We start from the raw sequence: 94,571 nt of genomic DNA on the forward strand, positions 1-94,571 counted from the left end.
CCCCGCGGGCGCGCCCCCCCCCCGCGGCCCCCCCCCCGGGGGGGCGGGGCCCCCCCCGGGCCCCCCCCGGGGCCCCCCCCCCCCGCCCCGGGGGGGGGGCCGGGCCGCCCGCGCCCGGACGGGCGGGGACCGGGTCAGCCGGTGTAGGCGCCGAACGCCTTGGTGAAGGCCAGCGGCTGCTGGTCGATGCTGCTGCAGGTGGCGTCGGCGTACGCCTTGGCGCCGCCGGGGCAGGCCTTGTCGCGGGTGCCGGACCACATGGCCAGCCAGGCCAGGTGCTTGGTCTTGGCGAACTCGGCGAGCTGGGTGGCGTCCGCCACGGTGAACACCTCGGTGGCGACGTCGTTGACGCCGATCATCGGGGTGACCGCGGTCTTCGCCCACGCGGCGGCGTCGGAGAGGCCGAGCACGCTCTTGACCTGCGCCTGGGTGGCGGTGGCCGCGTCGATCGCGTACTTGCCCATCCGGCCCTGCGGGTTCGGGGCGACGCCGTCGCCGTAGTCCATCGCCATGATGTTGACGGCGCCGATGTCGACGCCGGCGGCCTTGGCTCCGCCGACCAGGTTGATGCCGTCCTGGGTCAGGCCGGTGGGCAGCGCGGGCAGGGTGAAGGAGACGTCGAGGGTGCGGCCCTTGCCGGCGGCGGTCTTCTGCAGCTGGGCGATGGCCTGGGCGCGGCGGGTGTTGGCGGCGGTGTTGCCGAGCGCGCCGCCCTCCACGTCGAAGTCGACCTTGGTCAGGCCGAAGGCGTCCACCGCCTTCTGGTAGGCGGCGGCCAGCTCGGCGGCCGAGGAGCAGGCCGTCGCCAGCTCGCTGCCGTTGGCGCCGCCGAAGGACACCCGGACGTCGCCGCCGGCCGCCCGCAGCGCGCCGATCTGGCCGGCGACCGCGTCGGCGGTCAGATCGGTGACCCCGCCCCACTTGGGCACGCAGCCGCCGCCGGAGACCAGGAAGGCCAGGTTGTAGGTCTTCACGCCGGTCGCCTTGGCGGTGCCGACCAGGTCGAACGCCGGGTAGAGCGAGGTGTCCACGTACGGCGCGAAGCGGCCGCCGGTGGTCGGGGCGGGCGTCGAGGTGGCGGTCGGCGTCGGCGCGGGGGTGGTCTTCGTCGCGGTCGGGGCCGGGCTGGTCCTGGTCGCGGTGGGGGCGGCGGTGGAGGCGCTCGGCGTGGGCGCGGCGGTGGTGGGCCGGCCGGACGGCGTCGGCGCCGGGCCGGTGCCGGCGGTGCAGGAGACGTTGTTGATCAGGCAGTTGCCGGGCTCGCCCTGGGCGGCGCCCGAGCCCTGGACGACGAAGCCGACGTTGACCGACTTGCCGGCCTCGATCCGCTTGTTCCAGTTCTCCGGCTTCACCGTGACGTGGCTGCCGGAGACGGTGAAGCCCGCGTTCCACAGCGAGGAGATCTGCGCGCCGGCCGGGAGGTCGAAGCTCAGCGTCCAGTCGTCGATCGGGCCCGAGGTGGGGTTGTTGACCAGGTACTGGCCGGTGTAGCCGGACTCCCAGACGCTGGTACGGCTGTACGCCGCGCCGATCGACGCGGCGCTCGCGGAGGACGCGAGGGCGACCACGCCGCCCGCGACGATCGCGGCGGCGACGGCGGACGCGCCGAGCACCACGCCCTTCCGGCTGCGCCGGCGGTGTCCTGCACGTCGGGTGGGCTGGCTCGTCATGCTCGGCGTACCTCCGTGATCGGCGACCTCGTCCCGCAGGACGCTAGCGGCCCCGACACCCCCGGATCGCCCTGCTCAGGCACTCGTAGCCCCGGCTTACGCCTCCTTTAAGGCAGGCGGGCGAAGCCGCACAGAACGCGCTCAATTCCTCCGCGTCAGCCGACGCCGGCTCTGCCGCGGCAGCGGTGCGGCCTCGCTCCGGGTCTGCAGGCGCAGCCGGATCTCCGCCCCGCCGAGCACCGCCGAGCGGCCGAGCGCGACGTCGCCGCCGGTGGCCTCGGCGAGCTTGCGGACGATGTCGAGGCCGAGCCCGGTGGACCCCTCCCCGCCGTGTCCCGCGCCGCGCTCGATCGCGGTCGCCGGGTCGGTGAAGCCCGGGCCCGCGTCGCCGACCAGGACGATCACCGAGCTCTCGGTGACCAGCAGGTCCACCGAGAACGCGGTGCCGATCGCGGTGTGCCGGAAGACGTTGCCGAGCAGCGCGTCCACCGCCGCGGCCAGGTCGCCGCGCTGGACGGGTACCGGCGCGGGCCGCTCGGCGCCGGCCAGCTGCCAGGCCCGGCCCTCGTCCTCGGCGAGCGCGGACCAGAAGCCGACCCGCTCCCGGATCACGTCGACGGCGTCGCAGCCGAGCACCACCGGCGGCGCGTCCTCCGGGTCGCGGCGCGCGGTGCGGATGATCTGGTCGACCTCGCGCTCCAGCTGCTCGACGGCGTGCCGGGTCGCGTCGGCGGCGTCGCCGTCGCCGAGCGAGGCGGCGTTCAGCCGGAGCACCGTCAGCGGCGTCCGCAGCCGGTGCGAGAGGTCGGCCGCCAGCTCGCGCTCGGCGGCCAGCAGGCGCACCACCCGGTCGGCCATCGCGTTGAACGCGTGTCCGGCCTCGATCAGCTCCTCCGGCGCGCCGGAGGCCGCCTTGCCGGTGACCGGCACCCGGACCGTCAGGTTGCCGGAGCCGAGCGAGCGCGCCGCTCCCGCCAGCCGCCGGGCCGACATGACGATCCGTCCGCCCATCCGGTCGGCGACCACGACCGACAGCGCGACCAGGGCGAGCGCGACGCCGGAGAGCACCAGCCAGGCCGTGCCCACGCCCCGGGTCAGGTCCCCGTCGGCGACGTACACCTCGACCACGGCGACCTGGCCGTTGTCGACGGCGAACGGCTGGAGCAGCGCGAAGCCGCCGGGGGCGCGGACGGTGCCGGCCCGGCCGTGCTCGACCGCGGCGGACAGGTCGACGGCGGCGACCCGGCCCTCGCCGACCACCGCGCCGGCCGGCAGGTGGACGGCGATCCGGTCCTGCGCGCCCGCGTCGGTGGAGGCCAGCGCCCGGGCGACGGCGTCCTGGTCGGTGGTGATCGCGAGGGCCGGACCGATCGCGGCGGCCTGCCGCTCGGCGGCGGTGAACGCCCGGTCGCGGGCGGTCTGCTGGACCATCAGCCCGAGCGGGATCAGGAAGGCGAGCGCGACCATGACGGTGCCGGCCACCGCGGCCTTCACCATCGCCCACCGCAGCGACCTGCGCAGTGCTATGGGCCGGCCCCCGGCCGGCCCGTCCCCCGTGAAACGGCTCATGTCGTGCACCCCACCGGCCCGCCCGGGGCTTCCAGCCGGACGCCGACGCCCCGCACGGTGTGCAGGTAGCGCGGCCTGGAGGCGGTCTCGCCGAGCTTGCGGCGCAGCCAGGACAGGTGGACGTCGATGGTCTGGTCGCCGCCGTAGGTCTGCCGCCAGACCTCGGCGAGGATCTCCCGGCGCGGCACGACCACCCCGGGCCGGGCGGCGAGGAAGGCCAGCAGGTCGAACTCCCGGCGGGTCAGGTCGAGCGGCCTGCCGTCGAGTACGGCCTCGCGCCGTTGCGGGTCGATGGCCAGGCCGCCGACCCGCAGGACCGGCGGCGCGGTGACGGCGCCGCCGCCGAGCCGGCGCAGCACGGCCGTCATCCGGGCCGTCAGGTGTTCGGGGGAGAACGGCTTCACCAGGTAGTCGTCTGCGCCGTCGTTCAGCAGCCGGATGATCTCGGCCTCGTCGTCCCGGGCGGTGGAGATGATCACCGGGACGTTGGTCAGGCCGCGGATCATCTTGAGCGCCTCGCTGCCGTCCAGGTCGGGCAGTCCGAGGTCGAGGATGACCAGGTCGCACCCGACTTGGGCGACCTCGCGCAGCGCCTCCAGGGCCGTCCCGACGCTGCGCACCGCATGGCCGGTCTCGGACAGGTGGCGGATGAGGGCGGAGCGGACGAACGGGTCGTCCTCGACCACGAGCACTGTTGCCATGGCCCTGCACGGTACGGCATCGGGTTGGAATGGTCTGTACCTCGGGTACCGGCAGCACGATTCACAACGGCTTCTGGACGTTTTCCGCAACGTTTCTTCCGATTGCCAGGGCCGCTGACCTGCCGGGGACGGGCATGCGGCAGGATGGCCCGCGATGCGAAGCGGACTGGTGCAACTGGGCGCTTGGGCGGCGGCCACCGGGGCGGCGGTGGCGCTGTCCTGGTTCGGCGTGCACGCGGTGCTGGCCGACACGGTGTTCGAGCAGCCGGTGGCGCTCCCGCTGCCCTCGGCCCACCCGTCGCCGGGCAGCGGGTCGCCGACCGACCCGCCGACCACCGGCGCCACCGCGACCACCCAGGCGGCCGTCCCGGTCAGCTCGGCTCCCCCGCCGAGCAAGCCCTCGACGCCCGCCACGCCCGCCACACCCACCACCCGCAAGCCCAGCCCCACCGCCTCGGTGCACAGCTACGCCGTCCCCGGCGGCCGGGTCGCCCTGGACCTGCGCCAGGACCGCGCGGACCTGGTCTCGGCGACGCCGGAGGCGGGCTGGCAGATGCAGATCTGGCACGGCGACCAGTGGATGCGGATCGACTTCTCCAAGGACGGCCGCACCAGTTCGGTCTTCGTCACCTGGAACGGCCACCCGCCGGACGTCCAGACCGTCCCGGGCTGACCGGCCGGCGGCACGGGCCTCAGGTCGGCCGCCGGCACAGGCCTCGGACCGGCCGGCGGCCCGGGCCTCAGAGCGCGACGTACCCGGGCAGGTAGGGGCCGAGGTAGCGGCCGCGGTCGACCAGGGTGTGGGTGGCCGGGCCGAGGGCGACGGTGGCCAGCACCACGGTGCCCCAGTGGTCGCCGCTCTCGTACGGCTCGGTGACCGGGTCGGCGCCGCGGTCCACGGCATAGTCGAAGGCGGCGTACGCGTCGTCGACCCGCAGCGCGAGGTCGACCACGCCGCCGCTGCCGGGCACCAGCAGCTGGCGCAGGCCCGGGCCCTCCATCAGGTAGCTGCCGAGCCCCGGGTGGTGGGCGGTGCAGCGCAGCGCCAGGGCGGTGCGGTAGAGCTCGGCGCTGCGGCCGGGGTCGGGTACGGCGAGGACGACGGCGTCCAGCCCGGCACAGGGCTCGAACGGGTCGTCGTCGAGTGCGAGGTACGTCGGCGCGGTGAAGATGTCGGTCACGGCGGTCCCTCCCCAGGGTGTCCCGCGGCCCGGTGTGGGGGCCCGCACCGCGGGGTGTGGAGGAGCGTGGCGCGCACCGCGGGGTTGCGCAACTGTTCCGATTCCTCCTGGTCAAGCTGTGCCGTCGGACCGGAAAATGGCAGGCGACGCTGGACACTTTGCCCAAGGGACGGAGCGACCGTGCACTCTCCGAGCGATGCGATCGACGCGCTCGACGGAAAACTGATCAGACTCCTCAGCGAGGAGCCCAGGATCGGCGTGCTGGAGTGCTCGCGCCGGCTCCAGGTGGCCCGCGGCACCGTGCAGGCCCGGCTGGACCGGCTGCAGGCGAAGGGCGTGATCGGGGGCTTCGCCCCGCAGGTGGACCCGGCGGCGCTCGGGTACCCGGTGACCGCGTTCGCCACCCTGGAGATCTCCCAGGGCCAGGGCGCGGACGTCCGCGCCCACCTGTCGGCGGTGCCGGAGGTGCTGGAGCTGCACACCATCACCGGCCACGGCGACATGCTGGTGCGGATCGTGGCCCGCTCCAACGCCGACCTGCAGCGGGTGATCGACCGGGTGGTGGGCTTCGAGGGGATCGTCCGGGCCTCCACCGCGATCGCCCTGGAGAACCCCGTGCCGTACCGGATCCTGCCGTTGGTGGAGCAGGCCGCGGGCGAGTGAACCCGGACGGGCCCGGCATACCGGCCATTCCGGGCCTTCCGGGCGGGTCTGCGACCATCGTGCGATTTTTGGCATATGCCCGGCGACTGTGCACGCGAAGATCGCAGCCATGAACCCACAGAAGACCGTCGCACCGCGGAGCCGCACCGCCGGGTCGACGGCCCCCACCGCGGAGACACCCACGCTGATCACCTCCGCCCAACGCGCCCTCAGGCTGCTGGAGGCGGCCGCCTGCCACCCGGCCGGCGCCACCGCCAAGCAGCTCGCCCGGGACACCGGGCTGGCCCTCGGCACCGCCTACCACCTGCTGCGCACCCTGGTCCACGACCAGTACCTGGAACGGGTCGACGGCCGCTACCTGACCGGCCCGGCAGTCGCCGGACTGGCTCGGGAGGACAGTCCGACGGCCGGCCGCACCCGGCTGAACCGCCTGCTCGGCCGGCTCGCCCACGAACTCTCCGCGGCCGTCTACTTCTCCTGGTACAAACACGACGAGGTCGAACTGGTCGCCGCCGCCGCCGCACCCGGCGCCCCGACCGTCGACGCCCGCGGCTTCCGCGCGGCCGCCCACGCCCACTCCGCCGGCAAGACCCTGCTCGCCCTGATGTCCGCCGAGGAGCGCCGGGCCCACCTGGCCCGCTACCCGATGGTCCCGTTCACCCCGTACACCCTGCGCGACCCCGCCCACCTGCCGCTGCTGCCCCGGCAGGGCCCGCAGCGGGCCGCGCCGATCACCCAGTACCAGGAGTACCTGCTGGGCTTCGCCGGCGCCGCCGTCCCGATCGTGCTGGGCAGCGGGATAGCCGCGGTCTCGCTCTCCCTGCCGATGACCCAGGCGCACCGCTTAGCCCAGGCCGCGGCGCAGCTGCGCACCCGGATCGGCGACGACATCACCACGGCCGCGTTCGGGCTCTGACCCGGACACGGACCACCGGCCACGGATCAGCAGTGCGGGACGGTGCCACTCCCGGAGTGCAGGGCGATCAGCGCGGCGACCGAGCCGGCCAGCGTCTCGACCGGGACCAGGCGCAGGCCCTCCGGGGTGTTCACCCGGGCCTCCGCGCACTCGCCCAACGGCACCAGGAAGACCGTGGCACCGTCCCGGGCCGCCGCCAGCGTCTTCAGCGGCACCCCGCCCACCGCGCCGATCCGGCCGTCGGCGTCCACCGTGCCGGTGCCCGCCACGACCATGCCGCCGGTCAGGTCGCCGCCCTTGCCGTCACCGTCCAGCTTGTCGATGATCCCCAGCGCGATCATCTGCCCGGCGCTCGGCCCGCCGATGTCGCCCAGGTTCACCGTCACCTTCACCTGGGACGGCGACAGGTGGAGATAGCCGAGCGCCGCCAGCGTCGCCGCGTCCTGCGACTCGGTCATCTGCCGCTGGGTCTCCTCCTGCGCGTCCGCCGGATCGCTCTCGGGGTAGACCTGGTCGGTCGGGCGCAGCGCCTCGTCCTCGTTGGCCCACGCCTCCAGCGCCCGGCGCAGGCTCAGCTTCTGGTCCGGGTTGGTCGCCGAGATCGTCGTCGCCCGCAGCTGCCCCGTGGTGGTCCGCACGGGCGCACCGCTGATCGTGATCACCTGCTTGCCCTGGTACTCCCCCAGGGTGTCCACCGTGACCCCCGGCTGCGTCAGCGTGAACGGCAGCGGGACGAACGCCCCCACCAGGAGCAGCACGCACACCATCAGCGAGCACAGGGCCAGGGCGCGGGTCTTCGGCGCGGTCACGAACGCGGGCAGCTTCTGAGCAGACACAACCCGCATCCAACCACGCCGGAGCGCCCCCGCGACAAAGGCTCAGCACACGGCCGGGCCGCGGCTCAGCGGAGCGCGTCGGCCACCTCGGTCGCCGCCTCCACCACGCGCGGGCCGACCCGCTCGGGCACCAGGCCGTTGAGCATCACCACACCGACGCTGCCCTCGATCCCGCTCAGCCCGAGCAGGGCCGCCGCGGCCCCGCTGGCGCCGGACTGCTCCTCCGCGCGGGTGATCACGAAGCCCTGCTCCGGACGGCGCTGGTTCGGGAAGGTCCGCGCGTCCAGGATCGCCCGGCCCGCCGCGCTCTCGGTCAGCGGGTGGCGCAGCCCGGTCCGGTACGCGACGTGGAAGTCGGTCCAGGTCGGCTCGACCACCGCCACCGCCAGCGCCTCGTTGCCGTCCACCAGGGTCAGGTGCGCCGTCGCACCCAGGTCCTCGGCCAGACTGCGCAGCGCCGGCAGCGCCGCCTCACGAAGCAGCGGGTGCACCCGGTGCGCCAGGCGCAGCACGCCCAGGCCGACCCGGGCCCGGCCGCCGATGTCCCGGCGGACCAGCCCGTGCTGCTCCAGCGTGGCGAGCAGGCGGTAGACGACGGTGCGGTTGACCGCGAGCCGGGCGGCGAGCTCGGTGACGGTCAGCCCGCGCTCGGAGTCGGCAAGCAGTTTCAGTACCCGGACGCCTCTGTCCAGCGTCTGGGAAGTCTCAGCAGTCACGACGCGCAATTCCTTTCCGCGGCGTCGCCGGCCCGCCGGCAACTACCGGGGCCGGGACGGAGGTTGTCGCGCGCAGGTGGGTGTCCGCGCTGGAGCGCATGCGTCGGCGCCATCGACGAGCGCACATGCTCTGCGGGCTCGTCTCGGTCGGGGTGGGCTTCGAGTGAGCGTGGGGAGAAAGTAGTGAACCGAAGGTGTACTGCGGAAGTGCTTGTCCAAAATCCGATCTGGATCGTCGCAGATTCGAGATTTGACTAGGGACGAATTGACCCATACCCGCCACGAAATTCGAACGAAAGTTCGACCCCACTCCGCACTCCGGACACCCCACCCGCCGCAGCCCGATACGCCCGCCGCAGGCGCAGCCCGCCGGGCGCAGCCGGCTGCGCCCGGCGGAGCCGGGTGTCCGCCGCGGGGCGGCGGCGGTCACGCGAGCAGGTTGCGGAGCACCGTCCAGGCCAGGGCCGTGCCCAGGATCAGGGCGACGGTCGGGCGGCCGGGGCGGAAGCGCCAGGTGCGGCCGGCGAGGCCGTGGCGGAGCCAGGTGAGGTAGAGGAGTGCGACCAGCGGGAGGGCCAGCAGCAGGGCGGCGTTGTCGTGCCAGGCGGTGGCGAGGTCGCCGTGCAGCAGGTCGTACGTCATGCGGGTGCCGCCGCAGCCGGGGCACTGCAGGCCGGTGATCCGCCGCCACGGGCAGAAGGGCAGCCACTGCCCGGGCAGGTGCGGGTCGCGCCCGTAGAGGTACGCCGCCCCGGCGAGGCCGGCGCCGAGGACGGCGAGCGGCGGGGCCGCGGCGCGAACGCGGCCACCCCCGCCGGGTGCCCGGCGGGGGTGGGGGGTGTCGCGGTGGTGCGGCACGGGTCAGGCGCGCAGCTTGCGGCCCTGGGCGTCGGTGCGGTCGTCGCTGACGAGGAAGAGGATGCCGTCGATCAGCGACCAGATGCCGAGGCCACCGCAGGTGAGGAGCTGGGCGACGGCCATGCCGACGTGGCCGGTGTAGAAGCGGCCGATGCCGAGGGTGCCGAGGAAGATCTGCAGCAGACCGGCGACGAGCTTCGACTTGTCGGACAGCTCGGGGTTGTTCTGGTACGACACGGTGGCACTCCTCCTGACGGCTCGCCGCAAATCGGGACAAGCCGTCTCACTGACTGAACGGTTGTCAGGCCGCGTCCCCCCGTGGAGGCCCGCTCACGCCTGGGCACGCCGAACAGTAGCGGATGATCTCCGCGATGTCTCCACGGTTTCTTTGCCGGCGCATGACCCGTGCGGCGAACGGCTCTCAGCCGACCCGCAGCAGGCCCTCCCTGATGGCCGCGGCGACCGCGGCGCCGCGGCTCTCCACGCCGAGCTTGGCGTAGATGTTGGTCAGGTGGCTCTTGGCGGTGGCCTCGCTGATGAAGAGCTGGGAGGAGATCTGACGGTTGGACAGCCCGTCGGCGAGGAGCTGCAGCACCTCGACCTCGCGCCGGGAGAGGCTGGGCGCGGCGTTGCGCATCCGCCGCAGCAGCCGGGTGACGGCGACCGGCCCGAGGACGGATTCGCCGCGGGCGGCGGCCCGGACGGCGGAGACGAGGCCTTCGGCGGCGGTCTCCTTGCCGAGGAAGCCGGAGGCGCCGGCGTCGATCGCGGCGAAGATGTCCTGTTCGGCGGCGAAGGCGCTGAGTACCAGGACGGCGGGCGGGTCGGCGAGGGAGATCAGGGAGCGGATCAGGTCGACGCCCTGGAAGAGTCCGGCGCCGAGGTGCATGTCGAGCAGGACGACGTCGGGCCGGTCGTCGCCGCGCAGGGCGGCCATCAGGTCGAGCAGTTCGTCGTCGCCGGCGGCCTCGCCGACCAGCCGGATGTCGGACTCGCAGGCGAGCATGGCGCGTACGCCGAGCCGGATCGCCGGGTGGTCGTCGACCACCACGACCCGGATCGACTTCGAGTCCGGCCCAGGCATGCCGCGGCTCCTGTGTGGTGCTGGTGGGGGAAGGGGGAACAGTATGGCAGGGCGGAAATATGGTCAGACAAATCGTCTGGACGTTTTCCGCGGCCCGCGTGTCGAATACTCGAATTCCACCCGCAGTGTGGTACCGCCGCCCGCACCGCCCTCCACCACCATCCGGCCGCCGAGTCCGACGACCCGTCGGCGCAGCCCGTCCAGGCCGATTCCGCTGCCGCCCGAACCGCCCCGGCCTGCGGCCAGGCCGACGCCGTCGTCGCGCACCGAGGCGCGCAGCCGGTCCGGCAGGTGGTCGAGGTCGACGGTGACACGCTCGGCCGCGGCGTGCCGGATCGCGTTGGAGATGCCTTCCCGCATCGACCAGAGCACCACGCTCTCCACCGGCAGCGGCAGCCGGCGCCGCGCGCCGCTGACCCGCAGTCGGATCTCGGGCACCCGCGGCTCGCTCAACCACCCGACCCCCGGCCCCATGTCCAGGAGTTGACGGGCCGCCACCATGTGACGGCGGCACAGTTCGACGTACTGCTCCAGCGCGGGGACGAGGCCGCCCTCGGCCAGTTCGGAGACGGCGGCGCCGGCGGTCAGGTCCTGGGCGTGGCCGAGGGCAAGCACGGTGGTGCGGTGCAGGGTGCGCAGCCGCTCGCGGGCCACCTCGTGGCCGGCACCCTCACCGGTGAGCGCGCCGTCGGCGGCCCGGGCCAGCATCGCGATCCCGGCGAGTTCTTGCGCGATGGTGTCGTGCACCTCACGCGCGATGCGTTCGCGTTCCTCCAGCCGGCCGGCCTCGCGCCAGCGCTCGGCGAGCGCCGTCAGAACGGGGACGCGCGTGTTCCGCAGCCGAAATCCCCACATATCACTTTCCCCGGTAGGTCGTCCACCGCCGAACCGCCTATTTCTTACCACCCTATGTGCGGAATTTCCTCCCCGACTGTCGAATGATGTAACGGTTCGGTCAAGCGGGAAGGCTTGGACGTGAAAACGACGACCGAATCGTGGACACGGGGGAACGAGATGCGTCATCAGGACATGTCGGACGGCCGGGAGCTGCCGGAGCACGGCATCGGCCGTCCGGCCGCCCTGGCCGCCCGGCTGGCCATGGAGCTGGACGGCGGGCACGGCCTGGCCTTCCACCTCCCGGTGGACGTCGCGTACACCGCCGCCGACCCGCTGGTGGTCGAGCTGACCTTCCTGCTCCCCGGCGACGCGCCGGTGCGCTGGACGGTCTCCCGCGAGCTGCTGCTGGACGGCATCAGCGCCCCGGCCGGCGAGGGCGACATCCACGTCTGTCCGGACGAGCAGGATCCGGGCCTGGTCCGGATCCTGCTGCGCGCCCCCGGCGGCGAGGCCCTGCTGACCACCCGGGTCGCCGCCCTGCACGAGGTGCTGCTGCGCACCGACCTGCTGGTGCCCTTCGGCGCCGAGTGGTCCGAGTCCGACCTGGACCAGGAACTGGCCCACATGCTCGCCGCCAACTAGGCCCGCGGGCCGGGCCCGACTCCCCCGGGCCGGGTCCGACCCCCGCGGGCCGGGCCCGCGGGGGCGGCGTCAGCCCTGGGTGGCCCACTCCCGGATCCGGCCGATCCGGGAGCGCAGCTGGTTGGCGGTGGCCTGGGCGGTGAGCGGGCCGCCGCACTGGCGGCGCAGCTCGTTGTGGATGGTGCCGTGCGGCTGGCTGGTGCGGTGGTGCCAGGCGGCGACCAGCGCGTTCAGCTCCTTGCGCAGCTCGCGCAGCTCCTGGTGGGTGACCACCGGCCGCTGCTCGGCGGGCAGTTCCAGCAGGTCGGCCTCGTCGGCGGGCTTGGCCTTGGAGCGCTGGATCTGCCGGTGCTGGCGCTTCTGCAGGAGCATCTGGACCTGGTCGGGCTCCAGCAGGCCGGGGATGCCGAGGTAGTCCTCCTCCTCCTCGCTGCCCGGGTGCGCCTGCATCCCGAATTCCATGGCGTTGTACAGCACCCGGTCGAAGACCGCGTCGCTGCCGAGCGCCTCGTAGGAGAACTCCTCGCCGCCGCCGTCCGGCCCGTCGTTGGCCTTCTCGGCCTCGGCGAGCAGCCGGTCCTCCTCGTCGAAGAGGCCTTCACCCTCCTTCTTCGGCCGGTCGAGGACGTGGTCGCGCTGCAGCTCCATCTCGTTGGCGAAGGAGAGCAGCATCGGGATGGTCGGCAGGAAGACGGACGCGGTCTCGCCCCGCTTGCGGGCGCGTACGAAGCGGCCGACGGCCTGGGCGAAGAACAGCGGGGTGGAGATCGAGGTGGCGTACACGCCGACGCTGAGGCGCGGCACGTCGACGCCCTCGGACACCATGCGGACCGCGACCATCCAGCGCGAGGTGCCCTCGGAGAAGTCGGAGATCCGCTTCGAGGCCTCGGCCTCGTCGGAGAGCACCAGGGTGACCTTCTCGCCGCTGATCTCGCGCAGCAGCTTGGCGTAGGCGCGGGCGACGTTCTGGTCGGTGGCGATGACCAGGCCGCCGGCGTCCGGGATGGCCTTGCGGACCTCGGTGAGCCGCCGGTCGGCGGCCTGCAGCACGGCCGGGATCCACTCGCCCTGCGGGGCGAGCGCGGTGCGCCAGGCCTGGGCGATCAGGTCCTTGGTCATCGGTTCGCCGAGCCGGGCCTCCAGCTCGTCGCCGGCCTTGGTGCGCCAGCGCATGTTGCCGCTGTAGGAGAGGAAGATCACCGGGCGGACGACGTGGTCGGCGAGGGCGTGCCCGTAGCCGTAGGTGTAGTCGGCGACCGACTTGCGCAGCCCGTCGGTGTCGGCCTCGTAGCTGACGAACGGGATCGGGTTGGTGTCCGAGCGGAACGGCGTACCGGTCAGCGCGAGGCGCCGGGTGGCCGGTTCGAAGGCCTCGAAGCAGGCCTCGCCCCAGGACTTGGAGTCACCGGCGTGGTGGATCTCGTCCATGATCACGAGGGTCTTGCGGGCCTCGGTGCGGTTGCGGTGCAGCATCGGGTTGACGCCCACGCCCGCGTAGGTGACCACGATGCCGTGGTACTCCCTGGACAGCGGTCCGGAGGAGTAGGCCGGGTCGAGCTTGATCCCTATCCGGGCGGCGGCCTCGGCCCACTGCTTCTTCAGGTGCTCGGTGGGCGCGACGACCGTGATCTGCTGCACCAGGTGGTTGTGCAGCAGGTACGAGGCCAGGGTGAGCGCGAAGGTGGTCTTTCCGGCGCCGGGGGTGGCGACCGCGAGGAAGTCCCGCGGCTGCTTCTCGATGTACTTGTCCAGGGCGCCCTGCTGCCAGGCCCGGAGCTTGCCGGCGGTGCCCCAGGGGGCACGGCCGGGGAAGGCCGGGGACAGGTGCGCCGAGGCGGACGTACCGGCGGGCCGGGACGCGTGGGTGTCGGCGTGCGAGAACAGGGGGGCCATCGGCGAGGAGGCGGCAGTACTCACGGTCTCCGAGAGGGGTCGTCGCAGGTCAGGGCAGGTGTCCCGGCCCCGCCCCGCAGTCGGCAGGCGGTCGTACAACCCGCCCAGCCTACCGGCCCGCGGAGGCGATCCGTGTTAGCGGCGCAGCCCGTCCAGCCGCTCCGCGATCACCGCGACCTCGTCCAGCTCCCCCGCGGCGACGGCCACCACCAGGTCGTACGCGGCGTCCTGGTCGACGTCCGCCATGTCGACGCCGTTGAGGTCGAGGAAGACCACGCAGCTCATCCAGGCGGTGCGCTTGTTGCCGTCGACGAAGGGGTGGTTGACCGCCAGCGAGTGGAGCAGCGCGGCGGCCTTCCCGAACAGCCCGGGGTAGGCCTCGACGCCGAACATCTGGGACTGCGGCCGGTGCGCGGCGGAGGCCAGCAGGCCGAGGTCGCGCACGCCCGGGTCCTGGCCCTGGCAGGCGTACTCGGCGAGCTCCAGGATCTCGGCGACGGTGAGGTACTTCACCGTCGCGGTCACTCGCCGAGCCTGCGCAGCAGCTCCGCGTGCTTGGCGGCGTACTTGGCGCCGAGCCGGCGGACGGCCGCCTGGTCGGTCTCCTCGTCCAGGTAGCGGTCGATGGCGCGCAGCACCACGGAGTGCATCGAGCGGCCCTCCTGCTCGGCGCGCTGCCGCAGCGCCTCCTGCTGGTCGTCGCTGAGTCGAAGGTTCATCGCCATGACGCCATGGTAGGCACCGGTGGGGTCATTTCGGTACCACCGCGCAGGCCGTGCCGTTGAGGTACATCACCGCGGGGGCCGGGTTCTCGCCGGCCCAGCTGCCCTCGAAGCCCGAGTCGACGGCCTGACCAGGATCGATCCGGGCGTTCCAGCCGGCGTCGGTGAGCCGGGCCGAGCCGTCCTGCTCGCCGGTCGTGCCGTACCAGGAGGCAACGACGTGCTGGCCGGCCGCGAGCGGCCAGACCAGCCGCCAGCCGGTGACGGCGCCCGGCCCGGTATTGCGGATCCGCAGCTGGACCACGAACCGGCCCTCCCACTGGCTGATGACCAGGTAGCCCACCTCGCAGCCGCCGGGCACCTGCTCCGGCCCGCCGGCCGTGGTCGACGGGGAAGCACCTCCCCCGGGGGCGCGGCCGGGCTCGACGGAGGCGCCCGGCCCCGGCGGGAGGGACATCGCCGGAGAGGGCGGAGCGGGGGCGGTCGGCGGGGTGCCGGCGGCGCCCGGGGCGGTGGCTCCGGGCGCCGGGGCCCCGGTCGCACCGGACCCGGGGCCGGTGGTGGCCGGCGGCCGGACCGGGCCCGGGGTGGGGCGTTCGGCGCTCCGCGCGGCGGCGGTCCCGGCCGGGTCGGCGGTGAGCCGCGGCGCGGCGCTGGGCACCGCCGGGGGGCGGACACCCGCGACCTCCTCGGTCGGCGGGGTGCCGGCGGTCATCAGCGCCATCGCCCCGCCCAGCACGGCGGCGGCCGCGCCGATCCCCCAGGCCGGGCCGCCGGCCACCGCGACGGCGCCGCCGGCGCCGAGGCCGGAGAGCAGGACGGCGGGCCCGATCAGCCCGGTCAGCCGGCGGTTGACCCGGCGGAGCCGGTCCAGCCGGTCCGCGCAGTCGGTGCACTCCCGAACGTGCCCGGTCAGCAGGCGGGCGCGGCGGGCGGGCGCGGCGCCGCGCACGTGCGGCGGGATGACCGCCCAGTACGCGGCGCACTCGGGGTCGGCCGGGGTGCCGGGGTAGTCGCCCAGGTACGCGGTGCGCAGGCCCTCCCGGGCGCGGTGCAGCAGGACGCCGGCGGCGTTGCGGCGCAGTCCGAGCCGGGCGCCGACCTCTTCCAGCGACAGGTCCTCGACCTCGGCCAGCCAGAGCACCTGGGCCCACCGCTCGGGCAGCCGGCCGAGCAGGTCGCGCAGCCGGGCGACCTCGGCGACCCGGTCGGCAGGGTCGGCGCCGGGTGCGGGCCCGGGTTCGGCCGGGAACGGGTCGACGGCCTCCCGCGGGACGGTGGCCAGATTTCGCACCGTGGTGGCGAGGTAGGCGCGCGGGTCGTCGATCCGGTGGCCGGCCGCGATCCGCTGCCAGACCCGCAGGTGGGCCTCGGCGACCAGGTCCTCGGCGAGGTGTCGGTCGCCGGTCAGGGTGCGGGCGTAGCGCAGCAGGCCGCGGTGGTGCTGCTGGTAGACGGCGGTGTAGGCGGCGAGCGCCAGCCGCTGCACCGCACCCGGTGGGACGATCGGGGCCTCCTCGAGCGCGTGTCGGCTCGAATCATGCGCCGCCGACGTCACCCCCGGAATCTGTTTGTGAGTCAGATCACAGGGAATTGGCCGGAAACCCGCGTAATACCGGCCACTCGGCGCGACTCCCATAACCAGGAAAACGCCCCTCGGAGGAAATCACCCATGACCGGTATGTCTGCCGTCGTCGAGCAGCTCGTCCATGCCCGCCTGCTGATCACCACGCACCGCTCCGCCCGGCTGCGGGTCACCCTGCGCTACCGGGCCGACGACCCGCTGGCGGTGCACATGCTGTTCCCGGCCGAGTACGCGCTGGACGCCGACCGGGCGGACCGGCCGGAGGAGGCCGAGCCGACGCCGGGCGGCCTGGCGCTGGCCCGGCCACCGGCCCCGCCGGAGATCGAGTGGGTGTTCGCCCGTCAGCTGCTGGCGGCCGGGCTGGAGTTGCCGAGCGGCCTGGGCGACGTGCACATCCGGCCCGCGCTCGGCCAGCGGACCATGGTGGAGCTGCGCTCCCCCGAGGGCACCGCGCTGCTCCAGTTCGACAGCAACGAGCTGCGGCGCTTCCTGTGGCGCAGCCACATCGCCGTCCCGGAGGGCAGCGAGCCGGCCCACCTGGACGCCGACCGCGCGCTCGCCGAGCTGCTCGGCTGACGCCGGCCGGGGGTGCCCACACCACCCCTGGCCGGCCTGTTCAGGCGGACAACTTGCGCATCAGCCGTACGCCCTGGGCGGGTGTCAGGTGCGGCAGGTACGCCTTCCCGATCGCCCGGGTGATCGCGGCCAGCGCCGCCGGGTCCGGGTAGACCATGTACATCGGCCGGTACTCCGGCTGGAACTTCGCCTTGAAGGCGAGCAGCGAGCGGAAGCCGTACACCGGCTCCAGCACCCGGCCCATCCAGTCCAGCATCCGCTGCAGCGCGGTCGGCGGCTCACCGCGGTCGGCGCGGGCCAGCGGTGCGCCGGACAGCGAGAGGAAGCGCGCGCCCTCCTCCTTGAAGCCCAGCGCCGCCGAGGCGATCAAAAACTCCATCACCCCGCGGAAGCCCTCCGAGCGGCGCCGCATGAAGTCCAGCGTCCAGCCGACCGGCGCCCCGTCCTCGTAGACCGGCATCCAGCTGGTCAGCCCGTGCACCGTGCGGTCCTGGTCGACGGCGACCAGCATCCGCACCGCCGGGTCGTCGAGTTCGGCCAGCCCGCCGAGGGTGAAGCCCATCTCCGGCAGGCCCTTGTCGGAGACCCACTCCTCGGAGATCGAGCGCACCTGGTCGCGGACGGCGATCGGCGCGTCCCGGTAGGTCCACCACTCGGCGGTGATCCCGGCCTTTCCGGCCTTGTTCAGCGAGGTGCGGATGTCCTGCCACTTCTTGCCGGTGAAGGCCAGTTCCGGCAGCGGCACCACGGTGTCCTCCGCCACCTGCAGCGAGCGCCAGCCGAGCTCCTCGGCGGCGTCCCGGATCTCCTGGGTGCAGCTGTAGAAGCACGGCGTCCAGCCCCGCGCGTCGCAGTACGCGGCGAAGCCGGCCACCGCCCGCCGCCGCGCCGCGGGCTCGCCGAAGGGGTCGCCGGTGGTCAGCGCCACCGTGGCGACCACCCGGTAGGGCACCGCCGCCCGGCCCTCGGCGTCGAACCAGTAGTGGTTGCCGTCCCAGGTGGAGATGAAGGAGAGCGTCGAGCCGCCGTGCGCGGTCAGCAGCGCCCGGGCCCGCTCGGCGTCCGCCGCGTCGCTGTGCACCACCGGCCGCCGGAACGCCAGCAGCAGGGCAACGAGCGCGACCAGCCAGAAGAGCACGCCCAGGTAGTTCTCCAGGAACCGGGCGCCCTGACCGACCGCCACCGGGTAGTCGGGCAGCAGGTCGTTGTAGGCGGGCGGCAGCAGCTCGGACGGCAGCCCGGCGAACAGCTTCCCGAGCGTCGCCTCCGGCTGGTACTGCTCGCGCAGCAGCCAGCCGATCCCCACGTACGCGGCGCAGGTGACCACCAGCGCGCCGCCGACCACCAGGGCGAGCCGGCGGACGTCCCGGCGGGGCAGCCGCTGGTCGAAGGAGCGCCGGGTGACGGCCAGCAGCACCACCATCGCGGCGGGCAGCAGCAGCGCCTCCCCGATCAGTTCGAACAGGTACGCGGTGCCGCCGTCCGCCGCGAAGTCGTCGTAGTTGATCGTCAGCACCCAGCACAGCACCGCGATCCAGGCCAGCTCGGTGACCTGGGTGATCCACCAGGCCAGCCGCAGGCCGCGGCGCAGGCCCTCGCCGAGCACCAGCAGCAGCGCGGGCACCAGGGCGGCCATCAGCCGGCCCGGCGAGTCGAAGAACTGGTCCACCGAGTGCGCCCGGGCGCAGGCGGCCGCCGACTCCGCGCAGGCGTCGGCAATCTCCTGGGCCGAGAAGCCGTGCGAGAAGTAGAGGTCGGCGAAGGAGTTGAACGGCCCGATCGCGTCCTCGTACAGCGAGGCGACCAGCGGTCCGAGCGCGGTCGCCGCCACGCACAGCGCGACCAGCACCCGGGTCTCGGCGAACGAGGCCCGGTGGGTGCGGCGCAGCGGCCGCTTGTGGATCAGCGCCCCGCCGAGCAGGCCGCAGGCCACCCCGGCGAGCCGCTGCACCCCCTGCAGGTGGCCCACGTACAGGGCCATCACCAGCGGGACCAGCACCACCAGCAGCCGCAGCCGGCGGCGCCAGAGCGCGGTCAGCCGGTAGCTCAGCACGGCGGCCAGCGCGACCAGGCCGGCGCCGGGGCTGACCGCGATCTGGTCCTGGATGTCCTGCGTCCAGGCCACGTCGGCGGCCACCCCGAGCCGCACCAGCGCGGTGCCCAGCAGGGTGCCCAGCACCTGGCCGGCCACCAGCACCACGGCCGACAGCGGGGTGCCCAGCCGCCGCTCGGCGAACGGCCCGATCAGCACCAGCAACAGGCTGAGCAGCACGTACGGGCCGATGCCGGAGCACCACAGCAGCGAGCTGAACGGCGTCCACCAGCGGCCCGCCTCCAGGGTGGGCAGGCCGACGCCGACCTGCTCCAGCAGCGACTGCGAGGGCCCTTCGGCGAGCGACCCGGTGGCCGCCCCGACCACCCAGAGCGCGGCCAGCAGCGCCAGGGTCAGCGGGGCGGCCCGCAGCTGGGCACCGAGCGGGGCGAGGGCGAGCTGCCAGCGCCGCCAGCCGTGATCGGGACTGGGGGCGACCGGGGCGGCGTCGGTGGTCACGGCCTCGCTCATCGGATCAGTCCTTGCTGCCGGGCCAGCCACGGGACGGCCACCGTGATCTCGGCGTGGAAGGTCGACCAGTTGTGCCCGCCGGGCACCGTCTGGAACTCGGTGTGCATGCCGGCGGCGGTCGCGGCCGCGTACATCTGGTGCTGCTGCGGCCCGAACTCGGCGTCGTCGGTGCCGACCATGAACAGCCCGGCGGTGTCCGGGAACTTCGTGCGGGCCATCACGTGGGCCGGATCGACCGCCTCGAACGCCGCCTCGTCGCCGCCGAACGCCTCCTTCACCGTCTCGTCGTGGGTGCCCAGGGTCGGCTCGGACTGGCCCGACATGTCGGCGAACGAGCCGTAGACCTGCGGGGCGTTCACGGCGAGCTGCAGGGAGCAGGTGCCGCCGAAGGAGATCCCGGCGATCGAGGTGGCCTTGCGGTCGGTGGCGGTCTGCAGGTGGCTGTGGATCCAGTTCGGCACGTCCTCGGCCAGGTAGGTCTGCGCCTTGGCGATCTTCGAGTCCATGCAGAGGGTGTTGCCCAGGGTCGAGCCGATCGGGTCGGCGATCACCACCACCGGCGCCAGGCCCTGGTGCGCGGCCGCGAAGTCGTCCAGCACCTGCTGGACCCCGCCCGAGTTCACCCAGTCGGCCGGGCCGCCCGGCTGGCCGGCCAGCAGCACGATCACCGGCAGCAGCGGCCGGGGGTCGGCCTGGTAGGCCGGCGGCAGGTAGACGTAGCCGTCGCGGGCGTTGAAGCCGGACTTGGTGCCGGGGATGTCCACCGAGGAGAGCGTGCCCTTCGCGGGCATCCCGGCGGGCGGCTGCCACACCTCCGACAGGGTCTTCCCGGCCGGGACGGCCACCGTGTGCTCGGTCCGCCCGGTGGTCAGCGCCTCCGTCTTCGGCGCCAGCATCGCCCGCAGCGTCGGGTACTCCTGGTAGTGCCGGTTGACCTCGTTCGCCGCCATCGCGACCACCAGGGCGGCCGCCACCAGCGCGACGACCCGGCCGCGCCAGTGCAGCACCGGCATCCGGACCGCGGCCAGGCACACGCCGAGCAGCGCGACCGCGATCCAGAACACCACGTCGTTCGGCAGGTCCTCCGGGAACGGGTGCCACCACTCGTCCACCCACACCACGACCAGGACGGTGAGCACCGCCGCCGCGACCACCGCGCACGGCACCCGGCGGGTCCACCAGTGCCGGGTGGAGGAGACCGCCAGGCCGAGCAGCGAGACCCAGCCGGCGATCAGCAGCAGGACCGGCACCGGTCCGTGGATGAGCGACCAGTCGAGCGGGTTCATCGGGCTCCCGTCCGGTCAGGCCCGCTGCGCGCGGACGAGGTGGGCGAAGACCACGACGTTGCCGTCGTAGCCGGTGGACCGGGAGAAGCCGCCGCCGCAGGTGATCAGGCGCAGCTGGGCGTCCGGGGTCGGCCCGTACACCCGGCGGTCCGGGAAGTCCTTCTTCGGGAACACCTCGACCGCGTCGACCAGGAACCAGACGGTCGCGCGGTCGGCGCGGACCACCTCCAGCTGGTCGCCGCGGCGCAGCGCGCCCAGTCGGTAGAAGACCGCCGGGCCGTCCGCGGTGTCCACGTGGCCGGCCACGATGGCGGCGCCCTTCGCGCCCGGGGCGGCGCCGTCGCGGTACCAGCCCGCCAGGTTCCGGTCCCCCTCCGGCGGTGCGGCGAGCCGGCCCTCGCCGTCCAGGCCGAGGCCGGTCACCGGCGCGTCCACGCCCAGCACCGGGATCCGCACCCGGGTCGGCGGCGACGGCGACAGCGGCGGCACCACGGGCATCACCGCGCCCTCGTACGCCTGGGCGGCGCCGGGCGCGGGCGGCAGCCGCAGGCCCTCCCCGTCGGAGATCAGCCACGCGCCGAGCACCAGCGCCGTCCCGGCCGCGAGCGCTCCGGGCCACGCGCTCCGCGCCGCCTGCTGACTCACCCTCACTCCCCTCGTACCACCACGGACCTGCGCCCAGTCAACCGGCGCCGCAACCTGGCGGCACGTCGGGAGCGACCATCCAGGGGGCACGTCGTCCGGGCCCTAACGGCTCAGCCGGGGGCGGGTGAGCAGGCCCTCGGCGGTGGCGTTGGCGGAGGCGATCGCGGGGATCTCGGTGGCCCGCTCGTACAGCACGAACCGCGGCCGCCAGGTCGGCCGGTACTCCGCGGTGGCCCGGTAGCGCGCCTCCAGCCGCCACCAGCGGGCCAGCAGCCGCAGCACCGCCCGCGCCCCGCGCAGCACCAGGCCGCCGCCGTCCGAGGCGAACGCCGCGCGGAAGGCGGTGAAGTTCAGCGACACCCGGGCCACGCCGAACTCCCCGGCCCGGAGCAGGACCTGGGTGACCGCGAAGTCGGCGAGCCCCGGGTCCGACTCGCGGTCGCGGCGCAGCAGGTCCAGGGTCAGCCCGTCCTCGCCCCAGGGCACGAAGGACAGCAGTGCGGCGGTCCGGCCGTTCTCGTCCCGGCACTCGGCGAGCAGGCACGCGCCGTCGTCCGGGTCGCCGAGCCGGCCGAGCGCCATCGAGAAGCCGCGTTCGCTGCGTCCGTGCCGCCAGGCGTCGGCGAGCCGGACCAGCTCGGTGAACTCCTCCGCCGGGACGTCCCGGTGGCGCCGGACCACCACCCGGTGGCCGGCCTCCCGCAGCCGCCGCTCGTTCTCCCGCAGGTACGCCATCCCCTCGGCCGCCGGATCGAACGCGGCGGCCTCCACCACCGCCTCGTCCCCCAGGTGCAGCACCCGCAGCCGCTCCCGGCTGCCGTACACCGCGCGGCCCGCCTCGCCCGCCCCGACCACCGCGGGGATCCAGCCGTTCACCCGGGCCTCCCGCCGCCACACCTCGATCGCGGCCGCCCATGCGGCGGGGTCGCCCACCGGGTCGCCGGAGGCGAGCGCCACCCCGTACACCACGCGGTAGAGCACCGCGGCGTCCCCGGACGGCGCCCAGCTGACCGCCTTGTCCCGGCGCAGCGCGAACCACCCGAGCGAGTCGCGCTCCCCCCAGCGCTCCAGCAGGGCGCGCAGCCGCGCCTCGTCCTCGGCGTCCTGCCGCAGCCGCCCGCGCGCGGAGCGCAGCAGCAGCCGCAGCGCCGTCAGCAGCAGCACCGCGCCCGCCGTGTTGAGGCCGAGGTCGACCCACCCGGGGACGTCCACGTCCGCGTAGTCGAAGGCGCCGGAGACCGTCACCAGGCGCAGCAGCACGTACACCACGGACTCGCCCCAGCTGGGCGGCGAGGCGGTGTACGTCACCCGCACCACCGCCGCGCCGATGCCCACCAGCAGCGCGCCGCCGACCAGCAGCACGGCCAGGGCCGCCGTCACGTTGCCCCGCCCGCCGCGCACCCGGCAGGCGTCGCGGCCGAGCAGCAGCACCACGAACAGACCGGCGGTCAGGGCCGCCGACACCCAGTTGAACGGGTGCGCCCGGTAGGTGTCGCCGGTGAGCGCCAGCACGTACAGCGCCGCGTACGGCCCGACCACCACCACCGAGGCGATCCAGGCGGCCCGCTTGCGTCGGCGCAGCATCACCGCGAGCAGCCCGGCGAGCAGGGCCGCGGTGAGGCCGGAGGTGATCAGCACCGGGGTGAAGAACTCGCCGCGGTTCGCCCGGTTGACCTGCTCCCGGAACGGCTCGATCAGCGCGCCGAGGGTGTTGAGCACCGTGGCGATGCGGAAGTACCACTCCGCGACGGCCGCGCAGTGCTCCCGCCACGGGGCCACCGGCCCGGGCTCCGGCAGCTCCGGCAGCTCTGGCGGCTCCGGGGGCTCCGGCTCGACCACCGGCACGGCCGCCGCCTCGACCGGGACGCCGGGGCCGGCCGGCTCCGGGACCGCCCGGTCGGGCGTCCCCGCCACCAGGTCGTAGGTCCGGGTCTTGAAGGCGACCAGCCGCCGGTGGAACCGGGCCTCCCGGCGTTCCGCCCGGGCCATCCGGCGGGGCCGGGCCCGGTAGCGCCAGCGCGCCCACGGGCTGGTCGGCCGGGCCAGGCGCAGCGCGCCGACCAGCGCCAGCGGCCAGAGCATCACACCGAGCAGCCCGGTCCAGATCTTGCCCTTGAAGAGGGTCACGCCGACCAGGGCCAGCAGGACCGCCGCCCCGACCAGCTGCGGGGCGTCCGGGTGGCGGGCGACGCCGCCGAGCGGCAGCTCCCCGATCAGCAGCAGGCCGATCACGGCGACGGCCAGCACCACCGCGTCCACCGAGGTGCGGCCCTGCTCGGCCCAGTAGACGTCCTGCAGGTGGAGGACGAGCGCGAACTCGTCGAGCACCAGCCCGCAGCCCACGCCGAAGCCGAAGCCGAGCAGGTTCCACCACTGCCCGCCGTCGCCGCGGATGGCGAACGCGGAGATCCCGCAGATCAGCAGCAGCGCCTGACCGAACACCACGTGGTGGATGTGCATCCCGCCGGGGGTGACGTTGCCGGGCCACCAGGAGGTGCCCCGGCGGATCATCCGCACGCTGAAGCGGATGAACAGGAAGGCCAGGACCAGGCCGAGCAGCAGCAGGAACAGCGGTTCGCGGCCGGTGTCGACGATCCGCTCCCGGTACGCGTCGAGCAGCGACTGCCACATGGCTGGTCCGTACCTCCGGGGGCTGGGTCATCCACCAGCTGACGACGGATCAGCCGGGGACGCCACCGCTCGCCGTCCCGGCAGGCCCGAACAGGTGAGCGTCGCCGCGGCGCCCGGCGTGTCACCCGCCTGGCCTGCCGCGCTTCCCTCCCGGGCCGGCGCCTCCGTGCCATGCTGAGCCCCGACTCTCGGCAGACGTATCCGCTCGGATCATCAGATGACCACACTGTCCGGGTGGCTGACTCCCCGCCGCACTTCTCGGTGAATGGATGTGAGACATGGACGCCCTCTCCCGCCGGACCCTGCTCGCCGCCGGGGCCGCGACCGCCGCCTCCCTCGCGGCGGGCTGCTCCGGCACCTCCGGCAACAACGGAGGTGAGCAGGCCGCGCCGCCCGCGGCCGCCTCGGGATCCGCAAGCCCCTCCGGCACCCCCAAGCCGCCCGCCAACCTGATCGGCGACGGCTCGACCTCCGACAGCGGCCCCCAGCCGAACCAGCCCAAGCCCGAACCGCTCGCCCTCGGCGAGCGGCCCCCGCAGTTCGTGGTCTTCTCCTGGGACGGCGCCGGCGAGCTGGACAACCGGCTCTTCAGCCGCTTCCGGCAGCTCGCCAAGGACCACAAGGCCTCGATGACCTTCTTCTTCTCCGGCATCTACGCGCTGCCCGAGTCGAAGAAGTCGCTGTACCACCCGCCGCAGCACCCGGTCGGCGCCTCCGACATCGGCTACCTCTCGGACAACCACATCCGCGACACCATCCAGCAGCTCGGCGACGCCTGGCTGGAGGGGCACGAGATCGGCACCCACTTCAACGGGCACTTCTGCGGCGCCAACGGCGGCGGCCGCTGGTCCCCCGAGGACTGGGACAGCGAGATCGAGCAGGCCATGGGCTTCGTCATGAACTGGCGCACCAACACCGGCTTCAGCGACCTGCCCCCGCTGCCGTTCGACTACCGCAAGGAGCTGATCGGCGGCCGCACCCCGTGCCTGGAGGGCCAGCGCGGCCTGCTGCCGACCGCCGTCAAGCGCGGCTGGAAGTACGACAGCAGCGGGCCCGGCGGCCTCCAGGTCTGGCCGCAGAAGTTCGCCGGCGGCGCGCTGTGGGACATGCCGCTGCAGTCCATCCCGTTCCCCGGGCACAGCTTCCAGGTGCTCTCGATGGACTACAACATCATGTACAACCAGTCCGGCAACAACACCAAGGGCGACCCGGGCCAGCACGCCTTCTGGCAGGACCAGGCCCGCGGCTCCTACCTCGCCGGGTTCGAGCGGGCGTACAACTCCAACCGGGCGCCGTTCATCATCGGCAACCACTTCGAGCAGTGGAACGGCGGCATCTACATGAACGCCGTCGAGGACACCATCAAGGCGATCGCCGAGAAGCCGGAGGTCCGGCTGGTCTCCTTCCGCCAGCTCATCCAGTGGCTGGAGGTGCAGGACCCGGCCGTGCTGAAGAAGCTCCAGGGACTCGCCCCGGGCGAGTCCCCGGCCGGCGGCTGGTCCGCCTACCTCGGCGGCTCGGCGCCCGCCGCGTCCTCCTCGGCCCCCGCCAAGGCCCCGGCCGCCTCGGCCTCGCCGACGGCCTGAGCCGCCGCCCGGCCGGACCCGTTCCGGCCGGGCACGCCGCGGCCCGCCACCGCGGCCCCGACCAGGGCCACCCCGGCCATCACCAGGAAGATCACCGCGAACGGGGTGGCCGGGGTCGACCCCTGGGCCTCGGCGGCGACCGGCGAGCCGCCGCCGAGCGCGGCGAAGAGCACCCCGGCCAGACCGATCAGCAGCACGTTCCCCAGCGCGTCGCTCAGCTGCAGCGCCGCCGAGTTCGCGCCGGTCTCCTCGGGCTCGGACAGCTTCATCATCAGCACGCTGATGCTCGCCACCGCCATGCCCATCCCGACCCCGCCGATCCCCCACGCCGTGGCGGCCGCCCAGGTCGGCACCGCCGGGACCAGCACCAGTGCCGCCCCGCCGATCGCCACCGCCGTCAGGACGAAACCGGCCCGGATCATCGCGCCCCGGTACCGCTCCGCCGCCGGCCGGCCCTGCAGCCACGAACCGAGCGCCCAGGAGAGTCCGCCGCTGGTCAGGGTCAGACCGGCGAGCGTCGGCGACAGCCCGCGCTGGGTGACCATCATCAGCGGGATGAACGCCTCCGCCGCGAAGAACGCGCCGGCCGCGACCCCGCGCAGCAGGATCACCGTCGGCAGCCCGCGCACCGCGCGCAGCGTGCCGGCCGGCAGCAGCCGCACCACGGCGGGCCCCAGCAGCGCCGCACCGGCCACCGCCGGCAGCAGGGCGAGGGCGTCCAGCCGCTGCCCGGCGTACTGCAGCAGCCCGGCCCCGACCGCCGCCATCGCCGCGTCGGCGGTGCGCCGCCGGTCGTACGGCTTGGCCTCGGCCGGCTGCTGGGCGCGCTCCGAGCGGCGCAGCGGCGGCCACATCACCAGCAGCGGCGGCAGCACGAACACCGGCACCGCCAGGAACACCCAGCGCCAGCCCAGGTGCTCGGTGACCGCACCGGAGACCACCGGGCCGAGGATCGAGGGCAGCACCCAGGCCGCCGAGAAGGCGGCGAAGACCGCCGGGCGCAACCGCTCCGGGAAGGCCCGGCCGACCACCACGTACAGCGCCACGATCACCAGGCCGCCACCGAGGCCCTGGACCGCCCGGCCGGCCACGAACAGCCACATGTTGGCCGCCGTCCCGGCCGTGACCAGGCCGGCCGCGAAGACGGCGATGCCGGTGAAGAGCGGCGCCAGCGGCCCGCGCCGGTCGCACCACTGGCCGGACACCACCAGCGCGAACAGCGTGGTGGTGAAGTAGCCGGAGAAGGCGAAGGCGTACAGCCCGAGGCCGTGCAGCTCGCGGGCGGCCACCGGCATCGCCGTGTTCACGGCGGTCGCCTCGAAGGCCAGCAGCAGGACCACCGAGACGATCCCCAGGGTCAGCGCCCGGTACGGGCCGCTCAGCACACCCCCGCTCTCCGGTTCCGCGGGGAGCGGGGGCAGCTTGTCGACCGAGGTGGGGGAGGTGGTGGCCATGAGCAACATCGTAAGCGGCGAACGCCCGGATGACTCCTGACCTGCGGGCCGAATCCGGCCTACCCCGCCGGTCCTAGGACCGGTTCAGTGCAGCACCTTCAGGCCGACCACGCCGCCGACGATCAGCACCAGGCAGGTGATCCGGGCCACCGAGACGGTGTCGCCCATCGCGAGCATCCCGTACAGCGCGGTGCCGACCGCGCCGATGCCGACCCACACCGCGTAGCCCGTCCCCAGCGGGATCGACCGCATCGCGTACGCCAGCCCGCCCATCGAGAGCGCCAGCGCCACCGCGAACACCACCGTCGGGACCAGCCGTGAGAACCCCTTGGTCGCCTCCAGCGCGACCGCCCAGACGGTCTCCAGCACACCGGCGAGAACCAGCACCACCCAAGCCATGACGACAAGCACCTCCGCAGTAGTCGTGGAACAGCTACCGCGTCGTCTTGTCGTGCCGGGTACGACGCACCTCGTCCGGGGCGGGCCGGAATCGGCCGCCTCACTCACGACGGTAACACACCACGACACGCGGAATTCATATTCGGATATTGACGGGACCGGCCCCGGTGCTCCACTATGAATTCACCAGGACAGCGAACACGACGACAGGAGTCGGTCATGAGCAGGAAGCCGGAGGCCCGCACCGCGGCCCGTTCCTGTACCGCCTGTCGCAGCTGTCCCTGTTGCGCCTGAGCGCGACCCCCTCTGCGCCCGAGCGCGCTTCTCTCTCCCGGCCGTGTGCCCGAGTGGCCCAGGGAACCGTCTGCAACACGGTACACACGGGTTCGAATCCCGTCACGGCCTCAAGCTGCCCGCAGCCGTCCGTGAATTCCCGCAGGAATTCACGGACGGCCGTTCGGCATTTCTTTTTCCCGCCGCCGGGCTTTTCCGCGACTGATTCCGGCTCCGGATTCCGGCTGCGGCTTCCGACTCCCGGTTTCCAACTCCCGGTTTCCGGCTACCCGCGGACCAGTGCGGAGAGGGCCTCCGCGTCGGCCGGGGAGTCCGCCACCACGGCGAGCAGCGAACCGTCGGCGAAGACCAGGTCCACCCGCTCGGGCTGGCGGGAGCGGCGGACCCCGGTGCGGTGCAGCTCGGCCCGGCCGAAGGCGGCCATCAGCTCGCCGTTGTCGTGGTCCACCAGCAGTACCCGGCGGTCGGTGACCGCCAGCAGCGCCCGGTTGTGCCGGAACGCGCGGTGGCGCAGCGGCCCGGTCCGGACCGCGATCGCGAACCGCCCGGCCGACGAGCCCCAGCCGCCCACGAACGGCCTGCCGTGGAACGCCCGGCGGATCCCCTTGAAGGTCTTCTCGAACAGCGCGTCGCCGAGCTCCTCGACCCAGCCCGCCACGTCCAGCAGCTGGAACGGCAGCAGCAGGACGGTCAGGCAGCCCCGCCCCTCCTTCGCCCGGGCCTGCTCGCGGCCCGGCACCGGCGGCTTCTCCACCCGGTACCGCCGGGGCAGCTCCCGCCGGACGTACCGGTCCAGCCCGAGGTCGCAGACCCCGAACAGCCGCTCCCCCGGTTCCAGGTACGCCTCCGGCAGCCGCACCCAACCCGCCAGCCGCTCGCGGTACGCCTGCTCCGCCTTGGGACCACGCCGCGCCATCAGCCGAACGCCTCCTCGATCCGGGTCCTCGGCACGTGGTAGGCCGGTGCCGGCCGCTCGCCGTCGAACTGGTGGGTCACCGCGTCGATGTTGGTGTCACTGTTGATCGCGTCCCCGATCGGCGCGGTCGGCGTACCGGTCAGCCCGGTCACCGCCTTGAACGCCGGCTCCGCCACCGCACCCTGGAAGCCCTTGAGCGCCGTCATGGTGAGGAAGCGCTCCGGCGACTTGTACGGGTTCATCCAGGTGCTGGGGTCCTTGAAGCTCTTGCCGCCCTTGCGCATCCGGCCGATCATCTTGCGCGCCGAGTTGGCCTTCTTGATCTTCTCGCCGAGCTTCTCGGCCTCGCGCATCTGCTTGATCAGGCGGCGCAGCGTCCGCAGCTTGCGGGCCAGGGTCACCGAGACCTTCTCCACCCGGGCGATGAAGACCAGCATCTCGGCCTCCACCACCAGCGCGTCCACCACGGTGGCCAGGCCCAGCGTCAGGATGTCCGCGACGATGCCGACCGCGATGGTGACCAGGATCCACTCGATCGCCTCGCGGATGATCTCCACGACCATGTCCTCGGCAAGCTTGCACTCCGCCGCCGCGCCGCTCAGCAGCTGCGCGGTCTGCGCCATGTCCTCGGCGGTCGCGTCGATCGCCTCGACCACCTGGCCCATGTGCCCGCCGAACGCCGCCGACGCCTCGCCGTGCCACTGCTCCGCCAGCTCGTCACCGCCGCGCCGCAGCTCGGCCGCCACGTCGCGGGTCGCCTGCGCCTGCGCCTGCCACTGCTGCGCCGCCGCGGTCAGTGCACTGGCGTTGCCGGTGACCTTCTCCAGCATCTCCAGCAGACCGGTCTTCTCCAGCGTCCACCGGACCGCGTCGTCCAGCGCCCCGTCGATCGCCCCCTGCGCCGGGTTGTGGATCTCCGGGATCGGCAGCAGCGGCTCCTTGAGGTAGTCCCGCGTCCACTTGTACGCGCCGGCGACGTCCGCGGCCGTGGTCATCGGCCACCGCCGACCATGGTGTGGATGCCGTCCTCGGTCTCCCGGTAGTTGGCCGCGGTGTCCTGCAGCCCCTCCGCCGCGAAGTCCAGAACCTCCATCAGGTCCGAGAGGTTCTGCTGCTCGCCGACGGCGTGCTCGTTGTACCCCTCGTGCAGCTCGTCCGAGTCCGGCAGGTGCCCGAACGCCCCGCCGGGCACCTCGACACCCGCCAACACCGACTGAATCCTCGCCAGTTGCTCCCGCTGCTGCTGGATCAGCGCCGCATAGCGGTCCAGCGCCTCGGGCCGCACCCGGAAATCGGGCTCGCTCATACCCCGTCGTCCTCCCCGTTGGTCCCGCACCGCACCGATGGCGGCGGCACGTGACCGATCACCCTACCGACAGCCGCACACACGTCCGGCCAGGGGTGGGCGATCACCCTCCCGATAGGATCCAGCCGCCGAACTGGCGTACGGGGAAGCACACACCTTGGGGGAGAACCATGTCGTACCCGCAGCCGCCGACCCCTCCGGGGGGACCGCAGCAGACCCCGCCACCGCCCTGGCAGGAGCAGCCGGCGGCCGGGCCGCCCGGCCAGTTCCCCTCCTCCCCGCAGTTCCCCGGCGGCCCGTACCAGCAGGGTCCGCAGGGCCCCTACCAGCAGGGTCCGTACCAGCAGGGTCCGTACCAGCAGGGCCCGTTCCCTCCGGGCCAGTTCCCCCCGGGCCAGTTCCCCACCCAGTACACCCCGCCCACCGGCCCCGAGGGCCGTCCGCCCCGGCGCGGACTGCGCGCCCTGCTCATCGTCGGCGGCGTCATCCTCGGAATCGTCGCGATCTTCGCCGGCCTGGTGGTGTACAAGATCTCCACCAGACCCGCCCCGGTCGACCTCTCGCACCAGATCAGCCCGTGGCAGAAGCTCGCCGACAACATGACCGCCGCGCTCGCCGCCAAGGACGAGGAGGCCTTCCTCAAGCCGTTCCTGGGCGACCCGCTCCGCGAACAGCAGCGCAAGGTCTTCCGCAACCTCGTCAAGATCCCCTGGGAACAGGCGAAGTGGGAGACCGAGTACCCCACCCCGCTCAACGGCGACATGATGGTCACCTTCGCCCACCAGGTGAAGGGCGTCGACAACAAGCCGGTCCCCGAGCGGTACAACTGGCGGGTCCAGCCCGGCACCGGCGCCCCGGTCATCACCGAGGTCGCCGGCGCGAAGGGACGCGACGGCAAGCCCCGCGAGGACGCCTACTACCCCGCGCCCTGGGACTACTACCCGGACTTCGCCGTCGAGATCCGCGACAACCTGGTCGCCATCGCCGACCAGAAGCAGGTCGCCGAACTCAAGCGCGACATCGAGGTGATGAGCCAGGCCGCCAAGGACGACCTCGCCGCCTGGAAGAAGTCCGCCCCCGCCGCGCCCAACGGCCGCGAGAGCGCCCGCGGCTTCTTCGTCGTCCTGGAGAAGGACCGCACCGTCTACAACAAGCTCTACAACGGCGACGGCCGCGAGAACGACAAACTCGAAGCCGGCGTCAACATGCCCGTCCCCGCCTACGGCACCGAGGCCGAGAAGCAGCTGGTGATCGGCGGCTCCCGGATCGTCATGGACACCTCGCTCAGCCGCTTCACCAGCGCCGACTGGAAGAACGGCGTCACCGAGATCAGCCGCCACGAGATGGGCCACGCCCTGGTCGAGGTCCTCGCCACCGAAGTCGTCCTGGTCGAAGGCCTCCAGGACACCCAGACCTGGGTCGTCGAGGGCTTCGGCGACTACATGGCGTTCCGCGGCAAGAACGACCGCTTCCTCGCCGACCTGCGCGCCTCCCTCCAGGGCTTCGCCTTCGACGGCGAACTCCCCGAGAGCATGGACTTCTACTCCAAGACCGCCCGCACCCGCTCCGCGAACTACGCGCTCGGGGCCTCCGCCGTGCGCTACATGGCCGAGACATACGGCGAGGACAAGACCTTCGCCTTCGTCATCGCCCACTACACCGCGCCCAAGGAGTACAAGCAGCAAATCACCACGGCCACCGGCCGCAGCCTCGAACAGTTCCAGACCGAATGGGCCGCCTACGTCCGCGCCAAGGCCCCCGGCGTCGGCTGACCCGCCGGCCGGACACGGAAGGAGCGGGTGGCCCGACGGGCCACCCGCTCCTTCCGTACCTACTACGGCCGTTCCCTACCGCCGATCGACTACTCGATCACCGGCGGGTTGGCCGTGCCACCGCGCCAGGTGTCCTCGTCCTCGACCAGGTAGTCCGGACGGTTCCCGTCCTTGCCCTTCTTCTTGCCCGCGCCACCGGCACCCGGCGCACCGTGCATCCCGGCGGCACCCGCACCCGCCTGGCCACCACGGCCCCGGCCGAGGCCCGAACCGCCCTCGGTGAACGCCCGGCCGCTCGCAGCACCGCCCTTCGCGCCGCCGATCGTGCCACCGGCCTTGCGGACCAGGCCACTTCCGCCCTTGCCGCCGCCCTTGGCACCACCGCCGCCGCCCATGCCGCCGCCGTGCATACCGCCCATGCCGCCGCCCATACCGGCAGCACCACGGCCCTGCGCGGCACCACCGGCACCGGCACCACCGGCACCCGACCGGCCGCCCGCACCGGCACCACCCGCGCCACCACTGGCCGTCCCGGAACGCCCGGCACCGCCGGCACCGGTCACGCCACCGCGCGAACCGCCACCGACACCACCGCCGCCCATCCCCGGGATGTAACCGGCACCGCCGCCACCCGGCAGGTGGCCGCCACCGCCACCACCACCGCCGCCGACACCCGGCAGACCGCCACCACCGGTGCCCGGCAGCTGCGTACCGCCACCCGGCATGGTGTTGTGGTCCGGAGGCGTCCACCCGTCGATGTTCGTCCGCGGCGGGATCGCCGGCACCTGCCCCGGCAACGTCTCACCCGGCGGCACGTGCCCGGGCACCTGCGGCGACTGCGGATGCTGCGGCGGCACCCCGGGCGAGTTCGGCGGCAGATTCCCGCCACCCCCGGGATCCGTCGGCACCTTCTTCGGCGGCATCATCGGCGGAACCGGCTGCGTGGGCGTCTGCTGAACCGGCGGAGTCGTCGGCTTCGGCGGGAACGCCTCACGGTTCTCGTTGTCGTTCCCGTACTCGGGAGGCGGCGGCATCTCGTTGGCCGCCTTCTCGTAGTACGGCGCCAGGTACTCCATCGTGCCGATGGCGTACTGGTGCTGGATCTCCGTCGCCGAGAGCTCGTCGTAGTTCTTGTTGACGGCGGCGAAGCGGTCCATGCCGCCGGCGAGGTCGGACTTGAACTGCACGTCGGAGCGGTCACCCATGTCGGTGACCCACTTCCAGCCGCTGTCCAGGCTGCCCGGTACCTCGATGTCGCCCATGGCGGACTTGGTCGCCTTGAGCGCGTTGGCGGCGAGGTGCATGGCCGACGAGGTCTTGGACGCGTGGTCGGCCGTGTTGCTGAGGCTGGTGTGGATCTGGGTGGCCTTGTTGGAGAAGCCGTCCGCGGCGTCGCCGTCCCAGTTGGCCCGTGCGTGCTCGACGGCCTTCTGGAGATCGGCTGCGGCGGACTGCAGCTCGGTCTGGACGGCGGCCCAGTGCTCGGCAGCCTTGCTCAGGTTCTCGGGGCTCGAGTTGGAGACCATCGCCTTGAGCGGGATGAGGGCCTGGCCCTCGAACTCGGGAATGCGTCGTGCGGCCATGTCAGTCCAACTCCTGCTGGTACTTGTTCATGGTGGCGACGCCTTCCATCTCCAGGCCCTTGTACGCGTTGTTGACGGTCTGGGTCTTGTCCCCGAACTCGTTGATCAGCGCGTTCAGATCGTTGATGGTGCGGCTGAGCCAGCCCTGCATGCGGTCGTGCGCCTGGTAGAGACCGTCGGCGTGGCTGAAGTTCACGCCGAAGTCCGACTGCGACACGATCGTGCCGTAGGTGCTCTTCTCAGTGGTCTGAGCCATGTTCTGCTGGATGGCCCGCAGTCTTTTTACGACTGCCTCCAGCTCGTCAGTGTTGACGCGGTATCCGTCGGCCACGCGGCCCTCTCCTCCCCCTGGAGTGTCGAATGCTTCCCCGTGTGCGTGCTCAACCAACAGGCGACAAGGTTCAGTTAGTCAGAGCGTTCGATCGTATCGCTTAACAGGCACTTACTCATACACCGTCAGCGCTGCTGCTGGTTCCCACCCTGACCATACGGGTTCTGGTAGGGGTTGGGCTGTGGCTGCTGCGGGTTCTGCGGCGGGTAACCAGGCGGCGGGGCCTGGTTGCCGTACGGCTGCTGCTGGGCCGGCGGCCAGCCGGGAGCGGCGCCGTACGGAGGCTGCTGGGGCTGCCCGTACGGCGGAGCCGGGGGCGCGGGCGGGCGGCGACGGTTCTTGGTCGCGACGACGACGATGGCGATGAGGACCACCAGAAGAAGAACGATCCCCATGACGATCGTTCCGGGACTGATGCCACCGCTGGAGCCGGACTTGCTGCCCGGCGCCGCACCCGGAAGCGTCGGAAGATCGGAGTTCTGGCCCGCCCCACTCGGGGTGGCGGCCCCGGCCGACGCAGTCGAGCCGGCGCTCTTGGCGAGCGGCCCCTGCGCCGACCCGGCCGGAATGTCCATGGTCAGCGCCTCGTACGGGCGGAGGATGCCGTACCCGTAATGCGGGTCCGGCAGCTTGGCCCCCTGGAGCGCTCCCGGAACCTTCGCCGACTTCACCAGACGGTTGGCCACTTGACCGGCCGTCAGCTGAGGAAACTTGGCCCTGATCAACGCGGCGGCGGCAGAGACGTAGGCGGTCGAGTCGGAAGTACCGTCGGCCACGCAGTACAGACCGCCCGAGCAGTCTCCCGCGGTCACCATTCGCACTCCGGGCGCGGAGAGCAGAACCTGCGGACCGTAGTTCGACTTCGACCAGGCCGCGTCGCTCTTGTCGGTCGCCCCGACCGCGAGGACACCAGCCTCGTTGGCGGGGTTGTGAAGCACGTTCCTGCCGTCGTTGCCGGCCGAGGCGACAACGAGGACGTCGCGCTGGGCCGCGTACGCGAGCGCCTCGGTCAGGGCCGGCTCGCTACCTGCCGGGACGTACCCACCCTGGGAGACATTGATGATCTTCGCGCCGTGGTCGACAGCCCACCGGATTCCCTGGGGGAACACGCTCCGCCCTTGTGAATCCTGCTTGTAGATCGGAAGGATCTTCGCCCCCGGCGCAAGCCCGACAACTCCCTCGCCGTTGCCGTGCCCGTGACCGGCGATCTCGGCGGCCATGCCAGTGCCGTGCGAATCGGCGGGCTTCTGGGCGAGGCCCTTGCCGCTGAGGTCGAAACCGGGGAGGACCTGACCCGCAAGATCCGGGTGGGAGGCGTCGACTCCCTCGTCGAGGACCGCGACGATGACACCGTCGCCCTTGCTGACGCTCCACACCTTGCTGACGTCGTAGTAGGTGTTCACCCACTGCCCGTCACGGACCTGGTCCGCCGTGGCCAGGGGGGCAGCGGTGAGCAGCAGTGCGCCCGCCAAGGTCGTTGCGCCGAGTGCGCGCATGGCTTTGGTCAGCGTCATCAGTTCCCCGTCGGTCGAGTGCCGCAGCCCGTTCGTTCTCGCAGTGCCCCCCGCGTGGCAGGCCGTTCGATGGTATCTCCCGACTGCCTGTCATGCGCAGGGCCCATGGCTTTCGGCCCGTCAGGTGAGGACGGTGGCGTCCTCGGGCTGGATGGGGAGGCGGCCGACGGGGAGGCCGGTGGCGGCGCGGACGGCGGCGGCGACGGCGGTGGGGGCGACGACGGCGGGGGCGGCGCTGACGGCTTTGGCGCCGAAGGAGGCGACGACGTCGCGTTCTTCGATGAGGGCGGCGATGCGGATGTCGGGGGTGTCGAGGGAGGTGGGGAGGCGGTAGCCGGTGAGGGAGGGGTTGACGGGGATGCCGCCCTCGGTGCGCAGGTCTTCGAAGAGGGCGAGGCCGACGCCCTGGGCGACGGCGGCTTCGATGCGGTCCTCGATCTGGCGGGGGTTCAGGGCGCGGCCGACGTCCTGGGCGACGGTCATGTCGACGACGCGGACGGTGCCGAGTTCGATGTCGACGTCGACGACGGCGCGCATGGCGCAGTAGGCGATGGAGACGAAGGCGTCGCCCTGGCCGTTCTCGTCGAGGGGTTCGGTGGGGTGGGGGCGGCACTGGGCGGTGGCCCAGAGTTCGCGGCCTTCGAGGGCCTGGCTGACGGGCATGCCGAGGACGCCGTCGTACGAGGTGATCTTGCCGTCGGCGATGGTGAGGAGTTCGACGGACATGCCGAAGTCGGCGGCGATGGGCTGCAGCATCTGGTGGCGGACCATCAGTGCGGCGCGTTCGACGGCGCCGCCGGAGACCCAGGTGTGCCGGCCGCGGGCGGAGGGTCCGGCGGCGGACTGGTCGCTGTCGACGGGGGCGATGTAGACCTCGGAGACGCCGAGCACGGACTGGACGATCTGCCGGGCGAGGGTGGCGAAGCCCTGTCCGGAGTCGACGGCGGCGCAGATGACGGTGGCGTGGTCGCCGCTGACCCGGACGGTCGCGGTGGCGACCTCGTCCTCGCCCTCGGCGCCGAGCATGTGCACCATGCCGACGGCGTAGCCGATGCCGCGGCGGACGGCTGCGGGGTCGCCGGCGCCGCCGGGGCCGCCGGGGAGCAGCCAGTCGGCTTCGGGTTCGTCGAGCGGGAGGGCGGGCAGCGGGGAGTCGGCGAGGGCGTCGAGCAGGGCGCCGACGGGGGCGGGGCAGGTGACGGCCTGGCCGGTGGGCAGCGGGTCGCCGGTGGCCATGGCGTTGCGGCGGCGGATCTCCATCGGGTCGATCCCGACCCGGGCCGCGAGCTGGTCCATCTGCGACTCGTAGGCGAAGCAGGCCTGGAGGGCTCCTTCGCCGCGCATCCGTCCGGCGGGCGGGTTGTTGGTGCGCACGGCCCAGGCCTCGACGAAGACGTTGGGGCAGACGTACGGGCCGGCGGAGAAGGCGACGGCGGCGGCCAGGGCCTCGGCGGAGACGTCGGCGTAGGCGCCGCCGTCGAGCAGGATCTGCGCCTCGACCTTGACCAGGCGGCCCTCGGCGTCGGCGTGGTGGCGGTAGCGCAGCAGTGCGGGGTGGCGCGAGACGTGGGTCTGGAAGGACTCCTCGCGGGTGAGGGTCATCTTCACGGGGCGGCCGGTGCGCAGCGCGAGGAGGGCGAGGACGACCTGGAAGGAGAGGTCCTCGCGGTCGGCGGTGGCGCCGGGGACGCCGGTGACGACCGTCCGGACCCGGTCGGGTTCGAGGCCGAGGCAGGCGGCGGTGCGGTCGCGGTCGCCGTGCGGGTCGGTGGTGGAGAGGTGGAGTTCGACGCCGCCGTCGGGGCGGGGGACGGCGAGGCCGGCTTCGGCACCGATCGGGGCGGGGTCCTGGCGGCCGACCTGGTAGAGGCCCTCGACGATGATCTCGCCGACCGCGTCGGGGTCGCCGCTGCGCAGCGGGAGGTGGCGGAAGAGGTTGCCGTCGGGGTGCAGCGGCGGGGCGTTGAACGCGGCCTCGGGATCGGTGACGGCTTCCAGCGGCTCGTACTCGACGACGATGGAGGCGGCGGCGAGCCGGGCGGTGTCGGGGTGGTCGGCGGCGACGGCGGCGACGGGTTCGCCGTGGTGGCGGACGACGCCGGCGGCGAGCACGGGGCGGTCGGCGACGACCGGGCCGGCGGGCGCGCCGTCGGGGGTGCCGTCGGGGCCGGGCGGCAGGTCGGCGGCGGTGACCACGGCGTGCACGCCGGGGACGGCGAGCGCGGCGGAGGTGTCGACGGAGACGATCCGGGCGTGCGGGTACGGGGAGCGCAGCACCGCGCCCCAGAGGAGTCCCTCGGCCCACAGGTCGGCGGCGTACGGGTAGATGCCGAGCGCCTTGGGCAGGGCGTCGGTGCGCAGCGGCGAGCTGCCGAGGCCGAAGGGTTCGGTCGGCTCCGCGGGGCCGGCGGCCGGGACCTCGGTGGCCGGGAGCTCGGTGGCGGAGGTCATGCGTTCTCGTCCTCGGGGAGCCGGATGCCGTGGGCGGGGGTGGCGCCGTCGTAGCCGTAGGGCACGCCGGGCACGCCGGGGCCGCCGTGCTGCGGGTCGTAGCCGGGGGCGCCGTACGCCGTGCCGTCCTCGTACACGCTGCCGTGGCCGGCGGCGGTGCCGTGCGGCGGGGTGGGGATGTACGGGGTGCCGTGGGCGGGGGTGCCGTCGTGCGGGTGGCCGTCGTGGGCGGTGCCGTGCGCGGGGGTGGCCTCGTAGCCGCCGCCCTGGTAGCCGGCGGTCTCGTAGCCGGCCGGGTCGTAGCCGCCCTGGTGGCCGTGGGCCGGGTAGCCGCCCTGGTAGGGCACCTGGAAGGTGCCGGTGTCGTAGCCCTCGGCCTGTGCCGGCACGCCGTGCGCCGGTACGCCGTGCGCCGGCACGCCCTGCGAAGGGATGCCCTGACCGGGGACGCCCTGACCGGGGACGCCCTGCGCGGGGATGCCCTGGCCGGGGACGCCCTGCGGCGGCAGGGTGCGGAAGGTGCCGGTGTCGTAGCCCGCGGCGGCGTCGTCGTACCCGGGGTAGGGCGCGTAGCCGGGCCCGCCGGCGGGCTCGTAGACGCCGGTCTGGTGGGTGGTGGTGGCGGCGCCGGAGAGGCCGGCCAGCACCTCGTCCGGGACGACCCCGCCGACCGCGGCGGCGGTGGGCGCGGCGGGCACCTCGGCCTCGTGCCAGAGCTCGGCGTCGGCGTAGAGCGGCAGTTCGCCGGCGAGCGGCAGGTCGGCGGCGGACTGCGCGGTGGCCACGGCGGCGGCGAGTGCGTCCCGGTCGGTTCCGGTGGCCGGGGCCGCCGCGGGGGCGTCGCCGTCCCCGGCGGGCGGGGCCGCGGCGCGGGCCGCGTCCTCGGCGGCGGCCAGCTCGGCCTCCAGCTCGGCCTCGCGGGCCTCGGCGACGGTCTGGACGGCGGCGAGCACGCCGCGGTAGCCGGTGCAGCGGCAGAGGTTGCCGCACAGCGCCTGGCGGGCCTCGACCTCGCTCGGCCGGTGGTTGCGCTGCAGCAGGTCGTGGACGGCCATCGCGAGGCCGGGGGTGCAGTACCCGCACTGCACGGCGCCGGAGTCGGCGAGCGCCTGCTGGACGTCGCTGGCGCCGTCCGGTCCGGACAGGCCCTCGACGGTGGCGATCTCGCTGTCCGCGGCGAGCGCGGCGGGGACCAGGCAGCCGGCCACCAGCTGCCCGTCGACCTGCACCGAGCAGGCACCGCACTCGCCCTGCTCGCAGCCGTCCTTGGCGCCGGCCAGGCCGAGCCGCTCGCGCAGCACGTAGAGCAGGCTCTCGCCGATCCAGGCGTCGGTGACCGGCCGCTCGAAGCCGTTGACGCGCAGCGTGTACGAGGCGGTGGGGCGTACGTCGCCCACCGGACCACCGTGTCCGTGGTCGTGCCCACTCACGAGTTCGTCCGTCACTTCAGTGCCCTTCCCAGTGCCCGGCGGGCCAGCACCGATACGGTACGCCGCAGTCGGGCGGCTGCCGAGCCCGGCCCCTCGTCGCCGGCGCCGCTCTCGGGGACGCAGGCGCCCGCCACGTACTCGCCGAAGGCCACGAGCGCGGCGGGGTCGATCAGTGCGGCGCCCTCCTCGCCCCGGGAGTCCCAGTCGATGCAGCCGCCGACCCAGGCCTCGGCCTCCAGCGGGCGCAGCGGTACGGGGGCGACGGCGCCGACCGCGCAGCGCACGGCGCGCCGGGCGGGGTCGAGGACCAGGGCGACCGAGGCGGTGGCGCGGGCCGGGCCGCTGCGGCCGCCGGCCTTGAGGAAGACCTGGGGGGCGTGCAGCAGCGGCACGCGCACCCAGGTGAGCAGTTCGCCGGGGCGCAGCGGGTCGAGCCCGGTGAGCAGGTGGCTGATCGGGACCTCGCGGGTGCCGCCGGCCCGGGCGAGGGTGGCGGTGGCCTCCAGGGCGGCGAGCACGGGCAGGGTGTCGCCGGTGGGGGCGGCGGTGGCGATGTTGCCGCCGAGGGTGCCGACGTTGCGCACCTGCGGGGGTCCGGCGGTGCGGGCGGCGTCGGCGAGGGCGGGGATGAGCGCGGCGAAGTCGGGCCGGTCCATCCGGGCGTGGGTGAGACCGGCGCCGAGGACGGCGGTGCCGCCGTCCTCGTAGCGCCAGCCGCGGAGTTCGGTGATCCGGCCGAGGCCGATCAGGGCGGCGGGTCGCAGCCGCCCGGCGTTGACGGCTTCCATGAGGTCGGTGGCACCCGCCACCGGCACCGCGCCCGGGGTGGCCGCCAGCGCCTCGACGGCCTCGTCGACCGAGGTCGGCAGCATGATCGTCCGGTTCACCTGGATTCCACCGTGCTCCATTTGCAGTGCGGCTTCGCCCGTAGGGTACGGGCGATCGGTGCGGGTTGGGCAACTGTGGCACACAATGCCCGCTGATCACTTCCCGGGGCTCGGACAGTAATGCACAAGTCAGGACAACTCCGGGCGCAAAAGCGGCCAAGCCGTTGTACGGGTGATCGGCCACCCATTCGATCTTGACGAGGCGGCTCCGCCCGGAGTTCCCGAGGGGTCACCGAGGGTCACTCGGGACGGTTGTCGTTCGGTCGGCCGAGCACCCCGGGGCGGCGCTGCCAGGGGCGCGGACCCTCCGGCCGGCGGTACTCGACGCCGAGCGCGTCGAGGCGCCCGTAGTGGGCGGCCATCCGCTGCTCGAAGCCGGCCCAGTCGCGGGCTGCGGGCTCGCGCGGCAGGTCGGACCAGGCGACCTCGGCGAAGGCGGCGAGCCGCGGGAAGGCCCGGTAGTCGACGTCCCGGGCGTCGTCCATGAACTCGGTCCAGATGTTGGCCTGGGTGCCGATCACCCGGGCCGCCGCCGCCTCGTCGAGCACCGGCGGCACCGGCTCGAAGCGGTAGACGTCCTCCAGGGTGCGCACCCAGCCGACCGGGATCGGCTCGTCCTCGCCGCCGGCCTGCCGGTGGTCGAGGTAGACGTGCTGCTCGGGGCACATCACCACGTCGTGCCCGGCCTTCGCGGCGGCCACCCCGCCCTCGTAGCCGCGCCAGCTGGACACCGCCGCGCCGGGGGCGAGGCCGCCCTCCAGGATCTCGTCCCAGCCGATCAGCCGGCGGCCGCGCTCGGCCAGCCAGCGGTCGAAGTGCCGGATGAACCAGCTCTGCAGCTCGTCCTCGCCGGCCAGGCCCAGCTCCTCGATCCGGGCCTGGGCGGCCGGGCTGGCCTTCCACTGGTCCTTGGGGCACTCGTCGCCGCCGAGGTGGACGAAGGTGGAGGGGAAGATCTCCAGCACCTCCTCCAGCACCTCCTCGACGAAGCGCAGGGTGGCGTCGGAGACGTTCAGCACGTTCTCGCAGACGCCCCAGTCGGTCCACACGCCGAGCGCGGCGGTGTCCACCACGTCGGTGTTGCCGAGCTCGGGGTAGGCGGCGATGGCGGCCTGCATGTGGCCGGGCACGTCGATCTCGGGGACGACGGTGATGTGCCGCTCGGCGGCGTACGCGACGATCTCGCGCAGGTCGTCCTGGGTGTAGTAGCCGCCGTGCGGGCGGTCGTCGCGCCGGTCGGCGGCGCGGAAGCCGACCATCGAGCGCTCCCGCCAGGAGCCGACCTCGGTGAGCCGCGGGTGGCGCCGGATCTCGATCCGCCAGCCCTGGTCGTCGGTGAGGTGCAGGTGCAGCACGTTCAGCTTGTGCGCGGCGAGCTGGTCGAGGAAGCGCAGCACGTCCGCCTTGGGCAGGAAGTGCCGGGAGACGTCCAGCAGGGCGCCGCGCCAGCCGAACCGCGGCCGGTCCTCGATCCGCACCGCCGGGACCCGCCACTCGGCGCCGGGCAGCGGGGCCCTGCGGTAGGCCGCGGGGCCGAGCAGCTGGCGGAGCGTCTGCCCGGCGTGCGCGAGGCCTGGCCCGCCGCCCGCAGTCAGCCGCACGCCCTCGGCGTCGGCCTCGATCCGGTACTCCTCGGCGCCGAGCGCCGGGTCGAGCTCCAGCGCGATCGCGCCCTCGGGGGCGGCGGCCGGGGGGAGGTCGAGGCCGGTGGCCGGGCCCAGCTCGGCGCGCAGCCGGCGGGCGGCCCGCTCCGTGCCGGGGGCGGCGTGCAGGCCGGTGTCCGGCCGCAGCTCGAAGGCGCCCTCACCGGCGCGGAAACGGGACGGGGCAGGGATGAGATCCATACGGCTCATCCTGCCCCGGTCACCCCGGATTGGCATAGACCACTGCACGCGCGGCCCCTGCCGACCGGGTCACTTCTTGTCGTCGCCGCCCTGGTCGGGGTTGTTGAGCCCCTCGTAGATCTCCTTGCACATCGGGCAGACCGGGTACTTCTTCGGGTCGCGCCCGGGCACCCAGACCTTGCCGCACAGCGCCACCACCGGAGAGCCCGACAGGGCGCTCTCCATGATCTTGTCCTTCTGGACGTAGTGCGCGTAGCGCTCGTGGTCGCCGTCGCCGTGCGAGGTCTGCGGGACGGGCTCGACCAGGGTGCCGGTGCCGAGACCGCGCTCGGGCTCAAGAGTGCTCATGGGTGCCAAGTCTATGGGGGCCGCCGAGAACCGGGCCAGTGTCGCCCGGGCGGCCCGCCGGGGCGGCGGTCAGTTCATCGTGGGGTCGTCGGGGTAGGTCGCCAGCATCGCCAGCGGCCCGCGCTGGCGGCGCAGCACCGAGCGCCACAGCCGGTCCGGGTCGGGGCAGAACACGTCGCCGGGCTCCGCGTCGACCAGGTACCAGGCGCCCTCCTCGATCTCGCTCTCCAACTGCCCGGGCGACCAGCCCGAGTAGCCGGCGAACACCCGCAGGCCCCCCAGCTCCCCCGCCAGCACCTCCGGCGGTGCCTCCAGGTCGACCAGCCCGAGCGCCCCGTGCACCCGCCGCCAGCCGAGCGGTTCGACGTGACCCTCCTCACCCGGGACCAGCGCCACCGCCAGCGCCGAGTCCAGCGCCACCGGGCCGCCCTGGAAGACCACCGCGGGCAGCCCGGCCAGCTCCGCCCAGCCGTCCAGCACGGCGGCGATCTCGACCGGCGTCGGCCGGTTCAGCACCACCCCGAGGGCACCCTGCGCGTCGTGGTCGAGCAGCAGTACCACGGCCCGGGCGAAGTTCGGGTCGGTGAGCACGGGCGTCGCGACGAGCAGGCGGCCGGTGTGCGAGAGGGCCGGGGTCATGCCTGCAATGATCCCCCAGGACACGCTGCAACGGGTGTCCAACACGAAACCCACCCATGCCCCGTCCGGCCCCCGGTGGGGCCACTCGTCCGGCCCAATCACCGGGCCCGGAGGCGCCCCCGGGCCCATGATCACCAATAGGGCACACGGGAACCAATCGCCCACCCTCTACCATCTATGGGTGGTGAGAGGCTTTTCCCTCCACCCCGCAGCCGAAAACCCCCCCTGCGCACCCGGATTGCGAGAACGATGACCGACGACGTCCTGCTGGTTCACGGCGGAAACCCGCTCGAAGGCGAGATCCAGATCCGCGGTGCCAAGAACCTGGTCCCCAAGGCCATGGTCGCCGCACTGCTCGGCCAGGGCCCCAGCAGACTGCGCAACGTGCCCGACATCCGGGACGTCAAGGTCGTCCGCGGCCTGCTGCAGCTGCACGGGGTCACCGTGCGCACCGGCGACGAGGCCGGCGAGCTGATCCTCGACCCCTCCCACGTGGAGAGCGCGAACGTCGCCGACATCGACGCGCACGCCGGCTCCTCGCGGATCCCGATCCTGTTCTGCGGCCCGCTGCTGCACCGCATCGGCCACGCCTTCATCCCGGGCCTCGGCGGCTGCGACATCGGCGGCCGCCCGGTCGACTTCCACTTCGAGGTGCTGCGCCAGTTCGGCGCCACCATCGAGAAGCACCCGCAGGGCACCTACCTGGTCGCCCCGCAGCGGCTGCGCGGCACCAAGATCGAGCTGCCCTACCCCTCGGTCGGCGCGACCGAGCAGGTGCTGCTCACCGCGGTGCTCGCCGAGGGCGTCACCGAGCTGCGCAACGCGGCCATCGAGCCGGAGATCGTCGACCTGATCTGCGTCCTGCAGAAGATGGGCGCGATCATCTCGCTGGGCACCGACCGCACCATCCTGATCACCGGTGTGGACGAGCTCGGCGGCTACAACCACAAGGCGCTCCCGGACCGCCTGGAGGCGGCCTCCTGGGCCTGCGCCGCGCTGGCCACCCGCGGTGACATCTACGTCCGCGGCGCCGAGCAGATCCCGATGATGACCTTCCTGAACACCTTCCGGAAGGTCGGCGGCGCCTACGAGATCGACGACGAGGGCATCCGCTTCTGGCACCCGGGCGGCGAGCTCAAGGCGATCGCCCTGGAGACCGACGTGCACCCCGGTTTCCAGACCGACTGGCAGCAGCCGCTGGTGGTCGCGCTGACCCAGGCCACCGGCCTGTCGATCGTGCACGAGACGGTGTACGAGTCGCGGCTCGGCTTCACCGGCGCGCTGAACCAGATGGGCGCGCACATCCAGCTCTACCGCGAGTGCCTGGGCGGCACCCCCTGCCGCTTCGGCGCCCGCAACTTCAAGCACTCCGCGGTGGTCTCCGGCCCGTCCAAGCTGATCGGCGGCGAGCTGATCATCCCGGACCTGCGCGGCGGCTTCTCGTACCTGATCGCGGCGCTGGCGGCCGAGGGCACCTCGACCGTGCACGGCATCGACCTGATCAACCGCGGCTACGAGAACTTCATGGACAAGCTGCGCGACCTGGGCGCGCACATCGAGCTGCCGGCCGAGGCCGAGGAGCTCGTCACCGTCTGAGACGGTGCCCGGAACGACCGGTGGCCGGTCTCCCCGAGGGGAGACCGGCCACCGTCGTGTTCGGCGCTCAGAGACGCGTCACTTGCCCTTGGCGGCTTCCTTGAGCTTCGAGCCGGCGCTGACCTTGACGCTGTAGCCGGCCGCGATCTGGATCGGCTCGCCGGTCTGCGGGTTGCGGGCGGTGCGGGCGGCGCGGAGGGTGCGCTCGAAGGTCAGGAAACCGGGGATGGTGACCTTCTCGTCGCCCTTGGCGACGACCTCGCCGGTGATCTCGGCGAAGGCGGCCAGCACCGCGTCGGCGTCCTTGCGGGTCACCTCGGCGCGCTCGGCCAGAGCGGCCACCAGCTCACTGCGGTTCATGTGTACTCCTGTGGTCTGTTGCTATGCCGTGCACGGAGGCGTGGGCCGGTCCGTACACGTTGCTCATTCAGGCGAGGGGTGGTCAGGGGCCGGGCTCACACCACGAAGCGCCGCAAACTGCCCGCCTGGGTACGAATCCTGCCCCGACCGGCACTGAGAAAGCCAATCGGCCCCCGGCGTGGTTGACCCGAACAGCGCCCGCCCGCCGGAGGTGTGACGCTCCGTCGGCTCCGGAGGGACCGGATCGGGCGGATGTCGAGCCGACACGCCGCGCGACACGGGGGGACGTACCGTACTTGTCGGACACGCCACCCCGTCGCAGGGCTACCGTACGCCCTGGCACCGACAAGCCCAAACACGCCCCTTCCCCTTGTGTCGCAAGGGCGAGGGGCGGTTTACTCAGCCGGGCCGTCGAACCTACAGCTGAACGGCCGGGAACGAGGTGGTGTCCAGCGTGCCGACGATGCCCGGAGTCGGCTTCGCCGGGGCGGCCTCGGCACCGCCGCGGGCGGCGACCGCCGCGTCCCGGACGGCGGCCGCGACGGTCTTGGCGACGTCCGGGTGGAAGACGCTGGGGATGATGTAGTTCGGGTTCAACTGGTCGTCGCCGACGGTGGTGGCCAGGGCCCGGGCCGCGGCCAGCATCATGTCGGTGTTCACCGTGTGGCTCTGGGCGTCCAGCAGGCCGCGGAAGACGCCGGGGAAGACCAGCACGTTGTTGATCTGGTTCGGGAAGTCGCTGCGGCCGGTGGCGACCACCGCGGCGGTCTGCCGGGCGATCGCCGGGTCGACCTCCGGGTCGGGGTTTGCCAGTGCGAAGACGATCGCGTCCTTCGCCATGGTGGCCAGGTCGTCGCCGTCCAGCACGTTCGGCGCGGAGACGCCGATGAAGACGTCGGCGCCGGCCACGGCCTCCTTGAGGCTGCCGGTGCGGCCCGAGCGGTTGGTGTTCTCGGCGATCCAGCGCAGGCTGTCGTTGAGGTCGTCCCGGCCCTCGTGGACCACGCCGCGGACGTCCGCCACGGTGGCGTGCCGCACCCCGGCCGCCATCAGCAGCTTGAGGATCGCGGTACCGGCCGCGCCGGCGCCGGACATCACCACGCGGATCTCGGCGATCTCCTTGCCGACCACCTTCAGCGCGTTCATCAGCGCGGCCAGCACCACGATCGCGGTGCCGTGCTGGTCGTCGTGGAAGACCGGGATGTCCAGCGCCTCGCGCAGCCGGGCCTCGATCTCGAAGCAGCGCGGCGCGGAGATGTCCTCCAGGTTGATGCCGGCGAAGCCCGGGGCGATCGCCTTCACGATCGCCACGATCTCGTCCGCGTCCTGGGTGTCCAGGCAGATCGGCCACGCGTCGATGCCCGCGAAGCGCTTGAACAGGGCCGCCTTGCCCTCCATCACCGGCAGCGCGGCCTTCGGGCCGATGTTGCCGAGGCCGAGCACCGCGGAGCCGTCGGTGACCACGGCGACGCTGTTGCGCTTGATGGTGAGGCGGCGGGCGTCCTCGGGGTTCTCGGCGATCGCCATGCAGACCCGGGCGACACCCGGGGTGTAGATCATCGAGAGGTCGTCGCGGTTGCGGATCGGCAACTTCGAGGACATCTCGATCTTGCCGCCGAGGTGCATCAGGAAGGTGCGGTCCGAGACCTTGCCGATGGCCACGCCGTCGATCGCGCGCAGCTTCTCGACGATCTCCTCGCCGTGCGCCACCGAGGTGGCGGCGACCGTGACGTCGATCCGCAGCGCCTCCAGGCCGGAGGCGGTGACGTCGAGACCGGTGACCGAACCGCCGGAGGACTCGACGGCCGTGGTGATCGAGCTCACGGCGTTTCCGGTGGCCGGGACCTCCAGCCGCACCGTGATCGAGTTGCTGACACTGGGCACCGTCGCCATCGACGTCCTTCTTCCTGATTCAACATTCTGTTGAAGCTCGTTCACGCGGCATGCTAGACCTCGATCGTCGCACCTACCAGGGGGTAGCCAGAAATAACGTTCATTGAGTGTGCGGAGTCGACAACGCTCCTTGCCCCTCAGCGGCGATGCGTTACATTGGACAAGGCACCGGCTCGATCCAAGCCCCCGGGCCCAACCTTCGTCCCTTCGAGGGACCACTTGCCGCGAGGCGAGCATGGCGGGTCGGTGTCATAGCGTGCGGAAGGCCCCTCACCTGGTGGTGAGGGGCCTTCTCGCGTCCGCCGGCTAGTGCAGCAGCGCCGGGACGCCGGCCGCGTCCGGCAGGTCGTCGGGGCCGGACAGGACGGTCAGGCGCTGGGTGGCGCGGGTCAGCGCCACGTACAGCACCCGCAGGCCCGCCTCCGACTCGCCCGCGATCCCGGTCGGGTCGGCGACCACCGTGGCGTCGTACTCCAGGCCCTTGGCCTCCAGGCTGCCCAGCGCCACCACCCGCTCGCCCAGGCCCTCGGCCCAGGCCGCCGCCTCGGCCCGGCGGTCCATCGGCACCACGACCGCCACGGTGCCCTCCACCTCGCCCAGCAGGCGCTCCAGCTCCACCCGGGCCGCCTTGGCGAACGCCTCCGGCTCGGGGTCGGTCACCGCGGCGAAGCGCGGCACCGCGCCGGTCGAGCGGACCGCGCTCGGCGAGGGCGTGCCCGGCGCCGCCAGCGCCAGCACCTTGGCCGCCACCTCGGCGATCTCCGCCGGGTTGCGGTAGTTCACGGTCAGCGTGTGCCGACGGCGCGGCTTGCCGGCCAGCACCTCGTCCATCGCCGCCTGCGCCTCCTGCGGGAACGGCCAGGAGGACTGCGCCGGGTCGCCGACGATCGTCCAGGTCGCCGTCCGCGAACGGCGGCCGATCATCCGCCACTGCATCGGGGTGAGGTCCTGCGCCTCGTCCACGATCACGTGCGCGTACTCGCGGCGCTCCTCCACCACCCGCTCGCGCTGCTGCCGGTACGCCCGCTCGCCGTAGGTGGTGACCTCCTCCAGACCGGTCAGCAGGTCCATCGCGTCCACCTCGCGGACCTTCGGCCGGGCCGGCTCGCCGAGCAGCAGCTGCAGCTCGTCCACCAGCGCCACGTCGTGCGCCGACAGCTCGCCCTCGCCCTTGTCGTTCAGGTGCCGCCAGGAGGCGCCCAGCAGACGGGCCTCCTCCGGGGTGACCGCGCGGCGGGCGATCCGGTTGGTGTGCCGGTGGCTGCGCAGCGTCGCCAGCACCCGGCGCGGGGTCACGGCCGGCCACCAGGCGTCCAGGAAGTCCAGGAAGGCCTGCTCGTCGCTGACGTACTCGTCGAAGGACTCGCGCTCGTCCTGGCGCTGCTCGCGCTCGGCGTGGGTCTGCGGCTTGGGCAGGTTGCGGGTCAGCTCCGACCACAGCGCGTCCAGCAGCAGCCGGCGGGCACGCGGGCGGAGCAGGTTGAGCGGGGTGCCGCCGCCGCCGACGACGTTGCCGCGCACCGCCTTCAGCCGGCTGGCGTCCAGCCGCAGCGCCTCGCCGCGGGCGAAGACCCTCAGCTCGGTCGGCGCGTGCAGCTCGACGGCGGCGCGGGCGGCCCGGCGCAGCAGCTGGACCATCCGGCCCGAGCCCTTGACCCGGGCGGTCTCCGGGGTGTCGTACCGGGTCGCCTCGATCCCGTCCACCAGCGAGCCGACGGCGCGGATCGCCACCTGCCCCTCCTCGCCGAGCGAGGGCAGCACGCCCTCGGTGTAGGAGACCAGCAGCGGGGTCGGGCTGACCACCAGGATGCCGCCCGCGTAGCGGCGGCGGTCCTGGTAGAGCAGGAACGCGGCGCGGTGCAGCGCGACCGCGGTCTTGCCGGTGCCGGGGCCGCCGGTGACCAGGGTGGCGCCCGCCGCGGCGGCGCGGATCACCTCGTCCTGCTCCTTCTGGATGGAGGAGACGATGTCGCGCATCGAGTGGCTGCGGGCCCGGCCGAGGGACGCCATCAGGGCGCCGTCGCCGACCACCGGCAGCTCCTCGCCGTTCAGGGTCGGGGCGAGGTCGGGGCGCAGCAGGTCGTCCTCGACGCCGATCACCTTGCGGCCCTTGGAGCGGATCACCCGGCGGCGGATCACCCGGCCGGGCTCCAGCGGCGTCGAACGGTAGAACGGGGCGGCGGCCGGGGCCCGCCAGTCGATCACCAGCGGGCCGAACTCGGCGTCCAGCACGCCGAGCCGGCCGATGTGCAGGGTCTCCGCGACGGCCGGGTCGGCCGGGTCGAGCGGGGTCTGCGAGGGGATGCCGTGCTCCTCCGGGGCGTCCGCCCGCTGGAGGTCGATCCGGCCGAACAGGAAGTCCTCGAACTCGTTGTTCAGCCGCTGCAGGTGCGCGCCCGCCCGGTAGACCTGCGCGTCGCGCTCGGCGAGTGCGCCCGGCGTACCGACCTGCACGCGCTTGGCGGCGTCCTCCAGGATGTACTCCGCCTCGGCGAGCTTCTCCTCCAGCCGCCGGTAGACGGTGTCGAGGTGCTGCTGCTCACCCGCGATCTCGCGGTCGCGGATGGTGTCGGTGGTGCGCGCTCCCAAGGGGACCCCAGTGGTGCGAGGAACGAAAAAGGCGGACGGATGATCCTACACGCCTGGGGAGGGCCGTCAGGAGCGCACCGACGGGGTTCCTAGTAGCTTCCGGGTTCCGCCACCGGTTCGACGGCGAGGCGGTAGCCGCGTTTGACGACGGTGGCGATCAGGCGGGGGGTGCCGAGGGCGGCGCGCAGGCGGGCCATCGCGGTCTCGACGGCGTGCTCGTCGTCGCCGCTGCCGGGCAGCGCGCGCAGCAGCTCGGCGCGCGGGACGACCCAGCCGGGGCGGCGGGCCAGCGCCCGGAGCAGGGCCATCCCGGCTGGCGGGACGGGCCGCAGCTCGCCGTCGACCAGGGCGGCCTGCCCGCGCAGCTCCAGGGCGTGCCCGGCAACGGCGAGGCGCCGGGCCCGGTCGGGCAGCTGCGCGGTGAGGGTCTGCACCATGGCGCCGAGCCGCATCCGCTCGGGCCACACGGTGGGGACGTCCTGCTCCTCCAGCGGCGCGGCGGTGACCGGGCCGACGCACACCGGCAGCACGTCGCGGCGCAGCGCGTGCAGCAGCTCGGCGGTCAGGCCGCGCTGCTCGGCCCGTTCCAGCAGGCTGATCGCGGCGGGCGCGCTGGTGAAGGTGACGGCGTCCAGCGAGCCGTTGCAGACGGCGTCGAGCAGCCGGTCGAGCGGGCCGAGGTCGGCGGGCGGCAGCCACCGGTAGACGGGGACCTCGACGATCTCCGCGCCGGCGGCGACGAGCGATTCGATGAAGCCGCGCAGCGGGGCGCCGTGCAGCTGGACGGCGATCCGGCGGCCGTCGACGCCCTGCTCCAGCAGGCGCTCCAGCACCTCGGCGGAGGACTCGGACTCCGGCGACCACTCCTCGCGCAGGCCGGCGGCGCGGATCGCGCCCTTGGCCTTGGGGCCGCGGGCGAGCACGGTGGCCTTGGCCAGGGTGGCGATCAGGTCGTCGCCGAGGCCCCAGCCTTCGGCGGCCTCGACCCAGCCGCGGAAGCCGATGCCGGTGGTGGCGACGGCGATGTCCGGCGGGTCGGCGACCAGGGCGCGGGTGGCGGCGAGCAGGTCGGAGTCGTCGGCGAGCGGCACGATCCGCAGGGCGGGTGCGCGGACGACGGTGGCGCCGCGGCGTTGCAGCAGGGCGGTGAGTTCGTCGGCGCGGCGGGCGGCGGTGATTCCGATGGTCCAGCCGGAGAGCGGCGGGGCGGACTCGGTCGGCTGGTCGGTCGGTTCGGCCATGACTGAGTTGTCCTTCGGGCGGCGCGACCCCGCCGAGGGCGGCTCGACGGCGGGGCTTGGGTGGGTGGACGGCCATCGTCCCGGGTTGCGATCACACCCCCGGGTCGGTCCGATTACCGGCGTGTTTCGCCAGGTCGGGCCCGCCCCGGGGGTGGCGGTGCGTCAGGACCCGTTCAGACCTGGGCGAGCGCCGGGGTGCGCTCGGCGGCCGGGGCGGCGGCGGGACGGCGCAGGTAGACCACGCCGGTGAGGACGAAGCAGACGGCGTACGCGGCGAGGAAGGAGACGAACGCGGGGGTGCCGGACTTCGCGACCAGGAAGGACTGCCGGAAGGCGAGGTTGATGAAGAGCCCGCCCAGGGCGCCGACCGCGCCGATCACGCCGATCGCCGCGCCGGACATCTTCCGCGACCAAGCGGCGGCGTCCTCGGTGCTCTCCCCGGCGGCGATCCGGTCCTGCGCCTTGGCGTCGAAGATGCCGGGGATCATCTTGTAGGTGGAGCCGTTGCCGATGCCGGCGAAGACGAACAGTCCGATGAACCCGGTCAGGAAGATCGGCAGCGACTTCACCGAGGAGGCGTAGGTGACCACGCCGGCGGCGGCGGCCATGGCGACGAAGTTCCAGAAGGTGATCCGGGCGCCGCCCCAGCGGTCGGCCAGCCAGCCGCCGACCGGGCGGATCAGCGAGCCGAGCAGCGGGCCGATGAAGGTGAGCTGCGCGGCCTGCAGCGGGGTGCGGCCGAACTGGTTCTGCAGCACCAGGCCGAAAGCGAAGGAGAAGCCGATGAAGCTGCCGAAGGTGCCGATGTAGAGCACCGACATCAGCCAGGTGTGCTTCTCCCGGACGATCGCCGCGAGCGAGCCGGTGTCGGCCTTCATCGGCGCCAGGTTGTCCATGAACAGCGCGGCGCAGGTCGCCGAGACGACGATCAGCGGGATGTAGATGCCGAGCACCAGCCGCGGCGAGTTCGCCCCGGCCCAGGTGATCACGGCGAGCGCGATCAGCTGGATCACCGGAACGCCGATGTTGCCGCCGCCCGCGTTCAGGCCGAGCGCCCAGCCCTTGCGGCGCATCGGGAAGTAGGCGTTGATGTTGGTCATCGAGGAGGCGAAGTTGCCGCCGCCGACGCCGGTCAGCGCGGCGACCACCATGAACGTGGTGTACGAGGTGCCGGGGTGCATCACGTACGCCGCCGCGATCGCCGGCACCAGCAGCATCAGCGCGGCGATCACCGTCCAGTTGCGGCCGCCGAACCGGGCCACCGCGACCGTGTACGGGATCCGGACGAAGGCGCCGACCAGGGTCGGCATCGCGACCAGGAAGAACTTTCCGGCCGGGTCGATGCCGTACGGCTTGCCCATGAAGAGCACCATCACCGACCAGAGGCTCCAGATCGAGAAGCCGATGTGTTCGGAGAAGATCGAGAAGATCAGGTTCCGGTTGGCGATCTTCTTTCCGGTGCGCTCCCAGAAGGAGACGTTCTCCGGGTCCCACTCCTGGATCCAGCGACTGCCCGTTCTGGCCTGCGTGGCTGTGCTCATCGGTACTCCCCTTGCCTTCCGATGCCCTGTGGTGAAGACGCTAGGGAGCGCCGGTTTCCGGCTCCGCTGAGTCCTGTGAAGGCTGCGGAACCGACCTCTCACCCGGCGACGGGCCCCGGTGTGAGGCCCCGGAAACGCAAGAGAGCCGCCCTCCGGGAAGGAGGACGGCTCTGCATGCACATGGGGTGGTGGAGATGCCGGGAATCGAACCCGGGTCCAATGGAGTGGATTCAGGACTTCTCCGAGCGCAGTCCGCTGTGATTTTCTCGGCCCTGGCAGTCACGCGGACAAGCCGCCAACAGGCCCAGCTACTGTTTGATTTCCCCAACACCCCCGCAGCCGGGGTGGCAGGTTGAGTCCCCTAGATTATGCCAGGATCCGGGTCGGGAACGCCCCGGGCTGACACCCATTACTCGCTACGATCAGGCAGCGAGGGCGAAAGACGCCTGGGAATCGCGCTTAGAGTTGGCGATTATTTTTTTGCGACAGATGGTTAACGAGATCATTGCCGCGTTCCTCGGCTCGCTTCTCCTGTTTCGACTACCACTGTCGAAACCGATCATCCCCATGTTGATTTAACAAGTAGCACCGGAGAGCCGGGGCCCTCCGGTTGTGCTGCCCACATGGTACGCGCCGTGACCGGCGAGCGCCAAGCAGATTAACGCTGGCGCCGCCGGGCGGCGGCCACCGCGCGGTCCGACTCGCGCTTGTCCTGCTGCTCGCGCAGGGTCTGCCGCTTGTCGTACAGCTTCTTGCCGACCGCGAGCGCCAGCTCGATCTTGGCCCGGCCGTCCTTGAAGTACAGCGAGAGCGGCACCAAGGTGTGGCCGGTCTCCTTGACCTTGGACTCGATCTTGCGGATCTCCATCTTGTGCAGCAGCAGCTTGCGCTTGCGCCGCGCCGAGTGGTTGGTCCACGTCCCCTGGGTGTACTCGGGGATGAAGACGTTGTCGATCCACGCCTCGCCGCCCTGGACGTACGCGTAGCCGTCCACCAGGTTGGCGCGGCCCTCGCGGAGCGACTTCACCTCGGTACCGGTCAGCACCATGCCGCACTCGTAGGTGTCCAGGATGGTGTACTCGTGCCGCGCCTTCTTGTTCTGCGCGACCAGCTTCTTACCCGTTTCCTTTGCCATAGCGCTGGCCATTCTCGCATCTCGACCGGGCGGAGGGCAGTCCCTTTAACCGCGCGCCCGCAGTCCGGCCAGGACCTGCAGGGCCAGCTCGGCCGCGTCGCCGCCGGCGGGGGCCGGGACGTCGGGGAGCAGGCCGACGCCGTCGGGGGTGTGGCCCGAGGGGGTCGACCAGCGGCCGACGGTGAGCTCCACCACGGAGCCGTCGGCGAGGCGGTTGGGCTGCTGGACGCTGCCCTTGCCGAAGGTGCGGGTGCCCACCAGAACGGCGCGGCAGCGGTCCTGCAGCGCACCGGCCAGCAGTTCGGCGGAGCTCATGGTGCCGCCGTCGACCAGGACGACCAGCGGCGTCGCGGTGTCCCCGCCGGGCGCCGCGGTCAGCTCGCGGGTCTCGCCGTGCTCCTGGTACGAGGCGACCGGCCCGCCGTCGAGGAAGAGCGAGGCGGTGGCGACCGCCTCCTCGACCAGGCCGCCGGAGCTGCCGCGCAGGTCGAGCACCAGGCCCTGGCTGCCCCGGGCGGCCTCCCGGACCTGCGCGGCGACGCCCTCGGTGAAGGCGTGCACCGCGATCCGCACCACGCCGGGCCGCACCCGGTCGACCTCGACCTCGCGGGCGGCCAGCACGGCCCTGGTGAGCACCACGTCGCGCACCGGCCCGTCGGCCCGCTGCACCGAGAGCGCCACGGGCGTGCCGGCCCGCTGCCCGCGCAGGCGGGCGACCACGTCGGTGACGGGAAGTTGGTCGGCGGGGACGCCGTCGATGTGCAGCAGCCGGTCGCCGGCCGCGATGCCGGCCTCGGCCGCCGGGCCGCCGGGGACCACGGCGGAGACCGCGGTGGTGGTGCCGTTGCGGCCGACCGAGAGGCCGACGCCCAGGTAGCGGCCGCCGGTGAGGTCGGCGTACTCCTCGGGGCTCAGGTAAGCCGCCCAGCGGTCGCCGCTCTCGCCGACCAGCCGCTCGGCCTGGGCCGGGGAGAGGTCGGCACCGTCCAGGTCGCGGGCGGTCAGCCGGGCGCTCTCCGAGGAGGACTGCCAGGGGGCCGGCGAGGCCTCGCCCCACGCGCCGGCCGCCGCCCCGGCGAGCAGCACGGCACCGAACAGGACGGCCAAGGTGGCCCCCTGTCGTACCCGCTGTGCTGTCGGCATGGCAGGAGTCTAGGCCGCCGGGAGTCTCCCGGCGGCCGAACCCCGTGACGAGCCGTCAGACCTTGAGGTACTTGCGCAGGGTGAAGAAGGCCGCGATGCCGGCCATGCCCATACCCACCACGACCAGCAGCGGGATCACGGTCAGCACCGAGGACAGGCCGATGAAGTGGATGAACAGCACCTTCTTGGCCAGCCAGCCGTGGACGAAGAAGTGTCCGCCCAGCAGCAGCACCGAGGCCAGCGCCGCGCCCAGCAGTGCCGCGAACGCCGCCTCGGCGATGAACGGCATCTGCACGTAGAAGTTGGACGCGCCGACCAGGCGCATGATGCCGGTCTCGCGCCGCCTGCTGAACGCCGACACCCGGACGGTGTTGACGATCAGCAGCAGGGCGACGAAGAGCATCAGCACCATGATCACGAACGCCGCGGTCTGCAGACCGTTCAGCAGGCCGAAGAGGTTCTCCAGGATCTTGCGCTGGTCCTCGACCGACTTCACGCCGGGCTTGCCGGCGAAGGCGCTCTGGATCACGTCGTACTTGGTCGGGTCGTGGAGCTTGACCCGCCAGGACTGCGGCATCGCCTCGGCACCCACCGCGGCGAGCAGCGGGTTGTCCGGGTTGGTCTGCTTGAAGCGCTGGTACGCCTCGGCGGAGCTCTCGTAGGTGTAGTTCTCCACCAGGTCCATCTTGGCCAGGGCGTCCTTGACGTCCGCGACCTGCTGGTCCGTGGCGGCACCCGCCGCGCACTGCGCGGACTGCTTGTCCGACTTGGTGCAGAAGTAGATGCTCACCTCGACCTTGTCGTACCAGTACCCCTTCATGGAGTTGACCTGGTCGCGCACGAGCAGCGAGGCACCTGCGAGGGCGAGCGAGAGCGCGACACTGACGACGACGGCGATGGTCATCGTCAGGTTGCGGCGGAGACCGACGCCGATCTCCGACAGAACGAACTGGGCGCGCATGCTTCTCTCTCTAGCTCTGGTAGCCGTAGACGCCGCGGGCCTGGTCACGGACCAGCAGACCCTTGTCGAGCTCGATGACGCGCTTGCGCATCTGGTCGACGATCGCCTGGTCGTGGGTGGCCATCAGGACCGTCGTCCCGGTGCGGTTGATCCGGTCCAGCAGCTTCATGATGCCGACCGAGTTCTGCGGGTCGAGGTTACCGGTGGGCTCGTCGGCGATCAGCAGCATCGGACGGTTCACGAAGGCGCGGGCGATGGCCACGCGCTGCTGCTCACCACCCGAGAGCTCGCCGGGCATCCGGTCCTCCTTGCCGCCGAGGCCGACCAGGTCGAGCACCTCGGGCACCACCTTGTTGATGGCGCTCTTCGGCTTGCCGATCACCTCGAGGGCGAACGCGACGTTCTGGCCGACGGTCTTGTTCGGCAGCAGGCGGAAGTCCTGGAAGACGGTGCCCAGCTGGCGGCGCATGTGCGGCACCTTCCAGTTGGACAGCTTGCCCAGGTCCTTGCCGAGCACGTGGACCGCGCCGGTGGAGGGCCGCTCCTCGCGCAGGCACAGGCGGAGGAACGTGGACTTGCCCGAGCCGGAGGAGCCGACCAGGAAGACGAACTCGCCCTTCTCGATCTCCAGCGAGACGTTGTCCAGGGCCGGACGGTTCTGCTTGGGATAGGTCTTGGAGACGTTGTCGAATCTGATCACGGCTGCATCACGGAGGCCATCCTAGGTGGAGCGGAGTCAGTGACCTTACGCGATGCCCACGAACACCCGCAGTCCGCGAGCCGCTACCGACCGTGGTTTCGTCTGTTGCGGATCCGTTCTGCCCGCAAAATTGCGAGCTACGTCACAGACCGACCACCCTTCCCCTCCGGGAGCCGAAGGGTTCGGAACCTGGCAGAGTGGAGAGAGTCGGAACCAAAGCCGCCCCCGGCGCGTTGGCTGTAGCAGCAAGGAGGAGATCGCATGACCTGCGACCATCTGGTGTGCGCCAACTGCAACGGCCGCGTGAGTGACGGCCGGTGCCCGGTCTGCCGCGCCAACCGAGCCCGACTGCAGGAGCAGCAGGGCCCGTTCGCCGCGCTCAACCCCGCGCTGCTGCTCGGCCTGATCGCGGCCGCGCTGCTGACGCTGGTCGTCCTGGCCGTCCGCTGACCCCACGCACCACCCCGCACACGGAGAAGGCCCCGGAGCTCACGCTCCGGGGCCTCATTTCCTATGTTCAGCTGTTCGCGGTCTCGCGCTGCTTGCGCCAGCGGATGCCGGCTTCGATGAAGCCGTCGATGTCGCCGTCCAGCACGCCCTGCGGGTTGCCGACCTCGAACTCGGTCCGCAGGTCCTTGACCATCTGGTACGGGTGCAGGACGTAGGAGCGCATCTGGTTGCCCCAGGACGAGCCGCCGTCCTTGAGCGCGTCCATCGCGGCGCGCTCCTCCTGGCGGCGCCGCTCCAGCAGCTTGGCCTGGAGGACGTTCATCGCCGAGGCCTTGTTCTGGATCTGCGAGCGCTCGTTCTGGCAGGAGACCACGATGCCGGTGGGCAGGTGGGTGATGCGCACCGCGGAGTCGGTGGTGTTGACGCCCTGGCCGCCGGGGCCGGAGGCGCGGTAGACGTCCACCCGCAGCTCGCCCTCGTCGATGTCGACGTGGTCGGAGGTCTCGACGACGGGGAGGACCTCGACGCCGGCGAAGGAGGTCTGCCGGCGGCCCTGGTTGTCGAAGGGCGAGATGCGCACCAGGCGGTGGGTGCCCTGCTCGACGGAGAGGGTGCCGTAGGCGTACGGCGCCTTGACGGTGAAGGTCGCGGACTTGATGCCGGCCTCTTCCGCGTACGAGGTGTCGTAGACCTCGGTCGGGTACCCGTGCCGCTCGGCCCAGCGCAGGTACATGCGCATCAGCTGCTCGGCGAAGTCGGCGGCGTCCACGCCGCCCGCCTCGGCGCGGATGTTGACGAGCGCCTCGCGGGCGTCGTACTCGCCGGACAGGAGGGTGCGGACCTCGAGCTCCTCGACGGCCTTCTTGACGGACGTCAGCTCGACCTCGGCCTCGGCGCGGGTGTCCGCGTCGTCCTCGGCCTCGGCCAGCTCGAACAGGACGCCCAGGTCGTCGACCCGGCCGCGCAGGGTCTCGAACTTGCGCAGCTCGCCCTGGAGGAAGGAGAGCCGGCTGGTGACCTTCTGCGCGTTGGCGACGTCGTCCCAGAGGGTCGGGGCGGCTGCCTCCTCCTCCAGGGTCGCGATGTCGGCCCGGATCTTGTCCAGGTCGAGGACGGCCTCGATCGACCCCATGGTCGTCTCGAGGGACTTGAGCTCTTCGGAAGGATCGACGGCTGCCACACATCAAGCCTAATGGCTCGGTGGGGCACCTCGGCTACACCGGGGGGTGGAGGTGCCCCGGGAGCGCCCCCGCCGGGGTGCGGGCAAGGGTGCAGGCAAGGGCGTGGGCGGCGCCCGGGGGCTCCGCCGCGAAGGCGGAGAACGCGGCGGCGGCGCCCGCCAGCAGGAGCAGCACGGCGACCAGGACGGCCAGCGTCCGGCGGCGGCGGATCCGGGCGGCGCGGCTGCGCCGGTGGGCGGGCTGGCCGGCGGCCGAGCGCTGGGCGCGCGACTCGGCGGCGTACGAGGCGAGCTCCTCCGCGGAGGGGCGGCGCAGGCTGGTGTGGGTGTCCCGGGTGGAGTCCGGGGAGGGCGCGGGGACCAGCGGGACGGCCGGGCCGCGCCGTCGGCGGTGGGTGCCCGGGCCGGCGTCCACCTCGGCGTACACCGCCTCGGCGGGGGTGAGGGGCTCCTCGGCGGCGCGCGGGGCGGGCACCGCGAGCGGCGGCAGGCCCGCCAGCTCCGGCAGCAGCTCGCGCAGCCGGACGGCCAGCTCGGCGGCGCGCAGCCGGGAGGCGGGGGCCTTGGCCAGGCACTCGGAGATGATCCGCCACAGGCCGTCCGGCATCCCGGCGACCGGCGGGACGTTCTCGGTGACGTGCCGGCGCAGCACCGCGCCGGTGTGGCCGCCGCCGAACGGGGTGGCGCCGGTGAGCAGCTCGTACAGCACGGTGGCCAGCGCGTAGATGTCGACGGCGGCGCGCGGCTCCAGGCCCTCGATGATCTCGGGGGCCAGGTAGTCGGGGGTGCCGATGATCCGGGTGGCCCGGGTCCGGCGGGGGGCGTCGACCAGCCGGGCGATGCCGAAGTCGGTGAGCCGGGCGCGCGGCGCGCCGCCGGGGCCGGGCGGGGCGGCCAGGTCGAGCAGCACGTTCTCCGGCTTGACGTCCCGGTGCACGATGCCGGCCGCATGGGCGGCGGCCAGGGCCTCGGCGACGTCGGCGATCACCGAGGCGGCGGCCTGCGGGGTGAGGACGCCCTCGCGCTCCAGGCGGGTGCGCAGGTCACTGCCCCGGACCAGGTCCATCACCAGGGCGAGGTCGCTGCCGTCCACCACCATGTCGTGCACCCCGACCACGTTGGGGTGGTCGAGGCCGGTGAGGGCGGACCGCTCCTGGACGAAGCGGCCGACCAGGACCTGGTCGGACGCCAGGTCCTCGCGCAGCAGCTTGACCGCGACGGGACCGTCCGGGCCCTCGCCGAGCCACACCGTGCCGGCCGAGCCCCGGCCGATCACCTGGTGGACGGTGTACCGGCTGCCGATCTTGCGTGCCAATGCTGCTCCGTGGGCTCGTGAGGTCGGTGCTCAGCGAACAACCTACGCGCCCCGACGCCCTCCGGGAGCCCCACGAAGCCGCTGGCAGGGCAGTTGACCGGAAGAAATCTTCAGGATTGTCGACAAAGCGTCAATTCGAGCTGCCCGAGACCGATCCGAACCAGTCCTGAACGCTCGCGAACCAGTCCTGAACGGTCGCCCACCACTCCGGGAGCGGGGTGAAGTTCCACAGCGCGACCGCCGCGACCGCCAGGATCAGCAGCACCATCAGGCAGCCCTTCAGACAGCCCAGGCCCGGGATGTACATCCGGTTGCGGCTGCGGCCGCGCCGCTCGCGCGGCTCCGGCTCCCGGTACTGCGGGGCCGGCGGCTCGGGACGGCGCTGCGGCTGCGGCTCCGGGCGGCGGGCGGGCGCCTGCTGCGGCTGCGGGTGCCCGTAGCCCGACGGCGGCTGCTGGGCCGGGCGCTGCCCCTGGCCCGGCTGCTGCCCGTAGCCCTGGGGCTGACCGGGCTGCTGCCCGTAGCCCTGGGCCCGGCCCGGCGCGGCCTGCTGGCCGTAGCCCTGCTGGGCGGGCCGCTGCTGCGCCTGGTACGGCGGCGGGGCCACCGGCGGGCGCTGGCCGCGGCCGGGCTGGCCGGCGGGCGGCTGCTGCCCGTACCCCTGCGGGGGCTGCGGCGCGTACCGGCCCTGCTGGCCCTGCTGGCCCTGCTGGCCCTGCTGCTGGCCGCCCTGCGGCGGCTGGCCCGCGCGCGGCGGCTGCTGGCCCGGCGGCGGGGCCTGGTACGGGCGGGGGGCGACCTGCGGGCGGTTCAGCTCCTCCGGGTCGAAGTAGCCGACCTCGGTCTGCTGGTTGCGGTCGCGGGCCGCGCGCAGCTGGGTCTGCCACGGGTGCGGCGCCTCCGGCTGGCCGGGCGGCGGGGCGGCGGGCCCGGCGGTCGGGGCGCCGGGCGGCATCGGCGGCATCACTCGGGTGCGGTCGGCGGGCGGCTGCTGCTGCTGGCCCATGACCTGGGTGCGCGCCTCGGCGCCCGGGGCCTGGTGCATCACCTGCGTCCGGTCCTCGGCCCCGGCCGGGGGCTGCGCGGGCGGCGGCCGGTGGTCCATGACCTGGGTCGCGGCGGACGGGTCGAAGCCTCCGGCGGCGGGCGCGGCGGGCGCCGCGGCGGCGAGCGCCGGGTCCGGCACCAGCAGGTCGCCGACGGCGAGCGCCGCCTCGACCGCCGCCGGGCCGGCGTGCACGCCGACACCGGCCGCGACCACCCGCAGGGCCCGGGCGAGCGAGACCGCGGTGGGCCGCTCGGCGGGGTTCTTGCGCAGGCAGCGCTCGATCACCGTCCACAGCGGCTCGGGCATCGAGCGGGGCCGCTCCGGCTCCTGCGCCAGGTGCGCCTGCAGGATCGCCAGCGGACCGTCCCCCTGGAACGGCTGCCGGCCGGTGACCAGCTCGTACAGCATGATGCCGGCGCCGTAGACGTCCACCGCGGCGGTCTGCGGGCGGCCCTCGGCGGACTCCGGGGCGACGTAGGCCGGGGTGCCGACGAACTCGTGGGTCCGGGTGATGCCCGGGGAGTCGGCGAGCCGGGCGATGCCGAAGTCGGTGAGCATCGGGTGCATCTGCTCGGTGCCGTCGGTCCGGACGGTGGCCAGCAGCACGTTGGCCGGCTTGAGGTCGCGGTGCACGATGCCGTCCGCGTGGCTGACCGCCAGCGCGTCCGCGACCTGCGCCATCAGCAGGGCGCCGGCGATCGGCGAGAAGGGGCCGTTGCTGCGCAGGTAGCGGTACAGGTCCGGGCCCTCGACCAGGTCCATCACCAGGGCGAGCAGCTCGCCCTCGACCACCAGGTCGCGGGTGCGCACGATGTTGGGGTGGCTCAGGCGCAGCAGCACCGAGCGCTCGCGCAGGAAGCGCATCACCACGTCCGGGTCGGCCGCCAGCTCCTCGCGGAGCACCTTGACGGCGACCGCCTGGCCGGGCTGGAGCCCGGGCACGGCGACGTCCTCGCGGACCCGCCCGCGCCACACGGTGCCGGTGGCCCCGCGCCCGAGACTGTCCTCGAGCAGATACTTGCTGCCGACTGGCCGCACCTGTGCACTCCTCGCCGGGCCCGTTACTGATTTTCGGCAACTCTAACGGTGCCCGAGCGCCTTTCCGAGGCGGGCGGGCAGTGTCCCGGGAAGGCCCCCTAGGGGATCGGGTTGACCTGACGTACCGTCCGGCCCACCATGGCGATGATCGCAAGATCGTCAAATCCGGTACCGTGCGCGGACTGTCCTTCCCGGGTGGCAGGATGGCAGTCACCACACGTGTGCATGAAGGGACACAGGGGCGAGATGCAGATCCGGCTCACCGTCCTTCGACCGCGCAGCGGCCCGGCGGGGTCGAGCGCATCCACGGACGTCCTGGTCACGGCGCCCGTCGGCACCGCGCTCGGCGCAGTCGCCGGCGCGCTGGCCGGCGCGGTCGGCGTGCGCGGCCCGCGCTCGGCCACCCATGTCCACCTGTACGCGGGCAGCCACCGGCTCGACGAACAGACCCCGCTCGGCCGGCCCCCGCTGGTCGACGGCGCCGTGCTCAGCCTCGGCGAGCCCGACCCGGACGCGGACGAGGAGAGCACCGAGCCCGCCGCCGCCGAGCTGCGCGTGATCGGTGGCCCGGACGCGGGCGGCGTGCACCGCCTGCACGGCGAGGAGGTCCGGATCGGCCGCTCCTCCGAGGCCGACGTCCCGCTCGACGACCCGGACGTCTCCCGCCTGCACCTCTCCCTGCACCTGGCCGCCGACGGCACGGTGACCGTCCGCGACCTCGGCTCCACCAACGGCACCGTGCTCGACGATCGCTTCCTGCGGGACGGCAGCGCCGAGCTGGCCGACGGCGCGCTGGTCCGGATCGGCGAGTCCACGCTGCAGCTGACCCGTCCGAAAATCGGGGAGAATTCCGGGTCGCCGCGCACCGCCGCCCCCGACGGCGAGGGCCACCTGCGGCTCGCCGCGCAGCCGCCCGCCCGCACCACCCTGGCCCAGCCCGCGCCCGCCCCCGCGCCGGAGACCCCCGGCCCGGCCGGCCGCGCCTTCGGCCTGCTCTCCCGCCGCCGCCGGGCCGCCGAGCCCGACGCGCCCGACGCCGGGCAGCAGCACGCCGCCGCCCGCAGCCGCCAGGCCGCCGCCCAGCGCGAGCGCTGGCCGGACCCGGCCGCCCTGCTGCTCACCGCCCTCACCACCGGCCCCCGGCTGTGGGAGCGCGGCCCCGCCCACCCGGACGCGCTGACCGTCCGGCTCGGCACCGCCGACCTCCCCGGCGGCCCCGGCACCGCCCCCGGCACCCTGCTGCCCGCCGTCCCGGTCACCGTCGACCTGCAGACCGCCGGCAGCCTGGGCCTCAGCGGCCCCCGCCACCGGCTGGCCGGCCTGGCCCGCGCCGTGGTCGCCCAGCTCGCCGCCCTGCACCCGCCGAGCGGCCTCGGCCTGGTGGTCGTCGCCGCCGAGCAGCCCGGGCCCGACCCCGACGGCGCACCCGCCGACGGCTGGTCCTGGGCCCAGTGGCTGCCGCACCTGCGCCCCACCCAGAGCCAGGCCTGCCGCCTGCTGTTCGGCCTCGGCCCGGAGCAGGCCGAGGCCCGGCTCGCCGAGCTCGCCACCGCCACCGCGGGCACCCCCGCCACCGTCCTGGTCGTCGACGGCGACCCCGGCAGCACCGCCGCCCGTGAGGCCCTCGCGGTGCTGCTCCGGCAGGGCCCGGCCGTCGGCGTCTTCACCGTCTGCCTCGCCGACACGCCCGAGCAGTTGCCCGCCGGCCTCGGCGCCCACGCCGAGATCACCGGCGAGGTCGCCACCCTGCTCACCGTGGAGCGGCCGGTCGGCGGCGCCCTCCAGCGGATCGACGACGTCGCCCTCGACGCCGTCTCGCCCGCCTGGGCCGAGCGGCTCGCCCGGGTCCTCGCCCCGCTCCGCGAGGCCGCGCCCGCCGCCCGCGGGCCGCTGCCCTCCGCGCTGCGCCTGCTCGACCTGCTCCGGCTGGAGTCGGTCTCCCCCACGAAGCTCTCCGCCCGCTGGGAGGCCCTGCCGGCCGGCCCCGGCGCCGCCACCGCGCTGCTCGGCACCTCCCGCGACGACGACACCTGCACCCTCGACCTGGCCGACCCGGACCTGCTGGAGCCCGGCGAGAGCGGCGGCCCGCACCTGCTGATCGGCGGCGCTCCCGGCTCCGGCAAGACCGAACTGCTGCGCACCCTGGTCGCCTCGCTCGCCGTCTCCGAGCACCCCGAGCGGCTCGCCGTCACCGTCGTCGAGGGCCGCCGGGTGGACGCCGCGGACGGCCTCGGCGGCTGCACCGACCTGCCGCACGTCACCACCCACTACAACGCCGCCGAGGACCCCCGGCAGGCCATGCTGCACGCCCAGGTGCTGCTCGATGTGCTCGACGAGCGGGAGGCCCTGTTCGGCCGCCAGGGCTTCGCCGAGTGGCACGCGGCGCGGGCCCTCGACCGGACGCCCGCCCTGGTCGGCGGCGGCTCCCCCGTCGACGGCGTGGCGGCCGCCGCCCGGGTGATCGAGCCGCGGCGCTCGCCGGACGAGGCACCCGCCGCCGACGGCCCCGCCCCGGGCCGGACGGTCCTCGTCGTCGATGACTACGACGCGCTGCTCGCGCCCACCTCGCCGGGCGGGCGACCGCTCGCCCGCGCCCTCGCCGAGGTCGCCCGGCGCGGCGGCCGGCTCGGCGTCCACCTGATCGCCGCCACCGGCTCGCCCGAGGCCCTGGCCGGCAGCGAGCTGGACGAGGCGGCGCTGCTGCGGATAGCCCTGCGCACCGAACACGCCGCCGAGTCCGACCTGCTCGTGCACATCCCCGACGCGGCGTCCCTGCCCGAGGGCACGCCCGGCCGCGGGTACCTGCGCCGGGCGGACGGCGGCGTGACCGCCTTCCAGGCCGCACGGGTCAGCGGCCGGATCCCCCGCACCGCCACCCTCCGCCCGACGGTGGTCGCCACCGACCTCGCCGAGCACGGCGCGCCCCCGGCCCGCCGCCCGGTGCGCGAGCTGGGCAACGGGCCGACCGACCTCGCCCTGCTCGCCAGCGCCCTCCAGCGTGCGGCGACCTGAGCTACCCCTCCGCGCCCACCGCGTTCACGATCCGCTCCTCCATCGCCGCCGTCGCGAAGACCGCGTGCGGGTCGGCCTTCACCACGTCCGCGCCGGGCTCGCCGACCGGCGGCGTACCGTCCGGCCCGACCGCGGGCAGGTACTTGCTCTCCACGATCCGCAGTCCCAGGTACTGACCGGTCTTCACGTCGAAGATCAGCGCGATCCGCTGGTTGCTCGACATCCCGACCACCGCGACACCCTTGCGCCCCGCCGCGTCCACCTGGTCGGCGACCACCGACGTACCCGGGATCCGGGCCGCGGCCTGCATCAGCGCCCCGGCCACCGCGGGCGGCGCCTGGACGTTCTGGAAGATGAACTGCACGTCCCCGAAGGCCAGCTGGTTGCGCATGGTCTCGGTCAGGGCCGAGGGCGGCGACACCTGGTCGGAGCGGTCGACGGCGAGCAGCCGCTGCCGCAGCTGCTCCGGGTCGGTGGGCAGCGAGGCGACGAACTGGTACGTCGTCCGGCCGCCGCCGAGCCGGGGCTCCGCGAAGACGCCGTTCTCCTTGGGCAGCCGGGCGGGGATGTCGTGCAGCCCCTTCTCGCCCTTCCCGGGGACGTTCGAGGTCGGGTCGATCATCGCGCCCTCGGACCTGCCGTCGACGGACCACCAGATCTTCCGCTCGTGGCGCGGCCAGCCGCCGCCCTCCGAGACCTCCCTGGTGTACGTGAACTGTGCGGCCGCGGCGGCGGGCGCCGGCTTCGCGGCGATCGCCCTGGCAGCCCGGGCCAGCAGCCCGGCGGCGTCGGTCGGCTCGGGCTCCGGCGTGGCGGAGGCCGTGGCGGAGGCCGAGGCCGAGCCGGACGGCGACGCCGACCCGCTCGCCGCCGGTCCGACCGGGGCGGGCTGGGCACCGGGCCGTCCCGGGACCAGCAGCACGGCGGCGGCCACGGCCCCCACGGCGATCGGCGAGGCGACCAGCCACACCAGCTTCCGCCGTGCCCGCGGTGCGTGCGGTGCCTGCGCCTCACGGTCGATCTCGTTCATCAGATGCTCCTTCAGCAACCGGTGGCGGTCGGCGGTGAGCATCTCGGGCGTGTCGTTCATCGGATGTCCCCCTGCAGCGACCGGGCCGCTGCGACGCGGCCGTCCTGTACCTGTCCGCAGGCCCCGCCCGGTTCCCGACGCGCCGTCAACTCCTGTTCGGTCAGCGCGCGCAGGCGGGTTCGGGCGCGCGACAGCCGGGAGCGCACGGTGCCGACCGGCACGCCGAGCGCCTCGGCCGCGGCGGCGTAGTCCAGGCCGACCCAGACGCAGAGCCGGAACACCTCCCGCTCGCCGCGCCGCAGCCGGCCCAGCGCCCGCTGGACGGCCGCGAGCTGGGCGCCGTCGTCGAGCCGGGTGACCAGCTCCTCGGCGAAGTCCGGGGTCGCCTCCCGCTCGGGCAGCCGGGCCATCGCGGCGCGGTGCCGGCGGCCGGCCCTGGCGGTGTTGCGCAGCACGTTGGTGGCGATGCCGAACAGCCAGGGCCGGACCGACTCGCCCTCCTCGTGCAGGGTCGCGCGCAGCCGCCAGGCTTCCAGGAAGGTGAGGGAGACCACGTCCTCGGCGGCCGCCCAGTCGGCGAGCGTGCGGAGCGCGTAGCCGTACACGGCGCCCGCGTGCTCGTCGAAGAGCTCCCCGTACGCCCGTTGGTCCCCGGCGCGCAGTCGCGCCCGTATCGAGAGTTCCACGTCCCCTCCTGTCCGCAGCCGGACCAGGGTTCCACACGGGTTTCCCGGAGAACGCCGGACGGCCCGGGGAGCGGTATCGCTCCCCGGGCCGTCCGGTCGGGCCGTCAGCGGCCGTTGCGCAGCAGCGTGCGGATCACGCGCATCGCGACGGACAGGCTGGACAGCTCGTAGTTGTCCGAACCCCTTATGTCGTCGAGCGTGGTCTTCGCGCGGCTCAGCAGGGTGCCGTTGAGCTCCGCCCAGGCGCGGTAGCGGTCCTCCGGCGTGGCGCCCTCGGTACCGGCGGCCAGGACGTCGGCGGTGAGGGCGGCGTGGGCGGCGAACAGGTCCTCGCGGATCGCGGCACGGGCCATCGAGGACCACCGGTCGGTACGCGGCAGCTCGATGATCCGGTCCAGCAGGTGGGTGATCTGCAGGCGGTCGGCGAGGTCGTAGTACAGCTCGGCGACCTCCATCACGTCGGCGTCCGAACGGTCCGCGACCCCGACGATGTCGAGCGTCGGGAAGGCGGAGGACAGGCCGGCCATCCGGGTCGCCAGGCCCTCCGGTACGCCGGTGCCGGCCAGCTCCTCGTACACCGAGTCGAACCAGCCCGCGTCCTCGCCGCGCAGCGGCTTGGGCAGGCTGTCCCAGACCAGGTTGACCCGGTCGTGGAAGAACTCGATGGTGCCGGCGATGTCGAGCGGCTGGCGGCGGTTGTTGAGCAGCCAGCGGGTGGCCCGCTCGACCAGGCGGCGCGAGTGCAGGCGCATCTTGGTCTGCACCTCGGCGGGCACCTGGTTGTCCAGGGACTCGACCTGGTCCCACATCTCCTCGAGGCCGAAGACGGCGCGCGCGGCGGCGTGGCTGCGGGCGATCTCCTCGTAGGTCGCGCCCGTCTCCTCGCGGAGGCGGAAGGCGAAGGTGCAGCCACCGCGGTTGATCGTGTCGTTGACGATCAGCGTGGTGATGATCTCGCGGCGCAGCGGGTGGTTGTCGATCGCGTCGGCGAACCGGGCGCGCAGCGCGGTCGGGAAGTACTCGTGCAGGACCGTCCGGAAGTACGGGTCGTCCGGGAGGTCGGTGGCGAGCAGCTCGTCGGCCAGCGTGATCTTGGTGTAGGCGAGCAGCACCGACAGCTCGGGCTGCGAGAGGCCGCGACCGGCCTGCTGGCGCTCGCGGATCGCCTTCTCGGCGGGCAGGAACTCCAGCGCCCGGTCGAGCCGGCCGTCGGACTCCAGCCGGTTGATCATCCGGGAGTGGACGTTGACCATGCTCGCGGCCTGGGCCACGGCGTTGGCCAGCACCACGTTCTGCGCGTAGTTGTTGCGCAGCACCAGGTGGCCGACCTCGTCGGTCATCTCGGCGAGCAGCGTGTTGCGCTGCTTGACCGTCATGTCGCCGTCGGCGACCACCTGGTTGAGCAGGATCTTGATGTTGACCTCGTGGTCCGAGGTGTCCACGCCGGCGGAGTTGTCGATGGCGTCGGTGTTGATCCAGCCGCCGGTGGACTCCGGGCCGCCGACCGCCGCGAACTCGATCCGGCCGAGCTGGGTGCAGCCGAGGTTGCCGCCCTCGCCGATCACCCGGGCGCGGACGTCCGCGCCGTTGACCCGGATCGCGTCGTTGGCCTTGTCGCCGACCTCGGCGTTGGTCTCCGCCGTGGACTTCACGTAGGTGCCGATGCCGCCGTTCCAGAACAGGTCGACGGGCGCCTGCAGGATCGCCTTCATCAGCTCGGCCGGGGTGAGCTTGGCGGCCTCGATGCCGAGCTTCTCCCGCACCTGCGCCGACAGCTGGATGGACTTCGCCGACCGCGGGAAGACACCGCCGCCCGCGGAGATCAGCGACTTGTCGTAGTCGTCCCAGGAGCTGCGCGGCACATCGAACAGCCGGCGGCGCTCCGCGAAGGAGGCCGCGGCGTCCGGGTTCGGGTCCAGGAAGATGTGCCGGTGGTCGAAGGCGGCGACCAGGCGGATGTGCTCGGAGAGCAGCATGCCGTTGCCGAAGACGTCGCCGGACATGTCGCCGATGCCGATGACGGTGAAGTCCTCGGACTGGGTGTCGACGCCGAGCTCGCGGAAGTTGCGCTTGACCGACTCCCAGGCGCCGCGGGCGGTGATGCCCATGCCCTTGTGGTCGTAGCCGGCCGAGCCGCCGGAGGCGAAGGCGTCGCCCAGCCAGAAGCCGTACGACTCGGCGACCCCGTTGGCGATGTCGGAGAAGGTCGCGGTGCCCTTGTCGGCGGCGACCACCAGGTAGGTGTCGTCCTCGTCGTGGCGGACCACGTCCAGCGGGTGGACGACCGCGCCGCCGACCAGGTTGTCGGTGATGTCGAGCAGCGCGGAGATGAAGGTCTTGTACGAGGCGACGCCTTCGGCGAGCCACGCGTCGCGGTCGACCGACGGGTCCGGCAGCTGCTTGGCGACGAAGCCGCCCTTGGCGCCGACCGGGACGATGACGGTGTTCTTGACCATCTGGGCCTTGACCAGGCCGAGGATCTCGGTGCGGAAGTCCTCGCGCCGGTCGGACCAGCGCAGGCCGCCGCGGGCGACCTTGCCGAAGCGCAGGTGGACGCCCTCGACGCGCGGCGAGTACACCCAGATCTCGAACGCCGGGCGCGGGGCCGGCAGGTCCGGGATGGCCTTCGGGTCGAACTTCATCGACACGTACGAGTGCAGGTCGCCCCGGCTGTCGTGCTGGAAGAAGTTGGTCCGCAGGGTGGCCTTGATCAGGTGGAGGAAGGAGCGCAGGATGCGGTCCTCGTCCAGCGAGACGACCTCGTCGAGGGCGCCGGACAGCTCCTCCAGGATCGCGTCGGTGATCTCCGCGGCGCCCGAGCGGTGGCTGGGGCTGAGCCGGGCCTCGAAGAGGTTGACCAGCAGGCGCGTGGTGTGGGTGTTGTTGAGGAGCGCGTCCTCCATGTAGTCCTGGGAGAACGTGGAGCCCGCCTGGCGCAGGTACTTGGCGTACGCGCGCAGCACCATCGCCTGGCGCCAGCTCAGCTTGGCGGTGAGGACCAGCTCGTTGAAGCGGTCGTTCTCGGCCTGGCCCGTCCAGGTGGCAGAGAAGGTCTCCTGGAAGCGCTCGCGGTCGTCCTCGCTGAACTCGGTCGCCTCGCGCAGCTTCAGGCCGAAGTCGTACACCCACGCGGTGGTGCCGTCGGCGCGCTTGAGCGCGTACGGGTGCTCGTCGAGCACCTCGACGCCCAGGCGCTGCAGGACCGGCAGGACCTCGGTCAGCGAGATCGGGCCGCCGACCCGGTAGATCTTGAAGCGGCGCTCGTCGTCGCCCGCGCCGACCGGCTGGTACAGGTTGAGCCGGAAGTCGCCCTCGCCGGACAGCGCCTCGATCTGCTTGAGGTCGGCGACGGCGGTGCGCGGCGGGAAGTCGGCGCGGTAGCCGTCGGGGAAGGCGTTGGCGTACTTGTGGCCGAGCTCGGCGGCCTTCTCCTCGCCCAGCTCGACGTGCAGCTGGTCGTTGAAGCCGTCCATCCAGAACCGGGCGGCCTCGGCCAGGCGGTTCTCGATCCGCTCGATGTCGGACTCGGAGAGGTGCGGCAGCTCGGTGCCGGGGGCGACCCGGATGACGAAGTGCAGGCGGGTCAGCACCGACTCGGTGGCGTACACCGTGTAGTCGATGTGCTCACCGGCCAGCTCCTCCTTCAGGATCTCCATCAGCCGCAGCCGGATCCGGGTGGTGTACCGGTCGCGCGGCAGGTAGACGAAGGCGGAGAAGTAGCGGCCGTACTCGTCCTGGCGCAGGAACAGCCGCAGCCGGCGGCGCTCCTGCAGGTAGAGCACGCTGGTGGCGATGGAGAGCAGCTCCGACGGCGCGGTCTGGAACATCTCGTCGCGCGGGAAGGTCTCCATGATCTGGAGCAGGTCGCGGCCGTCGTGGCTCTCGGCGGAGAAGCCGGAGGCGTTCACGACCTCCTGCACCTTGCGGCGCACCACCGGGATGCGGGTGACCGACTCGGTGTACGCGGCGGAGGAGAACAGGCCGAGGAAGCGGCGCTCGCCGACCGGCTCGCCGTTGGCGTCGAACTTCTTCACGCCGACGTAGTCGAGGTACGCGGGGCGGTGCACGGTGGCCCGGCTGTTGGCCTTGGTCAGCACCAGCAGCTTCTTCTCGTGCGCCTTGGTGCGCACCGGGGCGGAGAGCCGGCTGAACGCCTCGGAGACCGGGTGGTGGTCGGTGTCGTGGCTCAGCGGGTCGGCGCGCAGGATGCCGAGGCCGGTGCCGGCGACCGCCTTGAGCACCTCCTCGCCCTCGTGCTCGACCAGGTCGTACTCGCGGTAGCCGAGGAAGGTGAACTTGTCGTCGGCCAGCCAGCGCATCAGCTCCCAGGCCTCGCCGACCTCCTGCTCGGAGAGGGCGGCCGGGGGCTGCTCGGCGAGCTCGTCGGCCAGCCGCAGCGCGGAGTCGCGCATCTTCGACCAGTCCTCGACGACCTCGCGGACGTCGCCCAGCACGCGGCGCAGGTTGGACTCGACGGAGCGCAGGTCCTCGCGGTCGGTCTCGCGGTCGATCTCGATGTGCATCCAGGACTCGACCACCGCGTCGGCCGGCCACTCGGCGCCGGCCGCCTGGCTGCGGGCGCAGGCGTCGATGTCGAGGATCTCCAGCAGCTTGCCGGTGATGTCACGGCGCACCACCAGCTGCGGGTGGACCACCAGGTGGATCGCGCGGTCCAGGCGGGTCAGCTCGTTGGTGACCGAGTCGACCAGGAACGGCATGTCGTCGGTGACGACCTCGACCACGGTGTGGCCGCAGGACCAGCCGTTCTCCTCGACGGTCGGGGTGTACACCCGGACCTCGGCGGTGCCCTGGGGGCGCTTCAGCCCCAGTCGGTAGTGGGAGGCCGCCGCCCCGTAGACGTCGACCGGGTCGCGGTCGACCAGGTCCTCGGGGGCGGTGTGGAGGTAGTAGTGGTGCAGGTACGCGGCCAGAGCACCGTTGCTCAGGCCCTCCCCGGGCGCCGCTCCCCCTACCTGGCTGTTCTCAGCGGCTGCCGCTGCTTTCTTGAGCAGGTCTGCCTTGGCTGCGTCCAGCTTGGTCTGCATGGCTGTATGGCTCCTGTCGCGCGCCGTTGCGTGACTCGGTGATGGCTGGGTGTACACCGCCGGGTCTGTCCGCAATACTCCCGCATGCCCAGGATGAAAGCCGCTCGTGCCACGCATGAGCGACCCTCCGCCTGGGTACGACAGATCGTTTGACCTGTGGGACCGGCCCGGCGACGCCAGTCAGCCTAACCTGAGGAAACGAAGGTGTCAGGGGACACAGAGGAGCAATCCCGCAGGATGATCGTTCCTTCCTGGACACCTTGTCCAAGCGGTCCGCCGTCAGCTGCGGTGACCCGGCTCCGGCGCCCATTCCATGTGCGGGTGCAGGTAGTCCGTCGGCGGTACGAACGTCTCCTTGATCGACCGGGTGGACGTCCAGCGCAGCAGGTTCTGCGCCGCGCCCGCCTTGTCGTTGGTCCCCGACGCCCGGCCGCCGCCGAACGGCTGCTGGCCGACCACCGCGCCGGTCGGCTTGTCGTTGATGTAGAAGTTCCCGGCGGTGAACCGCAGCCGCTCCAGCGCCTCGGCGATCGCCCGCCGGTCCTGCGCGATCACCGACCCGGTCAGCCCGTACGGCGCCGCCCGGTCCACCCGGTCCAGCGCCTCCGACCAGCGCGAGTCCTCGTACACCTGGACCGCCAGGATCGGCCCGAAGTACTCGGTGGAGAAGATCTCGTTGCGCTGGTCCCCGGAGAGCAGCACGGTCGGCCGCACGAAGTACCCGATCGCGTCGTCGTACTGCCCGCCCGCGACCAGCTCCACCTGCGGGTCGCGCTTCGCCCGCTCGATCGCCGCGGTGTTCTTCTCGTACGCCCGGCGGTCGATCAGCGCGCCCATGAAGTTCGACAGGTCGGTGACGTCGCCGACGGTCAGCGCGTCCACCTCCGCCAGGAACTCGTCCTTGATCTTCAGCCACAGGCTGCGCGGCAGGTACGCCCGGGACAGCGCCGAGCACTTCTGCCCCTGGTACTCGAACGCGCCCCGGACCATCGCCGTCCGCAGCACCGCCGGGTCGGCCGACGGGTGCGCGATCAGGAAGTCCTTGCCGCCGGTCTCCCCGACGATCCGCGGGTACGCCCGGTAGGTGCCGATGTTGGCGCCGATCGTCCGCCACAGCTGCTGGAAGGTCTGCGTCGACCCGGTGAAGTGCAGCCCCGCCAGCGCCGGGTTGGCCAGCGCCACCTGGGACACCGCGTGCCCGTCCCCGGTCACCAGGTTGATCACGCCGGGCGGCAGGCCCGCCGCCTCCAGCAGCCGCATCAGGTGGAACGCCGACAGCGTCTGCGCCGGCGCCGGCTTCCACACCACCGTGTTGCCCATCAGGGCCGGCGCGGTCGGCAGGTTGCCCGCGATCGCGGTGAAGTTGAACGGCGTCACCGCGTAGACGAAACCTTCCAGCGGCCGGTGGTCCGCCCGGTTCCACACCCCCGGACCGGAGAGCGGCTGCTCCGCCAGCAGCTGCCGGGCGAAGTGCACGTTGAACCGCCAGAAGTCCACCAGCTCGCACGGCGCGTCGATCTCCGCCTGCTGCGCCGTCTTCGACTGGCCCAGCATCGTGGCCGCCGCCACCGTCTCCCGCCACGGCCCCGCCAGCAGGTCCGCGGCCCGCAGGAACACCGCCGCCCGGTCGTCGAACGACAGCCCCCGCCACTCCGGCGCGGCCGCCAGCGCCGCGTCCACCGCCAGCTGCGCGTCCGCCTGCGTCGCGTTGCCCAGCACGCCCAGCTTCGCCGCGTGGTGGTGCGGCTGCACCACCTCGGTCCGCTCGCCGCCGCCGAACCGCTGCTCCCCGGCGATCGTCATCGGCAGCGGGATCGACTCCCCCGCCAGCTCGTCCAGTTTCGCCAGCAGCCGCGCCCGCTCCGGCGAACCCGGCGCGTAGCTGCGCACCGGCTCGTTGACGGGCGGCGGAACCTGGGTGACGGCGTCGATCGGCATGGTGCTCGGGTGCTCCGTACGGTCGTGCTCGGCTGCGGTCGTTCCAGGGTGAACCAGCGGCCGGGGCGCGGGCCCCGGGACACGCTCGGTCAGGCGGTGATCCGCTCCGCCAGCGCGACCGCCTCCGCCAGCGAATCCACCACCGGGACGCCCACCCCGGTCAGCTTCTCCCGGGTGTGCGAGCCGCCGGTGTACAGCACCGCGTGGATCCCCGACTCCAGCGCCGCCTCGGCGTCGTCCGCCGCGTCCCCGATCAGCACCGTACGCCCCGGGTCGACCTGCTCCGCCAGCGCCTCCAGGTGCAGCGCCAGGTGCCCGGCCTTCCGGCCGCCGCTCGCCCCGCGCCGCCCGTCCACCCGCAGGAAGTGCCCGGTCAGCCCGAACCCCTCCACCGCCGGCACCAGCTTCGCGTGCTCGTACATCGACAGCAGCGACTGGCTCCGCCCCGCCGCCGCCCACCCCGCCAGCAGCTCCAGCACCCCGTCGGTCAGCCGGCAGGCCGGGAACAGCTCGGTGTACTTCACGTGGAACGCGTCGTCCAGCGCCAGCCACTCCGCCTGGCTCGGCACCCGCCCCAGCAGCCGCTCGTAGAACCGCGGGATCGGGATCTCGTACTGCGCCCGGTACTCCTCCAAGGTCATCGGCGCCACGCCGACGGTCGCGAACGCGGCATTGCTCGCCCCGAGCACCGCCTCCATGTCGTGGAGGAGCGTCCCGTTCCAGTCCCAGACGATATGACTACGCACGAGGTGAAGGGTACGACCTCGACCGGGGGGTCAGGCCAGCAGGCCGGGGATCTCCTGGGTGGCGAACCAGAGCAGGTCGTGGTCCTCGGCGCCGTCGACGGTGAACTGGGCGTCCTGGTCGCCGTCGTCGGCGGCGGTGATCGCGGCGGCGGCCGCGGTGACGTCCTCGACGACGTCGGAGTCGTCCGCGTCGGCGTGCACCGCGGCGGCCTTGGCCAGCTTCACGGCGCCCCTGAGCACGACCCGGCCGAGCGAGGCCTGGTCCTGGTACTCGTCACCGGCGAACGGCGCGACCGCGGAGTCGGCGACCTCGACGGCGACCACGACACGGCGGCGCGGGGCGTCGGGGTCGGCGGCGAGCAGGCGCAGCGAGGACTGCGCGGCCCGGTTGAGCGCGGCGTACTCCAGCTCCTCGATGTCGTCGCTGACGTACCACTCGCGGAGCGCCGGCGTCACCGCGTAGGCCACCGCGTCCTCCAGCGCGCCGTCCTGATGAGCGGCGGCCAGCCCCCGCACCGTGGTGGGCACGTACACGCGCATCGCAGGCACCTTCCAGATCGGTCGTCAGGGCGTAAGCGTATCGGGAACGGGCGGGCGCTCTACCGGGTCGCCCGCAGCGCGTCCCGGGCGGTCTCCAGGGCCGCTTCGAGGGTGGCCTCGCGGCGCGCCGGGTCCATCATGTTCGGCCCCATCACGGCCAGGTCCGCCGGAGTGGGGGCGAGCAGCCGGACCCGGACGCCGTCGGCCCGCAGCTCGCGCGCCTCGCGCAGCAGCTGCCGGTTGACGGCGCGCCGGTAGCGGCTGACCAGCTGGGCGAGGGCGCCCCTAGGCCGGTCGTGGCCGCGCCGGCCGCCGGGGTCCGGGCGCAGGGCCATGGGGGCGAGCACGTACACCTCGTCGAGGCCGCGGCCGGCCAGCAGGTCCGCGTTGGTGGCGGACCAGCAGCCGCCGTCGACGTACCGGCTGCCGTCGACCTCGATGGGCGCGAACCAGCCGGGGATCGCGCAGGAGGCCATCACCGCGTCGGAGACGCTGGCCCGCGGCGCGTCGGGGTCGCCGAAGACCACCCGCCGGCCGCTGCGGTAGTCGACGGCCGCGACCCGCAGCGGCGTTCCGGGGGCGAACCCGTCCGCCCCGACCAGGTGGCGCACCAGCTCGCCGACGGCCGCCACCGACCCGCGGCCGGTCGGCACCGCGGCCGACACCATGGTCAGGAAGGGGTAGTCGCGCGGGTGCCGGACGGCGTCCCGCAGCAGCCCGGGCGAGCCGATCGCGGCGCGCGGCCGGGGCGGCAGCGCCCCGCCGACCGCCGTCTCGTAGTCGAACCGCGCGCCGGCGAGCGGGCCTTCCAGGACCTGTCCGCCGCGCTGGTGCCGGGCGAGCTGCTCGACGTCCACGCCCGCCGCCAGCATGGTCGACAGGATCGCGCCGGCCGAGGTGCCGAGCAGGACGTCCGCCGTCCCGGGGCGCCAGCCGGTGGCCTCCTCGACGGCGGTCAGTGCGCCGATGGTCCAGGCCGCCCCGAGCATCCCGCCGCCGCCGAGCACCAGCCCGCGCCGCAGCGGACCGTCCCCGTCCGCCCGCCCCTCCCCGACGTTCCGCCCCTTGCGGCCCTCGCGGACCGCCCGCTGCTCGTGCGCGCCGTCCTCCTCCTCGCCCGAGCGCTCCTCGACCTGGGTCACCTGGACCTCACCTCCGTGCCCGATCCTCCGCCCTACCGTCGGGTAAACCGGGTTGCGACGTCCCCCTTCGTGCCCCGCGCCGCGCCGCCCGGCGTCAACACCCCGCGGGCCGCCGCACGCGAACGGGCCCGCCGTTGAGCGGCCGTCATCCGGATAGGGGACAGCCGCGCCGCCCTCCCCCACCGGCCCAGTCCGGCCTTGCCCGGGCCCGCGACACGCCGATAGCAAGGACGTCGTCCGCACCCGAACGGGAGGTCACCGATGACCGAGCAGCACCTCGCCACCGCCACCGCCCCGCGCATCCGCCCGCTGGTGCACGCGGTGCACGCCCCCGGCCGTCCGCAGCCGCGCCGCCCGGTCCGCCACCCGCACCCGACGGGGGTCACCGGGGTGGTCCGCCGTCCGCGGGCCGCCTGCGCCCCGGCACCGTCCAGCACCGACCGGCGCGACCTGGCGGCCCGCTTCGCCCACCGGCTGGTCGAGGTGCTGACCGGGGTCCGCCCGGTCGGCCAGCTGCAGCGCCACACCACCCTGCTCGGCTACCAGCAGCTGACCGCCCTGGTCCGCACCGGCCCGCTGCGCCCGCGCGGCCGGGCGCCCCGGATGCGCCTGGGCCGGGTGTACGACTCCGCGCCGGCGCCCGACGCCCTGGAGGTCTGCGTCCGGGTGGAGTTCGGCCCGCGCCACCACATGGTGGCCTTCCGCCTGGAGCAGCACCACCGCACCGCCCAGTGGCAGTGCACCGCCGTCGAGGCGCACTGACCGGGGAACGCGCAGGGGCGCCACCCCGCCGCAGCGGAGTGGCGCCCCTGGTGGCACCGGGTCGTCAGGCCTTGCGGCGGCGGCCCTTCGCGGCCTTCGCGGCCTTGCGGCGCTCGGCCCGGGTGAGCCCGTCGCCGGCGTCGTCGATCAGGCCTTCGTCGTCGAAGTCGCCCTCGATGATGCCGCCGCCGATCTCCTCGGAGGGCGCGGTGTAGTGCAGCTTCTTGCGCTCGGGAGCTTCCAGGCCCTTGGCCCTGATCTCCGGGCGGCCCGCGGCGTCCTTCTCCAGCTTGTCGAGCATGACCTCGGCGTCCTGGAGCGGGACCTCCTCGACCTGCTGCTCGACCTGGACCTCCAGGTTGAACAGGTAGCCGACGGACTCCTCCTTGATGCCCTCCATCATCGCGGAGAACAGGTCGAAGCCCTCGCGCTGGTACTCGACCAGCGGGTCGCGCTGGGCGTAGGCGCGCAGCGCGATGCCCTCCTGCAGGTAGTCCATCTCGTACAGGTGCTCGCGCCAGCGGCGGTCGAGCACCGAGAGGACGACCCGGCGCTCCAGCTCGCGCATGATCTGCTCGCCGAGCTGGTCCTCGCGGCGGCCGTACGAGGCCTGGACGTCCTCCTGCAGGACCTTGGTCAGGAACTCGGGGGTGAAGCCGCCGTTCTCGCCGGCCTCCTCCTCCAGCTCGTCGAGGTCGAGGGTGATCGGGTAGAGCTGCTTGAGCGCGGTCCAGAGCTTGTCGAGGTCCCAGTCGTCCTCGAAGCCCTCGCTGGTCGCGGCGGTCACGTACGCCTCGACGGTGTCGTCCATGAAGTGGCCGATCTGCTCCTGGAGGTCCTCGCCCTCCAGCACCCGGCGGCGCTCGGTGTAGATGACCTCGCGCTGGCGGTTCAGCACCTCGTCGTACTTCAGGACGTTCTTGCGGATCTCGAAGTTCTGCTGCTCGACCTGGGTCTGCGCGGAGGCGATGGCGCGGGTGACCATCTTCGACTCGATCGGCACGTCCTCCGGGACGTTCGCCATCGACAGCACGCGCTCGACCATGCCGGCCTTGAACAGGCGCATCAGGTCGTCGCCGAGCGAGAGGTAGAAGCGGGACTCGCCCGGGTCGCCCTGGCGGCCGGAGCGGCCGCGCAGCTGGTTGTCGATCCGGCGGGACTCGTGGCGCTCGGTGCCGAGGACGTACAGGCCGCCGTTCTCCTGCACCTCCTCCTGCTCCTGCTTGACCGCGGCCTTGGCCTTCTCCAGCGCGGCCGGGAACGCGGCCTCGTACTCCTCCGGGGTCTCCTCGGCGGTGAGCCCGCGCTGGGCCAGCTCGGCGGCGGCCAGGTGCTCGGGGTTGCCGCCGAGCATGATGTCGGTGCCGCGGCCGGCCATGTTGGTGGCCACGGTGACGGCGCCCTTGCGGCCGGCCTGGGCGACGATCTGCGCCTCGCGCTCGTGGTGCTTGGCGTTGAGCACCTCGTGCGGGATGCCGCGCTTGCGCAGCTCCTGCGAGAGGTACTCGGACTTCTCGACCGAGACGGTGCCGACCAGGACCGGCTGGCCCTTCTCGTGGCGCTCGGCGATGTCCTCGACCACGGCGGCGAACTTGGCCGGCTCCGACTTGTAGATCAGGTCGGGCTGGTCGATGCGCTTGGGGGTCTTGTTGGTCGGGATCGGGACGACGCCCAGCTTGTAGATCTGGTGGAACTCGGCCGCCTCGGTGGTGCCGGTACCGGTCATGCCGGACAGCTTCGAGTAGAGGCGGAAGAAGTTCTGCAGGGTGATGGTGGCGAGCGTCTGGTTCTCGTTCTGGACCTCGACGCCTTCCTTGGCCTCGATCGCCTGGTGCATGCCCTCGTTGTAGCGGCGGCCGGCCAGGATGCGGCCGGTGTGCTCGTCGACGATCATGACCTCGCCGTTCATCACGACGTAGTCCTTGTCCCGCTTGTACAGCTCCTTCGCCTTGATGGCGTTGTTCAGGAAGCCGACCAGCGGGGTGTTCACCGACTCGTAGAGGTTGTCGATGCCCAGGTAGTCCTCGACCCGGGAGACGCCGTCCTCCAGGACGCCGACGGTGCGCTTCTTCTCGTCGACCTCGTAGTCGCGGTCGATCTTGAGGCGGGTGACCAGCTTGGCGAAGTCGGCGTACCACTTGGTCGCCTGGTCGGCCGGGCCGGAGATGATCAGCGGGGTGCGGGCCTCGTCGATCAGGATCGAGTCGACCTCGTCGACGATCGCGAAGTTGTGGCCGCGCTGCACCAGCTCGTCCTGCGACCACGCCATGTTGTCGCGCAGGTAGTCGAAGCCGAACTCGTTGTTGGTGCCGTAGGTGATGTCCATGGCGTACTGGCGCTGGCGCTCGGCCGGCGTCATGTTGCCCAGGATCACGCCGACCTCGAGGCCGAGGAAGCGGTGCACCCGGCCCATCCACTCCGAGTCGCGCTCGGCGAGGTAGTCGTTGACGGTGATCAGGTGGACGCCCTTGCCGGTCAGCGCGTTCAGGTACGCGGGCAGGGTGCCGACCAGGGTCTTGCCCTCGCCGGTGCGCATCTCGGCGACGTGGCCGAAGTGCAGCGCGGCGCCGCCCATGATCTGGACGTCGTAGTGGCGCTGGCCGAGCACGCGCTTGGCCGCCTCACGGACCGTGGCGAAGGCCTCGGGGAGGATGTCGTCCAGCGACTCGCCGTCGGCGAGACGGGCCTTGTACTCGTCGGTGAGCGCGCGCAGCTCGTCGTCGGTGAGGTTGACGAAGTCCTCTTCGATCGAGTTGACCTGGGCAGCAATCCGCTGCAGCTTGCGAAGGATCTTGCCTTCGCCGGCGCGCAGGATCTTGTCGAAGACGGACATTGTGAGCGGGCTCCTTGCCTGGATCGGCTCTGGAATGACTTGCGGCGAGTCCTACCCCACCGTACGGGTCATCGTATGCGAGGAGGCCGAGCCGCCGGGAGGTCCGTCAGCACGGTATTCCCGTGTCACCCGCCGGTGCAAAGCTCCGCGAAGCATGGCCCGGCGGGTCAAACCGGACACCGTCCGACCTCCGCGCCATGCTCAACCGTCCGGCGGGCCCGGAGGTTCCCCGGGAAAACCGTTCGGCTTCCACCGACCCGCTCCGGAAGACTCCCGACATGGAAGCACCCACGCTGCGAACCGACCGCCTGGTCCTGCGCCCGCCGCTGCCGTCCGACGCCGACGAGATCACCGCCGCCTGCCAGGACCCCGAGATCCAGCGCTGGACGGTGGTCCCGACCCCGTACCGCCGCACCGACGCCGAGTTCTTCGTCGAGCGGATCGGCGCCGCGGGCTGGGCGAGCGGCACCAACTGCACCTGGGTGGTGCGCACCGCCGAGGACGGCGCGCTGGTCGGCGCGCAGGGCGTCGCGCTCAAGGCCGACCGGCCGGGCACCGGCGAGATCGGCTACTGGGTGGCCCCGGGCCTGCGCCGGCTCGGCTACGCGTACGAGGCGTCCCGGGCCGTGGTCGACTGGTCCTTCACCGAGCTGGGCCTGCGCCGGCTGGAGTGGGTGGCGTACACGGGCAACGAGCCCTCGCGGGCGCTGGCCGACCGGCTGGGCTTCCGCTTCGAGGGCACCCTGCGCTCGTACGCCGAGCAGCGCGGCACCTTCCGGGACGCCTGGATCGCCGCCCTCCTGGCCGACGACCCGCGCTGACACCCGCGCCGCGCGTCCCGGCGCCCCGCGCGGGCATTGTCAGTGGGTGGCTCTACCCTCCCCGCATGAGCCTCCCGTCGCCTGCGCCCGCGTCCGCGCTCCCGCTCTCCGCCGACCAGGCCCGCCGGATCGCCCTGCGCGCCCAGGGCCTGCTCGGCGCCCCCGACCGCCGGGGCGGTGTCCGGCAGGTGCTGCGACACCTGGGCGCCGTCCAGCTGGACACCATCTCGGTGCTGGCCCGCTCGCACGAGCTGGTGCCGTACGCCCGGCTCGGCGCGGTCGGCCGCAAGACCGTGGAGCAGGCGTACTGGGGGCACGGCACCACCTTCGAGTACTGGTCGCACGCGGCGTGCATCCTGCCGGTCGAGGAGTGGCCGCTGTTCGCCTTCCGCCGCCGCGCCTACCGCGCCAAGGGCAACCTCTGGGGCCACCAGGTCTCCCCGGAGGCGTACCGCGAGGTGATCGCCCGGCTGGGCGCCGAGGGCCCGCTGACCTCCACCGAGCTCGGCGGCGCGAAGAAGACCGCGGAGTGGTGGGACTGGTCGGACACCAAGATCGCCGTCGAGCGGGCGCTGGCCTTCGGCGACGTGGTCTGCGCCGAGCGGCGCGGCTGGAAGCGGGTGTACGCGCTGGCCGAGCAGACCGTCCCCGCCGAGCTGTTCGGGCAGGAGCTCTCCGACGCCGAGTGCCTGGAGCGGCTGGTGGCACAGGCCGGGGCGGCGCTCGGGGTGGCCACCCGGGCCGACCTGATGGACTATCACCGCCTGAAGGGCGCCCAGCTGGACGCGGCGCTGCCCGGCTCGGGTCTGCTGCCGGTCGCCGTCGAGGGCTGGTCCGCCCCCGCCTGGGCCGACCCGGCGGCGCTGGAGTCCGAGCCCCGCGGGCGGCACCGGACGACCCTGCTCTCCCCGTTCGACTCGCTGGTCTGGGACCGCGCCCGCACCGAGCGGATCTTCGGCATGACGCACCGGCTGGAGGCGTATACCCCCAAGCACAAGCGGGTGCACGGCTACTTCGCGATGCCGCTGCTGGCCGGCGGGCAGCTGGTCGGCCGGGTCGACCCGGCGCGCGAGGGACGGACCCTGGTGGCCCGTCAGGTCTCGCTGCACGCACCGAGGCACGTCGAGGCGCTGGCCGAGGCGCTGCGCGAGGCCGCCGCCTGGGTGGGCTGCGACAGCGTCCGCGTCGAGGCGCTGGACGACGAGTCGCTGCGCCCCGCCCTGGCGAAGCTGCTGGCCTGATCCGGTCAGCCTATTTCGAGGATCTTCTCCCGCATCGCGTAGACCACCGCCTCCATCCTGGAGTGCAGCTGCAGCTTCTCCAGGATGTTGCGGACGTGGTTCTTCACCGTGTTCTCGCTGATGAAGAGCTCCTTGGCGATCTCCCGGTTGTTCATCCCGGTGGCCACCAGCTTGAGCACCTCCAGCTCCCGGTCGGTGAGCCGGGGCGCGGGCACCAGGTCCCGGTCGTCCGAGCGGCGCTGGATCATCGACTTGAACTCGGTGAGCAGCTTGGCCGCCATCGAGGGGCTGATCTGCGACTGCCCGTCGGCGACCGCGCGGATCGCGGTGGCCACCTCGTCCGTGGAGATCTCCTTCAGCAGGTAGCCGGTGGCCCCCGCCTTGATCGCCTCGTAGAGGTCGGCCTCCTCGTCGCTTATCGTCAGCATGATGATCTTGGCGCTGGGCACCACGTCCTTGATCGCGGTGCAGGCCTCGATACCGCTGCGCCGGGGCATCCGGACGTCCATCAGGATGATGTCGGGCAGCAGGTCGGCGGCCTTGAGCACCGCCTCGGCGCCGTCCCCGGCCTCGCCGATGACCTTGATGTCCTCCTCCTCGGCGAGGACGATCTCCAGGCCGCGGCGGAACAGGGCGTGGTCGTCCACCACCAGGACGCGGATCGGTTCGGCGCGGCGCGGCCCGTACCCGGACTCCTCCGAATCCGGCCCCAGACCCTCGCGCGAAAGCTCCCCCATCCGCTCCTCCCCCGGCTGCCGGTCGATGACGGGGCCAATCATTCCACGGCGCGAGCACCGTGATCACCCTCCGCCGTCGAACCACCTCAGCTGGGTGACCCCGGGCGGCGCGGCCGCCGGGGTCACCGGATCGTTCACCTCTGGGTTGTCTGCCGTGGCTGCCCCGCCGGGGGTCAGTCCTCGTCCGGCCCGTTGATCGCACCGCCGGCACCGGCCGCGTCGACGGCCGCCGCCATGTCCTCCTTCAGGTGGATCACGCCGTAGTGGTAGCCGTGACGCCGGTACACCACGCTCGGCAGGCCGCTGTCCTTCTCCTGGAACAGGTAGAAGTCGTGGCCGACCAGCTCCATCTGGTACAGCGCCTGGTCGAGCGACATCGGCGCGGCGGCGTGGGTCTTCTCGCGGACGACCAGCGGGCCGTCGCCCTCGACCTCCACGGAACCCTGCATCGTCTTGCGGGCGGAACCGTTGTACCCGCTCTCGACCGGCGCGGTCTCCGGGAGCGCGGCCAGCGCGGCGGTCGCCGCGGCGACGCTCACCGGCGTGCGGCCGTTGGCGCCGCCCTTGTGGACCCGGCGGCGGTCGGCGGACTTGCGCAGCTGCGCCTCCAACTTGGCGGAGGCGAGGTCGAGTGCCGCCCACGGGTCGGTGGCGGCGGCCTCGGCGCGGATCACGGGACCGCGGCTGTGCAGGGTGATCTCCACCCGGTCGGAACGGTCGGCCTGCCGCGGGTTGTGCTCCTTGGACACCTCGACGTCCAGGCTGATCGCCTTGGTGTCGAACTTCTGGACCTTCTCCAGCTTTTCGGCCACGTGCTCGCGGAACCTCTGGGTCACCTCGGTCTTGCGGCCCTTGACGACGATGTCCACGCAGAACTCCGATCCCTTGTGCTGACGCCGAGCCGGAGTGCGTACCGGATCGGCATGAGACCCAGCCGGACCAGCCGGTCCAGTCGCCGCCCTAGCTCCGCCGGGGGCGACGATCGCGACTGGTCCTCACCTCACTTCCTCCCCACCAGGAGCGCTTGAAACCCCCTGTAGCGTCATCGAACACCTCATCGGGGGATCTCGCCTCCCCAGTCGAACAACGTAGCGACGGAGGACCGGCTGTACAGCTGTTCCGCCCTGTTTACCCTCCTGCGGGTGAAACACCGGTAAACGGCTGGACAACACGCCTTGTACCGCCCACCGTATGGCCCAAGTCCCCGCCTGGCGAGCCCCCGGGAGCGGTTGTGACGACGCTAGTGACGACATCCCTGACCACGACCCTGACGACGTCCCTGCTCGACCTGCTGCTGCCCGCCCGGTGCCTGGGGTGCGGGGGCGGCCGCGGCCAGCTCTGCGGCGGCTGCCGCACCGCCCTGGCCCGCCTCACCGCCGGCCCCGCCGGGCCGCACCCGCCCCCGCCCGACCTGCCGCCCCTGCACTCCGCCGCCGCCTACGCCGACCCGCTGCGCCAACTGCTCATCGCCCACAAGGAGCGCGGCGCGCTGCGGCTGGCCGGGCCGCTCGGCGCCGCCCTGGCCGCCGCCGTCCGCTCAGCCGCCGGGGCCGGCGCCGCCCCGCTGCTGCTCGTCCCGGTGCCGTCCACCCGGCGGGCCACCCGGGCCCGCGGGCACGACCCGATGCTGCGCCTGGCCGGCGCCGCCGCCCGCGAGCTGCACCTCGCCGGGATCGCCACCCGCGTCGCGCCCGTCCTGCGGCAGACCCGCCCGGTCGCCGACCAGGCCGGGTTGGACGCCGCCCAGCGCCAGCTCAACCTGCGCGGCGCGCTCGCCGTCCCCGCGCGCCTCGCCGCACGCCTGGCCGGCCACCGGCTGATCCTGGTCGACGACCTGGTCACCACCGGCGCCAGCCTCGCCGAGGCGGCCCGGGCGCTGCGCACCGCCGGCTGCCCGCCGCGCGCCGCGGCCACCGTCGCGGCGACCGTGCGGCGTTCCGGCACCGGCCCGCCGGGGGCGCCGGCGCGTCAGACGCTCAGCTCGGGTAGCTGAAGGAGACCGCCCGGGGCTTCACCGGGACCTCGCTCCACTGGTTGTCCTTCAAGCGGTAGATCCCCTGGTCGGAGACGGTCAGCACGGCCGGCAGCGCCTGCACCGGGTCGGCGCTGTTGCGGACCTCGGTCGCCGAGGCCGAGGTCATCGACTCGCCGCCCTGCTGCGGCGAGTCGGTGCTCGCCGACCCGTCCGTCCCCAGGTAGTGCAGCTGCTGCAGCTTGTCGACCTCCTTGCCGAGCACCAGCAGCTGGTCGCTGTCGGCCCAGGCCACCGAGGCGACCTCGGCGAGCTGCGGGGCGATCGGCCGCAGCCCGACGATCCGCGCCTGCGGCGAGCCGGGCGTGCCGCCGTGCACCACCAGGCCGAGCTCCAGGCTCTGCGCCCCGGTGGCGGACTTCAGCACCAGCGCGACCCTGGTCCCGTCGGAGGAGATCCGCAGCGCCTGGACGGTGCGGCCGCCCAGCCCCTCCACCTGCACGGTGGAGTAGCTGCGGCCGCGCACCATCAGCACCCGCGGCGCGGCCGGGTCGCGGTCGACGACCCACAGGTCGCGCCGTCCGTCCCAGCTCGGCGAGGCGAGGCCGCTGTCGGCCCGGGGGGCGCCGCTGGAGACCACGGAGTCACCGAGCTTGTCGGCCTCGCCGAGCCCGGTCAGGTAGAGCGACTTCCCGCCCGCGCCGACCACCGCGGCGGAGCCGCCGTCGCGGCTGACCGCGACCGACTGGTGCCGGCCCTGTCCGGCGGCGGCGGGCTGGCCGAGCACACCGGGCACCGGGCTGCCCTGGCCGCCGTCCTGGTACCGCATCAGCTGACCGGTCTCCAGCTGGTAGTACGCCTGGCTGCCGGCCTGGCCGCCGGCCAGCGCACCGGGCGCGACCTGGGTGACCTGGCCGGAGCCGACCGAGCAGCCGCCGCCGGCGCCGGTGATCTCCAGGCGTTCCAGCTGGCCCTTGCCCTGCTGGTCGGCGACGGCCTGGAAGAGCTGCTCGGCCATCTGCTGGCAGTTCTGCGGACGGCCCGTCAGATCGGCGCCGTCGACCTTCACGGTGGCGACCCTGTTGTCGCCGACCGTCACGCTCCTGACCTGCACGCCGCCCAGCGCCGAGTAGACGGCCGGGGCCAGCCAGTCGGACGGGCCGGCGGCGGTCGCCTGCGCGGCGGCGGTCAGCGGGTCTATTCGGCGCCGCAGGTAGATCGGGTCCGGCACCAGGACCTGGACCGGCCGGTCCGCCGACGGGTCGGCGACGGCGAAGAAGTAGCGGTGGACGGCCTTGTAGCCGTTGTCGAAGTTGGTGCGGTCGAGGATCAGCCCGTCCGGCAGGCGGTTGATCCGCCACTCGCCCTTGTTGGGCCCCTCGGTCTCCTTCACGAAGCCGAAGGTCTGCTGGAAGGCCTCGCCGCGGGCGGGCTGGTAGGTGTGCTTGGCGTCGAGCTCGGCCACCCGGCTGCCGCTGACCGACACCTCGGCCGTGGTGTCGCCCTGCTCGGGGACGGCGTCGCCGCCGTACTGCGGCTTGTCCAGCACCACCACCCGGGCCTCGGGCCGCCAGCTGCGGCTGGCGTCCGCGGTCAGGTACTGGCGGGCGGTCTCGTAGTTCGCCTGGTCGGCGTTGGAGGAGTCGAGGAAACCCGCCAGCAGGTCCTGCGGCAGCTCCCCGGCGTGCGGAGCCACCGGGTAGACGTGCACCTGGAGGTCGTCGGCGGCGGCGCCCTGCGGCTCGACCCGCTCGGGCGGGCCGCCGGAGGGCATGGTGACGCAGCCGGTGGCGAGCAGGCCGACCGCGGCCAGTCCGCCGAGGCGGCTAGCGGTCCCGGCGCCGGTCCTGCGGCGAGTCCTTGCCGTGCTCCGCGCCATCCTCCGCCCCCTCCTGGTCGCTCGGTTCCCGCTCCTCGGCGGGTGCGGCCTGCCGGGTCGGCGCCCGGCCGGCGGTCGTGTCGACCACCACGTGTGCGCCGGTGGCACCGTACCCCGCCGACGCCGCGCGGACGTCCGAGGGGTCGGCGACCGGGGCGGCCGGCCGACGGCCCAGCTCCGGGCCGATCGACAGGACGCCGCCGAGGCCGCTGCCGAAGCCGGGCCGCTCGGTGTCCGGGGTCTCCGGGACGGTGGTGGACTCGCCCGCCGCGGTCAGCGCGGTCGCACCGCCGCCACCCCGCACCGCGCGGCGGTACGGCGTGCCGGCCGAGGCCATGCCGCGGTTGTGCCGGGAGTCCTCCGGCTCCAGCCGGAACGGCGCCCGGCTGATCTCCCCGCCGCGGGTGCGCGGGAGGGTGAGCCGGAAGTGCGATCCGCCTCCGGGCTCGCCCCAGGCCTGCAGCCAGCCGCCGTGCAGGTGGGCGTCCTCGACGGCGATCGACAGGCCGAGGCCGGTGCCGCCGGTGGTCCGCACCCGGGACGGGTCGGCCCGCCAGAAGCGGTGGAACACCCGGGAGGCCTCGCCCGGCTTGAGTCCGATGCCGTAGTCGCGGACGCCGACCGCGACCGCGCCCTCGGCGGAGCCGAGCCGCACCACGACGTCCCGGCCCTCGCCGTGCTCCAGCGCGTTGACCACCAGGTTGCGCAGGATCCGCTCGATCCGTCGGGCGTCCACCTCGGCCACCACCGGGTTCTCCGCGCCGCGGATGATCACCGCGCTGCCCTTGGCCTGCGCCAGCGGGTCGGCGGCCTCCACCACCCGGGTCACGATGTCGCGCAGGTCGACCGGCTCGGCGTCCAGGATCGCGGCGCCCGCGTCGAAGCGGCTGATCTCCAGCAGGTCGGCGAGCAGCGACTCGAAGCGGTCCAGCTGGTCCTGGAGCAGCTCGGCGGAGCGGGCCGCCATCGGGTCCAGGTCCTCGCGGCTGTCGTAGATCAGGTCGGCGGCCATCCGGACCGTGGTCAGCGGGGTGCGCAGCTCGTGCGAGACGTCCGAGACGAACCGGCGCTGCACCCGGGAGAGCTCCTCCAGCTGGTGGATCTGCGCCTGCAGGCCGTTGGCCATCCGGTTGAAGGACTCGCCGAGGCGGGCGATGTCGTCGGTGCCGGTGACCTTCATCCGCTCGTCGAAGTGCCCGGCGGCCAGCCGCTCGGAGATCCCGGCGGCCATCCGGACCGGGGTGACCACCTGCCGCACCACCAGCCAGGCGATGCCGCCGAGCAGCATCACCAGGAAGATCCCGGCGGTGGCCAGGGTGCCGACCACCAGGCTGAGCGTGTTGGTCTCCTGCTTGAACGAGAAGACGTAGTACAGCTGGTAGGTGTTGCGGTCGGGTCCGGTGAACTGCTTGCCGATCACCAGGCCCTTCTCGTCCTCGACCGGCGTGCCGTCGGCGGACGTGCGGTGGATCACCGCGGTCTGCTCGTGCGGGACGGCCGGTTCGGCGGCGACCTGGGCGCGCAGCTCCGGGGTGATGCTGCTGGGCAGGATCGACCCCGAGTAGCGCGCGCCGCGCAGCCCGGCGCTGGGCGCGCTCGCCTCCTGGCCGTTGGACAGCGCGATCACCGAGTACACCCCGGCGCCGCCGCTGGCCAGGTCGGAGACCTGCTTGGTCAGCCAGGCGCCTATCTGGTCCCGGGACGGGTCGGCGGTCGCGCCGGCCTTCGCCTGGAGGTTGATCGCCTCGTTGATCTTGTCCTGCTCGATCTTGAAGCCGCCGATCGCCTGGTCCTGGGCGGCGTGCTTCTTGGTGTCCAGCAGGCCCGTACGGACCTGCGCGACCACCACCACGCCCAGCACCAGCACCACCACGAAGGACAGCAGCAGGGTGGTCGCCACCACCCGGAGCTGGATCGACCGCCGGTAGAGCGCCAGCAGCCGGTTGACCGGCCGTCGGAACAGACGCGCCACCATCGCGAGCAGCGCGCCCGGCCCCCGGCGGGGCCGGTGGCCCCGGACGGTGGAGCTCAGCACGTCCCCGCGCACAGCAGCAGCCTCCCCGTCGGGCAGCTCCTCGCCACCCGACGGGGAGTCGTCGGTCTCGTACGGCCGGGTCACGTCAGCTCGGACCCGCCTTGTAGCCCACGCCGCGGACCGTCACCACGATCTCGGGACGCTCCGGGTCCTTCTCGATCTTGGAACGCAGGCGCTGGACGTGCACGTTGACCAGGCGGGTGTCGGCGGCGTGCCGGTAACCCCACACCTGCTCCAGCAGCACCTCACGGGTGAACACCTGCCACGGCTTGCGCGCCAGCGCCACCAGCAGGTCGAACTCCAGCGGGGTCAGCGGGATGCCCCGCCCGTCCCGCTTCACCGAGTGGCCGGCCACGTCGATCACCAGATCGCCGATGGTCAGCTGCTCCGGCGTCGGCTCCTCCGCCCGCCGCAGCCGCGCCCGCACCCGGGCCACCAGCTCCTTCGGCTTGAACGGCTTGGTGACGTAGTCGTCCGCACCGGACTCCAGGCCCACCACGATGTCGACCGTGTCGGTCTTCGCGGTGAGCATCACGATCGGAATGCCCGACTCCGCCCGGATCTGCCGACAGACGTCGATGCCGTCCCGGCCGGGCAGCATCAGGTCCAGCAGCACCAGGTCGGGCTTCACCTCCCGGAACGCGGCTAGCGCCTTGTCCCCATCCGCGACGAAAAACGGCTCAAATCCTTCACCACGCAGCACGATGCCGAGCATCTCGGCCAGTGCTGTGTCGTCATCAACGACGAGGACGCGTCCCTTCATGACTCCATCTTCTCATTACCGGATTGTGACCTGCCGCACAGCCGTGCCATTCTGCCCCCTCGGCCCCGTTCCGAACCAGCCATAACGACTCAAAAGGTCGCAGCCGTACGGTCGGCCGGGCCCCCAGCTCAGCGCCCCGCCACCGGCCGGGCCCGGAAGCCCCCGGACACCCCTGGGGTGCCCGGTCACGCCATGGCACGATGGGCGGCACCACCGACAAGGAGCTGTGATGACCGACACCCCGGGCTGGACCCCGCCCGGTCCGTCCGCCGAGCCCGACGCGTCGGCGCCCGCCGCGCCCGCGGCCACCCCGGCACCGCAGGGCACCACCCCGCCGCCCGCCGCACCCGGCCCGTACGGCGGCGGCTACGGCTCCTGGGGCACCGGCCCGGCGGCACCCGGCCCCCAGCCCGGCGGCCCCTACGGCCCGCAGTTCGGCAGCCCGTACGGCTGGGGCGCTCCGCCCAGCCCCAAGCCCGGTGTCGTCCCGCTGCGCCCGCTCGGCGTCGGCGAGATCCTCGACGGCGCGTTCAGCACCGCCCGGATCCACTGGCGCACCTGCTTCGGCCTGTCGATCGTGCTCGCCGCGTTCACCGAGGTCGTCCAGGCGCTCACCGAGTGGTGGGGCTTCCGCTCCGGCTCCGCGACCACCTACGAGTTCGCGTCGTACGCCGTGCTCCCGCTCGACCTGCTGGTCGGCGTGATCGCCGGCGGCCTGCTCACCATCGTGGTCAGCCGCGCCGTCCTCGGACAGCCCACCGACCTCAAGGACGCCTGGCGGTCCACCCGGCCCCAGCTCGGCCACCTGCTCGGCCTCACCGGCCTGCAGGCGCTGATCATGGGCGGCCTGGTCGCCCTGCTCGTCGGCGTCGAGAGCACCGGCATCGCCGGGCCGGCCCTCCCGCTGCTCCTGCTGCCCGTGCTCGCCGCCATCATCTGGGTCGTCGTCTCCATCGGCTTCGCCGCGCCCGCCCTGATGCTGGAGAAGCAGGGCGTGATCACCGCCCTCAAGCGCTCCTGGCGACTGGTCCACGGCGCCTGGTGGCGGATCTTCGGCATCAACGTCCTGCTCCAGCTGCTGCTCTTCATGGTCGCCGCGATCGCCGTCATGCCCTTCGCCGCCCTCGCGTACGCCTTCGGCGCCGGCTTCGGCGACCCGTTCGCCGCCGAGTCCGACACCGCCGCGGGCATCGGCATCGCCCTGATGGCCGTCGGCGGCACCATCGTCAAGTGCATCACCATCCCGGCCGCCGCCGCCTGCACCGTCCTGCTCTACGTCGACCAGCGGATCCGCCGCGAGGCCCTGGACATCGAGCTCGCCCGCGCCGCCGGCCTGCCCGGCCACGGCGCACCGCACGCCACCGTGCCCGGCCAGACCACCCCGCCGGGGGCCTGACCGCATGCCGTACTGGGGGGAAGGGGCGCCGCTCGGCGGCGGCGCCCCCGTCACCGTGCCGCGCGACCCGGCCCGTGAAGCCGCCGAACGGGAGCTCCTCAACCCGGCGTACCACCACAACGACCCGGGCGTGATCGACCGCCTGATGGACTGGATCAGCGACCGCGTCGACGAGGTCTTCGACAGCGTCGGCACACCGTTCGACACCGGCGCCACCGCCGCCGTGGTCGGCATCCTGCTGCTCCTCGCCCTGGTCGCCGTCCTCTGGTGGCGCCTCGGCGCCCCCGCCCGCCGCGCCCGCAGCCAGGACACCCTGTTCGCCTCCGAGGGCCCCCGCAGCGCCGCCCAGCACCGCGCCGCCGCCGCCGACCACGCCGCCGCCGGCGAGTGGGCCGACGCGGTCCGTGAACAGATGCGCGCCCTCGTCCGCGGCCTGGAGGAACGCGCCCTGCTCGACCCCCGGCCCGGCCGCACCGCCGACGAAGCCGCCGGCGAGGCCGGCCGCACCCTCCCCGAGCACGCCGCCGCCCTCACCGACGCCGCCCGCGTCTTCGACGACATCGCCTTCGGCGAGCGCACCGCCGACCAGAACGCCTACCGCGCCCTGGCCGACCTCGACCGCGCCCTGCAGGCCACCCGCCCCACCCTCACCCCCGTCGGCGGAGGCCCCGCATGACCACCGCCACCGGAACCACCGAGCCCACCGCGCCCACCGAGACCGCCGGGGCCCCCGAGACCCCCGCCGAGGCCCCCGCGCACACCCCGCGCACCCTCTGGCGCCGCTCCCGCCGGTACGTCCTGAGCGCCGGCGCCCTGGTCCTGGTCGGCGCCGTCGTCGCCGGCATCACCGGCCAGACCTCCACCTACCCCGCCCTCGACCCGCGCTCCGGCGACCCGCACGGCACCCTCGCCGTCGTCCACCTGCTCGAACAGCACGGCATCGGCGTCCGCACCGCCGCCACCGAGCAGGACCTCACCACCGCCCTGCGCACCGGCGGCACCACCGTCGTCCTGCCCCGCACCGACCTGCTCTCCCCCGACCAGCTGGACCGCCTCGCCCGCGCCCCGCGCGGCGACGGCCGACTCGTCCTGATCGCCCCCGAGCAGCCCGCCCTCGACGCCCTCCTGCCCGGCACCACCACCGGCACCGACCAGGGCACCGACGACCCGGTCGCCGTCCTCACCACCCCCGCCCGCTGCGCCCTCCCCGAGGCCGTCGTCGCCGGCACCGCCACGCTCGGCGGCCTCACCTACCGCGCCGCCCCCGGCGACACCGCCTGCTACCCCCGGCACGGCCGCGAGACCCTGGTCCACCACCGCGCCGCCGGCAACCGCGAGACCGTCGCCCTCGGCACCGGGAACCTGCTCACCAACGACCGCATCGACGAGGACGGCAACGCCGCCCTCGCCCTCGGACTGCTCGGCTCCCGCCCCCAGCTGATCTGGTACCTCCCCGACTACACCAGCCCCGAGGCGCACCGCCGCACCCTGCTCGACTACGTCCCCGGCGGCTGGTACTGGGCCGGCCTCCAGCTCGCCCTCGCCGCCCTGCTCGCCGCCGCCTGGCGCGCCCGCCGCCTCGGCCCCGTGGTCACCGAGCCCCTCCCCGTGGTCGTCCGCGCCGCCGAGACCACCGAGGGCCGCGCCCGCCTCTACCAGCGCGCCCGCGCCCGCGGCCGGGCCGCCGACGCCCTCCGCAGCGCCGCCCGCCACCGGCTGGCCGGCGCCCTCGGCATCCCGCTGACCGCCGGGGAACCCGACGCCACCGCGCTCAGCGCCGCCACCGCCGCCCGCCTCGGCCGGCCCGCCGCCGACGTCCAGCAACTGCTGTACGGACCGGCGCCCACCGACGACGCCGCCCTGCTGCGGCTCACCGACCAGCTCGACGCCCTGGAAAGGCAGGTACGACAGCCGTGACCGAGCAGACCGCCCCGCTCACCCTCGACAAGACCCCCGAGGGCACCGCCGCGGCCCTCCCGGCCCAGGCCGCGACCACTCCGGCCACCCCGGCGTCCAGCACCCCGGACGACGCCCGTGCCGCCCTCACCGCGCTGCGCGCCGAGATCGCCAAGGCCGTCGTCGGCCAGGACGCCGCCGTCACCGGCCTCGTCGTCGCCCTGCTCTGCGGCGGCCACGTCCTGCTCGAAGGCGTTCCCGGCGTCGCCAAGACGCTGCTGATCCGCACCCTCTCCACCGCGCTCAGCCTGGGGACCAAGCGCATCCAGTTCACCCCCGACCTGATGCCCGGCGACGTCACCGGCTCGCTCGTCTACGACGCCCGCACCGCCGAGTTCTCCTTCCAGCCCGGCCCGGTCTTCACCAACCTGCTGCTCGCCGACGAGATCAACCGCACCCCGCCCAAGACCCAGGCCTCCCTGCTCGAAGCCATGGAGGAGCGCCAGGTCACCGTCGACGGCGAGCCCCGCCCGCTCCCCGAGCCCTTCCTGGTCGCCGCCACCCAGAACCCGCTCGAGTACGAGGGCACCTACCCGCTCCCCGAGGCCCAGCTCGACCGCTTCCTGCTCAAGCTGATCCTCCCGCTGCCCAACCGCGACCAGGAGTACCAGGTCCTCGCCCGGCACGCCGCCGGCTTCGACCCCCGCGACCTCGCCGCCGCCGGCGTCCGCCCCGTGGCCGGCCCCGCCCACCTCGCCGAGGCCCGCGCCCAGATCGCCAAGCTCACCGTCGCGCCCGAGATCCTCGCCTACATCGTCGACCTCTGCCGCGCGACCCGGCAGTCCCCGTCCCTCGCCATGGGCGTCTCCCCGCGCGGCGCCACCGCCCTGCTCGGCACCGCCCGCGCCTGGGCCTGGCTCGCCGGCCGCGACTACGTCACCCCCGACGACGTCAAGGCCCTCGCCCTGCCCACCCTGCGCCACCGCATCCAGCTGCGCGCCGAGGCCGAGATGGAGGGCGTCACCCCGGACTCCGTCATCCAGGCCGTCCTCGCCCAGACCCCCGCCCCGCGCTGAGCCCGAGGGGCTCCCCCCTCCACCTCACCGGCCACCCCACCCGCGGCGGCGTACGCGCCCGACCTAGGAGCACCTCACCCCATGGCCCTGACCGGCCGCACGGCCCTCCTCGCCGCCCTCGGCGCCCTCGTCGTCGGCCTGGTCGCCCCGTCCTGGACCGGCATCCTCGCCGTCACCCTCCCCGTCCTGCTCGGCGTCCTCGCCGACCTGGCCCTCGCGGCCCCGGTCCGCGCACTCGGGCTGGCCCGCGGCGGTGACACCACCGTCCGCCTCGGCGAGGACGCCACCGTCGAACTCACCGTCACCAACCCGGGCCGGCGCCCCCTGCGCGGCCAGGTCCGCGACGCCTGGGCCCCCTCCGCCTGGCGCCCCGGCAGCTCGTACGCCGCCTCCCGGCACACCGTCAGCATCCCGCCGGGCGAACGCCGCCGGCTCACCACCCCGCTCGCCCCCACCCGGCGCGGCGACCACCACGCCGTCAAGGTCACCGTCCGCTCGCTCGGCCCGCTCGGCCTGGCGGCCCGTCAGGGCTCCCGGGCCGTCCCGTGGACGCTCCGCGCCCTGCCCCCGTTCACCAGCCGCAAGCACCTGCCCTCCCGGCTCGCCCGGCTGCGCGAACTCGACGGCCGCACCAGCGTCCTGACCCGCGGCCAGGGCACCGAGTTCGACTCCCTCCGCGAGTACCTGCCCGGCGACGACGTCCGCTCCATCGACTGGCGCGCCAGCGCCCGCCGCAACACCGTCGCCGTCCGCACCTGGCGGCCCGAGCGCGACCGGCACGTCCTGATCGTCCTCGACACCGGCCGCACCTCCGCCGGCCGCGTCGGCGACGCCCCCCGCCTGGACGCCGCCCTCGACTCCGCGCTCCTCCTCGCCGCCCTCGCCACCAAGGCCGGCGACCGCGTCGACCTGCTCGCCCACGACCTCCACAAGCGCGCCACCGTCGTCGGCCGCTCCCCCGCCGACGTCCTCCCCGCGCTCACCGACACCATGGCCACCCTGGAACCCGCCCTCGTCGAGACCGACATGCGGGCCCTCACCGCGGCCGCCCTGCGCACCGCCCCGCGCCGTTCCCTGATCGTCCTGCTCACCGGCCTCGACACCCGGCCCGTCGAGCAGGGGCTGCTCCCCCAGCTCCCCCTGCTCACCAAGCGCCACGAGGTCGTCCTCGCCTCGGTCGCCGACCCCCGCCTCGACGAACTGGCCGCCGCCCGCGGCACCGTCCAGGACGTCTACGGCGCCGCCGCAGCCGAGCAGACCCGCGCCGACCGCCGCCGCACCGCCGCCCGCCTCACCCGCGCCGGCGTGACCGTCCTCGACGCCCCGCCCACCACCATCGCCCCGGTCCTGGCCGACACCTACCTCGCCCTCAAGGCCGCCGGCCGCCTCTAGGCACCTTCCCCGGCCCCTCCCCCGGCGCCCATCGCCGCGATCGTCCGCGCGAGCCTGATCAGATCGGCCCGCATCCGCTGCTCCCCCAATTCGGGCAGCAGCGCCGCGACGTGCTCGGCCCCGACCGCCGCCAGCAGCGCGTGCGCCGTGTGCTCCGGATCCGGCACCCCCGCCAGCAGGATCGCCAGGTGCCGGTGCCAGAACCGGTACGCCCCGATCCGGTACCGCGCCCCCGCCGAGGCCGTCTCGGACATCCGCACCAGCGGCAGGTGCTCCACCAGGTAGTCGAAGTACGCCCCGACGAACGCCACCAACCGCTCCTCCGCCGGAGCCCCCGGCCCCAGCGGCGGCGGCCCCGACAGCACGCCGGCCTGCAACTCCCGCTCCCGGTCGTCCAGCAGAGCCACCGCCAGCCCCGACTTGTCCCCGAACCGGCGGAAGACGGTCCCCTTGCCCACCCCCGCCGCCGCCGCGACCTGGTCGAGCGACACCCCGTCCACCCCGTGCTCGGCGAACAGCCGGGCCGCCGCCTCCAGCACCGCCACCCGGTTCCGGGCAGCGTCCGCCCGCTCCTTGGGCGGTGGCGAGACCAGGTCCTCCAACGGGACTAGAAAAGCGGACTGCGGTCCGTTATTGTCGTTCATAACAGGACTGTAGTCCGATTCCACGGAAGGCACCATCACCATGGCCGCACTCATCACCCGCGACGAGCTCCGCACCGCCATCAGCGCCGGCGCCGTCACCGTCGTCGACACCCTCGGCGGCGACTACTACGCCCAGCAGCACCTGCCCGGCGCCCTCGCCGTACGCCCCGACGAGGTCGACAGCCACGCGCCGACCCTGCTCCCCGACCGCACCGCCGCGATCGTCACCTACTGCTCCAACCCCGCCTGCCCCAACAGCGGCCAGGTCGCCGACCGCCTCACCGCCCTCGGCTACACGAACGTCCGCAAGTACCGCGAGGGCATCCAAGACTGGGTGGAGGCCGGCCTCCCCGTCGAATCCGCCTGACCGCAAACGCAAGAAAGCCCCTCCCGGAACCCGGGAGGGGCTTTCTCTGAAAGATTGTTCGGCGGCGTCCTACTCTCCCACAGGGTCCCCCCTGCAGTAC

78 protein-coding genes, 1 tRNA gene, 1 other RNA gene and 1 riboswitch are annotated in these 94,571 nt (G+C 73.4%); of the genes, 21 read left to right on the forward strand and 59 right to left on the reverse strand.

Translation table 11 applies throughout. The features are described 5' to 3' along the window. Positions 1-134: 134 nt before the first annotated feature. The 3 genes from ACGFX4_RS29500 to ACGFX4_RS29510 all read right to left on the reverse strand — a co-directional run bounded on the left by ACGFX4_RS29500 (position 135) and on the right by ACGFX4_RS29510 (position 3,940). On the reverse strand, positions 135-1,670 hold the full coding sequence (locus ACGFX4_RS29500; protein ID WP_393080607.1) for a cellulose binding domain-containing protein: 1,536 nt from the start codon (positions 1,668-1,670) through the stop codon (positions 135-137). A gap of 141 nt (positions 1,671-1,811) precedes the next feature. Then, entirely contained in the window at positions 1,812-3,179 is a 1,368-nt protein-coding gene (locus ACGFX4_RS29505) for a histidine kinase dimerization/phospho-acceptor domain-containing protein (RefSeq protein ID WP_393080770.1), read from the reverse strand. Between the two features lie 56 nt (positions 3,180-3,235). Beyond that, positions 3,236-3,940, reverse strand: a complete 705-nt coding sequence (locus tag ACGFX4_RS29510; protein WP_345697318.1) for a response regulator transcription factor — start codon at positions 3,938-3,940, stop codon at positions 3,236-3,238. Positions 3,941-4,094: 154 nt separating this feature from the next. Here ACGFX4_RS29510 and ACGFX4_RS29515 point away from each other — a divergent pair, with 154 nt between their 5' ends. Continuing rightward, a complete protein-coding gene (locus tag ACGFX4_RS29515) occupies positions 4,095-4,613 on the forward strand; it encodes a hypothetical protein (RefSeq protein WP_393080610.1) in 519 nt (172 codons plus the stop codon). A 67-nt stretch (positions 4,614-4,680) separates the two neighbouring features. Here ACGFX4_RS29515 and ACGFX4_RS29520 read toward each other — a convergent pair whose 3' ends face one another. Further along, positions 4,681-5,121, reverse strand: coding sequence for a VOC family protein (locus ACGFX4_RS29520; protein WP_393080613.1), 441 nt, complete (start codon positions 5,119-5,121; stop codon positions 4,681-4,683). A gap of 180 nt (positions 5,122-5,301) precedes the next feature. Between ACGFX4_RS29520 and ACGFX4_RS29525 the strand changes: the two genes are divergently transcribed. Together ACGFX4_RS29525 and ACGFX4_RS29530 are read left to right on the forward strand one after the other, a co-directional pair. Then, a complete protein-coding gene (locus tag ACGFX4_RS29525; protein WP_393080614.1) occupies positions 5,302-5,784 on the forward strand; it encodes an Lrp/AsnC family transcriptional regulator in 483 nt (160 codons plus the stop codon). Between the two features lie 109 nt (positions 5,785-5,893). Beyond that, positions 5,894-6,700, forward strand: coding sequence for an IclR family transcriptional regulator (locus ACGFX4_RS29530; RefSeq protein ID WP_393080617.1), 807 nt, complete (start codon positions 5,894-5,896; stop codon positions 6,698-6,700). A 26-nt stretch (positions 6,701-6,726) separates the two neighbouring features. Here the strand turns inward: ACGFX4_RS29530 and ACGFX4_RS29535 are convergent, their stop codons facing one another. From ACGFX4_RS29535 to ACGFX4_RS29560, 6 genes are all read right to left on the reverse strand, one after another. Next, on the reverse strand, positions 6,727-7,467 hold the full coding sequence (locus ACGFX4_RS29535) for a S16 family serine protease (protein ID WP_393080773.1): 741 nt from the start codon (positions 7,465-7,467) through the stop codon (positions 6,727-6,729). Positions 7,468-7,601: 134 nt separating this feature from the next. Continuing rightward, positions 7,602-8,252: a helix-turn-helix domain-containing protein gene (locus tag ACGFX4_RS29540; RefSeq protein WP_345697323.1), complete on the reverse strand. Its 651-nt coding sequence runs from the start codon at positions 8,250-8,252 to the stop codon at positions 7,602-7,604. Positions 8,253-8,678: 426 nt separating this feature from the next. Next, a complete protein-coding gene (locus tag ACGFX4_RS29545) occupies positions 8,679-9,110 on the reverse strand; it encodes a DUF2752 domain-containing protein (RefSeq protein ID WP_393080621.1) in 432 nt (143 codons plus the stop codon). Positions 9,111-9,113: 3 nt separating this feature from the next. Next, a complete protein-coding gene (locus ACGFX4_RS29550; protein ID WP_393080623.1) occupies positions 9,114-9,347 on the reverse strand; it encodes a TM2 domain-containing protein in 234 nt (77 codons plus the stop codon). A 184-nt stretch (positions 9,348-9,531) separates the two neighbouring features. Next, positions 9,532-10,194, reverse strand: coding sequence for a LuxR C-terminal-related transcriptional regulator (locus ACGFX4_RS29555; RefSeq protein ID WP_393080626.1), 663 nt, complete (start codon positions 10,192-10,194; stop codon positions 9,532-9,534). Between the two features lie 63 nt (positions 10,195-10,257). Then, complete coding sequence (locus ACGFX4_RS29560; RefSeq protein WP_393080628.1) at positions 10,258-11,049, reverse strand: sensor histidine kinase; 792 nt, start codon at positions 11,047-11,049, stop codon at positions 10,258-10,260. A 159-nt stretch (positions 11,050-11,208) separates the two neighbouring features. On the opposite strand from ACGFX4_RS29560, the gene ACGFX4_RS29565 reads away from it, so the two are divergent. Continuing rightward, complete coding sequence (locus ACGFX4_RS29565) at positions 11,209-11,673, forward strand: SsgA family sporulation/cell division regulator (protein WP_393080631.1); 465 nt, start codon at positions 11,209-11,211, stop codon at positions 11,671-11,673. A 69-nt stretch (positions 11,674-11,742) separates the two neighbouring features. Here ACGFX4_RS29565 and ACGFX4_RS29570 read toward each other — a convergent pair whose 3' ends face one another. From ACGFX4_RS29570 to ACGFX4_RS29585, 4 genes are all read right to left on the reverse strand, one after another. Next, positions 11,743-13,566 carry a DEAD/DEAH box helicase gene (locus tag ACGFX4_RS29570; protein WP_345701850.1) on the reverse strand — a complete coding sequence of 608 codons (1,824 nt, stop codon included), beginning with the start codon at positions 13,564-13,566 and terminating at the stop codon, positions 11,743-11,745. A gap of 135 nt (positions 13,567-13,701) precedes the next feature. Continuing rightward, the gene (locus tag ACGFX4_RS29575; RefSeq protein WP_345701851.1) at positions 13,702-14,079 is read right to left on the reverse strand and encodes a type II toxin-antitoxin system death-on-curing family toxin; all 378 of its coding nucleotides are present in this window, start codon (positions 14,077-14,079) and stop codon (positions 13,702-13,704) included. Between the two features lie 8 nt (positions 14,080-14,087). Further along, the gene (locus ACGFX4_RS29580; RefSeq protein ID WP_393080777.1) at positions 14,088-14,285 is read right to left on the reverse strand and encodes an Arc family DNA-binding protein; all 198 of its coding nucleotides are present in this window, start codon (positions 14,283-14,285) and stop codon (positions 14,088-14,090) included. Positions 14,286-14,316: 31 nt separating this feature from the next. Beyond that, positions 14,317-15,846, reverse strand: a complete 1,530-nt coding sequence (locus tag ACGFX4_RS29585) for a sigma-70 family RNA polymerase sigma factor (protein ID WP_393080634.1) — start codon at positions 15,844-15,846, stop codon at positions 14,317-14,319. Positions 15,847-15,960: 114 nt separating this feature from the next. On the opposite strand from ACGFX4_RS29585, the gene ACGFX4_RS29590 reads away from it, so the two are divergent. Beyond that, the gene (locus ACGFX4_RS29590) at positions 15,961-16,449 is read left to right on the forward strand and encodes an SsgA family sporulation/cell division regulator (RefSeq protein ID WP_393080637.1); all 489 of its coding nucleotides are present in this window, start codon (positions 15,961-15,963) and stop codon (positions 16,447-16,449) included. Between the two features lie 40 nt (positions 16,450-16,489). Here ACGFX4_RS29590 and ACGFX4_RS29595 read toward each other — a convergent pair whose 3' ends face one another. The 4 genes from ACGFX4_RS29595 to ACGFX4_RS29610 form a co-directional block, all read right to left on the reverse strand. Further along, positions 16,490-19,012: a bifunctional lysylphosphatidylglycerol flippase/synthetase MprF gene (locus tag ACGFX4_RS29595; RefSeq protein WP_393080640.1), complete on the reverse strand. Its 2,523-nt coding sequence runs from the start codon at positions 19,010-19,012 to the stop codon at positions 16,490-16,492. Continuing rightward, positions 19,009-20,298, reverse strand: coding sequence for an alpha/beta hydrolase (locus ACGFX4_RS29600; protein WP_393080642.1), 1,290 nt, complete (start codon positions 20,296-20,298; stop codon positions 19,009-19,011). Before ACGFX4_RS29600 ends, ACGFX4_RS29595 begins: the two co-directional genes overlap by 4 nt. Before the next feature lie 15 nt (positions 20,299-20,313). Next, positions 20,314-20,943, reverse strand: coding sequence for a class F sortase (locus ACGFX4_RS29605; RefSeq protein WP_393080645.1), 630 nt, complete (start codon positions 20,941-20,943; stop codon positions 20,314-20,316). 102 nt (positions 20,944-21,045) lie between these two features. After that, positions 21,046-23,574, reverse strand: coding sequence for a phosphatidylglycerol lysyltransferase domain-containing protein (locus ACGFX4_RS29610; protein WP_393080648.1), 2,529 nt, complete (start codon positions 23,572-23,574; stop codon positions 21,046-21,048). A gap of 278 nt (positions 23,575-23,852) precedes the next feature. On the opposite strand from ACGFX4_RS29610, the gene ACGFX4_RS29615 reads away from it, so the two are divergent. Next, a complete protein-coding gene (locus ACGFX4_RS29615) occupies positions 23,853-25,160 on the forward strand; it encodes a hypothetical protein (RefSeq protein WP_393080650.1) in 1,308 nt (435 codons plus the stop codon). On the opposite strand, the gene ACGFX4_RS29620 is transcribed toward ACGFX4_RS29615, so the two are convergent. After that, complete coding sequence (locus tag ACGFX4_RS29620; RefSeq protein WP_393080653.1) at positions 25,079-26,614, reverse strand: MFS transporter; 1,536 nt, start codon at positions 26,612-26,614, stop codon at positions 25,079-25,081. The genes ACGFX4_RS29615 and ACGFX4_RS29620 overlap by 82 nt on opposite strands. Before the next feature lie 84 nt (positions 26,615-26,698). Then, positions 26,699-27,013, reverse strand: a complete 315-nt coding sequence (locus ACGFX4_RS29625; protein WP_393080656.1) for a DMT family transporter — start codon at positions 27,011-27,013, stop codon at positions 26,699-26,701. A gap of 36 nt (positions 27,014-27,049) precedes the next feature. After that, positions 27,050-27,115: riboswitch (guanidine-III (ykkC-III) riboswitch) on the reverse strand. Between the two features lie 231 nt (positions 27,116-27,346). Here ACGFX4_RS29625 and ACGFX4_RS29630 point away from each other — a divergent pair. Next, positions 27,347-27,418: transfer RNA gene (locus ACGFX4_RS29630), tRNA-Cys, on the forward strand. A gap of 154 nt (positions 27,419-27,572) precedes the next feature. Here the strand turns inward: ACGFX4_RS29630 and ACGFX4_RS29635 are convergent. Genes ACGFX4_RS29635 through ACGFX4_RS29645 form a run of 3 tightly spaced genes read right to left on the reverse strand, consistent with a single transcriptional unit; the run spans position 27,573 to position 29,529 of the window. Beyond that, entirely contained in the window at positions 27,573-28,223 is a 651-nt protein-coding gene (locus ACGFX4_RS29635) for a hypothetical protein (protein WP_393080659.1), read from the reverse strand. Continuing rightward, positions 28,223-29,218: a WXG100 family type VII secretion target gene (locus tag ACGFX4_RS29640; RefSeq protein ID WP_393080662.1), complete on the reverse strand. Its 996-nt coding sequence runs from the start codon at positions 29,216-29,218 to the stop codon at positions 28,223-28,225. The genes ACGFX4_RS29635 and ACGFX4_RS29640 overlap by 1 nt, the downstream gene beginning before the upstream one ends. Continuing rightward, positions 29,215-29,529, reverse strand: coding sequence for a hypothetical protein (locus ACGFX4_RS29645; protein WP_393080665.1), 315 nt, complete (start codon positions 29,527-29,529; stop codon positions 29,215-29,217). Before ACGFX4_RS29645 ends, ACGFX4_RS29640 begins: the two co-directional genes overlap by 4 nt. A 170-nt stretch (positions 29,530-29,699) precedes the next feature. Here ACGFX4_RS29645 and ACGFX4_RS29650 point away from each other — a divergent pair, with 170 nt between their 5' ends. After that, positions 29,700-31,301 carry a hypothetical protein gene (locus ACGFX4_RS29650; protein WP_393080668.1) on the forward strand — a complete coding sequence of 534 codons (1,602 nt, stop codon included), beginning with the start codon at positions 29,700-29,702 and terminating at the stop codon, positions 31,299-31,301. Positions 31,302-31,390: 89 nt separating this feature from the next. On the opposite strand, the gene ACGFX4_RS29655 is transcribed toward ACGFX4_RS29650, so the two are convergent. The 9 genes from ACGFX4_RS29655 to ACGFX4_RS29695 all read right to left on the reverse strand — a co-directional run bounded on the left by ACGFX4_RS29655 (position 31,391) and on the right by ACGFX4_RS29695 (position 42,337). Further along, the gene (locus ACGFX4_RS29655) at positions 31,391-32,884 is read right to left on the reverse strand and encodes a WXG100 family type VII secretion target (protein ID WP_393080671.1); all 1,494 of its coding nucleotides are present in this window, start codon (positions 32,882-32,884) and stop codon (positions 31,391-31,393) included. A gap of 1 nt (position 32,885) precedes the next feature. Next, positions 32,886-33,140 (reverse strand): hypothetical protein, encoded by a 255-nt coding sequence (locus tag ACGFX4_RS29660; protein WP_393080674.1) that lies wholly within the window; start codon positions 33,138-33,140, stop codon positions 32,886-32,888. A 200-nt stretch (positions 33,141-33,340) separates the two neighbouring features. Beyond that, complete coding sequence (locus tag ACGFX4_RS29665) at positions 33,341-34,729, reverse strand: S8 family serine peptidase (protein WP_393080677.1); 1,389 nt, start codon at positions 34,727-34,729, stop codon at positions 33,341-33,343. 120 nt (positions 34,730-34,849) lie between these two features. Beyond that, entirely contained in the window at positions 34,850-37,180 is a 2,331-nt protein-coding gene (locus ACGFX4_RS29670; protein WP_393080680.1) for a xanthine dehydrogenase family protein molybdopterin-binding subunit, read from the reverse strand. After that, the gene (locus ACGFX4_RS29675; protein WP_393080683.1) at positions 37,177-38,577 is read right to left on the reverse strand and encodes a 2Fe-2S iron-sulfur cluster-binding protein; all 1,401 of its coding nucleotides are present in this window, start codon (positions 38,575-38,577) and stop codon (positions 37,177-37,179) included. The genes ACGFX4_RS29670 and ACGFX4_RS29675 overlap by 4 nt, the downstream gene beginning before the upstream one ends. A gap of 44 nt (positions 38,578-38,621) precedes the next feature. After that, positions 38,622-39,518, reverse strand: a complete 897-nt coding sequence (locus tag ACGFX4_RS29680) for an FAD binding domain-containing protein (RefSeq protein WP_393080686.1) — start codon at positions 39,516-39,518, stop codon at positions 38,622-38,624. 218 nt (positions 39,519-39,736) lie between these two features. Continuing rightward, positions 39,737-41,341: a beta-N-acetylhexosaminidase gene (locus ACGFX4_RS29685; RefSeq protein WP_393080688.1), complete on the reverse strand. Its 1,605-nt coding sequence runs from the start codon at positions 41,339-41,341 to the stop codon at positions 39,737-39,739. A gap of 69 nt (positions 41,342-41,410) precedes the next feature. Continuing rightward, positions 41,411-41,689: a DUF3039 domain-containing protein gene (locus tag ACGFX4_RS29690; protein WP_345697347.1), complete on the reverse strand. Its 279-nt coding sequence runs from the start codon at positions 41,687-41,689 to the stop codon at positions 41,411-41,413. 69 nt (positions 41,690-41,758) lie between these two features. Next, complete coding sequence (locus tag ACGFX4_RS29695) at positions 41,759-42,337, reverse strand: YqgE/AlgH family protein (RefSeq protein ID WP_345701852.1); 579 nt, start codon at positions 42,335-42,337, stop codon at positions 41,759-41,761. A 240-nt stretch (positions 42,338-42,577) separates the two neighbouring features. Between ACGFX4_RS29695 and murA the strand changes: the two genes are divergently transcribed. Then, positions 42,578-43,924: a UDP-N-acetylglucosamine 1-carboxyvinyltransferase gene (gene murA, locus ACGFX4_RS29700; RefSeq protein WP_345697348.1), complete on the forward strand. Its 1,347-nt coding sequence runs from the start codon at positions 42,578-42,580 to the stop codon at positions 43,922-43,924. A gap of 78 nt (positions 43,925-44,002) precedes the next feature. Here the strand turns inward: murA and ACGFX4_RS29705 are convergent, their stop codons facing one another. The 10 genes from ACGFX4_RS29705 to ftsE all read right to left on the reverse strand — a co-directional run bounded on the left by ACGFX4_RS29705 (position 44,003) and on the right by ftsE (position 55,487). Continuing rightward, positions 44,003-44,284: an HU family DNA-binding protein gene (locus ACGFX4_RS29705; RefSeq protein ID WP_253797902.1), complete on the reverse strand. Its 282-nt coding sequence runs from the start codon at positions 44,282-44,284 to the stop codon at positions 44,003-44,005. A gap of 417 nt (positions 44,285-44,701) precedes the next feature. After that, positions 44,702-46,177, reverse strand: a complete 1,476-nt coding sequence (locus ACGFX4_RS29710; RefSeq protein ID WP_393080691.1) for an NAD-dependent malic enzyme — start codon at positions 46,175-46,177, stop codon at positions 44,702-44,704. Between the two features lie 306 nt (positions 46,178-46,483). Beyond that, positions 46,484-48,766: a HelD family protein gene (locus ACGFX4_RS29715; RefSeq protein WP_393080693.1), complete on the reverse strand. Its 2,283-nt coding sequence runs from the start codon at positions 48,764-48,766 to the stop codon at positions 46,484-46,486. Between the two features lie 89 nt (positions 48,767-48,855). Further along, positions 48,856-50,007, reverse strand: a complete 1,152-nt coding sequence (locus ACGFX4_RS29720) for a uroporphyrinogen-III synthase (protein WP_393080695.1) — start codon at positions 50,005-50,007, stop codon at positions 48,856-48,858. Between the two features lie 173 nt (positions 50,008-50,180). Then, positions 50,181-51,548 (reverse strand): nitrate/nitrite transporter, encoded by a 1,368-nt coding sequence (locus ACGFX4_RS29725; protein WP_393080698.1) that lies wholly within the window; start codon positions 51,546-51,548, stop codon positions 50,181-50,183. 186 nt (positions 51,549-51,734) lie between these two features. Then, positions 51,735-52,115: a transfer-messenger RNA gene (gene ssrA / locus ACGFX4_RS29730) on the reverse strand. 91 nt (positions 52,116-52,206) lie between these two features. Beyond that, on the reverse strand, positions 52,207-52,683 hold the full coding sequence (gene smpB / locus ACGFX4_RS29735) for an SsrA-binding protein SmpB (RefSeq protein ID WP_345697353.1): 477 nt from the start codon (positions 52,681-52,683) through the stop codon (positions 52,207-52,209). 45 nt (positions 52,684-52,728) lie between these two features. Then, positions 52,729-53,826, reverse strand: a complete 1,098-nt coding sequence (locus tag ACGFX4_RS29740; RefSeq protein ID WP_393080700.1) for a S41 family peptidase — start codon at positions 53,824-53,826, stop codon at positions 52,729-52,731. A 55-nt stretch (positions 53,827-53,881) separates the two neighbouring features. Further along, positions 53,882-54,787, reverse strand: coding sequence for a permease-like cell division protein FtsX (gene ftsX / locus ACGFX4_RS29745; protein ID WP_345697355.1), 906 nt, complete (start codon positions 54,785-54,787; stop codon positions 53,882-53,884). Positions 54,788-54,797: 10 nt separating this feature from the next. Next, on the reverse strand, positions 54,798-55,487 hold the full coding sequence (gene ftsE / locus ACGFX4_RS29750) for a cell division ATP-binding protein FtsE (protein WP_035863161.1): 690 nt from the start codon (positions 55,485-55,487) through the stop codon (positions 54,798-54,800). Positions 55,488-55,748: 261 nt separating this feature from the next. Here ftsE and ACGFX4_RS29755 point away from each other — a divergent pair, with 261 nt between their 5' ends. After that, positions 55,749-55,937 (forward strand): hypothetical protein, encoded by a 189-nt coding sequence (locus ACGFX4_RS29755; RefSeq protein WP_393080703.1) that lies wholly within the window; start codon positions 55,749-55,751, stop codon positions 55,935-55,937. Positions 55,938-56,004: 67 nt separating this feature from the next. Here ACGFX4_RS29755 and prfB read toward each other — a convergent pair whose 3' ends face one another. From prfB to ACGFX4_RS29770, 3 genes are all read right to left on the reverse strand, one after another. Continuing rightward, on the reverse strand, positions 56,005-57,117 hold the full coding sequence (gene prfB / locus ACGFX4_RS29760; RefSeq protein WP_393080705.1) for a peptide chain release factor 2: 1,113 nt from the start codon (positions 57,115-57,117) through the stop codon (positions 56,005-56,007). Positions 57,118-57,151: 34 nt separating this feature from the next. Further along, on the reverse strand, positions 57,152-58,432 hold the full coding sequence (locus ACGFX4_RS29765) for a serine/threonine-protein kinase (RefSeq protein ID WP_393080707.1): 1,281 nt from the start codon (positions 58,430-58,432) through the stop codon (positions 57,152-57,154). Between the two features lie 130 nt (positions 58,433-58,562). Continuing rightward, entirely contained in the window at positions 58,563-60,518 is a 1,956-nt protein-coding gene (locus tag ACGFX4_RS29770) for a protein kinase (protein ID WP_393080709.1), read from the reverse strand. A gap of 225 nt (positions 60,519-60,743) precedes the next feature. Here ACGFX4_RS29770 and ACGFX4_RS29775 point away from each other — a divergent pair, with 225 nt between their 5' ends. Continuing rightward, positions 60,744-63,530: an FtsK/SpoIIIE domain-containing protein gene (locus tag ACGFX4_RS29775; RefSeq protein ID WP_393080712.1), complete on the forward strand. Its 2,787-nt coding sequence runs from the start codon at positions 60,744-60,746 to the stop codon at positions 63,528-63,530. 1 nt (position 63,531) lies between these two features. Here the strand turns inward: ACGFX4_RS29775 and ACGFX4_RS29780 are convergent, their stop codons facing one another. From ACGFX4_RS29780 to ACGFX4_RS29810, 7 genes are all read right to left on the reverse strand, one after another. Continuing rightward, the gene (locus tag ACGFX4_RS29780; RefSeq protein ID WP_393080714.1) at positions 63,532-64,620 is read right to left on the reverse strand and encodes a CU044_5270 family protein; all 1,089 of its coding nucleotides are present in this window, start codon (positions 64,618-64,620) and stop codon (positions 63,532-63,534) included. Next, the gene (locus ACGFX4_RS29785; RefSeq protein ID WP_393080716.1) at positions 64,617-65,246 is read right to left on the reverse strand and encodes an RNA polymerase sigma factor; all 630 of its coding nucleotides are present in this window, start codon (positions 65,244-65,246) and stop codon (positions 64,617-64,619) included. The genes ACGFX4_RS29780 and ACGFX4_RS29785 overlap by 4 nt, the downstream gene beginning before the upstream one ends. Before the next feature lie 104 nt (positions 65,247-65,350). Next, positions 65,351-70,291 (reverse strand): NAD-glutamate dehydrogenase, encoded by a 4,941-nt coding sequence (locus ACGFX4_RS29790; RefSeq protein ID WP_393080719.1) that lies wholly within the window; start codon positions 70,289-70,291, stop codon positions 65,351-65,353. 279 nt (positions 70,292-70,570) lie between these two features. Further along, on the reverse strand, positions 70,571-72,223 hold the full coding sequence (pruA, locus tag ACGFX4_RS29795; protein WP_393080780.1) for an L-glutamate gamma-semialdehyde dehydrogenase: 1,653 nt from the start codon (positions 72,221-72,223) through the stop codon (positions 70,571-70,573). 95 nt (positions 72,224-72,318) lie between these two features. Continuing rightward, the gene (locus tag ACGFX4_RS29800) at positions 72,319-72,975 is read right to left on the reverse strand and encodes an HAD family hydrolase (RefSeq protein ID WP_393080720.1); all 657 of its coding nucleotides are present in this window, start codon (positions 72,973-72,975) and stop codon (positions 72,319-72,321) included. Positions 72,976-73,005: 30 nt separating this feature from the next. After that, positions 73,006-73,515, reverse strand: coding sequence for a DUF6912 family protein (locus tag ACGFX4_RS29805; protein WP_393080723.1), 510 nt, complete (start codon positions 73,513-73,515; stop codon positions 73,006-73,008). A gap of 59 nt (positions 73,516-73,574) precedes the next feature. Continuing rightward, positions 73,575-74,657: a patatin-like phospholipase family protein gene (locus ACGFX4_RS29810; protein ID WP_393080726.1), complete on the reverse strand. Its 1,083-nt coding sequence runs from the start codon at positions 74,655-74,657 to the stop codon at positions 73,575-73,577. Positions 74,658-74,918: 261 nt separating this feature from the next. On the opposite strand from ACGFX4_RS29810, the gene ACGFX4_RS29815 reads away from it, so the two are divergent. Beyond that, complete coding sequence (locus ACGFX4_RS29815; RefSeq protein ID WP_393080729.1) at positions 74,919-75,419, forward strand: Rv3235 family protein; 501 nt, start codon at positions 74,919-74,921, stop codon at positions 75,417-75,419. A gap of 64 nt (positions 75,420-75,483) precedes the next feature. Here ACGFX4_RS29815 and secA read toward each other — a convergent pair whose 3' ends face one another. Beyond that, on the reverse strand, positions 75,484-78,252 hold the full coding sequence (gene secA, locus ACGFX4_RS29820; protein WP_393080732.1) for a preprotein translocase subunit SecA: 2,769 nt from the start codon (positions 78,250-78,252) through the stop codon (positions 75,484-75,486). A gap of 278 nt (positions 78,253-78,530) precedes the next feature. Here secA and ACGFX4_RS29825 point away from each other — a divergent pair, with 278 nt between their 5' ends. Further along, positions 78,531-79,073: a GNAT family N-acetyltransferase gene (locus ACGFX4_RS29825; RefSeq protein WP_393080735.1), complete on the forward strand. Its 543-nt coding sequence runs from the start codon at positions 78,531-78,533 to the stop codon at positions 79,071-79,073. A 65-nt stretch (positions 79,074-79,138) separates the two neighbouring features. Next, on the forward strand, positions 79,139-80,314 hold the full coding sequence (locus ACGFX4_RS29830) for a winged helix-turn-helix domain-containing protein (protein ID WP_393080738.1): 1,176 nt from the start codon (positions 79,139-79,141) through the stop codon (positions 80,312-80,314). Positions 80,315-80,319: 5 nt separating this feature from the next. On the opposite strand, the gene ACGFX4_RS29835 is transcribed toward ACGFX4_RS29830, so the two are convergent. Further along, positions 80,320-81,051 (reverse strand): response regulator transcription factor, encoded by a 732-nt coding sequence (locus ACGFX4_RS29835; RefSeq protein WP_345697371.1) that lies wholly within the window; start codon positions 81,049-81,051, stop codon positions 80,320-80,322. Positions 81,052-81,224: 173 nt separating this feature from the next. Further along, positions 81,225-81,920, reverse strand: coding sequence for a ribosome hibernation-promoting factor, HPF/YfiA family (hpf, locus tag ACGFX4_RS29840; RefSeq protein ID WP_393080741.1), 696 nt, complete (start codon positions 81,918-81,920; stop codon positions 81,225-81,227). Between the two features lie 374 nt (positions 81,921-82,294). On the opposite strand from hpf, the gene ACGFX4_RS29845 reads away from it, so the two are divergent. After that, positions 82,295-83,044: a ComF family protein gene (locus tag ACGFX4_RS29845; RefSeq protein ID WP_393080743.1), complete on the forward strand. Its 750-nt coding sequence runs from the start codon at positions 82,295-82,297 to the stop codon at positions 83,042-83,044. On the opposite strand, the gene ACGFX4_RS29850 is transcribed toward ACGFX4_RS29845, so the two are convergent. From ACGFX4_RS29850 to mtrA, 3 genes are read right to left on the reverse strand one after another with little or no spacing between them, the layout of a single operon-like run. Then, positions 83,028-84,902, reverse strand: a complete 1,875-nt coding sequence (locus tag ACGFX4_RS29850; RefSeq protein WP_393080746.1) for an LpqB family beta-propeller domain-containing protein — start codon at positions 84,900-84,902, stop codon at positions 83,028-83,030. The two genes, ACGFX4_RS29845 and ACGFX4_RS29850, sit on opposite strands and share 17 nt — an antisense overlap. After that, a complete protein-coding gene (mtrB, locus tag ACGFX4_RS29855) occupies positions 84,850-87,021 on the reverse strand; it encodes an MtrAB system histidine kinase MtrB (RefSeq protein WP_393080749.1) in 2,172 nt (723 codons plus the stop codon). The genes ACGFX4_RS29850 and mtrB overlap by 53 nt, the downstream gene beginning before the upstream one ends. 1 nt (position 87,022) lies before the next feature. After that, entirely contained in the window at positions 87,023-87,700 is a 678-nt protein-coding gene (gene mtrA, locus ACGFX4_RS29860; RefSeq protein WP_345697375.1) for an MtrAB system response regulator MtrA, read from the reverse strand. Between the two features lie 229 nt (positions 87,701-87,929). On the opposite strand from mtrA, the gene ACGFX4_RS29865 reads away from it, so the two are divergent. From ACGFX4_RS29865 to ACGFX4_RS29885, 5 genes are all read left to right on the forward strand, one after another. Then, positions 87,930-89,096, forward strand: a complete 1,167-nt coding sequence (locus ACGFX4_RS29865; protein WP_393080753.1) for a hypothetical protein — start codon at positions 87,930-87,932, stop codon at positions 89,094-89,096. Between the two features lie 4 nt (positions 89,097-89,100). Further along, complete coding sequence (locus ACGFX4_RS29870) at positions 89,101-89,772, forward strand: DUF4129 domain-containing protein (RefSeq protein WP_393080756.1); 672 nt, start codon at positions 89,101-89,103, stop codon at positions 89,770-89,772. Then, positions 89,769-91,013 (forward strand): DUF4350 domain-containing protein, encoded by a 1,245-nt coding sequence (locus tag ACGFX4_RS29875; RefSeq protein ID WP_393080759.1) that lies wholly within the window; start codon positions 89,769-89,771, stop codon positions 91,011-91,013. The genes ACGFX4_RS29870 and ACGFX4_RS29875 overlap by 4 nt, the downstream gene beginning before the upstream one ends. 134 nt (positions 91,014-91,147) lie before the next feature. Continuing rightward, complete coding sequence (locus ACGFX4_RS29880) at positions 91,148-92,068, forward strand: AAA family ATPase (protein WP_393080783.1); 921 nt, start codon at positions 91,148-91,150, stop codon at positions 92,066-92,068. 81 nt (positions 92,069-92,149) lie between these two features. After that, on the forward strand, positions 92,150-93,460 hold the full coding sequence (locus tag ACGFX4_RS29885; RefSeq protein ID WP_393080762.1) for a DUF58 domain-containing protein: 1,311 nt from the start codon (positions 92,150-92,152) through the stop codon (positions 93,458-93,460). On the opposite strand, the gene ACGFX4_RS29890 is transcribed toward ACGFX4_RS29885, so the two are convergent. Further along, positions 93,457-94,104 carry a TetR/AcrR family transcriptional regulator gene (locus ACGFX4_RS29890; RefSeq protein WP_393080765.1) on the reverse strand — a complete coding sequence of 216 codons (648 nt, stop codon included), beginning with the start codon at positions 94,102-94,104 and terminating at the stop codon, positions 93,457-93,459. The genes ACGFX4_RS29885 and ACGFX4_RS29890 overlap by 4 nt on opposite strands. Positions 94,105-94,144: 40 nt before the next feature. Between ACGFX4_RS29890 and ACGFX4_RS29895 the strand changes: the two genes are divergently transcribed. Beyond that, complete coding sequence (locus ACGFX4_RS29895; protein WP_393080767.1) at positions 94,145-94,471, forward strand: rhodanese-like domain-containing protein; 327 nt, start codon at positions 94,145-94,147, stop codon at positions 94,469-94,471. The last annotated feature ends 100 nt before the right edge of the window (positions 94,472-94,571 follow it).

Source organism: Kitasatospora sp. NPDC048365 (genome assembly GCF_043200835.1).
Classification (GTDB): domain Bacteria; phylum Actinomycetota; class Actinomycetes; order Streptomycetales; family Streptomycetaceae; genus Kitasatospora; species Kitasatospora terrestris.

What these genes read in the sequence shown, in the direction of transcription:
- murA (WP_345697348.1), top strand. Translation starts at nt 42,578, where the DNA reads ATGACCGACGACGTCCTGCTGGTTCACGGCGGAAACCCGCTCGAAGGC.
- ACGFX4_RS29580 (WP_393080777.1), bottom strand. Translation starts at nt 14,285, where the DNA reads ATGAACCTTCGACTCAGCGACGACCAGCAGGAGGCGCTGCGGCAGCGC.
- ACGFX4_RS29595 (WP_393080640.1), bottom strand. Translation starts at nt 19,012, where the DNA reads ATGAGCGAGGCCGTGACCACCGACGCCGCCCCGGTCGCCCCCAGTCCC.
- ACGFX4_RS29640 (WP_393080662.1), bottom strand. Translation starts at nt 29,218, where the DNA reads ATGACCACGGCCGCGGACGTCGCCGGCGCGTACAAGTGGACGCGGGAC.
- ACGFX4_RS29830 (WP_393080738.1), top strand. Translation starts at nt 79,139, where the DNA reads ATGAGCCTCCCGTCGCCTGCGCCCGCGTCCGCGCTCCCGCTCTCCGCC.
- ACGFX4_RS29670 (WP_393080680.1), bottom strand. Translation starts at nt 37,180, where the DNA reads ATGACCTCCGCCACCGAGCTCCCGGCCACCGAGGTCCCGGCCGCCGGC.
- ACGFX4_RS29620 (WP_393080653.1), bottom strand. Translation starts at nt 26,614, where the DNA reads ATGGCCACCACCTCCCCCACCTCGGTCGACAAGCTGCCCCCGCTCCCC.
- ACGFX4_RS29805 (WP_393080723.1), bottom strand. Translation starts at nt 73,515, where the DNA reads ATGCGCGTGTACGTGCCCACCACGGTGCGGGGGCTGGCCGCCGCTCAT.
- ACGFX4_RS29690 (WP_345697347.1), bottom strand. Translation starts at nt 41,689, where the DNA reads ATGAGCACTCTTGAGCCCGAGCGCGGTCTCGGCACCGGCACCCTGGTC.
- secA (WP_393080732.1), bottom strand. Translation starts at nt 78,252, where the DNA reads ATGTCCGTCTTCGACAAGATCCTGCGCGCCGGCGAAGGCAAGATCCTT.
- ACGFX4_RS29625 (WP_393080656.1), bottom strand. Translation starts at nt 27,013, where the DNA reads ATGGCTTGGGTGGTGCTGGTTCTCGCCGGTGTGCTGGAGACCGTCTGG.
- ACGFX4_RS29530 (WP_393080617.1), top strand. Translation starts at nt 5,894, where the DNA reads ATGAACCCACAGAAGACCGTCGCACCGCGGAGCCGCACCGCCGGGTCG.
- smpB (WP_345697353.1), bottom strand. Translation starts at nt 52,683, where the DNA reads ATGGCAAAGGAAACGGGTAAGAAGCTGGTCGCGCAGAACAAGAAGGCG.
- ACGFX4_RS29875 (WP_393080759.1), top strand. Translation starts at nt 89,769, where the DNA reads ATGACCACCGCCACCGGAACCACCGAGCCCACCGCGCCCACCGAGACC.
- ACGFX4_RS29635 (WP_393080659.1), bottom strand. Translation starts at nt 28,223, where the DNA reads ATGGCGCGGCGTGGTCCCAAGGCGGAGCAGGCGTACCGCGAGCGGCTG.
- ACGFX4_RS29870 (WP_393080756.1), top strand. Translation starts at nt 89,101, where the DNA reads ATGCCGTACTGGGGGGAAGGGGCGCCGCTCGGCGGCGGCGCCCCCGTC.
- ACGFX4_RS29680 (WP_393080686.1), bottom strand. Translation starts at nt 39,518, where the DNA reads ATGGAGCACGGTGGAATCCAGGTGAACCGGACGATCATGCTGCCGACC.
- ACGFX4_RS29775 (WP_393080712.1), top strand. Translation starts at nt 60,744, where the DNA reads ATGAAGGGACACAGGGGCGAGATGCAGATCCGGCTCACCGTCCTTCGA.
- ACGFX4_RS29685 (WP_393080688.1), bottom strand. Translation starts at nt 41,341, where the DNA reads ATGGATCTCATCCCTGCCCCGTCCCGTTTCCGCGCCGGTGAGGGCGCC.
- ACGFX4_RS29885 (WP_393080762.1), top strand. Translation starts at nt 92,150, where the DNA reads ATGGCCCTGACCGGCCGCACGGCCCTCCTCGCCGCCCTCGGCGCCCTC.
- ACGFX4_RS29555 (WP_393080626.1), bottom strand. Translation starts at nt 10,194, where the DNA reads ATGCCTGGGCCGGACTCGAAGTCGATCCGGGTCGTGGTGGTCGACGAC.
- ACGFX4_RS29835 (WP_345697371.1), bottom strand. Translation starts at nt 81,051, where the DNA reads ATGGGGGAGCTTTCGCGCGAGGGTCTGGGGCCGGATTCGGAGGAGTCC.
- ftsX (WP_345697355.1), bottom strand. Translation starts at nt 54,787, where the DNA reads ATGCGCGCCCAGTTCGTTCTGTCGGAGATCGGCGTCGGTCTCCGCCGC.
- ACGFX4_RS29600 (WP_393080642.1), bottom strand. Translation starts at nt 20,298, where the DNA reads ATGAACCCGCTCGACTGGTCGCTCATCCACGGACCGGTGCCGGTCCTG.
- ACGFX4_RS29515 (WP_393080610.1), top strand. Translation starts at nt 4,095, where the DNA reads ATGCGAAGCGGACTGGTGCAACTGGGCGCTTGGGCGGCGGCCACCGGG.
- ACGFX4_RS29500 (WP_393080607.1), bottom strand. Translation starts at nt 1,670, where the DNA reads ATGACGAGCCAGCCCACCCGACGTGCAGGACACCGCCGGCGCAGCCGG.
- ACGFX4_RS29650 (WP_393080668.1), top strand. Translation starts at nt 29,700, where the DNA reads ATGTCGTACCCGCAGCCGCCGACCCCTCCGGGGGGACCGCAGCAGACC.
- ACGFX4_RS29710 (WP_393080691.1), bottom strand. Translation starts at nt 46,177, where the DNA reads ATGGCGACGGTGCCCAGTGTCAGCAACTCGATCACGGTGCGGCTGGAG.
- ACGFX4_RS29825 (WP_393080735.1), top strand. Translation starts at nt 78,531, where the DNA reads ATGGAAGCACCCACGCTGCGAACCGACCGCCTGGTCCTGCGCCCGCCG.
- ACGFX4_RS29665 (WP_393080677.1), bottom strand. Translation starts at nt 34,729, where the DNA reads ATGACGCTGACCAAAGCCATGCGCGCACTCGGCGCAACGACCTTGGCG.
- mtrA (WP_345697375.1), bottom strand. Translation starts at nt 87,700, where the DNA reads ATGAAGGGACGCGTCCTCGTCGTTGATGACGACACAGCACTGGCCGAG.
- ACGFX4_RS29725 (WP_393080698.1), bottom strand. Translation starts at nt 51,548, where the DNA reads ATGAGCACAGCCACGCAGGCCAGAACGGGCAGTCGCTGGATCCAGGAG.
- ACGFX4_RS29740 (WP_393080700.1), bottom strand. Translation starts at nt 53,826, where the DNA reads ATGCCGACAGCACAGCGGGTACGACAGGGGGCCACCTTGGCCGTCCTG.
- ACGFX4_RS29755 (WP_393080703.1), top strand. Translation starts at nt 55,749, where the DNA reads ATGACCTGCGACCATCTGGTGTGCGCCAACTGCAACGGCCGCGTGAGT.
- ACGFX4_RS29560 (WP_393080628.1), bottom strand. Translation starts at nt 11,049, where the DNA reads ATGTGGGGATTTCGGCTGCGGAACACGCGCGTCCCCGTTCTGACGGCG.
- ACGFX4_RS29790 (WP_393080719.1), bottom strand. Translation starts at nt 70,291, where the DNA reads ATGCAGACCAAGCTGGACGCAGCCAAGGCAGACCTGCTCAAGAAAGCA.
- ACGFX4_RS29890 (WP_393080765.1), bottom strand. Translation starts at nt 94,104, where the DNA reads ATGAACGACAATAACGGACCGCAGTCCGCTTTTCTAGTCCCGTTGGAG.
- ACGFX4_RS29895 (WP_393080767.1), top strand. Translation starts at nt 94,145, where the DNA reads ATGGCCGCACTCATCACCCGCGACGAGCTCCGCACCGCCATCAGCGCC.
- ACGFX4_RS29615 (WP_393080650.1), top strand. Translation starts at nt 23,853, where the DNA reads ATGGACGCCCTCTCCCGCCGGACCCTGCTCGCCGCCGGGGCCGCGACC.
- ACGFX4_RS29720 (WP_393080695.1), bottom strand. Translation starts at nt 50,007, where the DNA reads ATGGCCGAACCGACCGACCAGCCGACCGAGTCCGCCCCGCCGCTCTCC.
- ACGFX4_RS29570 (WP_345701850.1), bottom strand. Translation starts at nt 13,566, where the DNA reads ATGGCCCCCCTGTTCTCGCACGCCGACACCCACGCGTCCCGGCCCGCC.
- ACGFX4_RS29535 (WP_393080773.1), bottom strand. Translation starts at nt 7,467, where the DNA reads ATGGTGTGCGTGCTGCTCCTGGTGGGGGCGTTCGTCCCGCTGCCGTTC.
- ACGFX4_RS29510 (WP_345697318.1), bottom strand. Translation starts at nt 3,940, where the DNA reads ATGGCAACAGTGCTCGTGGTCGAGGACGACCCGTTCGTCCGCTCCGCC.
- ACGFX4_RS29705 (WP_253797902.1), bottom strand. Translation starts at nt 44,284, where the DNA reads ATGAACCGCAGTGAGCTGGTGGCCGCTCTGGCCGAGCGCGCCGAGGTG.
- ACGFX4_RS29590 (WP_393080637.1), top strand. Translation starts at nt 15,961, where the DNA reads ATGACCGGTATGTCTGCCGTCGTCGAGCAGCTCGTCCATGCCCGCCTG.
- ACGFX4_RS29660 (WP_393080674.1), bottom strand. Translation starts at nt 33,140, where the DNA reads ATGGCTCAGACCACTGAGAAGAGCACCTACGGCACGATCGTGTCGCAG.
- ACGFX4_RS29610 (WP_393080648.1), bottom strand. Translation starts at nt 23,574, where the DNA reads ATGTGGCAGTCGCTGCTCGACGCGTACCGGGAGCGGATCGTCGACACC.
- ACGFX4_RS29655 (WP_393080671.1), bottom strand. Translation starts at nt 32,884, where the DNA reads ATGGCCGCACGACGCATTCCCGAGTTCGAGGGCCAGGCCCTCATCCCG.
- ACGFX4_RS29780 (WP_393080714.1), bottom strand. Translation starts at nt 64,620, where the DNA reads ATGAACGACACGCCCGAGATGCTCACCGCCGACCGCCACCGGTTGCTG.
- ACGFX4_RS29565 (WP_393080631.1), top strand. Translation starts at nt 11,209, where the DNA reads ATGCGTCATCAGGACATGTCGGACGGCCGGGAGCTGCCGGAGCACGGC.
- ACGFX4_RS29645 (WP_393080665.1), bottom strand. Translation starts at nt 29,529, where the DNA reads ATGAGCGAGCCCGATTTCCGGGTGCGGCCCGAGGCGCTGGACCGCTAT.
- ACGFX4_RS29865 (WP_393080753.1), top strand. Translation starts at nt 87,930, where the DNA reads ATGACCGACACCCCGGGCTGGACCCCGCCCGGTCCGTCCGCCGAGCCC.
- ACGFX4_RS29850 (WP_393080746.1), bottom strand. Translation starts at nt 84,902, where the DNA reads ATGGCGCGGAGCACGGCAAGGACTCGCCGCAGGACCGGCGCCGGGACC.
- ACGFX4_RS29815 (WP_393080729.1), top strand. Translation starts at nt 74,919, where the DNA reads ATGACCGAGCAGCACCTCGCCACCGCCACCGCCCCGCGCATCCGCCCG.